The sequence below is a fragment of the Thermostichus sp. OS-CIW-29 genome (assembly GCF_054058195.1).
In genome coordinates this window covers 1-84,853 of record NZ_JBSSAB010000010.1, presented here as the reverse complement: position 1 = coordinate 84,853, position 84,853 = coordinate 1, and the positions used below count along the sequence as shown (strand labels likewise).

General features: G+C 58.7%; 73 protein-coding genes, 1 tRNA gene and 3 pseudogenes. 33 read left to right on the top strand and 44 right to left on the bottom strand.

Going from position 1 to position 84,853, the window contains the following annotated elements; all coding sequences use genetic code 11:
• From ACVWZJ_RS05680 to ACVWZJ_RS05670, 3 genes and pseudogenes are all read left to right on the top strand, one after another.
• Positions 1 to 186, top strand: a pseudogene (locus ACVWZJ_RS05680) (RNA-guided endonuclease TnpB family protein); the annotation flags it as partial.
• A gap of 90 nt (positions 187 to 276) precedes the next feature.
• Positions 277 to 1,557, top strand: coding sequence for an MDR family MFS transporter (locus ACVWZJ_RS05675; protein ID WP_011432585.1), 1,281 nt, complete (start codon positions 277 to 279; stop codon positions 1,555 to 1,557).
• A gap of 367 nt (positions 1,558 to 1,924) precedes the next feature.
• A pseudogene (locus ACVWZJ_RS05670) lies at positions 1,925 to 2,199 on the top strand (YccF domain-containing protein); the annotation flags it as partial.
• 147 nt (positions 2,200 to 2,346) lie between these two features.
• Here ACVWZJ_RS05670 and ACVWZJ_RS05665 read toward each other — a convergent pair.
• A complete protein-coding gene (locus ACVWZJ_RS05665) occupies positions 2,347 to 4,701 on the bottom strand; it encodes a transglycosylase domain-containing protein (protein ID WP_457395190.1) in 2,355 nt (784 codons plus the stop codon).
• A gap of 3 nt (positions 4,702 to 4,704) precedes the next feature.
• Positions 4,705 to 6,594 carry a serine/threonine-protein kinase gene (locus ACVWZJ_RS05660; protein WP_457395187.1) on the bottom strand — a complete coding sequence of 630 codons (1,890 nt, stop codon included), beginning with the start codon at positions 6,592 to 6,594 and terminating at the stop codon, positions 4,705 to 4,707.
• 131 nt (positions 6,595 to 6,725) lie between these two features.
• Between ACVWZJ_RS05660 and ACVWZJ_RS05655 the strand changes: the two genes are divergently transcribed.
• Positions 6,726 to 7,643 (top strand): histone deacetylase family protein, encoded by a 918-nt coding sequence (locus tag ACVWZJ_RS05655; RefSeq protein ID WP_011432582.1) that lies wholly within the window; start codon positions 6,726 to 6,728, stop codon positions 7,641 to 7,643.
• Between the two features lie 11 nt (positions 7,644 to 7,654).
• On the opposite strand, the gene ACVWZJ_RS05650 is transcribed toward ACVWZJ_RS05655, so the two are convergent.
• From ACVWZJ_RS05650 to ACVWZJ_RS05595, 12 genes are all read right to left on the bottom strand, one after another.
• On the bottom strand, positions 7,655 to 8,374 hold the full coding sequence (locus ACVWZJ_RS05650) for a PP2C family protein-serine/threonine phosphatase (RefSeq protein WP_011432581.1): 720 nt from the start codon (positions 8,372 to 8,374) through the stop codon (positions 7,655 to 7,657).
• The gene (locus ACVWZJ_RS05645) at positions 8,374 to 10,110 is read right to left on the bottom strand and encodes an ABC1 kinase family protein (protein WP_049749563.1); all 1,737 of its coding nucleotides are present in this window, start codon (positions 10,108 to 10,110) and stop codon (positions 8,374 to 8,376) included. The genes ACVWZJ_RS05650 and ACVWZJ_RS05645 overlap by 1 nt, the downstream gene beginning before the upstream one ends.
• Positions 10,107 to 10,418 (bottom strand): DUF6825 family protein, encoded by a 312-nt coding sequence (locus ACVWZJ_RS05640; RefSeq protein WP_011432579.1) that lies wholly within the window; start codon positions 10,416 to 10,418, stop codon positions 10,107 to 10,109. Before ACVWZJ_RS05640 ends, ACVWZJ_RS05645 begins: the two co-directional genes overlap by 4 nt.
• A gap of 141 nt (positions 10,419 to 10,559) precedes the next feature.
• Positions 10,560 to 11,285 carry a phycobilisome rod-core linker polypeptide gene (locus tag ACVWZJ_RS05635; protein ID WP_011432578.1) on the bottom strand — a complete coding sequence of 242 codons (726 nt, stop codon included), beginning with the start codon at positions 11,283 to 11,285 and terminating at the stop codon, positions 10,560 to 10,562.
• Between the two features lie 58 nt (positions 11,286 to 11,343).
• Positions 11,344 to 11,985 carry a HEAT repeat domain-containing protein gene (locus tag ACVWZJ_RS05630; protein WP_071818190.1) on the bottom strand — a complete coding sequence of 214 codons (642 nt, stop codon included), beginning with the start codon at positions 11,983 to 11,985 and terminating at the stop codon, positions 11,344 to 11,346.
• A 64-nt stretch (positions 11,986 to 12,049) separates the two neighbouring features.
• Entirely contained in the window at positions 12,050 to 12,820 is a 771-nt protein-coding gene (locus ACVWZJ_RS05625; RefSeq protein ID WP_041436319.1) for a HEAT repeat domain-containing protein, read from the bottom strand.
• Positions 12,821 to 12,893: 73 nt separating this feature from the next.
• On the bottom strand, positions 12,894 to 13,163 hold the full coding sequence (locus tag ACVWZJ_RS05620) for a phycobilisome linker polypeptide (RefSeq protein ID WP_011432575.1): 270 nt from the start codon (positions 13,161 to 13,163) through the stop codon (positions 12,894 to 12,896).
• Between the two features lie 315 nt (positions 13,164 to 13,478).
• On the bottom strand, positions 13,479 to 13,967 hold the full coding sequence (locus ACVWZJ_RS05615; RefSeq protein ID WP_011432574.1) for a globin family protein: 489 nt from the start codon (positions 13,965 to 13,967) through the stop codon (positions 13,479 to 13,481).
• Positions 13,968 to 14,112: 145 nt separating this feature from the next.
• Positions 14,113 to 14,631, bottom strand: a complete 519-nt coding sequence (locus tag ACVWZJ_RS05610) for a phycocyanin subunit beta (RefSeq protein WP_011432573.1) — start codon at positions 14,629 to 14,631, stop codon at positions 14,113 to 14,115.
• A gap of 459 nt (positions 14,632 to 15,090) precedes the next feature.
• Positions 15,091 to 15,906 (bottom strand): tryptophan synthase subunit alpha, encoded by an 816-nt coding sequence (trpA, locus tag ACVWZJ_RS05605; RefSeq protein ID WP_011432571.1) that lies wholly within the window; start codon positions 15,904 to 15,906, stop codon positions 15,091 to 15,093.
• Positions 15,907 to 15,967: 61 nt separating this feature from the next.
• The gene (locus tag ACVWZJ_RS05600; RefSeq protein WP_457395180.1) at positions 15,968 to 17,383 is read right to left on the bottom strand and encodes an ABC transporter substrate-binding protein; all 1,416 of its coding nucleotides are present in this window, start codon (positions 17,381 to 17,383) and stop codon (positions 15,968 to 15,970) included.
• A 112-nt stretch (positions 17,384 to 17,495) separates the two neighbouring features.
• Positions 17,496 to 17,711, bottom strand: coding sequence for a hypothetical protein (locus ACVWZJ_RS05595; RefSeq protein WP_414405379.1), 216 nt, complete (start codon positions 17,709 to 17,711; stop codon positions 17,496 to 17,498).
• A gap of 28 nt (positions 17,712 to 17,739) precedes the next feature.
• Here ACVWZJ_RS05595 and ACVWZJ_RS05590 point away from each other — a divergent pair, with 28 nt between their 5' ends.
• Positions 17,740 to 18,588, top strand: coding sequence for a class I SAM-dependent methyltransferase (locus tag ACVWZJ_RS05590; protein WP_457395177.1), 849 nt, complete (start codon positions 17,740 to 17,742; stop codon positions 18,586 to 18,588).
• An 8-nt stretch (positions 18,589 to 18,596) separates the two neighbouring features.
• Here ACVWZJ_RS05590 and ACVWZJ_RS05585 read toward each other — a convergent pair whose 3' ends face one another.
• A complete protein-coding gene (locus tag ACVWZJ_RS05585; RefSeq protein ID WP_011432567.1) occupies positions 18,597 to 19,385 on the bottom strand; it encodes an amino acid ABC transporter ATP-binding protein in 789 nt (262 codons plus the stop codon).
• A gap of 263 nt (positions 19,386 to 19,648) precedes the next feature.
• Between ACVWZJ_RS05585 and ACVWZJ_RS05580 the strand changes: the two genes are divergently transcribed.
• The 9 genes from ACVWZJ_RS05580 to ACVWZJ_RS05540 all read left to right on the top strand — a co-directional run bounded on the left by ACVWZJ_RS05580 (position 19,649) and on the right by ACVWZJ_RS05540 (position 29,937).
• Positions 19,649 to 20,686, top strand: a complete 1,038-nt coding sequence (locus ACVWZJ_RS05580) for an amino acid ABC transporter substrate-binding protein (protein ID WP_414419060.1) — start codon at positions 19,649 to 19,651, stop codon at positions 20,684 to 20,686.
• 98 nt (positions 20,687 to 20,784) lie between these two features.
• Complete coding sequence (locus ACVWZJ_RS05575) at positions 20,785 to 21,957, top strand: amino acid ABC transporter permease (RefSeq protein ID WP_457395172.1); 1,173 nt, start codon at positions 20,785 to 20,787, stop codon at positions 21,955 to 21,957.
• Between the two features lie 3 nt (positions 21,958 to 21,960).
• Positions 21,961 to 23,166: an amino acid ABC transporter permease gene (locus tag ACVWZJ_RS05570; RefSeq protein ID WP_457395169.1), complete on the top strand. Its 1,206-nt coding sequence runs from the start codon at positions 21,961 to 21,963 to the stop codon at positions 23,164 to 23,166.
• Positions 23,167 to 23,324: 158 nt separating this feature from the next.
• Positions 23,325 to 24,107 carry a twin-arginine translocase subunit TatC gene (tatC, locus tag ACVWZJ_RS05565; RefSeq protein ID WP_457392557.1) on the top strand — a complete coding sequence of 261 codons (783 nt, stop codon included), beginning with the start codon at positions 23,325 to 23,327 and terminating at the stop codon, positions 24,105 to 24,107.
• Positions 24,097 to 24,711 (top strand): nucleotidyltransferase family protein, encoded by a 615-nt coding sequence (locus ACVWZJ_RS05560; protein WP_011432563.1) that lies wholly within the window; start codon positions 24,097 to 24,099, stop codon positions 24,709 to 24,711. Before tatC ends, ACVWZJ_RS05560 begins: the two co-directional genes overlap by 11 nt.
• Positions 24,698 to 26,146, top strand: a complete 1,449-nt coding sequence (locus ACVWZJ_RS05555) for an NAD(P)/FAD-dependent oxidoreductase (RefSeq protein WP_457395165.1) — start codon at positions 24,698 to 24,700, stop codon at positions 26,144 to 26,146. Before ACVWZJ_RS05560 ends, ACVWZJ_RS05555 begins: the two co-directional genes overlap by 14 nt.
• An 85-nt stretch (positions 26,147 to 26,231) precedes the next feature.
• Complete coding sequence (locus ACVWZJ_RS05550; RefSeq protein WP_457395163.1) at positions 26,232 to 27,122, top strand: LmeA family phospholipid-binding protein; 891 nt, start codon at positions 26,232 to 26,234, stop codon at positions 27,120 to 27,122.
• Positions 27,123 to 27,346: 224 nt separating this feature from the next.
• The gene (locus tag ACVWZJ_RS05545) at positions 27,347 to 28,942 is read left to right on the top strand and encodes a hypothetical protein (protein WP_457395160.1); all 1,596 of its coding nucleotides are present in this window, start codon (positions 27,347 to 27,349) and stop codon (positions 28,940 to 28,942) included.
• 77 nt (positions 28,943 to 29,019) lie between these two features.
• Positions 29,020 to 29,937, top strand: coding sequence for a methylenetetrahydrofolate reductase (locus ACVWZJ_RS05540; protein ID WP_011432559.1), 918 nt, complete (start codon positions 29,020 to 29,022; stop codon positions 29,935 to 29,937).
• On the opposite strand, the gene dapB is transcribed toward ACVWZJ_RS05540, so the two are convergent.
• From dapB to rpsL, 6 genes are all read right to left on the bottom strand, one after another.
• The gene (gene dapB, locus ACVWZJ_RS05535; protein WP_457395194.1) at positions 29,934 to 30,794 is read right to left on the bottom strand and encodes a 4-hydroxy-tetrahydrodipicolinate reductase; all 861 of its coding nucleotides are present in this window, start codon (positions 30,792 to 30,794) and stop codon (positions 29,934 to 29,936) included. The two genes, ACVWZJ_RS05540 and dapB, sit on opposite strands and share 4 nt — an antisense overlap.
• Before the next feature lie 121 nt (positions 30,795 to 30,915).
• Positions 30,916 to 31,233, bottom strand: a complete 318-nt coding sequence (rpsJ, locus tag ACVWZJ_RS05530) for a 30S ribosomal protein S10 (protein ID WP_414328725.1) — start codon at positions 31,231 to 31,233, stop codon at positions 30,916 to 30,918.
• A gap of 124 nt (positions 31,234 to 31,357) precedes the next feature.
• Entirely contained in the window at positions 31,358 to 32,587 is a 1,230-nt protein-coding gene (gene tuf, locus ACVWZJ_RS05525; protein ID WP_011432556.1) for an elongation factor Tu, read from the bottom strand.
• Between the two features lie 31 nt (positions 32,588 to 32,618).
• The gene (gene fusA / locus ACVWZJ_RS05520) at positions 32,619 to 34,742 is read right to left on the bottom strand and encodes an elongation factor G (RefSeq protein WP_011432555.1); all 2,124 of its coding nucleotides are present in this window, start codon (positions 34,740 to 34,742) and stop codon (positions 32,619 to 32,621) included.
• A gap of 152 nt (positions 34,743 to 34,894) precedes the next feature.
• Entirely contained in the window at positions 34,895 to 35,365 is a 471-nt protein-coding gene (gene rpsG, locus ACVWZJ_RS05515) for a 30S ribosomal protein S7 (RefSeq protein ID WP_011432554.1), read from the bottom strand.
• Between the two features lie 83 nt (positions 35,366 to 35,448).
• Entirely contained in the window at positions 35,449 to 35,856 is a 408-nt protein-coding gene (gene rpsL / locus ACVWZJ_RS05510) for a 30S ribosomal protein S12 (RefSeq protein WP_011432553.1), read from the bottom strand.
• Positions 35,857 to 36,128: 272 nt separating this feature from the next.
• On the opposite strand from rpsL, the gene ACVWZJ_RS05505 reads away from it, so the two are divergent.
• Complete coding sequence (locus ACVWZJ_RS05505) at positions 36,129 to 36,758, top strand: ComF family protein (protein WP_457395155.1); 630 nt, start codon at positions 36,129 to 36,131, stop codon at positions 36,756 to 36,758.
• On the opposite strand, the gene ACVWZJ_RS05500 is transcribed toward ACVWZJ_RS05505, so the two are convergent.
• From ACVWZJ_RS05500 to ACVWZJ_RS05490, 3 genes are all read right to left on the bottom strand, one after another.
• Entirely contained in the window at positions 36,736 to 37,761 is a 1,026-nt protein-coding gene (locus ACVWZJ_RS05500; protein ID WP_011432551.1) for an HD-GYP domain-containing protein, read from the bottom strand. The two genes, ACVWZJ_RS05505 and ACVWZJ_RS05500, sit on opposite strands and share 23 nt — an antisense overlap.
• 193 nt (positions 37,762 to 37,954) lie before the next feature.
• Positions 37,955 to 38,893 (bottom strand): prohibitin family protein, encoded by a 939-nt coding sequence (locus ACVWZJ_RS05495; RefSeq protein ID WP_457395152.1) that lies wholly within the window; start codon positions 38,891 to 38,893, stop codon positions 37,955 to 37,957.
• Between the two features lie 85 nt (positions 38,894 to 38,978).
• Complete coding sequence (locus tag ACVWZJ_RS05490; protein WP_414343102.1) at positions 38,979 to 39,782, bottom strand: prohibitin family protein; 804 nt, start codon at positions 39,780 to 39,782, stop codon at positions 38,979 to 38,981.
• A 248-nt stretch (positions 39,783 to 40,030) separates the two neighbouring features.
• On the opposite strand from ACVWZJ_RS05490, the gene ACVWZJ_RS05485 reads away from it, so the two are divergent.
• On the top strand, positions 40,031 to 40,306 hold the full coding sequence (locus ACVWZJ_RS05485) for a hypothetical protein (protein WP_414330279.1): 276 nt from the start codon (positions 40,031 to 40,033) through the stop codon (positions 40,304 to 40,306).
• A gap of 182 nt (positions 40,307 to 40,488) precedes the next feature.
• Here the strand turns inward: ACVWZJ_RS05485 and ACVWZJ_RS05480 are convergent, their stop codons facing one another.
• The gene (locus tag ACVWZJ_RS05480; RefSeq protein ID WP_457395148.1) at positions 40,489 to 42,765 is read right to left on the bottom strand and encodes a ComEC/Rec2 family competence protein; all 2,277 of its coding nucleotides are present in this window, start codon (positions 42,763 to 42,765) and stop codon (positions 40,489 to 40,491) included.
• A gap of 257 nt (positions 42,766 to 43,022) precedes the next feature.
• On the opposite strand from ACVWZJ_RS05480, the gene cphA reads away from it, so the two are divergent.
• The 3 genes from cphA to ACVWZJ_RS05465 all read left to right on the top strand — a co-directional run bounded on the left by cphA (position 43,023) and on the right by ACVWZJ_RS05465 (position 47,219).
• The gene (cphA, locus tag ACVWZJ_RS05475) at positions 43,023 to 45,719 is read left to right on the top strand and encodes a cyanophycin synthetase (protein WP_457395145.1); all 2,697 of its coding nucleotides are present in this window, start codon (positions 43,023 to 43,025) and stop codon (positions 45,717 to 45,719) included.
• A 322-nt stretch (positions 45,720 to 46,041) separates the two neighbouring features.
• The gene (locus ACVWZJ_RS05470; RefSeq protein WP_011432545.1) at positions 46,042 to 46,242 is read left to right on the top strand and encodes a hypothetical protein; all 201 of its coding nucleotides are present in this window, start codon (positions 46,042 to 46,044) and stop codon (positions 46,240 to 46,242) included.
• A gap of 122 nt (positions 46,243 to 46,364) precedes the next feature.
• Entirely contained in the window at positions 46,365 to 47,219 is an 855-nt protein-coding gene (locus ACVWZJ_RS05465) for a prepilin peptidase (RefSeq protein WP_457395141.1), read from the top strand.
• Positions 47,220 to 47,247: 28 nt separating this feature from the next.
• Here ACVWZJ_RS05465 and ACVWZJ_RS05460 read toward each other — a convergent pair whose 3' ends face one another.
• The 4 genes and pseudogenes from ACVWZJ_RS05460 to ACVWZJ_RS05445 all read right to left on the bottom strand — a co-directional run.
• Positions 47,248 to 47,448, bottom strand: a complete 201-nt coding sequence (locus ACVWZJ_RS05460; protein ID WP_414419053.1) for a hypothetical protein — start codon at positions 47,446 to 47,448, stop codon at positions 47,248 to 47,250.
• Between the two features lie 40 nt (positions 47,449 to 47,488).
• Positions 47,489 to 47,863, bottom strand: coding sequence for a DUF6883 domain-containing protein (locus ACVWZJ_RS05455; protein WP_414330567.1), 375 nt, complete (start codon positions 47,861 to 47,863; stop codon positions 47,489 to 47,491).
• Between the two features lie 102 nt (positions 47,864 to 47,965).
• Positions 47,966 to 51,928 (bottom strand): magnesium chelatase subunit H, encoded by a 3,963-nt coding sequence (locus tag ACVWZJ_RS05450; RefSeq protein WP_457395137.1) that lies wholly within the window; start codon positions 51,926 to 51,928, stop codon positions 47,966 to 47,968.
• A 241-nt stretch (positions 51,929 to 52,169) separates the two neighbouring features.
• Positions 52,170 to 52,337, bottom strand: a pseudogene (locus ACVWZJ_RS05445) (tyrosine-type recombinase/integrase); the annotation flags it as partial.
• Between the two features lie 1,246 nt (positions 52,338 to 53,583).
• Between ACVWZJ_RS05445 and ACVWZJ_RS05440 the strand changes: the two are divergent.
• The 3 genes from ACVWZJ_RS05440 to ACVWZJ_RS05430 all read left to right on the top strand — a co-directional run bounded on the left by ACVWZJ_RS05440 (position 53,584) and on the right by ACVWZJ_RS05430 (position 55,383).
• Complete coding sequence (locus ACVWZJ_RS05440; protein WP_071818147.1) at positions 53,584 to 53,925, top strand: DUF4288 domain-containing protein; 342 nt, start codon at positions 53,584 to 53,586, stop codon at positions 53,923 to 53,925.
• Positions 53,926 to 54,653: 728 nt separating this feature from the next.
• Positions 54,654 to 54,848: a PIN domain-containing protein gene (locus ACVWZJ_RS05435; protein ID WP_202943711.1), complete on the top strand. Its 195-nt coding sequence runs from the start codon at positions 54,654 to 54,656 to the stop codon at positions 54,846 to 54,848.
• A 244-nt stretch (positions 54,849 to 55,092) separates the two neighbouring features.
• Positions 55,093 to 55,383 carry a nucleotidyltransferase family protein gene (locus tag ACVWZJ_RS05430; RefSeq protein ID WP_011432542.1) on the top strand — a complete coding sequence of 97 codons (291 nt, stop codon included), beginning with the start codon at positions 55,093 to 55,095 and terminating at the stop codon, positions 55,381 to 55,383.
• 290 nt (positions 55,384 to 55,673) lie between these two features.
• Here the strand turns inward: ACVWZJ_RS05430 and ACVWZJ_RS05425 are convergent, their stop codons facing one another.
• From ACVWZJ_RS05425 to ACVWZJ_RS05415, 3 genes are all read right to left on the bottom strand, one after another.
• Positions 55,674 to 56,174, bottom strand: a complete 501-nt coding sequence (locus ACVWZJ_RS05425; protein WP_011432541.1) for a low molecular weight protein-tyrosine-phosphatase — start codon at positions 56,172 to 56,174, stop codon at positions 55,674 to 55,676.
• A gap of 137 nt (positions 56,175 to 56,311) precedes the next feature.
• Positions 56,312 to 56,890 (bottom strand): leucyl/phenylalanyl-tRNA--protein transferase, encoded by a 579-nt coding sequence (gene aat, locus ACVWZJ_RS05420; protein WP_011432540.1) that lies wholly within the window; start codon positions 56,888 to 56,890, stop codon positions 56,312 to 56,314.
• Between the two features lie 17 nt (positions 56,891 to 56,907).
• A complete protein-coding gene (locus tag ACVWZJ_RS05415; protein WP_457395133.1) occupies positions 56,908 to 57,360 on the bottom strand; it encodes a hypothetical protein in 453 nt (150 codons plus the stop codon).
• A gap of 401 nt (positions 57,361 to 57,761) precedes the next feature.
• Between ACVWZJ_RS05415 and purN the strand changes: the two genes are divergently transcribed.
• Together purN and ACVWZJ_RS05405 are read left to right on the top strand one after the other, a co-directional pair.
• On the top strand, positions 57,762 to 58,424 hold the full coding sequence (gene purN, locus ACVWZJ_RS05410) for a phosphoribosylglycinamide formyltransferase (RefSeq protein WP_414352200.1): 663 nt from the start codon (positions 57,762 to 57,764) through the stop codon (positions 58,422 to 58,424).
• 26 nt (positions 58,425 to 58,450) lie between these two features.
• The gene (locus tag ACVWZJ_RS05405; RefSeq protein WP_457395129.1) at positions 58,451 to 59,254 is read left to right on the top strand and encodes a PIN domain-containing protein; all 804 of its coding nucleotides are present in this window, start codon (positions 58,451 to 58,453) and stop codon (positions 59,252 to 59,254) included.
• 9 nt (positions 59,255 to 59,263) lie between these two features.
• On the opposite strand, the gene ACVWZJ_RS05400 is transcribed toward ACVWZJ_RS05405, so the two are convergent.
• The 5 genes from ACVWZJ_RS05400 to mrdA form a co-directional block, all read right to left on the bottom strand.
• Positions 59,264 to 60,145: a hypothetical protein gene (locus tag ACVWZJ_RS05400; RefSeq protein ID WP_414406728.1), complete on the bottom strand. Its 882-nt coding sequence runs from the start codon at positions 60,143 to 60,145 to the stop codon at positions 59,264 to 59,266.
• Positions 60,146 to 60,427: 282 nt separating this feature from the next.
• Positions 60,428 to 61,087, bottom strand: a complete 660-nt coding sequence (locus ACVWZJ_RS05395) for a hypothetical protein (RefSeq protein WP_457392621.1) — start codon at positions 61,085 to 61,087, stop codon at positions 60,428 to 60,430.
• 25 nt (positions 61,088 to 61,112) lie between these two features.
• Positions 61,113 to 62,246, bottom strand: coding sequence for a threonine-phosphate decarboxylase CobD (cobD, locus tag ACVWZJ_RS05390; RefSeq protein WP_457395125.1), 1,134 nt, complete (start codon positions 62,244 to 62,246; stop codon positions 61,113 to 61,115).
• Between the two features lie 35 nt (positions 62,247 to 62,281).
• Positions 62,282 to 62,587, bottom strand: coding sequence for an HU family DNA-binding protein (locus ACVWZJ_RS05385; protein ID WP_414332065.1), 306 nt, complete (start codon positions 62,585 to 62,587; stop codon positions 62,282 to 62,284).
• 315 nt (positions 62,588 to 62,902) lie between these two features.
• Positions 62,903 to 64,882 carry a penicillin-binding protein 2 gene (gene mrdA, locus ACVWZJ_RS05380; RefSeq protein WP_457395122.1) on the bottom strand — a complete coding sequence of 660 codons (1,980 nt, stop codon included), beginning with the start codon at positions 64,880 to 64,882 and terminating at the stop codon, positions 62,903 to 62,905.
• 47 nt (positions 64,883 to 64,929) lie between these two features.
• Here mrdA and ACVWZJ_RS05375 point away from each other — a divergent pair, with 47 nt between their 5' ends.
• On the top strand, positions 64,930 to 66,198 hold the full coding sequence (locus ACVWZJ_RS05375; RefSeq protein ID WP_457395119.1) for a lipopolysaccharide biosynthesis protein: 1,269 nt from the start codon (positions 64,930 to 64,932) through the stop codon (positions 66,196 to 66,198).
• On the opposite strand, the gene ACVWZJ_RS05370 is transcribed toward ACVWZJ_RS05375, so the two are convergent.
• On the bottom strand, positions 66,185 to 66,550 hold the full coding sequence (locus ACVWZJ_RS05370) for an FHA domain-containing protein (RefSeq protein WP_011432528.1): 366 nt from the start codon (positions 66,548 to 66,550) through the stop codon (positions 66,185 to 66,187). The genes ACVWZJ_RS05375 and ACVWZJ_RS05370 overlap by 14 nt on opposite strands.
• A gap of 128 nt (positions 66,551 to 66,678) precedes the next feature.
• Positions 66,679 to 67,515 (bottom strand): SDR family oxidoreductase, encoded by an 837-nt coding sequence (locus ACVWZJ_RS05365; protein ID WP_457395116.1) that lies wholly within the window; start codon positions 67,513 to 67,515, stop codon positions 66,679 to 66,681.
• A 117-nt stretch (positions 67,516 to 67,632) separates the two neighbouring features.
• Between ACVWZJ_RS05365 and ACVWZJ_RS05360 the strand changes: the two genes are divergently transcribed.
• The gene (locus ACVWZJ_RS05360) at positions 67,633 to 68,124 is read left to right on the top strand and encodes a YajQ family cyclic di-GMP-binding protein (RefSeq protein ID WP_011432526.1); all 492 of its coding nucleotides are present in this window, start codon (positions 67,633 to 67,635) and stop codon (positions 68,122 to 68,124) included.
• 187 nt (positions 68,125 to 68,311) lie between these two features.
• Here the strand turns inward: ACVWZJ_RS05360 and hemW are convergent, their stop codons facing one another.
• Positions 68,312 to 69,529, bottom strand: a complete 1,218-nt coding sequence (hemW, locus tag ACVWZJ_RS05355; protein ID WP_457395113.1) for a radical SAM family heme chaperone HemW — start codon at positions 69,527 to 69,529, stop codon at positions 68,312 to 68,314.
• A 68-nt stretch (positions 69,530 to 69,597) separates the two neighbouring features.
• Here hemW and hisH point away from each other — a divergent pair, with 68 nt between their 5' ends.
• The 5 genes from hisH (at position 69,598) to ACVWZJ_RS05330 (ending at position 79,482) form a co-directional block, all read left to right on the top strand.
• The gene (hisH, locus tag ACVWZJ_RS05350; protein ID WP_457395110.1) at positions 69,598 to 70,254 is read left to right on the top strand and encodes an imidazole glycerol phosphate synthase subunit HisH; all 657 of its coding nucleotides are present in this window, start codon (positions 69,598 to 69,600) and stop codon (positions 70,252 to 70,254) included.
• A gap of 6 nt (positions 70,255 to 70,260) precedes the next feature.
• Positions 70,261 to 70,722: an EVE domain-containing protein gene (locus tag ACVWZJ_RS05345; protein ID WP_457395107.1), complete on the top strand. Its 462-nt coding sequence runs from the start codon at positions 70,261 to 70,263 to the stop codon at positions 70,720 to 70,722.
• A 184-nt stretch (positions 70,723 to 70,906) separates the two neighbouring features.
• Positions 70,907 to 72,487, top strand: a complete 1,581-nt coding sequence (locus ACVWZJ_RS05340) for a hypothetical protein (protein ID WP_011432522.1) — start codon at positions 70,907 to 70,909, stop codon at positions 72,485 to 72,487.
• Between the two features lie 12 nt (positions 72,488 to 72,499).
• Complete coding sequence (locus ACVWZJ_RS05335; protein ID WP_011432521.1) at positions 72,500 to 73,825, top strand: hypothetical protein; 1,326 nt, start codon at positions 72,500 to 72,502, stop codon at positions 73,823 to 73,825.
• Positions 73,826 to 73,857: 32 nt separating this feature from the next.
• On the top strand, positions 73,858 to 79,482 hold the full coding sequence (locus ACVWZJ_RS05330) for a DEAD/DEAH box helicase (protein ID WP_457395103.1): 5,625 nt from the start codon (positions 73,858 to 73,860) through the stop codon (positions 79,480 to 79,482).
• Between the two features lie 169 nt (positions 79,483 to 79,651).
• Here the strand turns inward: ACVWZJ_RS05330 and surE are convergent, their stop codons facing one another.
• The gene (gene surE / locus ACVWZJ_RS05325) at positions 79,652 to 80,449 is read right to left on the bottom strand and encodes a 5'/3'-nucleotidase SurE (RefSeq protein WP_011432519.1); all 798 of its coding nucleotides are present in this window, start codon (positions 80,447 to 80,449) and stop codon (positions 79,652 to 79,654) included.
• Positions 80,450 to 80,865: 416 nt separating this feature from the next.
• On the opposite strand from surE, the gene ACVWZJ_RS05320 reads away from it, so the two are divergent.
• Both ACVWZJ_RS05320 and ACVWZJ_RS05315 read left to right on the top strand, forming a co-directional pair.
• Positions 80,866 to 81,531: a Crp/Fnr family transcriptional regulator gene (locus ACVWZJ_RS05320; protein ID WP_011432518.1), complete on the top strand. Its 666-nt coding sequence runs from the start codon at positions 80,866 to 80,868 to the stop codon at positions 81,529 to 81,531.
• 30 nt (positions 81,532 to 81,561) lie between these two features.
• Positions 81,562 to 82,479, top strand: a complete 918-nt coding sequence (locus ACVWZJ_RS05315) for an alpha/beta fold hydrolase (protein WP_457395100.1) — start codon at positions 81,562 to 81,564, stop codon at positions 82,477 to 82,479.
• Here ACVWZJ_RS05315 and ACVWZJ_RS05310 read toward each other — a convergent pair.
• From ACVWZJ_RS05310 to ACVWZJ_RS05300, 3 genes are all read right to left on the bottom strand, one after another.
• On the bottom strand, positions 82,407 to 83,018 hold the full coding sequence (locus tag ACVWZJ_RS05310; RefSeq protein WP_457395097.1) for a Ycf51 family protein: 612 nt from the start codon (positions 83,016 to 83,018) through the stop codon (positions 82,407 to 82,409). The two genes, ACVWZJ_RS05315 and ACVWZJ_RS05310, sit on opposite strands and share 73 nt — an antisense overlap.
• A 497-nt stretch (positions 83,019 to 83,515) precedes the next feature.
• Positions 83,516 to 83,595: transfer RNA gene (locus tag ACVWZJ_RS05305), tRNA-Leu, on the bottom strand.
• A 58-nt stretch (positions 83,596 to 83,653) separates the two neighbouring features.
• The gene (locus ACVWZJ_RS05300; RefSeq protein WP_457395094.1) at positions 83,654 to 84,721 is read right to left on the bottom strand and encodes a hypothetical protein; all 1,068 of its coding nucleotides are present in this window, start codon (positions 84,719 to 84,721) and stop codon (positions 83,654 to 83,656) included.
• Positions 84,722 to 84,853: the final 132 nt, after the last annotated feature.

Sequence of the window (84,853 nt, the reverse complement as noted above, 5' to 3'; positions counted from 1 at the left end):
TATCGCAAGGGTAAGCAGTTCAAATGCGGGCACTGCGGTTGGGAAGGGGATGCGGATTTTAACGGTGCGAAGGTGATTGCGCTTTTGGGGGCTGCCGTAAACCAGCCTAGAGGTTCGTGGTTGGCTTGCCAACTGCAGGGCTGCCGAAAGCCCGCTTTGTATTGCGAAGCAGTCAGGGTCGGGTAGTTTACTTTACTTGTCAGAGCAGGCTCCTTGCCCTGGCCTCAAGGATCGGGATCCCGTAGGCTAGGTAGGCCCTCCCCTGCTGCACTCAACATGTGGATCCCTTCTTGGTGGCCGAAGCTCAGTTTTCAGGTTTGGCTGATCTTTATCGGTCGGCTGCTTTCCCAAACTGGAACCGGCTTTACCTTGTTTTATGCCAGTCTCTTTTTTGTGAATCAGGTGGGGCTGACCGCCACCCAAGTGGGCCTGGGGCTAGGCATTATGGCTTTTGCCGGGGTGTTTGGCCGCATCCTGGGCGGCTCGATGGCCGATGGAGCTTGGGGGCGCCGTTCCACTTTGATCCTCTCTCTGGCTATTTCCACCTTGGGGTCGTTTGGGTTTGCGCTCTCCTATGACTTCTGGAGTTTTGCCCTGGCCAATATGGCTGCAGGCTTGGGGCAGGGGTTGTACTGGCCGCCTGCGGAAGCGATTGTAGCAGATCTAACCACTCGTGAGCAGCGCAACGAAGCCTACGCTCTCAACCGTCTGGGGGATAACCTGGGCCTCAGCCTTGGGGTGGCTATGGCCAGCACGCTGGTGGCTCTGACGGGGGCCTATCGGCTCTTGTTTGTAATCGACGGTGTCACTTTTCTAATCTTTCTGGCAGTACTTTGGTTTTTTATCCGGGAAACTCGGGCGACTTGTCCGGCAGCAGAGCCTGTGTTGGCAGGTTGGAAAACCGCCCTTAGAGATCGCTCCCTTTTGGTGTTTGGCCTGTCGAATATCCTGTTCACCACCTATGTGGCCCAGCTCAGCAGCAGCATGCCCCTTTACTTCCGCAATGGGGTAGGGATCCCAGAGGTGCAAATCGGCATTTTGTTTGCCTTGCATGGGGCCTTGATCGCTCTGCTGCAGATGCCGGTGGCCCGTTGGTTGAATCGCCGGACGCGCATCCAAGGGTTGCAGGGATCCGCCCTGATGTGGGGGGTGGGATTTCTTTTGGTTTGGCTTAGCGGTCTGGCGGCGGAATTGGGGGCTCCGGCCCCGGCGGTGGCAGTCTTGGCGCTGGCGGTGCTCTCTTTGGCGTTGGTGAGCTACAACCCCTCTGCCTCTGCTTTGGTGGCGGATTTGGCGCCGGATCACTTGCGGGGGGTGTATCTGTCGGTCAACTCCCTCTGCTGGGCGGCGGGGTTTGCTCTTGGCCCAATGATTGGGGGGATGGCCTTGGACTTGCCGCAACCGTGGGCAAGCGGGTTGTGGATCTTTTGGGTGATCACCGTCAGTTGGGTTTGGGGGATCCTCCGCTTTCTGAACCGCATTCTGCCCTGCAAGGTGAATAGGGCCGCAGTGCCTCCGGTGATGGAGCCCGCTCCCCTCGGTGACGCAGAACGCTAGAGCCCAGGAAAGAAGCAGATTTTGGGATCCCAGTCTTGGCCAACAGCTGGTTAGAGTATGGATGTCGAACAGGAAGGCTAGTTCTGCTCTTGTACCCTGCAATTTCTAGCTGACAGGTTTGGGCTACATCTTAGAGGACTGAGCCTTTGCGTAAACTACCCGACACCAACCGCTAGGCGGTACGGAGCGGGCTTTTAGTAGCCCTGCAGTTAGCAAGCCAACCACGAGCCTCTGGGGTGGTTTACAGCACCCCCAATCGACCGTTACCAGTGCCCTAAACAGCCGTTTCTGGTGTCCGCAGTATTATTATAGCATTCCTCCCGACACCGACCCTACGGGTACAGTGCGGGGCTCCTGCAATTTCTAGCTGACAATCATCGGCATTCCCTTTGGCTGGCAGAGCATCAAACTGGGGTTCTTGCCCCCTTCGGAAAGAAAGTGGTGGAGTATCCCGATGCCAACAGCCCGCTGCTGCTGATCTTTAACGTCATCTGGCTATTGCTGTTTGGCTGGCCGTTGGTGCTTAACCATCTCTTCTGGGCTGTGATTCTGGCAATCACCATTGTTGGGATCCCCTTTGCCAAACAACACATGAAGTTAATTATTTTGTCGTTGTTGCCCTTTGGCCGAGATCTGCGCTGAGAAAGTGGGTGAACCTAGATTGTGGGTTTATTGAGGGGTACGGCCAAACTGGTTATTAGGCATTTCTCACTTGGGATGCAGGAGAGTTTTCTGTCGGGTTGTCAGGATTTGGGGTTGCCAATTGCCAAGGCTGCTCTCGGAGTTGCTCTATTGAACCATCGTCAAACTATTGGTAATGACTTGCCTCGTGTAATTTCCCCAAGTTTGAGCAGCTATGCTGCTGCTTCCTCGTGTTGGGCTGGAGTCATCATTGCCCAACCAAACGCCGGTCACCAGAGGAGGGTTGGGCGTGTAGCCGATAAAGAGCAGATCCTTGTTGGCGGTGGTGGTGCCGGTTTTACCGGCTTCTCCAATGCCGAGCCGGGCAGCAGTGCCGGTGCCGGAGCTGATCACCCCTTGCAGTACGGTTGTCATCTGTTGGGCGACGGTTTCTGGTAAGACAAGTCGCTGAGAACGGGGATCCTCCCGACCAGGGTAAATCTCACGGCAGGTGCGAAAGTCGTTGGGGCTGGCGCAATCGCTGCTATCCAAGATGCGGCGGATGGTGTGGGGCCTTGACCAAAGGCCACGATTGGCAAAAGGAGTGAAGGCTGCTGTCAACTCCAGCAAGTTCACCTCCATTGTGCCAATCACCATAGAAGGATAGGGTTGCAACGGCGATTGGATGCCCATTTGCCGCGCCGTCGCCACCACTTGCTCTAGACCGACTTGTTGGGCCAACCGCAGGGCAATCACGTTTTCGGAGAGGATCAGGCCGCGGGCCAAATCCATAGAGGCCGCTCCCGAGCGACAGCCGCGAAAGGTGAGGTTGCCCCAGGTGAGGGGCTCGCACGACAACACTTGGGAGAGAGGGATCCCCTGGGTGAGGGCAGCCGCATAGGTGAACACTTTGAAGGTGGAGCCCGGCTGCCTTTGAGCTTGGGTAGCCCGGTTGAAGGGGCTGGCGTTGTAGTCGATCCCGCCCACCAAAGCCAGCACTTCACCGTTGCGGCTGTCGAGACTGACCAAAGCGCCTTGGCTGAAGCCCAAGCGGGATCCGGACTCGCGCACCGTTTGGGCCAGGACTTGCTCTGCCAAACGCTGGTAGGGCAAATGCACCGTGGTTTCGATGATGAAGTTGCCCTCTGCCGAGAGGTCTTGGCCCAAGAGCTGCCGCAGCTCCTGGAAGACGGCACTGTAAAAGTAGGGAGCAACTGTCGAGGTTTGGGAGCGCAAATTGGGGTTGAGGGTGAGGCGACTGCGCCGGGCCCGCCGAATCTCCTGTTCGGGGAAGACTTTCAGCTCGCTCAGGCGATCCAAAACCCGATCCCGGCCTCGAACGGCGGCATCATAGTTGGCGACGGGGTTAAAGGCGTTGGGCGCGGGCAAAATGGCCGCCAGAGTCGCAGCTTCGGAAAGGCTGAGCTGGCGGCTTGGGATCCCGAAATAGAACTGGGCAGCAGTTTCAAAGCCGTAGATGCCGTTGCCCAGGTAAACATTGTTGAGGTAGAGAGCGAGGATTTCGTCTTTGCTGTAGCGCTGTTCCAGCTTCAGGGCGGCGACGGCCTCCCGCAGCTTGCGCCCGAAGGTGTTGCCGGAGCCGGTGTAGTCCCGCAGCACGGTGCGGGCCAGTTGTTGGCTGATGGAGCTGCCCCCCTGCTGCACTTCCCCCGAGCGCAGGTTCACCCAAAAGGCGCGGGCAATGCCCAGCAGATCCACCCCAAAGTGGGAGTAAAAGCGGTGATCTTCAGCGGCGACCACCACCTTGGGCAAAATCGGCCCAAAAGCTTCCAGGTCGGGCAGCTCCCGGTAGGTGTCCCCCTGATGGCGGCGCAGCTCCGTCTGCTGATCCCCGGCCAGGACGATCAGGGGGTTGCGATCTGCGGAGAGGGGTGGCTCCACTGAGAACTTGCTCCACTCATGGCCGATCCAAATCCTCGCCCCCAACCCCAAGACCACCATCAGGATGAGGCAGCCGCGCACCCCATACACCTGTGGTGGGGGTGGATCCAGCACTTGAATCCAGACGCTCTCCGGATCCCGAGGCGGGCCAAGGCTCAGTTGCTGGCCATGCCGCAAGATCACCCGGCGCACCCGCTCGACACCACCGAAGGGTTTGAGGCGGAAAACGCCGTTGGTCGAGTCTTGATCTTCTAGCTGGTAGCGACCGGCATTCCACCCCAGCCAGTAGAGAATAGGGGGCAAGGGGATCCGCCAACCCAGACCGGGCAGGCGCCAATCCGGGCGGGGACGGATGTGGGCGTGGAGATGGCTCACCGCGGGGGCAGGGATGCGAATGGTGGCCACCGTCTGGCTGCGACCGAGAATGTCGGATCCCTTCAGGGCAACCACCTGGGGGGGCTCTCCTGGGCAGGTAATCCGCAGGCGCACCGGGCGCTTGGGGGGAGGAGGTTCGGGGGGTTTGAGGAGAGCTGTAGGCCCGATAGGGAAGGGCCTGGCCAGGGTTTTGAAGAAGCGAGCGACGGTGCCCAACAGCGGCTTTTTGTCTTCAGAAGCAGACATGGCTCAGTCCCCCCGCAATTCGCGCGCACGGCGCAGCAGCTCCTGCATGGTCTGGCCGGGACGAGGGCCGCCTGCTGCTGAATGGGGGTTAGGAGCTTTACGAGGCTGGGCAACAGGGGCAGTCGGGGGCAGGGTGGGAGGGGAGACAGGAGAAGGGGGTGGAGCACCGCTGGGCAGCGTGGGATCCCAGAGGGCCATGTAAAGATGGCCTTGGGCGTTGCGTTCGATCCTGCCGGCCCAGGGGCCAACGCGGAATTGCACTCGCCCGGAACGTCCCTCGCGCACAGCCTGCAGTTCTCGCTGCAGTTGAGCAGGCAAGGGGGCTTGCAGCATATCCTCCAAGAGTCCTTCCACTTGCGGGGTGGGTACGCCAGCGGTGACGGTGGCTTCGGTTTGCCGCAGGGCCAGGCTGGATTCGTCGTAGAGCAGGCCCAGGTTCACCCCGCCAAAGCGGTACAGGTCGTACACGGTATTGGGCCAAGCGCCCTGCCCCTGCTGGTTGGGGGATCCCAGGCTGGCTCGTACCGTCTCGCGGGAAGTCTCCAGGGGAAAGGCGCGAAACACTGGCTCGCTCCGGGTGTAGGGTTCCAGCTCCGGTGCCGGGTCCCGCCGTTTGCTCTGCTCTGAAGCCAAAACAAGGGGCTCAGGGACAAGCTCCCCAGGCATAGGATGGACATTCTCTGGGGCAGTGGAATCTGCCACTGCCGGACGAGATCCTGACCCGGAAACACGGGGGGCCGAGGGGCGCTGCAGCAACTGTCCCCATTGCCAACTCACCAAAACCCAGCCCAGCAGCCCGCCCATCAGAAAGGGAATCAGGCGCACCCAAAGCAGGGATCCCCCGTTCTCGACCTCCGTGGCCGCCGTCAAGGGCCTGAGCCGCAGAGTACCTGATGCGGCCAAGGGCGGCGCAGCGGCAGGGAGACCTCCAGAAAGTGGGCCAGAGGCAGCCTCTTCCGACGAGGCGACTGGGACCTGAGGGGCAATAGATCCCTGTGCTCTGGCTTGAATGTGCTCCAGCTCCGCCAACACATTGGCCACCGACTGCGGGCGGGCGGCAGGATCTTTGGCCAGGCAACCGAGGATCAAGTCAGACAAACCGGCGGGCAGCGGAAACTTCAGTCCCCAGTCTTCTAGAGGGATGGGCCGGTGCTTGTGGTGGGCCTGGTACCAGCCCGGGAAAGATTCGGTGGTGGGCTTGAGGGGCATCTGGCCAGACACCATCTGGTACAGCATGATCCCGAAGCTGTAGATGTCGGAACGGACGTCCAGCGGCAACCCTTCCAGCTGTTCCGGGGAAGAATAGGCCAGCGTTCCCAGGTAGGCATGGGTAAAGCTCAAAGATTCATGGCTGTTGAGCAGCTTGGCAATGCCGAAATCCACCAGCTTCGCCAGTTCCCCAAAACTGTCATCGGCCACCACGATCACATTGGCCGGCTTCAAATCGCGGTGGATCACCTGTACCCTTTGCCCTTCCATGAGGATCCCCTCGTGGGCCGCCTTTAACCCCAGGCCAATTTGGCGGGCCAGCCGGAAAAAGCGCTCCAAAGGCAAAGCCCCCGCGGCCAGAATATCCTTGAGGGTCTTGCCGTTCAGGTATTCCATCACATAGAAAGGCACCTCATCGGGGGTAAGGCCATAGTCATTGACTTTGACAATGTGCAGGCTTTTTTGGCCCAAAGCCGCGCAGGCTTTCGCTTCCCGTTCAAAGCGCAGGCGGGTGCGCCGATCCATTGCCGGCTGGGAAAGCAGCTTGACAGCCACTTCCACCCCACCAAAGAGCAAATCTTGAGCCAAATAGACTCGCCCCATGCCCCCCTGTCCCAGCAGATGTACGAGTCGATAACGCTGAGCCAAGAGGCGACCCAAAAAGGGATCCGACGCAGTAAACATAGGGAATCGCGGCGGTACGGAGAACAGGTTTGCAAGAGTCTCGAAGGGATCCGGCAGGAGCGGGCTACCTCTACCATAAGCACTGGAGCCGTCATAGGCCATGCTCGCCGCCGTCAATCCAGTTGCCCTTGATGTCTTTGCCAATTGTTTACCACCCCGACTACAGTGCCCCCCTGCCGCCGGGCCATCGCTTTCCCATGCCGAAATTTCGCCTCTTGCAAGAGCTGCTGCTGCGGGAAGGGGTGATCCGCCCCCAGCAAGTGCACCACCCTGAGCTGCCCCCTCTCGCCTGGATTGAGTCGGTACATACCCCTGAGTACGTCAGAGCCTACTGTGAGGGATCCCTGGAGGCCAAGCTGCAGCGGCGCATCGGCCTGCCCTGGAGCCCGGAGCTGGTGCAGCGCACCTGTCGAGCGGTGGGGGGTACCGTCTTGACCGCCCAATTGGCCCTGCGCCACGGCCTGGCCTGCAACACCGCCGGCGGCACCCACCATGCCTTCCCCGCCTACGGCTCCGGCTTTTGTATCTTCAACGACCTGGCCATTGCCGCCCAAGTCCTGCTGCAGCAAGGGCTGGTGCAAAGGCTCTTGATCGTGGATCTGGATGTCCATCAAGGAGATGGCACTGCTTGGATCTTTCGCTCCGAGCCGCGGGTGTTCACCTTTTCCATGCACTGCGAGGCCAACTTCCCCGCCACCAAACAACAGAGCGACCTGGACGTGCCCCTGCCAGTAGGCATGGAAGATGAAGCCTATCTCCAGACTTTGGCCGACCACTTGCCCGATCTGTTGGCTCAGGTGCGCCCTGACCTGGTGCTCTACGATGCCGGTGTGGATCCCCACGAGGAAGATCTCCTGGGCAAGCTGGCCCTTAGCGACCAGGGCCTGTTTCGGCGAGACATGCAGGTGCTGAACACTTGTCTAAAGCAGGGCTATCCTGTCGCCTGCGTCATCGGCGGCGGCTACGGCAAAGACCTCAACCGCCTCGTGTATCGCCACTCCCTGCTGCACCGAGCGGCCAGCGAAGTGTACCGCCAATACCGTCTTTAGCCGGGCGCAAACTAGGCGTATTCGGCAATCACTACTGTGATGTTGTCTCGCCCGCCCCGCTCTTTGGCCGCCTCGATGAGCTTTAGGGGAAGTTGCTCCAAATCTTCCACCTGCAGGCAATACTCGATGATCACTTCGTCGTCCAGCTCCTCAGTTAGGCCGTCGCTACACAACAACAGGCGATCCCCTGGGTAAACTGTAATCGGCTGCACAGAAGGTGGACCCGCATCGGGTCGGCCCAGGCAGCGCTCGAGAATATGTCGCCAAGGGTGAATCCGGGCCTGCTCATAGGTCAGCTCCCCCAGTCGAATGGAGCGAGCCACTAAGGTGTGATCCTCGGTCATTTGCTGCATTTCGGATCCCCGTAGGCGATAGAGGCGAGAATCGCCAATGTGAGCACTCCAGCAGTTGCCCTTGGGATCCACCATGGCCACCACCACCGTAGTGCCCATGTCTGCCCGCTCTGGATTTTCCCGCTGATCCTTGAGGATGGCACTGTTGGCTGCTTCTACGGCTTCGCTGAGCAACCGGGGTGCCGGCACGTTTTTCCAGCCTCGATCCAGATATTCTCGGATGGTCTCGACAGCCAACAGGCTGGCTGTAGCCCCGGCAGCATGTCCTCCCATACCATCGGCAACAATAAAATAGCGCCCCTCTGGATCGCAGTAGTAGGCATCCTGATTGCTGCTGCGGATCTTGCCGGGATCCGTAGCGCAGGCATATCGTCGCATCACATCAATCGCTCTGACCGATTCAACCTTAAGAGTACTCTGATTAAAGCAAGAGCAGCGAGGGCAGCCAAAACCAAAGTGATAACCGTTAAGGTAGCATGTCCGGCCAAAAAGAGCTGAGTTGCGCTCAAAAAAAAGGCCGCAAACAACACTGCATAACTAACTCCCAGCCCGGTGTTGTTCAGCTTGCGCAGCAAGCGCTCCGTCTCGCTGGATCGCACCCGCAGGCGTAGCTCCCCTTGTTCTATCTTGCTCAAGGTCGACTCGATCCGGCGCGGCAAGCTGAGGCTGCTGCTGGTGAACTCAGCCGCTTGACGGCCAACCTGGGCCAAGAGGGTCTCAGTCTTGCTTCCGTTTAAACTCATCAGCTCTTCCGCAAAGGGTTTGGCCACCTCCATAAAGTCGAACTCCGGATCCAGCCCCTTCCCCAGCCCCTCCAGCGTGGTCAGGGCCCGCATCACAAAAGTAAAGGTAGCCGGAAAACGAAACGGCTGATCGTAGGCCAGCTCGTAAAGGTCTTCGCTAATGGCCGCCACCGAGATTTCTCCCGAGTTGCTGGAAAAGGGTTTGTCCATAAAGTGATCCAGCATGTACTGCACCGAGCGGCGCACCGGAGCCAGATCGGCGGTGGGCACCAGCACCCCCAGTTCCACCAGCGAGGCCACCACCTGATCGGCATTTTTGGAGACCACACCTGCCAGCGTGCCCATCAGCTTTTCTTTCACATCGGAGCGCAGGCGGCCCATCATGCCGAAGTCGTAGAAGATCAACGTGCCATCGGGCTTCACGGCAATGTTGCCGGGGTGGGGATCGGCGTGAAAAAAACCATCCTTGAGCAGTTGCCGCAGATAAGCCTCTGCCCCCAGACGAGCCAAAACCTTGCGATCCAACCCTGCCGCACTCAAGGCTTCGTAATCGCTGATTTTGATCCCCGGCAGGTATTCCAATGTCAACAGGCGAGGAGAGGTGTAACGCCAATACACTTTGGGAACAGCAATTTGCGGCATATCCCGAAAGTTGCGACGGAAGGTATCGGCATTGCGGCCCTCATTGAGGTAATCCACCTCTTCCCAGAGGGTGCGCCGACACTCTTCGTAGATGCCGATCCAGTCGCGGCCCGGCCCGCCCCAAGAGGTGCGATACTGAAAGAACTCGGCAATCCCACGGCAGATCTCCAAATCGATGGTGAACAGCCGGGTCAGCCCCGGACGCTGCACCTTCACCACCACCTCTTCCCCGGTTTTCAGCTTGGCGCGATGCACCTGCCCCAAGCTGGCAGCGGCCAAAGGGGTGGGATCAAAGTAGCTGTAGATTTGGGTTATCGGCCTGCCCAGCTCCTGCTGCACAATTGCCGCCACCTGTTCGTAGCTGAAAGCAGGCACCCGATCCTGCAGCTTGGAGAGCTCCTCGACATATTCCGAGGGGAAGAGATCGGCGCGGGTGGAGAAAAACTGCCCCACTTTAATAAAAGTAGGGCCTAAGTTAAGCAGCGTTTCGCGGATCCAAATGGCTCTGGCCCGGCGGCGCTGGGCCTTTCGCTCGGGCGTGGGTTGTCCCCCATAGCTCCAAGCCTGCTGATCCAGCCAAAGGTAAAACAGCCAGGTGAGCACAAATCGCCAAATGTCCAGCATGCGGCCCTGGCGAGTATAGTTCTCCCGGGCCCAGCGGTAGGCGGTATAGGGCTTGACGGGTTGTGATCCCAAAGAAGTCCGGGATCCCAAAAGGCTCGCGTTCAAGCGTTTCGACTCCGGTACTTCTGCAACTCGGAGCGCAGCTGCGCCACTTCCGCCCGCAAGTCGTCCAGAGTTGCCTGCAAATCTTCTGTCTGGAAAGGAGGCGGCACCCTTTCCTGGGCGGCCATGGATGCTTCTGCCTCAGCCCGGGTCATGACATCCTGGGCAAAGGTTTGCCAGCCCTCCTGCAGCTCAGCCCACACCTTGCCCACTTCCCCGGCAATATCGGTGAGGGCGCTTTCCAAACGCTCGCGCAGAACGTCTGCCACAGCCTTGCCGACAAAAAAAGCCTGCACAACCGGATTCTTCATGCGACCCAAGTGTTAAGAAGCATCACCCAGATTATAACGAATCCTGCTCAAACACAGCGGCGAGCCGACCCACCCGAACAGCCTCGGATCGATCGGCCCGGCAGAGCCCGCAAAGGGTTGTCCCCGGAAGCTTGCCCAGTCCTAGCGGCGGCTGGTGGTCATGTCCGGGATCTTCAGATCGAAGACGCTGATGTTTTGCCGTGCAGCCGGCTTGGGATTGAGCATGCGGGCCATGTTGAGGAAGTTTTCTGGATCCCCGGGTTTGGGAGGACGGGTGAGACGATAGGTGCGCACCACTTCCCGCGTCGAGCGCTTCACGCCGGAGACATCGCGCCAACGAGCTCCATAGCGGGGGGTTACCAGGTTGGCGGGCTTTTCCGACAGGCGACGGCGTTGGTAAGGCACCACATCGTCCCCAAAGGCGGCATTGTACTCTTCGCTATCCACCACAGCGTCGATGAAGCCATCTAGCCCCTTGGTGGCAACGATGATGGAGTACTTGATGCGCTCCTGTTGGCTGTAGGTGGGCCGACCCAAAAAGCGCTGGAAGGTGACCTCGATGAAGCGGTAGTTGTCGTTGGGAACCATGACCAGATCCCGGTACACCTCCGACTTGCCCAGGCCGCGCACAAACTCTTTGACCGAGATCGCCCCGTTGCGCAATTGGGACTCCAGAGCTTTTTGCCGATAACTCTCCAGCATCAGATGCTCGCTGAAGATCTGGCGATAGGCGGCGCGAATGATGTTGTCAATTCCTGTCGGGTCGTCAGGACGGTAGACCGGCGGGGTTTCGTCGCTGGGCACAAAGTAGCGAGGCACCCGTTCATTTTGGGTGGTGGGGCGATCGGCAAGCAACGGAAGGGACATAGATGGTGCTCCTAAAAAAACGAGAAAAACTTAAGAAAAACACAGTGGGGCAGGGAAGCTAAGGCTCAGCAGCCAATTCCTGCCAGCTCATCTGGGCGCGGAGAGGGATCAGAGGATCCGCATCTTCCAAGGCCATCTGGAGCGCAGCCTCGACTGAGGGTCGCAGAGATTGTTCACCCTGGCGAGCCAAGTCCGTCAGGGATCCAACGGCGGCGTAGCGGACTCCCCAATCGGCATCGGCAAGACATTGCCGCAACAGTTGCAAGGCTCGCTCTTGATCGGGCAAGGGCCGCTTGGCCGCCACCCGTCCCAGCCCGCGGGTCGCCGCCCGCCGTACACTGGGGGCAAAGTCCGCCACAATGGCTTCTGCCAAAAAGGGGTAGGCATCCCCATGGCCAATGCGAGCCAAAGCCCGCACCGAATAGGCCCGCGCCCCGTAATCGAAACCGTCAATATGGCTCAGCAAGGGCTGCACCGCGGCTTCCCCAAAGCGCAGCACTTCCTCCAGGGCGGCTTCCCCCACTGCAGGGCGATTGAACCCAAAGGCGCGAATTAAGATGGGGATCCCTTCCACTTGGCCCAAAGCGCCCAGCGCCCTCACCACCCGCAACAATTCCTCAGGCGACGTGGCCTGCTCCAATTCTGCTGCCAGTTGAGCCACAGCAATGGGAAACGCTTGAGCAGCCGAGGCGGAGGACATAGGCAACGAATAGTCAAAGGTACACTTGAAACCGCTGATCAAAGGCACTGAGCGCCCCAGGATCCTAGAAGAGCTTCTCCAGTTGCGGCAGGATCACCGCCGTCACCTGAGCCAGCGGCACCCACCCCAACTGAAGCGCCACATCGAACAGCCGCTTCAGAGCATTGATGCGCAGGTTGAGAGCCACGTCGGCTGTGGCCAGCAGCGGCGCCCCCGCTACCCATCCCGATTCGGCCAGGTCGAACAAAGCGGCCTGTCGTAGGCTGGAGTTGGAGTGGGCCAGTAGCGCCACCAGGATTTGGGTCAGCTCCTCGGCTTGCGTAAAGCGATAGAGCACCCAAGCCGCTGCCGAACGCACCCGCTCAGAGGGATGGTTCAAAAAGGGCCGGATCGCTGCCTCAGCCTCGGTGGCCTGAAGCTGACCCAAGGCCTCGATAAGGGCTTCCCAGGGCTGCTCCTGCTCGCGGGACTGCAACAGTGCCAGCAAGGGATCCACCGCTCGCTTGTCCCCCAATTGAGCCAAGGCATAGGCAGCCTCTTCCCGCACATGAAAGTCGGTACAAGTGAGCGCCTCGATCAAACCGGGCACGGCCCGCGCATCCCCGATTTGCCCCAGGGCCTTAGCGGCATTGCGGCGCAGAGGATAGCCCCCCAAGGCAGTGCGATCCCGCTCATCCTGCAACGCCAAAAGCAGCGGCTCTACCCCCCTTGGATCCCGAACTGTGCCCAGGTACCAGGCAGCATAGTACCGATCTTGCAAGTCATCCCCCTGCAGCCGGGCTATCGCCTGCTCCCAAGTGAGCTGCTGCGGCAGCACCGCCGTGTTGGATGCCATACGAACCGTTGCAGAGCTGTTCATGACACCTGGGCAACCTTGCCGGTAACTTCAGTCGGCCGTCGGGCCTCCCTCACTCAGCAGCGCCGTTGCCCTGAGCGGGAGAGGCATTGGCTCCCGACAAGGCAGTGACCTGCACGATTTTGCCACCCATCCGCAGAATGCGCTGCATCTCGGCAGACAACCGACTGTAGGGAACGGTGGTGCTCAGGGTGCTGCGGCGAACTTTGGCAGAGGTGGCCAGAGCATCGGGCGGGTTGAGCAGACCGGTGTACTCAACTCGGTAAACCCGGCTGCCGGCTTCTGTCAGGGCTTCAGGGCTGGTGGTGCTTTGACCAAACATCGCTTTCCCCAGGTATCTATGAGACTTCGTTTGGAAGACAGGCAAACTGACCAGCGAACAAGCCGTACCGGCTATTCTCGCGAACCAGCACGCTGCCGTTGGGCAATGCCTACAATCCAAAGGCTAACTACCCCAGACTGGAGAGCAGGCGACCAACCCAACCGGCTTAAGAGAAGCCAAGGCGCCAAACCAACCTGGAAACAGGTGGAATAGACCTCTTTGGAGCCGTCGCCTGCTCTGGAGAGACACACAATTGGAAGACAAAGAAAGAGATCGTCCACTCCCAACAAGCAGGGATCTCTGCCCTGGGATCCCCTAGCTGAGGGCGTTGATGGCGTAATCGAAGTAGATGGCAGCTTCGTTGGCCGCTTGACCGCTCAGCATGCCCAGAGCGCGGCTCTTCATGTACTGCAGAGCCACGATGTACCAGCTGGGAGAGAGGTTAAAGGAGCGGTTCACTTCCCGCAGTCCGGCCACCAGGTATTCATCGAGGGGGCCGGTGCCACCTGCAACCAGAGAATAGGTAATGAAGCGGAGGTAGTAGCCGATGTCGCGGGCACACTTGGCCTGAAACACATCGCCGTGGCCCATTTCACCCGGCTGAGTCAGGTAAGGGAACCTCTTGAACACTTCCTGCACCGCTTCCCGCACCAGAGTTTGCTGGTTGTTGGTTAGGACACGGGCCGCTTCCAGAGAAGCAGCAGCACGCTGGTAACGACCATTCACGGCCTGCAGTTCGCTGGCATTCAGAAAACGCCCTTGATTGTCAGCGGCAGCAATCGCTTCAGTGATGACAGTTTTCACCTTGCAACTCCTAAATTCATCGATTGTGTTGTTAATGGACGTTCTGTAGGAAAGGCGGACTGGATTTCCACCTGCCTATCAGAAATGAGGGATCTAACGGATCTCAATTCTGAAAGGAACGACCAAGCTGGCTTCGACCCAAAGCTCAAACGATGGCGGCAGCAGCCTTATCGAAGTAGCTGGCCACTTCGCTTTGCAGCGCAGAGCAGTCCCCAGGGGTGATGCCTTTCGGATCCATGATCTTGGCCAGGGCTTCTTTCTTCATGGCAGCAATGCCGTTGGCCACAGAAGTGGTGGGCACCCCCAGAGCAATGTAGGTTTCCCGCAGGCCGTTCAGGCAGCGATCTTCCAGCACAGAGCTATCCCCGGCCAAGGTGGCATAGGTGATGTAGCGCAGGATGATCTCCATGTCCCGTAGGCAGGCAGCCATGCGGCGGTTGGTGTAGGCATTGCCGCCGGGAGCGATCAGATCTGGCTCTTGAGCAAACAAAGAGCGAGCTGCATTGGTTACGATTTGGGCGGCATTGCTGGTCATGCGGTTGACAGCATCTAGGCGCTTGTTGCCCTCTGCCACCAAAGCCGCCAAACGGTCAAAGTCTTGGTCACTTAAAAAGGCACCGCGTGCATCTGCCTGAGCGATCACCCGGGTAAAAGCATCTTGCATGATGGATCTCCTTCTGGTCTTTCCAAAAAGTGGTGAGCGACTGGCTGAACCTCCCAAAAGCCGAATCCCAAGCTTTTTTGCGGGATCCTCTTTGACCCCCAAAAATCAAGGATTCCGTGGCAGCAGACCCCCCACCGAACCCCTAAATTTTTAGATAGGTCAAGAACCTCTGCGACTTTCAGACAGCCGAGCATCCAGCCTAATTTTATATCGCGGGATGGATGAGTGTTTTGTGAAGATTTGCAAACCTACCAACCCCAAAATGTCTGCCTAGGCTGGGATCCCTGGACTGTGGGGCGCAGCAGGGGGGAAATGGGTCTACAGGCTGGCTTACGGAATGTAAACATTTGTTTTGAGATGGAAGCAACCTGAGTTGGCGCCCTCCTGAACAGAACTGACGTTCTCCCCACGGCTAAAGCCGGGGGATTTTTCCGCCGCTCCACGCTCCTCGCGCTTCGGTCAGCGCTCTGGAGTGGTCACCTCTTGCAGAGCCGCTTTGAGGGCTCGACAAAAGTGGGCTATTTGCTGCAGTCCTTCTTCAGGCGTGGGGGCTTTGGCCAGCCGTTGCACAAATGCGCTGCCCACAATCGCTGCATCTGCTCCCCAGAGAGCGATCTGGCGGGCCTGGTCGGGAGTGGAGATGCCGAAGCCCACCCCAATCGGCAGGGGGGTTTGTTGGCGCAGTTGCTGCAGCAAAGCCGGGATCCGCTTTTCCAGGGTGGCCCGTTCGCCGGTAACGCCGGTGGTGCTGACCAAGTAGACAAAGCCACTGGACTGCTGGGCAATGCGGCGCATGCGCTCCGGGGGGCTGGTGGGGGCCACCAGCAGGATGAGGTCGATCTCTTCGGCCTGGGCTGCTTGTCGCAGGGATCCCGCCTCTTCCAGAGGCAGATCGGGGACGACCAAGCCGGCACAGCCGGCCTGCCGCAGTTGATGCAGAAAGTTGGGGATGCCGAGCTGGTGGATGGGGTTGTAGTAGGTGAACAGGATCAGGGGGGCCTGCAGCGAGAGACAGCGCAAGCCTTGTAGAATGGCGCCCAAAGTGACTCCCCGACTGAGGGCGCGGGTGGCTGCTGCTTGGATCACCGGCCCATCGGCCAAGGGATCCGAGTAGGGTACCCCCAGCTCGATAAGATCGGCGCCGCTCTGATCCAGAACCTGCAAAGCCTCAAAGGTGGTTTCCAAGTTGGGATCCCCGGCGGTGAGGTAGGGGATGAGGGCTGCTTCACCGCGGCTGCGCAGCGCCTGGAAACAGGCTGTGATCCGGCTGGGCATGGGATCCATTCGATTCTGAGGAGATTGAGAGCATCCCCCACTGTAGCGTCTGCCGGGATCCCTAGGGGAGAGGCACAAAATCGTAGCCGGTACCGGAGCGGTTGCCGGGCTCAACCCGCACCAGCACATGGGGAGCATTGCGGTCGCCGGAGGGCAAGAAGCGCACTTCTCCGGAAGCGCCGTCCTGGAGGAGGAAGTTGGGATCCTGCAAACGGGCCAGCACAGCGTTGCGGCTGGTGGCTCCTTGGCTGAAAGCTTGCAAGAAAACCCGGGTGGCATCATAAGCCAGAGCGGTGCGCCAGCTCACCTGCCCTCCCCAGAGCTGGGCTGCCTTCTGGGCAAACTCGCGGTTGCGCGGCACCTGGGGATGCCAGGGTACCGCCACCACCAAGCCTTCTACCGCTGCTCCCCCGTCTTGCAATGTGGTGAGGCTGAAGAGCACATCGCCGCCCAGAAGAGCAAGGGGCTTACCAGCTACAGCGTTCTCGCGGGCTACGGCCAGCGCTTTTTCGGCTACGGAAGCCGTGGGAGCTAAAAAAGCTACCTGGGCTCCTTGGCCGACGGCCCTTTGCAGGCTGGCCTGGGGGTTGAAGTCCGACGCCGATAAGTCGAACTCCGCCAGCACGATGCCCCCTTCGCTGGTCAGGGTGGAGGCAAAGGCGTCCCGCAGGCTGGTACTGTAAGCGCTGTTGGGGTTGTAGAAGATGGCCACCCTTTGCAGCCGCAACGTGCTGAGAGCATAACGGGCCAGTTGCGTGCCGGCCACTTGATCCGAGGGCACGGTGCGAAAAATGGCATCCCCCAGCATGCTGATGCGGGTGCTGGTGGAGGTGGAGGAGATCATGGCCAAGCCGGCAGGCTGATAAACCTCGGCTGCAGCCAGGGTGGCGTCGCTGGTGTTATGGCCAATCACCCCCAAGATCTCGGGCTGGCTCACCAGAGCCTTGGCCACCGCCGTTGCTCGCTCAGGGTTGTCGCCATCGTCGGCAATCACTACCCGCAGCAGCCGTCCTCCGATTCCCCCCTGTTGGAAAAGCTCCTCCTGAGCTTGCGCCACCCCGCGCAGGGTCTCTTTGGCGCGGTTGGGGTTGCTGGAGATGGGCACCACCACCGCCAGGCTCAAGGGACTGCCCTGCTGCTGGGCACGGGCATTGTTCAAGAAAATGCGAGCTTCCGGGTCGTTGCGGTTGCTTTGCAGCCCCATCTCCAACACCGGGATGGCTGCGCTGAGGTTACCTTGGCGCAACAGCTCTGCAGCGGCAACGGCAGCGGGACTGCTATCGGCAAACAAGGTGCGCTCGCCGCTGGTCAGGAGCAGATCTTGTGCTCCACCCCCCAACCCTGGCAGCGATACTGGCGGTAGAGAAATGCCTTCCGGCCAGCGAACATAGCCCGCCCGCCAAGCACGATGACCGCCCCAGAGGAGCAATAGACCCAGGACGATGTAGACAATGGGTGGCGGAGACTTGACAACCATGATTCAGGGAAGAAAACGCCGACCTTCGGCCAGCAAAGACACTGCTCGCGCCCTCAGGGATCCTCAAAAACCCGTCTTTTCAAGGATTTTCAGAGGCTTCTCGAAGAATAACTTAAGGGTGGGGACGGTAGGAAGGGCTGTTGCGGTATTGGCGCTCTAGCTGCTCCACAATGGAAATGGGAACGGATGAGGTCTCGGAGGGCTCTTCTGGCGAGGTGCCGATCTGCGTCTCGGTCTCCACATTGAACTGCCGAGATGTTGCCCAAACCACTGCTGCAATCAGCAAAAGGACGATAGCGGCACCGTAAAGAAAGGCGACGATGGCCATCGGGTCAATGGTTTAGCTTTCCCCTTCCATGATAAAGGCTGTCGAGAATTACCCACTTCAGGATCCCTTGGAGCAAGCGCTGTGGGACTGGCATCGGGGACAGGCCAAGGGATCCCTTCTCTTACATGCCTACAGCCTGGAGGGGATCCCGCTGGCGGAAGAGCCCCAGGTGGTCTCCCCAGAGGTGTTCTTCACCCAAGAGTTGCCGGAGGTGGAAGCCTTGGCCTTGGAACTCTGCCGCGGTCGGGTGCTGGACATCGGCGCCGGTACGGGCCGCCACAGCCTGCTGCTGCAGGAGGAAGGATTGGCCGTGGCCGCTTTGGATCGCTCCCCTGTGGCTTTGCAGATTATGGCAGAGCGGGGGGTGCGTTGCTGCATTGCCGCCGATCTTTTCCACTGGGCGGGGCCAGGAGAGCCCTTCGATACCCTACTCCTGCTGATGAACGGCGTCGGCTTGGCGGGATCCCTGTCGGGCTTGGAGCGTTTTTTGCGCCTGGCTCGCCACTGGGTTCAGCCCACTGGCCAGTTGCTCCTGGATTCCACCGATTTGAGCGATGCCAGCGACCTCGCAGATCTGCGGAATCTGCCGGCAGAAGAGGGAGGGCGTTTAGAAAACTTGGAAGATCCCTCTGGCAAGCTGGCCGCTCCTGCCCACCTCGAAGCAGGTGGCTCAGAAGATTGGCAGGAAGGGAGCGAGGCAAAAGCCAAGGTAGTGAACTTTGTAGCCGAGTACAACGGCCAGCGGGGGGATCCCTTTCCCTGGCTATTTGTAGATCCGGAAACCCTGCTGCAGTGTGCCCACGCCAACGGCTGGCAGGGGCAGATTGTCTATCAAGAGCCGGAGGGGGCTTTTCTGGCACGCCTCACCCCCTTCTGAAGGACTCGCTAGTGGGAAAGGATCTGGGATAAAAACAGGCGGGAGCGCTCTTCTTTCGGATTGCTGAAAAACTCTTGGGGGGTGTTTTCCTCCACGATCTTGCCGCGGTCGAAGAAGATAATCCGATCCGCCACCTCGCGGGCAAAGCCCATCTCGTGGGTTACACACACCATGGTCATCCCCGAGCGGGCCAACTCCCGCATCACGTCCAGCACCTCCTTGATCATCTCTGGATCCAAGGCCGAGGTGGGCTCATCGAAGAGCATCACCGCCGGATTCATGGCCAAGGCGCGGGCAATCGCCACCCGCTGCTGCTGCCCCCCCGAAAGTTGCCCCGGGTATTTTTCTGCTTGCTCGGCGATCCCCACGCGGCTTAGCAGTTCCATAGCCCGCTCTATCGCCTCACTTTTTTTCATCTTTTTCACGTGGATTGGGCCAAGGGTTACATTTTGCAAAACCGTGAGATGGGGAAACAGGTTGAACTGTTGAAAAACCATGCCCACCTCGCGGCGAATGGCATCGATGTTGCGCAGGTCGCTGGTTAGCTCAATGCCATCTACCACAATGCGCCCTCTCTGGTGTTCTTCTAAGCGGTTCAACGTGCGAATAAACGTTGACTTGCCCGAACCTGAAGGCCCACAGACCACCACCACCTCTCCGCGGCGGATGCGGGTGGTAATGCCCTTGAGGACGTGGAAATCGCCGTACCATTTGTGAACATCTTCGCATTGGATAATGTCAGCGCTGGCTGCACTTTGCGGAGAGAGTGAAGACCTTATGTGCGGGGATCCTTGCATGGGTGGGTGACTCCCTAAGTTTCACCAAAGCAGGCATGGGTACCATGGCAGAACTGGCCGAGCCACAACCGTAGCCTCTGCAACATTTCCATACGCCCTGACATGTAAGGCTTTGAGAAAATCGTAGGCGCCTATGGCAAACCATTCTATGGGGTGTGGGGTGTGGCAGGAGTGTAACCCAATGGCACGGTATCTCGGTTGAAGTGCCGTGTATGAACGACTGTTGACGACGAAGATCTTGAGGATTGACATGGGGTAATTTTATGAACTGGATAAAGCATTTGAACGGATTGGCTCCCTTGGCCGGGGCACTGGCGTTGTCTATGGGCCTGCAGTCCCTTCCTGCTTGGGCGCAGCTGGGGCCGCTCACCGACCGCATCAAGGCTCGGGGCGAGTTGATCTGTGGGGTAAACAACCAACTGCCCGGATTCGGCAACCTGGATGACCAAGGCAAGTATGTGGGTTTTGATATCGACATCTGCCGGGCAGTAGCTGCCGCTCTCTTTGGAGATCCGGACAAGGTTCGATACGTCTACCTGACGGCGGCCAATCGCCAGTCTGCGATTCAGTCGGGCGAGGTCGATATGATTAGCCGCAACACCACCTGGACCCTCACCCGGGATCGCGAGTGGGCGGTGACCTTCGGCCCCACCACCTACTACGACGGCCAAGGATTTATGGTGCGGAAGTCGCTGGGGGTGGAAAAGCTGGAAGACCTGAACGGGGCCACCATCTGTGTGATTGCCGGCACCACCACCGAGCTGAACTTGGCGGATACCTTCCGCGCCCGTGGCATTGCCTTTACGCCAGTAACCTTCGACGGCGATGATTCCTCTTTCAACGCCTACGAAGAGGGCCGTTGCGATGCCATCACCAGCGACCAAAGCGCCCTCATCTCCCGCCGGGCCAGCTTGGCTTCTCCTGATGACCACGTGATCTTGCCGGAGATCATTTCCAAAGAGCCCTTGGGGCCGCTGGTTCCCCACGGAGATGAGAGTTTCTCCGACATTATGAACTGGACGGTCTACGCCCTCTTCTATGCAGAAGAAAAGGGGATCACCAGCGCCAATGTGGACGAGTTCCTCAAGTCCGAGGATCCCGACATTCGCCGCTTCTTGGGCCAGGAAGGCAACCTGGGAGAGCTGCTGGGCCTGAAGCCGGATTGGGTGGTCAATGTCATCAAGGCGGTGGGCAACTACGGCGAGATCTTCAACCGCCACCTGACCCCCTTGGGCGTGCCGCGGGGCTTGAACCAGCCCTACACCAAAGGTGGGATCCAGTACGCGCCGCCTTTCCGCTGATCGGCTGATTCGGAATCCGGGCCTAGGGATCCCGGTTGGTCAGTACCGGCCAGGGATCCCCTATTCTCTGCTGTGCTCTGAATTTTTGCTTGCCCCGCATGACTTCTCTGTCCGACCAGTCCCACCTTCGCCCCCCCTGGTGGCGGGATGAGCGTATCCTGAAGCTCTTGCTGCAGGTGGCCTTTGTCGTGGCCGTGCTGCTGGTGTTCGGGATCCTCGCCCAAAATCTCCTCGCCAGCATGCGTCGCCTGGGCATCAGTTTGGGCTTTCGCTTTTTGGGCAACTCTGCCAACTTTGGGATCACCGAGGGGCTGATCCCCTACGACCCTTCCGAGAGCTACCTGAAGGCTCTGGCGGTGGGAGCGGTGAACACCCTCTGGCTGTCGGCAGTCAGCATTGTGTTGGCGACGGCGATGGGCTTTGTCCTGGGGATGGCTCGCCTCTCCAGCAACTGGCTGGCCCGCCAATTGGCTACCGTCATCACCGAGATCTTTCGCAATGTCCCGGTGCTGCTGATCGTGATCTTCTGGTACCAGGGGGTGATCCTCACTCTGCCGGGGGTGCGCAACAGTCTCTCCATCGGCGGGCTTGTCTTTATCAACCAGCGGGGAGTGAAGCTGCCCGGGTTGGATCCCAGCGGCTGGCTGGTTCCCGCGCTGGCCATTGTAATCGCGGCTGGGTGGGGGATCCGCAAGCTGCTCCTGGCCCGTCGCCCCGAGCTGGGATCCCGGCAGCGGAACCTGTGGGTGGCTGCGGGGGTGGCGCTGCTGGCGGTGGCCTGCTGGGTGCTCTTCCCAGAGCCGCCGGTGCGGCTGGATGTCCCGGTACTGGAGCGCTTTAACTTCCGGGGTGGGATCCAGCTTTCGGCGGAGTTTACCGCCATGATGCTGGGCTTGGTGACCTACACCGGCTGCTACATTGCCGAAGTGGTGCGGGGATCCTTTTTGGCGGTGCCGCGGGGGCAGTGGGAGGCGGCCCGGGCCGTCGGCCTGTCGGAGCTGGAAACCTTTCGCTTGGTGATTGTGCCCCAGGCCCTGCGGATCATGATCCCCTCGTTGAACACTCAGTATCTCACCCTGATCAAAAACTCCAGCTTGGCCATTGCCGTTGGCTTTTCCGATCTGTTCAACATCAGCAGCACCATCATCAATCAGTCGGGACGCTCGGTGGAGATGTTCGCCATCCTCATGGCCACCTACCTGACCTTTAACCTGGTGGTTTCCTACGGCATGAACTGGCTCAATGCCCGCGTCAAATTGGTGGAGCGCTAACCCATGCCCAGCAGTCTCTCCTCTCCCCTTGTAGAAGAAAAGGTACTCCCCCCCAGGGAGAAACAAAGTCCTCTGGCTTGGGTGCGCCGCAACCTGTTCGACTCCTGGCTGAGCACCTTGCTCACCTTGGTCTCTGCCTTGGTGTTGGCCTGGGCAATTTCCCTGTTCTGGAACTGGGCGTTCACCCAAGCCCGCTGGGAGGTGATCCCGGCCAACCTCAAAATCTTTGCCAGCGGCACCTACCCCAGCAGCCAACTGTGGCGGGTGTGGGCGGTGTTGGGAATTGTGCTGGCCACCTTGGGGGTAGCGGGGGGGACTTGGGGCGGTGTGCTGCTGCACTACCTCATTCTCTTGGGAGCTGCTATGGGCTTGGCCGCGTTCCTGCCTTTGGGAACCCAGTCGCAGGGGTGGCTGGCGGTTTGCTCTGGAGCGACTTTTGCCGCTATTGCCCTCAGTCGCGGACGGGAATCCTGGCGGCTGGCTTCCATCTGGGTTTGGGCCTTGATCTTGCCCCTCTGTCTGGAGCTGCTGCTGGGCAACCTGGGCCCCCCTTGGCCGGCAGTGCGGGCTGAGCAACTGTCTGGACTGCTGCTTACCTTGATCTTGGCGGCAGCCGCCATGATCATCGGCTTTCCCATCGGGGTGTTGCTGGCATTGGGCCGGGCCAATCGGGCGTTGCCGGTAATCCGGATCTTCTGCACGCTGGTGATCGAGCTGGTGCGGGGGGTGCCCCTGACCACCATTCTGTTTGCCGCCTGGCTGTTGGTGCCCTTCTTTCTGGGGGGGATCAGCGTCAACCTGATCATCAGGGCGGAGGTGGCCTTCATCTTGTTTACAGCCGTGTACGTGGCCGAGGACGTGCGGGGCGGCCTGCAGTCGATCCCGCTGGGCCAGCTAGAAGCGGCACGGGCACTCGGCTTGAACCCCTTTCAAGTGACGGCTCTGGTGATTTTGCCCCAGGCGTTGCGGGCAGCTGTTCCGGCGCTGGTGAACGAGTTCCTCACTCTCTTCAAAGACACGTCGCTGGTGTTCATTGTCGGCCTCATCGACCTGCTGCAGGCGGGGCGCGTGGTGTTCACCAACCCCAACTGGCTAGGCACCCAGCGGGAAGTGCTGTTTTTTATCGGCCTGATCTACTTTATCTGCTGCTTTGCCATGGCTTACGCCGCCCAGCAGGTGGAAAAGGCGCTGGGCTTGGGCAAGCGCTAGAAATTGCAGCCACTCCCCTTCCCAGTTTCATCTGCTCAGGCCCCGGGATCCCCTTAACAGGCCAGGGCTACATCCCCCTATAGCGGCTCGACAAGTGCTTTTCCCTGGAGAGGGGGCAGCGCTAAGATAGCGGGGAACGTCTCGTTACACCTTGGCCCATGACCCTTGCCTCTGAGACCGAATCCCCGGAGCAAGCCGCGGCGGCCCCTGAGTCTGGTCGGGTGCGGGATCCGGAGTTTCCCTACGAGGTCGAGATGACCTTGATGGAGCACTTGGAAGAGCTGCGCAGCCGCCTGTTGGCCAGCGTGATCGCGGTGGCGATCTGCATCATCGCCTGCTTTGCCGTGGTGAATCGCATTGTCGCCCTGCTGGAGGTGCCCGCGCAGGGGGTTACCTTTTTGCAACTGGCGCCGGGGGAGTATTTTTTCGTTTCTGTGAAGGTGGCGGCCTACTCGGGGTTATTGCTGGCCACGCCCTTTTTGCTCTACCAAATTGCCCGCTTCGTCTTGCCGGGGCTGAGCGTGAAGGAGCGCAAGCTGCTGGGGCCGGTGGTGCTGGGATCCAGCCTTCTCTTTGTGGCCGGCTTGGTCTTTGCCTACTATCTCCTCATTCCGGCGGCGCTCAACTTTTTCATTCGCTACGGCGAAGGGGTGGTGGATCAGGCTTGGTCCATCGACCGCTACTTTGAGTTTGTGCTGCTGCTGCTGTTCAGCACCGGCCTGGCCTTTCAGGTGCCGATTTTGCAGGCGCTGCTGGGGGCGCTGGGTCTGGTGACTGCCGAGCAGATGTTCAAGGGCTGGCGCTACGTGGTTCTGGGCGCGGTGGTGGCGGGGGCCATTCTCACCCCCTCGACGGATCCCCTTACCCAGAGCCTTTTGGCCGGGGCTGTGACGTTTCTATATTTGTTTGGCATTCTGCTGGTGAAGCTCCTTGGCAAATGAGCCGAAGCTGCATGCGCTGATCTTGGCGGCTGGGTTTTCCACGCGGATGGGAGAGCCGAAAGCCTTTCTGCCCTGGAAAGACGGGCAAACCCTGCTCTCTTACCAGATTTTTCAGTGGCGACAGGCGGGGTTTCAACCCTGGGTGGTGCTGGGATCCCAGCATCTGGCGGCAGCCCAACCCCACTTGGCAGGGGCAGAGGTGCTGGTCAATTCGGCTCCTGAGCTGGGCAAGACCCATTCCATTCGGGTGGGGGTGGAAGGGATCCCTGCCGATTTTCAGGTGCTGGCCATTTCGGCGGTGGATCAGCCCCGTCCGGCGTGGATCTACCACAGCTTGCTGGAGTACCATCTGCGCCATCGCGCTTGGGTTACTGTGCCGGTGCATCGAGGACGACGGGGGCACCCTACCCTGATCGACAGGCGCTTGCGGGAAAAGCTGTTGGATCTCCGAGAAGAAACCCTGGGCCTGCGCCGGTTGTTGCAGGATCTGGGCAGGCGGGTACAGGAGGTGGAGCTCTACACTCCTGAGATCTTCCTGGACTGCAATACCCCTGCCGATATGGAGGCCGCTGCTGCCGGTTGCGACAGCGTTGCCCAGGAGTGAGGGGATCCCCTTCAGCACTTGTCCTGCGACCGGTCGCCTCAGCGGTACCGAGCACTTCGGCGTTGCCCAGCAAGATGTTCTTCCCATTGCTCGTATGAGAAAGGGCCTTTATCCTGCCAGCACCTACGATCCTGCCTGCCCGGTCGGCAGCTACTGGGAGAGCACGATAGCAGATCCCGGTTGGCGGCATCCGGCACCTTTGCAGGAGCAGGTGAGCGCTGAGGTGGTCATTGTGGGGGGAGGATTGACGGGGCTATCGACGGCCTTGCACCTGGCCCGCGACCACGGCATCCATGCTTGTCTGCTGGAGGCGGGATCCCTGGGTTGGGGGGCCTCGGGACGCAACGGTGGCTTTTGCGGGGTGGGGTCGAGCCACCTTACCCACACCCAGATGGTGCGGCGGGTGGGCCTGGCAGAGACAGAGCGCTACTACCGGGATCAATGGCAGGCAGTGGAAACCGTTCAGGAGCTGGCGGCCAGCGAGGGCTTCTCCCTAGAGGCTCAGGGACAGGGCTGCTATGCAGTGGCCCATCGTCCACAGGCATGGTCGGAGTTAGAGGCCGAGTACCAGATCTGTACTCAGGTGGCGGGCTACCCGGCCCAGCTCCTCAACCCCAAAGAGCTGCGGGAACGCGGCTTCAACAGCCAAGAGAACCACGGCGCTTTGCACATCGGGGTGGGGTTTGGCCTCAACCCCCTCAAGCTCACCCAAGGACTGGCCCAAGCGGCCCACCGGTGGGGGGCGAAGCTGTACAGCGGCAGTCCGGTCACGGCCTGGGAAAAGGTGGGATCCCAACACATCTGTCACACGCCGGGAGGAACGGTGCGCGCTCGGCACTTGGTCATTGCCACCAATGGCTACACCCCAGAGGCCCTGTATCCCCAACTGGCGGGATCCCTGTTGCCGGCACTGTCCAACATCCTGGTCACCCGACCTCTGACGCCTCAGGAGCAGAAAGCGCAAGGGTGGTGGAATCCGACGCCACTCTACGACATGCGGCGGCTGCTGTTTTATTACCGCCTACTGCCGGATGGGCGTTTGCTGTTTGGGGGGCGGGGCGGCACCCGCGATACCCCGACGGAGCGACGGCAGTTGCGCGCTTGGATGACCCGACAGCTCTATCGTCTTTTCCCTGCTTGGGAAGGGGTGGAGATCGAGTATGCCTGGAATGGACTGGTCTGCCTTTCTCGACAGTTTCACCCCCATATTGGCCCTTCGCCGGCGGATCCCAGCCTGTGGTACGGCTTGGCCTATCACGGCAGCGGTGTAGCCACGGCGGTGTGGGCGGGCAAAATGCTGGCCCAGGAGATCGCCGGGATCCCTTCTCAGATGAGCGCTCTGTTTCGCCAGCCGCCCCGCTCTTTCCCTTTGCCCTGGCTACGGCTTCACTACCTGCGGCTGGGGTATCTTTGGTGGCAGTTGACGGATGGATAGCCTCTCCAAGTGTGCGGGGGATCCCTCTGTTCGGCAGAGAAGTCCTGCCCTAGTCTGGTCGTAGTTGGGTGGAAACCATCGCTTGTTGTTGCTCCCGAGGTATCCAGTGCTGCTCACGTCTTGCCATCGGCCCAGTCCAGATCCGTCTCCTCTCCAAACCCAATCGGCAGCCTGTCGCCGCCAACGGCTTTCGCAAGCAGGGCAGCGGCTGGGGTTTGCTCTGCTGCTCAGCCTACCCACCATGTTTTGGCCTTGGCCCCCCGGATTTGCCCAAATTGCCGGATCCCTTCTCAGCCCCTTGGTGGCGGCTTGGATCCGTTCTGAGGTGCAGAGGGTCGATAACCTGCAAGTGCAAATTGTCGGCTCTGACGCCCAGATTTTGAATGGGCAGATCCCTCAAGCCCAGGTGTCGGGAGACAACCTCAGCTATCAAGGCTTTCAGATCAGTCATCTGCGGCTGCAGGGCCAGGATATTCGCCTCAATGTGGGCGAAGCCATCCAAGGACGGAGCCCACTGCGGCTATTGGCCCCTGTGCCGGTGCAGGTGAGCTTGCGCCTTACCGAGGAAGACCTGAACCGCACCCTCCAGGCTCCCCTCATCCAAGCCCAACTGGCTCAGGCCCAGGTGCAGTTGCCTGTTGGGGGCCAAGTGGTGCCTTTTCTTATCCGCCAGCCTCAGGTCACGCTGGAACAGGGTCGGCTGCGCATCCAGGCCAACTTAACCACTCCCGAAGGGGTGGAAGCGCCGGTGACGGTGCTGACCGGCCTAGAAGCCCAAGGTCCCAACCGGTTGCGGCTGGTCAATCCCCTCTGGGTGAGCGAAGGCCAAGAGATCCCCATCCCCGGCCTGGCCGATTTCCCCATTCAGTTGGATCCCGGCGTGCGCATCGACCGCTTGGAGGTGCAGCCCGGCCAAATCCTCTACGAAGGGATCCTGACCATTTACCCAGAAGTCGCAACTGTGCCGCAGGGATAGTTCGCCTGGGCAGGACGGAGACCTTTCCCGTTCAGCAACGGGTGTGATCGGGATCAATCTCAAAGGGTGTGCCTCTGGGCGAGGATCCCTCTAGCAACCGGAGGGAAAGGGATCTTGCTGGCCGTTTGCGTTGGTGCCCCGTCGGGAACCGCACCGTCCACAAGACGAGAGCGGCATCGACTCCCTTCGGTAGCCGGGCAGGAGTGGTGTATTGAGGTGAGATCATGATCCAGCCATCCAACTGCAAACTCGACCCCTGGGTCGCGGTAGCGGTGCGGAGCACTTGCGGCTGGGCGCTGCTGCTGATTTTGTCGGTTGGTTTTTTGGGGGGATGTGCTGGCGACCCGGTTTCTACAGTCCCTCTGGATGGCGCTGCTGTCGGCACCCGCACGGCCACTCCCGAAGGCCGATCCTTTTCCGATATTCAGCCTGGTCGGGATCCCCGTCTGAAGCATCTTTGGGCCAGCTTTGTCATCAGCCCCCAGCAATTGCAATCTGCCCGCGAGGCTTCTGTCTCTCTCCATCCGCAGGCCATTTTTCCCTGCACCGACTGCGAAAGCCTGCCGGGATCCCCGCCCCCCACTGCTTCCCCCGCTCCAGGCACCTACCGATCTGACCAGCTCACCTTCTCCTTCCGGGTTGAGCCCAATGAGACGTCCACCCGCCTCAGGGGTAGCTTTCACCTGGATACCACCACGCCTCTGATCCACCCCGGAGCAGGGGTGCGCTTGGTAATCCAACGGGCTTTCTGGGGGGAAGACCCGCTGGAACCGCTGCCACCTCCCCAGGACTTTCACCCTCAGCAGATCATCCGAGGCCAGTTCCAGGAGCGCAGTTGGATCCTCCCTTTCTCCCTGCCGCATCCCCCTGCCGGTGAGGTCTTGCCGCCGCTGCGGCTGGAGGTTGTCCTTACCTCGCCGATCCCACCTGACTCTGCCCCCTTTCAACGGGGTAGGCCGCTGCCGCCGCCTCCGGGCCGGCTATATCACGGGGCTGCTTGGCCGGGCATTCCCACTTGGGATCAGCTCTTGTCCTACCGCCAGGCCATTGGTCAACCCCCCGCCTGGGCAGCCGTGGATCACCTCTGGGATCCCCGCCAGGACTTTCCACAGCAGTTGGCCAGTCGCCTGCGGGAAAGCGGCTCAGTCCCCTACCTGCGCCTGCGGCTAGATCCAGCCCAACTTTCTGCCTTGGCCAATGGGGATCACGATGAGACCTTGCGCTCTTGGGCCCGCGGGATCCAGCGCTTTGCCACCCCCATCATCCTGGCCGTCGTTGTTGGCGACGGGGATCCCGAACGCGCTCGCGGTAGCGGTGGGGAGCCCTTTGGTGGGACGGAGTCCTCGCTGCAACAACGGGCTTACCAACACCTGATGCAAACCCTGCGCTCTGTTCGCGTTAGCGGGACGGAGTCCCCGGCCAATTTGCTCTGGGTGGTGGAGCTGGACAGAGAAGATGCCAAGGCCGTGTCCACCTGGGCTCGGTTCCCTGAGATGGACTGGCTGAGCCTACAGGTAACGGGGGATCCCGCCGCTTTTGAACCGCTGTACCGCCGCCTTGAGGCCCTCAACCCGGAAGTGCCTGTGGTGATCCGCGGGCCGGCTCCGGGCTCAGCAACCTCTCAACCGCTGCTGGAAGGTCTGGAGGCGCAGCGCTGGCCTCAGGTGATCGGCTGGAGCTGGACTTTAAGCCCGGACGGGATCCCTCCTGCAGCCGCACAAGATTGGCGGCAGCATCTGCAACAGGGGGATCCCCAGATATGGCTGGGGGAAATGCGGGTGCAGCCCCCGCCCAGCCCCCTTCCCTCGCCCAAGCTCTGAGAAAGGACGACCTGTCTGGAAAAACCTCCCGGAAAAGTCGATAATAAGCCAGCCGTTTTACCTTTCCTTCAGGAATTGTGGCCCTGATCCCCTCATCACCTCCCCTGTCCCGCTTCGCCCAGGCCATCCAGCGGGGGGAATTTCTGCTCACCGCCGAGATCACCCCCCCCAAGGGATCCGACACCAGCACCCTGCTGTCTTTGGCCCAGCAGCTCAAGGGGCGGGTGCATGCCATCAACATCACGGACTCCAACCGAGCCATGGCCCGCATGAGCCCGTTGGCGGCCTCGGTGCTGTTGCATCAGGCGGGTGTTGAACCGATCCTGCAGTTGGCCTGTCGGGATCGCAACCGCCTGGCCCTGCAAGGGGATCTGTTGGGGGCCTCAGCTCTCGGCCTGCGCAATGTGTTGGCCCTCACCGGGGATCCCATCCACATCGGCGATTGCCCCGATGCCCGCCCCGTATTCGATCTGGAGTCGGTGCGCTTGCTGCAGCTTATCCAACGGCTGAACAATGGCCTCGATTGCAACGGCAAACCTCTCCCGGATGGGGGCACGCATCTGTTGGCAGGGGCAGCGGTAGAACCCCAATCGGGCAGCTTTTCCGGCCTGGAGCGGCGCTTCCACCGCAAGCTGGAAAACGGGGCCCAATTTTTCCAAAGCCAGATGGTCACCGACTTCGAGCAGCTGGAGCGCTTCATGGATAAGTTGGGCCGTCCCGCCGGCAAGCCCATCCTGGCTGGCATCTTTTTGCTCAAGTCGGCCAAAAATGCCGAGTTTATCAACCGCAACCTGCCAGGAGTGAAGATCCCAGACGAGATTATCCAGCGGCTGGCCAACGCCGCCCACCCCCTCGAAGAAGGGATCCGCATTGCCGCCGAACAGGTGCGGCAGGCCCGCCAGATCTGCCATGGGGTGCATCTGATGGCCGTCAAAGCCGAGCACCTCATCCCCCGCATTCTGGATGAGGCCGGGATCCCTCCCCTGACCGGCTAGCTCAACACTTGCTCCAGCCCGTAGACCAAACCTTTGAGCTGCAGCACCTTGCGGATCCCCAGGATCACTCCCGGCATAAAAGCTATCCGATCCGTGGTGTCGTGTCTCAAGGTGAGGGTTTGCCCCATCCCACCAAAAATGACCTCCTGATGGGCGATCAACCCCGGCAGACGAACGCTGTGAATGGGAATGTTGGGGCCAGAGAGCCCTCCCCGCGCACCGGGGATCAGCTCTTTTTCTTCCACTGAGGACTCCGTCCCGCTGTCGCGAACGGGCGGGTTAAAGGTTTTGCCCAATTGTCCCAGCCGTTGGGCCGTCTGTAGAGCCGTGCCGCTGGGGGCATCCGCTTTGCGGTTGTGGTGCAGCTCGATGATCTCGACATGGTCAAAATACTGGGCCGCCTGCAGCGCCATCTGCTGCAGCAAAATCATGCCGATGGCAAAATTGGGCGCGATTAAACAGCCCACACCCGACTTGTCCGCCAGATCCCGCAGCCGCTCCACCTGCTCCGGCGTCAGGCCCGTCGTCCCCACCACCGGACGCACGCCAAAGGCAATGGCCGAGCGAACATGTTCAAATGCCGACCAAGGATGGGTAAAATCCACCATCACGCCGCGGTTGCTCCGCTGCGACAACCTCAGCAACTGCCCCGACAAGTCATCGGTAATCTCCACCCCCAGGGATCCCAGGCCCAGCACCTCGCCAATATCCGAGCCCAGTTGAGAGCGGGCCACCGCCCCCACCAACCTCATGTCGGGCGTCTGGGCAACGGCTCGCACCACCTCTCGCCCCATTTTGCCCAAGGCCCCCACCACCAAAACCGGAATGGGGGATGTAGCCGCTTCTGGAGCTGTCAACTCCTGAAAGTGCTCCCCACCGCTATCGTGGTCAACTGGATCAACCGATGTCGTCACCCGCTGCTGCCCTCATCCAAGCTCTACGAAATGACTGCGAAAGCGGGGGATCCCTGCAGATCCATCACAGCTTCACCTCAATATCTACTCCTGCCGGCAGATCCAGCTTCATGAGAGCATCGATGGTTTTGGAAGAGGGGGAATAGATGTCGATAATGCGCCGGTGGGTGCGGGTTTCAAAATGTTCCCGCGAGTCCTTGTCGGTGTGGGGGGAACGCAGCACACAGTAGATGCGGCGCCGAGTAGGCAAAGGGATCGGGCCGACAGGTACGGCGTCGGTACGACGAGCCGTATCCACAATTTTGTCGCAGGAAGTATCCAGCAGCCGATGATCGTAAGCCTTCAGGCGGATACGAATTTTCTGTTGAGTCAAGGTAGGCATGGCCGGAGAGCAATCCAGAAAAAGGGGGACTCAAAAAAGCTGGCAGGGAAAGTGCTCCGCGCCACTATCGCAACTGAGTTGGTCTGGGGCCGTCGGCACTCAATCCCTGCCAGGAAAAAGCAGCTTACTTCAGGATCTTGGAGACAACACCCGCTCCGACAGTACGGCCACCCTCGCGGATAGCAAAGCGCATCCCCTGCTCAATGGCGATGGGCTGGATCAGCTCCACCGTCATCTTAACGCGGTCACCAGGCATCACCATCTCTGGCTGGGATCCGTCATCAGCCGTGAAGGAAGAGATGGTGCCGGTTACATCGGTGGTGCGCACATAGAACTGAGGACGATAGCCGGCAAAGAAGGGCGTGTGGCGACCTCCCTCCTCTTTCTTGAGGACATACACCTCAGACTCGAAGTTGGTGTGGGGAGTAATGGTCTTGGGCTTGGCCAGCACCATGCCGCGCTCCACTTCGTTCTTCTGAATGCCGCGCAACAGCACACCAACGTTGTCGCCGGCGATCCCCTCATCGAGGGTTTTTTGGAACATTTCCAGGCCAGTAACAGTGGTGGAGCGAGTTTCCCGCAGGCCCACCAATTCCACCGTTTCGCCCACTTTGATGCGGCCCCGCTCGATCCGGCCCGTGGCCACCGTGCCCCGACCAGTAATCGAGAAGACATCCTCCACAGCCATCAGGAAGGGCTTGTCCACATCCCGCTCAGGCGTGGGAATGTAGGAGTCCACCGCATCCATCAGCTCATAAATTTTGTCCACCCAAGGATCTTCGCCCCGCTGGGTTTTGGGGTTGGCGGTCATTCTTTCTAGGGCTTTCAGCGCCGATCCTCTGATGATGGGAACGTCGTCGCCGGGGAAGTCGTATTTGGAGAGAAGCTCCCGCACTTCCAGCTCCACCAACTCCAGCAGCTCTGGATCGTCCACCATGTCTGCCTTGTTCAGAAAGACCACCAAGCTGGGCACCCCTACCTGACGGGCCAACAGGATGTGCTCCCGTGTTTGGGGCATGGGACCATCAGCTGCAGACACCACCAAGATGGCCCCATCCATCTGAGCCGCGCCTGTGATCATGTTCTTCACGTAGTCGGCGTGGCCGGGACAATCCACGTGGGCGTAGTGACGGTTGGCAGTCTGATACTCGACGTGGGCGGTGTTGATGGTAATGCCGCGAGCTTTTTCCTCTGGCGCTGCGTCGATCTCATCGTACCTTTTGGCTGTGGCCTGACCCAAAGCAGCCAAGGTGGTGGTGATGGCAGCCGTCAGGGTGGTCTTGCCGTGGTCAACATGGCCGATGGTGCCAACGTTGACATGGGGTTTGGTGCGTTCAAACTTAGCGCGTGCCATGAATCATCACTTCCTTTTTGGTTTCAGTCAGCTACTCATTTCCTTTGTTTTTGGCAATGATGGCTTCGGCGATACTGCGAGGAACTTCCTCGTAGTGGCTGAACTCCATCGTGAAGGTGCCTCGACCCTGGGTCTTGGAGCGAATGTCGGTGGCATAGCCAAACATCTCCGCCAAGGGAACTTTGGCATTGACTTTGGTAATGCCGCCTTCTGTATTCATCCCCTCCATCTGGCCGCGGCGGGCGTTGATGTCCCCGATGACATCCCCCACAAAGGCTTCAGGGACTTCCACCTCGACCTTCATCATCGGCTCCAGCAGGGTAGGGCTTGCCCTGCGAGCGGCCTCCTTCAGAGCCATCGAACCGGCGATCTTGAAGGCCATTTCGCTGGAGTCCACCTCGTGGTAGGAGCCATCCACCAGGGTGGCGCGGATGTCGATCAAGGGATAGCCCGCCAGCACACCGGATTCGCAGGCTTCTCGGATCCCTTGCTCGGCTGGCCCAATGTATTCTTTGGGCACAACGCCACCCACAATCTTGGAAACAAACTCAAACCCTGTACCCGGCTCCGCCGGCTCTAGGTCGATCACCACATGGCCGTACTGGCCACGGCCACCGCTCTGGCGAACAAACTTGCCTTCCACGCGGCTGACCGGCTTGCGAATGGTTTCGCGGTAGGCCACCTGTGGGTTGCCAACATTGGCTTCTACGTTGAACTCCCGCAGCATCCGATCCACCAAGATCTCCAGGTGCAGCTCGCCCATCCCAGAGATAATGGTTTGATTGGTCTCGGGATCCACAGACACGCGGAAGGTGGGATCCTCCTTGGCCAGGGCCTGCAGGGCCTTGGAGAGCTTATCGATATCGGCTTTGGTTTTGGGTTCTACAGCCACCGAGATCACCGGCTCTGGGATGAACAGTGACTCTAGGATCACCGGCGCATTTTCGTCGCAGAGGGTGTCCCCAGTAGTGGTGTCCTTGAGGCCCACCACAGCTCCCAGATCTCCTGCCCGCAGCTCATCCACGTCCAAGCGTTCATCGGCCTTCAGCACCACCAGCCGCGAGATTCGCTCTTTCTTGTTTTTGGTGGAGTTGAGCACATAAGTACCTTTGGTCAACACCCCCGAGTAGACGCGAATGAAGGTGAGATCCCCGTACTTATCGCTCATCAACTTGAAGGCCAGTGCGGAGAAGGGCTCATCGTCGCTGGCGCGGCGGGACACTTCTGATCCATCTGGCAGCACCCCCTTGATGGCCGGAATATCCACAGGCGAGGGCAGGTAATCCACCACCGCATCCAGCAGCATCTGGACTCCCTTGTTCTTGAAGGCAGAGCCACACAGCATGGGCACAATTTGGCCGCTGATCGTGCCTTTGCGCAGACCCGCCATCAAGTCGGCTTCGCTCAGATCTTCTTCGGCGAAGTACTTTTCCATCAGAGCTTCGTCCGTCTCGGCCACTGCTTCCACCAGCTTGGCCCGATACTCTGCCACGAGATCTTTCATCTCCTCAGGGATGGGGGCTGGACGAATGTCTTTGCCGATCTCATCCATATAAATGCGGGCTTGCATCCGCACCAAGTCAACAATGCCGCAAAACCCGTCTTCGGCACCGATGGGCAGTTGGATGGGCACAGCATTGGCCTTGAGGCGCTCCCGGATCTGGTTGTAAACCTTGAGGAAATTGGCCCCCATGCGATCCATTTTGTTGACGAAGGCAATGCGGGGCACATTGTAACGATTGGCTTGCCGCCAGACGGTCTCAGACTGAGGCTGCACGCCGCCCACCGAGTCAAAGACGGCGATCACCCCATCCAGCACCCGCATGGAGCGCTCAACTTCAATGGTGAAATCGACGTGCCCAGGAGTATCGATGATGTTGATGGTGTACTCCGGTGCGCCGGAGAGGGGCTGGGAAGGATTTGCGGGATCCCGCTTAGTCCAACGGGTGGTGATGGCCGCAGCGGTGATGGTGATGCCCCGCTCCCGCTCCTGGGCCATCCAATCGGTGACCGCAGTTCCGTCGTGAACTTCGCCAATTTTGTGCACCAGACCGGAGTAGAAGAGAATCCGCTCTGTGGTCGTGGTCTTGCCAGCATCGATGTGAGCCGCGATGCCGATGTTTCGGACTCGTTCTAGGGGAACTGTGCGTGCCACGTCAACCTCCCAATCCTCGTCGCCCTGCGACTTGGGCAAACTAAAAAATCCTTTACAATTCTAATCTTTTTTGCCGATTTTTCTCCACCTCGCTGGAACTCGGGCTGGGCAGAACAGGGATCCCAAAAGTCTCCACTGCTCCGCAGGCTAATTCAGTAGCGGTAGTGGGCAAAGGCTTTGTTGGCCTCGGCCATGCGATGCACCTCTTCCCGCCGTCGAATGGCGCTGCCGGTTTCGTTGGCTGCATCGATCAGCTCATTGGCCAACTTGGCGGCCATGGTGCGACCTGGACGAGTGCGCGAAAAGGTCACCAACCAGCGCAGCGCTAGGGAAGTGCCCCGCTCTCCTCTCACCTCCACAGGCACCTGATAAGTGGCTCCGCCCACCCGGCGGGCTTTCACCTCCACCAGTGGGGTGGCGTTGCGAACAGCATTTTCCAGCAAGGGCAGTGGGTCTTGGCCGGTGCGCTCCCGCACAATGTCCAGAGCTTCATAGAGGATCCTGGCAGCCAGGGATGCCTTACCCCTCATCATCAACTTGCGGATCAGCATGGTAACCAGACGGCTCCCATACTTGGGATCCGGGGGCACATCACGACGAGGGGCACGGTTGCGGCGAGACATAGGAGCTGGGTTGCTTGTTCAGATGGGGATGGCAGAAAGAAAGATGACGAGTGGGATATGGAGGGTTGAGGGTGAGGGCAAAGCTATTTTTTCTTGCCAGCGGCGGCTGGAGCTTGGCCCGGCTTGGGCCGTTTCGCCCCGTATTTGGAGCGGCCTTGTTTGCGGTCTTTGACCCCTGCAGCGTCGAGGGTACCCCGGATAATGTGGTAACGCACGCCGGGCAAATCCTTAACCCGCCCACCGCGAATCATGACCACAGAGTGCTCCTGCAGGTTGTGGCCGATGCCGGGAATGTAAGCGGTGACCTCAAAGCCGGAAGTGAGGCGAACGCGAGCCACTTTTCTCAGGGCCGAGTTGGGCTTTTTGGGCGTTGTCGTGTACACTCGGGTGCAAACCCCCCGCCGCTGTGGACAAGCCTTCAGGGCAGGAGACTTGGTCTTGCGAGCGGCAACGCTGCGCTCCTCACGGATCAGTTGCTGAATGGTGGGCATGGGCTGGCAGAGAAGGTCACGACTTAAATTTTAAATTATCCGGTTGAATTATCCGGCGATATTGAATCCTAGCAAGGCGGGATCCCAGCGTCAACTTGGGGATGGACTGCTGGGCTGTTAGCCTGGCCGAGTCTGAATTTCGGCCTCGTTCCCCCCTTGCCTCAGCTTTTTAGGAGACTCTGCACACCAGAAAGGATCCCTAGCAGACGATGGGCTGGTTAGATTGGTGGATTGTGCCTCCATGTCCGCTTTGCCGGCGCCCTGCCAAGGCCGTGTTCTGTCAAGACTGTCAAAGGCGGTTGCAGGCGGAGCGCCTTGCCACTTGGCCAGTCACCACCTCGCCTTGGCCACTTTACGCCTGGGGGATCCACCGGGGGGCGCTGCGCAGGGCCATCTATTGCCTGAAGTACGAAGGACAACGGCGCATTGGCTCGGTTTTGGGAGAATGGCTGGGATCCCGTTGGGTCGAAAGCCAGTCCACCTCTTTAGGCTCCCCTGGGGCCTACACGGTGGTGCCCATCCCTCTGCATGCAGAGCGGCTGCGGCAGCGGGGCTACAACCAAGCCGCCTTGATCAGCCAAGCCTTTTGCCAGCGGACAGGTCTGAGACATTGGCCTGAGGCTCTGGTGCGGGTGCGGGCCACAGCGGCTCAATATGAGCTCAACCCGCTGCAACGACAGCACAACTTGGCCGGGGCCTTTGCCCTGAAACAAGTTCCGGCCACACCGGTGTTGCTGGTGGATGACATCTACACCACCGGCTCTACTGTGCAAGCCGCCCAGCAGGTATTGGCCGCTGCCGGGATCCGTGTAGCCGGGGTAATCGTTGCCGCTCAAACCCCAAAAGCCGCCTCTCCAGACTGGCCCGGCCCTCCAGACCCTATCCCGCCTCCAGCAAATTAAAGGCCGTAACAAACATAAAGTCACAAAACTCGCGCACCAAGTTCGGATCCCGCCAGCCCTTGCGGGTTTCCTCCCGCAGCACTTCCAGGGCCTGTTCGGCGGTCAAGGCCGGTTTGTAGGGGCGAGGAGAGGTCAGAGCGTCGAAAATGTCGATCACCTGAAAGACGCGGGCCAACAGGGGAATCTCTTCGCCTGCCAGCCCATCCGGGTAGCCGCTGCCATCCCAACGCTCGTGGTGGTGGCGGATGATCGGCAGCACATCCTGCATGGTGCGCAAGCCCCGACAAATGTCTTCGCCAATCAAGACGTGGGATTTCATGATCTCCCATTCTTCCGGGGTATGCTTGCCCTGCTTGCACAAAATCGCATCCGGGATCCCGACTTTGCCGATGTCGTGCAGGTAGCCGCCCCAGCGCAGGGCCTTGATCTGTTGACGAGACAGCCCCAAGTAACGGCCAAACTGTTCCCCCATGGCCACCAAGCGTTCGCAATGGTCACCCGTGATGGGATCCCGGCTCTCCACAGCGCGGGCAATGGCAAACAACACCCCGGCAGCGTGATCCAGGTCTTCGTTCAAGCGCTTTTGGTGGATGGATGAGCGTACCCGCGCCAGCAGCTCCACGTGATCGAAGGGCTTGGTCAAAATGTCGTCGGCCCCCACCTGCATCCCCATCAGGCGATTGGAGCGGTCGGTCAGGGCAGTGATCAGCACAACGGGGATCAGGCGGGTCAGCTCATTGGCCTTCAGTTGCCGGCAGACATCGAACCCGCTCATGTTCGGCATCAGCACATCCAACAGCACCAAGTCTGGCCGAAGCCGCTCCACAGCCTCCAAAGCCTCTTCGCCGTTGGTGGCCTCGCTCACGCGGAAGTGGGCCGACCGCAACAGCTCACCGATGTAGAGGCGGCTGCTGGCCTGATCGTCCACCACCAAAACATGATCCGCCTCCGCCAGCTTCGGGTTTAGGCGGGGAAAGGGGGTGTGGATCAGGTGGGAGTTCATGGTGGTAAAACCTAGCCTTGCATCGAGTGCGAGCTTTCCCCCTCAGCCGGATTCGGCGCAACTCTACGAGGGATCCCAGCCCAGACCCCTGGCGGTAGGATGTCAACGAACTCGAATGACATCCCTTCGCCTTCAGATCTGGACACACTTTATACTCAGACTTTTAAGTCTGTACTCCGCAACTTCGCTGAACCTACTGCCCTCTTTGCAGGGCTGCCTGATGGGGATCCACATTGAGAAACACGGTGGCATCTCCCTCGACGCGGATGATGCGCAAACGGGGCAGCGAGCCCGTCGGGTTTTGGATGCGCTCTTGCAGCTTCTCGTAGAACAGCAGATCCGCCAGTTGCGCGTTCTGCGCTGCCGCTTGTCCTTTCAGCTCAATGGCCCGCTGGTTGGCCGCCGCCAAGATCAGCAGCCGCTCGGTCTCTTTTTCCTGAATTTGCGCCCGCACTGCCGCCGTTTGTGCTGTAATCGAGGCCACCTGTTTGCGTTCAATCGAGTCTCTTAAGGCTTGTGGGAAATTGGGGTTGCCCAGAAACAGGCCCTCCACCTGCACCAGAGGCAGGGTTTGGCCATCGCGGTTGACAGTAGGCATCTCTTGGCGAATCAAGTCCAGCGCTCGTTGTTCGATGGCAGCCCGCTGGCTTTTCCGGTAGAAGTCTTCCGAATCGAAAGAGGCGGAGATATCCCGAATTTTGGAGCGCACCACCGGCACCACCACCGTGGAAAGATAGTTCTCGCCGATGTTGGCGTGCAGCTCGTCCAAAGTGGCGAGGTTGGGCTTGAGGGCAATGGCTACATCGATGGCAAAGGCTTGCCCATCGGCGGTGTTCACGGTGATGGCGTTGCTGATGGCATTGGCCGAAGCGGGGTTGTTGGTAAACTCCCAAACGCGGGTGAGCACGGTGTAGGTGATCGGCGTTTCGATCCCTGGGATCCGGAAGATGACCCCCGGCAATTCTACCCGCCCCTTCTGCAACCCGGAAAAGGTATTGAAAACTACAGTGGCATGTCCGGGCAAAGTGACGTACAGGCAAGCGCGGAGCACTCCCAGGGCCGCCAAGACGGCGATCCCTCCCGCGGTCAGCCAACCGGCTCTACTTTGGGGTGTTTCTCCTGTTGGATACATGGTGGCTGCTCCCGTTCGAGGGTCGGTGAGAAGAGCTGAAGAAGCTGGGGCTGAGCCAAAAGGATTGATTTCCTAATTGAGTTATCTATTTGGTGATCAAAGTTTCCAGGCGGGATCCCAGTACCGCAGCTTTCACCACCTCTAAGTACTGCGGATTTTGGGTGAGGGCCTGTGCTTTGGCTCTCAATTGACCGGCTTCTGCCTCCGCTTGAGAAATGATGGCGCGGGCATCTTGGCGGGCCTGCTCGATCTCAAATTGCTTTTGCGCCAGTTGATTTTCGGCAATGGTCTTTGCCTCAATGGCCGCTACAAAATCAGGATCGAAATCCACATCCCGCAGCAGAAAATCCAAAACCTCGATGCCGTATTCCTTCAGCAGAAGAGCCACCCGTTCGCGGATTTGGCCCTGGAGCAGCGGGCGCTCCGTGGAATACAGAGCCTGGGCAGAAAAGCCGCTGGTCTCATTCAGAATGACCGACCGAACAATGGGAGCGATGCGATCCAGGTAATTTTCCCCCAGTTGCGTATAGACCTTGGGGGCGTCCACAATGCGAAACTGCAGCGTCGCCTCAGCCGCAATCTGCTGCCCATCCTGAGAAAGGGCCACCAGCCGCGGTGCGTAGGCGGTCGGGTCGTTGTCTTTCCAGGTCAGAGCTTGGGTTTTTACATCAAAAATCACCGTGCGAGAGACAAAAGGCGGCACCCAATGCAGACCTGGCTGCAAAGCCATCGGGCTCACCCCCCCTCCCCAGGTGAACACCACCATATTTTCTCCGTTGCCCACCAGTCGCAGCGGCCTGCCCATCGCCACTAGGATCAACACGGCTCCGGCAAGGGTGGCCTTGGGCAACCAGCGACCAACTCGCCTTTCCCAACCTTCTGCTCGCATCTCCCCATCTCCTGCGCATGTAGCCATTCTCGCGGCTGTGGGGAAATGAGGCTGAGAAATCGCCGCTATCTTTTAAGTTTTCTCCAGGGATCCCGCGAGAGATCCCGCGCTTGCTCGCCCACTGTTCTCAACGATGTCGAGAACTCTACAAAGTTTACAAAAGATTACTTCATACTTTGCAAAGACCCGTGACAGACAAGCGAAAAGGGAAGAAGATTAAAACATAATAAAGATTTGGGTTGCCGTTCATGCTACCTACTGTCGACTACGAGCGGCGAGACATCCAGGTGCCACCCTCGTGCATTCCCGCTGCCGCCCAGGCCTTGATCCGGCAGGGGGTATCCATCTGCTGGCGGGAAGAGAGCCTGTCTGCCCTAATTCGTCTCGGATCCAAAGGCGCCGCCGACCGGGCCGCCATTTTGCTGGTGGAAATGAGCCTCATGGGCCAACCGGAAGAGCTAAAAAACTGGCTGGAGATGTGCTGGCAACTGCCCGCTTGTCTCAGGGAACCGCTGCAGGTGTAGGGGTACCCTCTGTGGACGAATGCGGGATCGGCTTCTGTAGCTATTCCTCTGTAGCTACTCTGAACATGTCTAAGACATCCCCCGCCGCCTTACCCTGCTAGCCTCTCTCCCACTTTGTTTGGGAAGCTGCAAGCTTTTTTGCTCGAATTCTACCGAGTTTGTACCCCAGACTACAGCGCTGCTCAATCCAATTGTGACCTCAAGGTTTGCACTCCCCGCCGCGACCAGCTTACCGCTCCAGACCGATCGGCTACGTAGAGGGGTCGTTGTTTCTGCCGGAACCAGGTGACCACCGTCTCGCCGACAGAGCCAGAGCTAATGCCCGCCTGCACCTGAAAGCGCTCCAGGAGATCCAAAATCAGGGATCCCCCGTCCCACCACAGCCAGTCGATCTGGGCCGGCATCAGCGGGGATCCGGTTAGCTCGGCTTGCACATGGGTGCCGGCAGAGCCCAGCAGCAGCCAATGGGATCCCTCTGTTTCTAAAGTCAACACCAGGGGGTTGGTGTAGACAGCTTGCAGCCGCAGCCGCTCCGAGAAAGGCATCCGATCGCCTGGCTGCAGCACCTGATAGGGGATCTGGGCAGCTTGCACGGCACTAAGGGAACGCAGGTAACTTTCGGAAGCCGCATTGGCCCCTCCCCCATCCCAGAATTGCCCAATCGCGTTGGCGGGACGTACTCCTTTGGAGAAAGCCGACAGCAGGATCTCCCAGCCGCCATTGGCAGAGCCGGCGGAGGTCATGGCCACCGCCCCGTCCAGACGGTGCAAGCCCTGCTGCCGCAAAAAGGGCAACACCGTGCGTTCTGCCAAACGGGGATCCCCGCTGTTGAGCAAGAGGTGGCGCCCTTCCGCTTGAATGGCCAGGATGGGAATTCGTCCACTGGCCAAGGCGGTAATTTGGACCGGCGGCCCCGGCCACATCCTTGGACCCAGGAGGATGGCGGCCATGATCAGGGCTGTGCCCTGCCAGCGGAAGGCCTGTCGCCACCGCGGCCAAAAGGTTAGGGCCACCAGCGCCCCGTAGAGGAGCAGGCACTGGAGCAGGGAGACCCGGCCGGTGTAGTAGGAACTCAGAGGCCAGCTGGCCATCCAGTTCACCCAGTTGATTAAAGGCGTGATCAAAAACGTCAAGGGCCGGGCCAGCAGGGATCCCAGCCCCGGCCAGAGCAAAGCCCCAAACGCCACCCCGAACCCCGCCACCAGCAGCGGCACTAGCAGAATCAGCAGCAGCGGGTTGGCCAGCAGCGAGTAGGTGGGGATGCGGCCAAAGATGGCCACTTGCAGCGGCAAGGTCCAGATCTGGGCTGCCAGCGGAACGGCCAAGGCGGTGGCCACAGCCGGAGGCAAAAAGTCCAGCCGGGAAACAATTGGGGCTGTTCCGACCAGCAGGCCCAGGGTGGCGGCAAAGCTGAGCTGAAACCCCAGGTCTGTAATCCACAGCGGCTCGTAGATTAAGAGCAAAACTGCCGCCACCAGTAGCGTCCCCAGGGGATTGAGCTTCACCTTTCCTTCCAGGCGCGGCTCCGTCAGCACCAGCATGGCCGCCGCCCCCATCAGTGCCGCTCGCAACACCGAAGGGCTGAACCCCGTCAGGGCGGTATAAAGCCCCAGCACCGCCAGGATGCTCCCCTGCTGCAGGCGCACCGCCAACCGCCGTGTTAGGACAAACACCACCCCCACCAACAGCGACACATGAAACCCAGAGGCGGCCAGCGCATGGGCCATGCCGATTTCCCGGAAGGCATCCTGCAAGTCGAAATCCAATTGGGCGGCCCGGGATCCCAGCACCAAGGAAGCCAACAGATTCCCCTGCCGCTCCCCCAATCCAGCAACGAACGCCTCTCGCACCCGCCGCCGCAACACCCAGCCCCCCCAACCTCTTCCCCCCGGCTGCAGGATCACCTCACGGGCGCTGAAGCCGGCAAAAGCCCCCTGGCGCTGCAGGTAGGCTTGAAAATCAAAGCTGCCCGGGTTCAAGGCCGGACTGGGAAGGTACAGGGATCCCGTCAGGCGCACCCGTTGGTTGGGGTGGAGATCCTTGTCCTGGAGGGCCTCAGGGCCGGTGGTGACGTAGAGCTTGCCGCTGACCTGGCGGGCCGTGGAGTCGGCGTTGAGCACCTGCTCTGCTCTCAGCCAAAATTGCCGCCGTTCGCTGCGGGTGGGACGAGGTTCCGAGAGGACGGTGCCCACCAAGTTCATCTGCTGCTGGGGGGCCAACAGACTGATATCCGTCGGGCCGGGAAAAGGCTGCCGCCAACCCAGGTAACCCCAAGCTAGACACCCCACCAGCCCCATCGCCAGCCAAGTGCGGGCCAAACGCAGTCGCCGCCGACACAGCAGGGATCCCGCCAGCCCCAATCCCAGCAGGATCCCCCAGCCCCACCCGGCAGCCTGGGGCCAAGCCCGCACCAGCAGGCCCAAGATCCAGCCCAACCCCAGCAGATAGGTTCTTTCCATGTGCCGCAGACCCGTCTGCCCCCCACTGTACCGATGTGGTCAAGCGGGATCCATTGCGTTGTCTTAACCTTGCTCGCCCGCCGAAAGAATTGTATTAAAGGATACTCTTTCTCGACCTTGGCAAAGGGAGTGTAGATTAGGGCTGGTCGCGCCAGCGGGATGTAGTCCTTGGCAGTTTCCTGCGCCGGCATCCTGAAAACGACCCTAAAACGACCCTAAGTTATCTGTCCCCTTCCCCGCTGTTTCCCCTAGACCCTATGCGCATCCGATCCATCCGCGTTCTCAGTGGCCCCAACTACTGGAGCATCCGTCGTCATAAGCTGATTCAAATGCGGCTTGATCTGGAAGACTTGCAGGAGCGACCCACCAACACCATCCCGGGTTTCAAAGAAAGGTTGGAGGCCCTGTTGCCGGGACTGTGGGAACACCAGTGCTCCCGCGGCTGCTATGGGGGATTCTTGCAACGGGTGGAAGAGGGCACCCTCATGGGCCATGTGGTGGAGCATGTGGCCTTGGAACTGCAGACTCTGGCCGGCATGAAAGTGGATTTTGGCCGCACCCGCGAAACCTCCACCCCCGGCACCTACAACGTCGTGTTCGAGTATCAGGAGGCAGAGGCCGGGCGCTTTGCAGCCAAAGCTGCAGTCTACCTCTGTCAGGCTTTGGTGGATGGAGAAGACTACCGCCGCGACCTAGAACTGGACATTCAAGAGTTGCGAGAGATCCGAGAGAACGTCCGCTTCGGCCCCAGCACCCAAGCTTTGCTGGACGAGGCCGCCCTGCGCGGGATCCCCTATCTGCGCCTCAACAAGGGATCCCTGGTGCAACTGGGGTACGGCGTCTACCAAAAGCGCATCGAAGCCACCACCACTGAAAAAACCAGCATCATTGCCGCCGACCTGGCCGCCGACAAGCAGGCCACCAAAGAACTGCTGCAGGACATGGGGATCCCGGTGCCCAAGGGCTATACGGTGCGTCGCCGCAGCGAGTTGGCAGCCACCATCGAGGATGTCGGGGGCTTTCCGGTGGTGATCAAGCCCCTTAACGCCAACCACGGCAAGGGCATCACCGTCAACATCACCAGCCTGGAAGCCGCCGAGATCGCCTACGATGCCGCCAGCCAATACTCCGATGTGGTGTTGGTGGAAAAGCACCTGGTGGGGGATGACTACCGACTGCTGGTGATCAACAACAAGCTGGTGGCTGTGGCCAAGCGGATCCCAGCCTATGTGGTGGGAGATGGCCGCTCCACCATTCAAGAGCTGATCGACGAAGTCAACAGGGATCCGCGGCGGGGGTTTGGCCACGAAAACGTGCTGACCCAAATTAGCGTTGATGACATGACCCTGCGTATCCTCGAAAGCAAAGGCTACACCCTGGATACGGTGCTGCCCAAAGGAGAACATTGCACCCTCAAATCCACCGCCAACCTGAGCACCGGAGGCATCGCCGTCGATTGCACCGATATCATCCATCCCTACAACGCCTTCATTGCCGAACGGGCAGCTCAGATCATCGGCCTGGATGTGGCGGGCATCGACCTCATCTGCCCGGACATTGCCCAGCCCGTCAACGAAACCGGTGGCGGCATTGTCGAGGTGAACGCTTCTCCGGGTTTGCGCATGCACCTGGCCCCCAGCGAAGGGATCCCGCGCAATGTGGCTGAGCCCATCATCGACATGCTCTTTCCCCCCGGCAGCCACACCCGCATCCCCATCCTGGCCGTCACCGGCACCAACGGCAAAACCACCACCACCCGCCTGATCGCCCACATCCTCAAAGGCATCGGCAAGCGGGTCGGCTTCACCACCACCGACGGCGTTTACATCCAAAACCATCAAATTGCCAAGGGAGACATGACCGGCCCCCACAGCGCCCGCCTGGTGCTCAGGGATCCCACCGTAGAAGTGGCGGTGCTGGAAACGGCGCGAGGCGGCATTTTGCGAGAGGGGCTGGGGTTTCCGGAATGCGATATTGGCGTGGTGCTCAACGTAACCTCAGATCACCTGGGGTTGGGGGATATCGAAACCCTAGAAGACATGGCCCGCGTCAAATCCGTCTTGGTGGAAGCGGTACACGAGCGGGGCTACGCTGTCTTGAATGCCGATGATGGTCTGGTGGCCGCCATGGCCGCCAATGTCAAGGCGACAGTGGCCTATTTCAGCATGAACCCGGAAAATCCCCTCATTCAAAAGCACATTGCTTCCGGGGGCATAGCAGCTGTCTATGAAGAGGGCCACATCTCCATTTTGAAACGGGGCTGGAAACTGCGCATAGAAGATGTAACCAAAATTCCCCTCACCCTCTCTGGCAAGGCCAGCTTCATGATCCAAAATGTGCTGGCCGCTACTTTGGCAGCCTTCCTGCACGGGGTTTCCATCGACGACATCCGCATGGCGCTGGGCACCTTCACCAGTTCTGTAGCCCAGACCCCCGGTCGCCTCAACTTGTTTGATGTAGGGGGCTACCAGGTGTTGGTGGACTATGCCCACAACCCAGCAGGTTACGAAGCCATTCAAAGTACCCTGGAGCGCTGGGATTGCCAACGAAAAATTGGGGTTATCGGCGGGCCTGGGGATCGGCGCAACAGCGACCTACGAGAGCTGGGAGTCTTGGCAGCGCGCATGTTCGACCGAGCCATTGTCAAAGAAGATGATGACCGGCGGGGACGGGAACCAGGCGAGGTGGCCGCCCTAATCCGGCAGGGTTGGGAACAGGAAAAGGCAGGGGATCGCCTGCAGGAGATCTTGGATGAGGCTACTGCCATCGAAACCGCTTTGGAAAAGGCCGAACCTGGAGACCTGGTGGTGATCTTTCCGGCAGATGTGCAGCGCACCATCCAGATCATCACCCGCTTTCAAGACAAGCTCAATCCCAAACCCAGTTACCGTGGCTCCTCCTACAGCATTGGCCCAGATTTGATCTCCCCCAGCCCTGACGGCAAACTGTCTTAGGCTGGCTGCCGACAACTCCAGAGTGCTCTATGGCCTCCATTCCTGGACAGACATCGAGAATTGAGTGGGCGGAGGTGACCCATAAGTCCTCGGCGGCGATATCCTAAGTTTAGGCTGGCGGGGGCGGGTGACTTGTCTTTTGGGAAGCAGCAGGTGTTCGGCTCAGGGGATCCTCGGCTTTTCAGAAGCCTTAACCGTTCTAAAAAAGTCTGAGGGATGGCAGACAGAACTTTGGGGATCCCAAAAGGTCTAAAGACTCCGTCCCGCCGACGCGATGGGAATGTCGTTAGGGTAGTTGTGAATTTGGCAAGGAAAACAGCTCATGGACAGCGCTCTGCTTCAAGCGGCTCGCCAGATTTATCAATTTCATCTGCAGTATCGACCGGAAGTGCTGGAGCAACCTCCGCGGGGGGTAGTTATTCACCGCCGTACCCTGCGAGGGGATCTGATCTTTTCCGAGTTCCCCATCCTGCTGCCCCAGGAAACTTTTATTCCGCTGCAGCAATTGGAGCCGCTGCGGTGAGGCACAAGGAGCTACGCTGACAGAGCAGATCCTTCCTTTTTCTGCCTTTAGGGACTCCGTCCTGCCGACGCGATGGGAATCGCTGCCATGCTCGAGGTTCTCCCCTACTGCGCAACGCTCGCATGATGTGGCTGAGCAACGCTGATGCGAACGGCACCTGGGAGCTGCGCCTACTGGGCTGGGTGCTGGTGCTGGTGTTGGGGGCCTGTGTGGGCAGCTTCTTAAATGTGGTGGTCTATCGTCTGCCGCAGGGCCTTTCTCTGCTCTATCCCGGATCCCATTGTCCAAGCTGCAAGACGCCGCTGGGCCCCACGGAGAACATTCCCATCCTAGGCTGGTTGTTGCTGCGCGGTCGCTGCCGCCATTGTGGAGCGCAGATTAGCTGGCGCTACCCTGCCGTTGAGGCGTTGACAATGGGGCTGTTTGCCCTCAGCATCGGCGCTTTGGGGTTTTCTGCCCAAGGGATCCTCACCTGCGTCTTGTTGAGCTGGCTGTTGGCCCTGGCGCTCATCGATCTGGATACCTTTTTGCTGCCGGAGGAGCTGACCCGTTCAGGCCTGGTGGTGGGGCTTTTGGCCCGCCTGGCTCTGCCGTGGCTCCAGGGATCCGGATCCCTGGCCGCTACAGGCCTGTCACTGGTGGCAGGGATCGCAGGAGCTGTGCTGGGCCTCTGGCTGCTGGAGGGCATTGGCCTCTTGGCCCGTTGGGTCTTGGGGCGGGAGGCTATGGGCAGGGGAGATGGCAAGCTGTTGGCCCTGATCGGCATGTGGTTGGGGTGGCAGGGGGTGGTGGTGGCCCTTCTTTTGGGTTCCGGGTTTGGCCTGCTGGCTAGCTTGCTGGCCATGACCAAGGGGCGGGCCCGCCTGGGAAAGCCCATCCCCTTCGGCCCCTACTTGGCTATGGGTGGAGGGGTGGCGGCTCTGGCCGGATCCCAACTGGTGGAGGGCTACCTACGCTGGGCCGGATTGGTGGGGTAGAGGGAACGTCCATTCAACATTGGATACTTCATGTTTCGGGATCTATGACTTCAAACTGATCGGGAAAAAGAATGAGATTAAAATATCGAAAACCTCCTACCAAGCTCAAATCCGGAACCGCTAAATCAACCGCATAGCCTTCAGTGGGATCTGAGTAACATTCCACAATGGATCCCTGAGTTCCAGCAGGAATGGTGGTCTCGCTGAAATACTCCTTGACATCTGCCACAGTTTTGACTCTACTGTATGGCTTGATTCTAGAAGTGGTTTTACTCATCATTGTGTACCTCTAGCCAATTGGTGACCAAACGAGGGATTAAACTTTCCTTATCAACCTGCCACACGGTCACTAAAGTGCCTTTTTTCTGATTGAGGCCCAAAATTTCAATCTTGACTCGATAGCGGCTTCCATAGGGTGTTGGAAACGGATCCCCGGCTAAGGCGCAAGGCAGAGCAGCAGTAACCTGTTGCAGAATGTGAGCAAATCCCACCCTTCTTCCCTCTGGTGTACTGACATCATAGCCAAGCTCTGCAAAGGCAATCCACTTGCCTTGATTTCCAGGATTAGCTGGATTCATAGAGTAATCAACGAACTTGGCAGGATCCACTGCTGCTTCAGAAGCCCTGGGCAAGGATCCGGCCATGGTTGCAGCTTTTGCCGACTTCACGTAAGGTCTAAGGACTCCGTCCCGCTGGCGCGAACAGTAGCCCAGACGTCTCACGCCAACCTGAAACAACCATATTAATTACTCCACCCCTTCGATTCTGTCCTCGATCTCCTGATACAGCTCCTGCAGGCGCTCGATATTGGCCTGGGAAGTCTGCCAATAGCCACGCCCATGCACCTCTAGCAGGGATCCGACAATGCGCCGGAAGGAGTGGGGGTTGAGGTTCATCAAGCGCTGCCGCATGGCCTCATCCTTGATGAAGGTCTCGTTGGTTTCCTCGTAGATCCAGTTGTCCACCGCGCCTGCCGTAGCTGACCAGCCGGAGGTGTTGACCAGCCGCTTGGCGATCTCCCGTACCCCTTCGTAGCCGTGTTTGAGCATCCCCTCATACCACTTGGGGTTGAGGAGCTTGGTGCGGGCGTCCAGACGGATGGTTTCGCTCAGGGTGCGGATCTGGGCGTTGGGCGTGGTGGTATCTGCCATGTAGGCCGAGGGGGCTTTGCCATCCGGGCGCAGGCTCTGCACCAGCTTGGTGGGATCCGAGTCGAAGTAGTGGCTGACATCCGTCAGGCTGATCTCCGAGGAGTCCAGGTTCTGGAAGGTCACATCCACCGTTTTCAGGCTGGCTTCAAAAAGCTGCCGCATCTGCTGGTTGGGCAGGTTGGAGCCGAAGGCAAAGGACTTGCGGGATAGGTACATCTCCCGCAGCTCGCTTTCATCTTCCCAAGAGCTGTTTTCCACCGCCAGGTTGATGTTGGCCGAGTAGGAGCCAGACGCGTTGGAAAAGACCCGCGTTGCCGCCTGCTCCAACGTCAGCCCCAGTTCTTCTGCCTGCTGCAAGGCGTGCTTGCGCACAAAGTTCAGCTCCGGTGGCTCCACCGCTGCGGCCGCCAGCTTCACCGCCCGGTCGATCAGGTCCATCTGGTTAACAAACAGATCCCGGAACACCCCCGAGCAGTTCACCACCACATCAATGCGGGGCCGGCCCAGTTCCTCTAAGGGGATTAACTCCACCTTGTTCACCCGCCCCAGGGCATCGGGTTTGGGTCGCACCCCCAGCAAACACAGCACCTGCGCCAGCGACTCCCCGTAGGTCTTGATGTTGTCGGTGCCCCAGAGCACCACCGAGATGGTCTCCGGGTACTTGCCGCCGTTACTGCTCATCTCGCGAGCCAGCAGCCGTTCCACCACGATCTCCGCAGACTTAATCGCGGCTGCCGTGGGGATGGACTGGGGATCCAAAGCGTGGATGTTGCGCCCTGTCGGCAACACATTGGGGTTGCGGATGGGATCCCCTCCTGGCCCCGGCAAAATGTACTCCCCTTCCAAGGCCCGCAGCAGGGATCCCAGCTCATAATCTGCCGTAATTTGCTTGAGGCACTCCTCCAGAAATTCAAACAAGGGCTTCAAAAGATCCGGATCCACCTGGGGGTAGCCCGCTTCTTTTAGGACTGCCAACCAGGGGGCTTGCCGGCCCATGTTGAAAAAGTTGAGCTTGGCCACCCTAGAGACCCGCCCCTGGGCGTCGGTCTGCTCCTGCACCAGCGCCGCCACCGCCTTCTGGCAGGCCTTGTTGATGCGATCCAGCAGCTCCGTATCCGCCAGGTGTCCCCGATCCCGGTTGCGGTAGATCTCGTCGATATCCCGGCCCAGGCTTTGGGCAAGAATGCGGGGCAGGCCGAGGATCCCTTCTTCGGGGCGGTCAATGCTGGCAATGCTCACCAGGGTGGCAATCGCCTCCTCTGCCGTGGGGGGCGCTCCAATGACGTGCAGACCACAGGGCAACAGCCGCGACTCGATCTCCATGAGCTTGGCGTAGATCTTGCCCACCACCGTGTCCCGCTCTTCCAAGCTCAACTGGGCAGCATCCCCCGCAGGAAGATCCACATCCTTGTCCAGGTTCACCAGCCGCGCCTTGTCGCAGATGGCGTTGACGATGGCGATGCCCCGCGCCCCCTCCCGCAGGGTTTGGTAGGAGCCGATCATCTCCCGCAGCTCTTGCAGCCCCTTGTAGAGGCCGGCGTTTTCTGCCGGCGGCGTCAGGTAGCTGATGGTACAGGCGTAGCCCCGCCGCTTGGCAATAGTGGCCTCACTGGGGTTGTTGGCGGCGTAGTAGTACAGGTTGGGCAGGGATCCAATTAGATTATCCGGATAGCACTCGCCCGACATGCCGATCTGCTTGCCCGGCATAAACTCCAGGGATCCATGGGTGCCAAAGTGCAACACCGCATCCGCCCCCCACACTTTCTCCAGGTAGGTGTAGTAGGCGGCAAAGCCGTGGTGAGGGCTGGCTGACCTGGAAAAAAGCAGCCGCATGGGATCCCCTTCATAGCCGAAGGTGGGCTGCACCCCGATGAACACATTGCCAAAGTGCTTGCCGTAGATCAACAGATTTTGCCCATCGGTATTCAGGTGCCCCGGCGCTGGCCCCCAGTATTGCTCGATGGCTTTCACGTAGGGTGTCAGCGCCTCGTACTCCCGCACCGACAGTTTGGCGGCCACATTCAGCTCCGGGCTGGCGTACTGGGCCTGGGGATCGTGGAGGATGGACTCCATCAGCTCCTGCGGGGTTTTGGGCAGCTCTGGCCCCAGGTCGTAGCCGTTGTGGGCCAGGGCCTGCATCACCCGGTGAATAGAGGCAAATACATCCAGGTAGGCTGCTGTCCCCACATTGCCTTTGTCCGGTGGGAAGCTGAAGACGGTGATGGCGATCTTCTTCTCCAGCTTGGGCTTGCGCCGCAAATTGGCCCATTTAATGGCCCGCGCCGCGATCAGCTCGATCCGATCCTGCATTGCGTGAGCTTTGCCGGTGGCCGCATCCCGCCCTGAGAGGATGATGGGATCGATGGCCCCGTCCAGCTCGGGAATGGCAATCTGCAGAGCCACCTGCACCGGGTGCAGCCCCAGGTCGCTGGCAGCCCATTCCTCCGTCGATTGAAACACCAAGGGCAGCGCCACCATGTAGGGGCGATTCAGCCGTTGCAGCGCTTCCACCGCCTTGGGGTGATCCTGCCGCGCCGGCCCTCCCACCAGGGCAAACCCGGTTAGCGACACGACCACATCCACAATGGGCGCTGTCTTCTGCGCGTTCCAGAAAAACTCGTTCACTGGCTTGGAGAAATCTAGACCCCCGGCAAACACCGGCACCACCCGCGCCCCGCGCGACTCCAGCTCTTGCACCATGGCCACGTAGTGGGCATCATCCCCCGTCACCAGGTGGGTGCGCTGCAACACCAACCCCACGCAGGGAGCCAAGGGATCCTTCACCTCCTCTGGCAGATCCTCGCGGGCGTTGTACCAATCCCAATACTCCGCCAGGCTGGCAAACATCTGCGGCGCCAGCGGGTGCCAAATGCCCATTTCCAGATAGGTGACCGGCTCGGCAAACTTGACCTGATCCCGCATCCCCGGCAGGTAGCGATCCGCCAGCATCAGCAAAAAGTTCTCCAGGTTCTCGCGGGATCCGCCCAGCCAGTACTGGAAGCTAAGCATGAAGTTGCGGGCATCCTGGGCCTTGTCAAAGGGCAGGTACTTCAGCACCTTGGGCAGCGTCTGCAACAGCTTCAGCATCCCCTCCTGGAAGTTGGATCCCTGCTGGCGCTTGCGCATGAACTGGGCAATGGCGCTCTTGGACTGTCCCAGCTGCGCCATAGAAAAGGATCCCATCTTGTTCAGGCGCATCACCTCCGGCATGGAAGGGAAGACCACCACCGCATCCAGCCGCTCCCGCAGGGGCTGCACCGCCTGCACCACCTTCTGGGCAATGTCCTCAATAAAGATCAGGGAGCCAATAAAAACATTGGCCGTCTCCAGATCCCGCCGGAAAGCCTCATACCCCGAGGGATCCCGCAGCTCCTCCACCAAGTAGCCAGACAGCTCCACCGCCAGCTTGGGGTTGCGGGCGTTGATGCGCTGCACCGCTGCTGTCAGAGCACTCTGATACTGCGGCTCCAACACCACGTACACCACCTTCATCAGTCGGCGCCCCCCTAGCTCGTCAGGGGCCACGTGGCGGGTGATGGGCTTAACCAGAGTAAACATGCGGTCGCTCTCCGTTGTGCAATGCAGAAATTGGGTAAACCGGGGAAAGGATTCTGTCCTGCTAACGCGAAAGGACTCCGTCCCGCTGACGCGATAGGCAGGATCCCCTATTGTCTGTTTCCCGTTCTACCAGAGAAACGGATCCCTGCCGGGGGTATGACGGCAAGGTCGTAATAATTCGCAATGATCGCTGAGATACTGTAAAGGGGAAGAGGATCCCTTCCCCAGAGAGCGTCCCCTTCTAAGGATCCAATGGACTTCTCACCCCGCGCCCGCCTTTATTCAGCACATGGGTGTAAATCATGGTGGTTTTGACATCTTTGTGGCCCAACAATTCTTGGACGGTGCGGATGTCGTAGCCGTTTTGCAGGAGATGAGTGGCAAAACTATGGCGGAAGGTGTGGCAAGTAAACTACCCGGCTCCGTACCGCTTTAGCGATACAGAGTAGGCTTTTAGTAGCCCTGGGCCTGCTCTGCTCTACCAGAGAACAAAACAGGCCCGAACCTCTAGGCTGGTTTACGGCAGCCCCAATCGACCGTTACCAGTGCCTTAAATAACCGTTTCTGGTGTCCGCACTATTATCATAACATAGAGCAAATAAAGTTGCACATTCCTCCCGACACTGACTTTATGAGTACAGTGTGCGGATCCTGCGATTTCTAGCTGACTTGCTCCAGGAGCTTTCTGAGTCTAGGTATGGGTGTGTTAATGCTCATTCAGCCAGATAAAAACCCTTTGGAGGTAATTATCGCTCAAAATGTTGACTATACAGACAAATTAGGGCAGCATTACACTAGGCGATGGAAAAGTCTGCTTCTTAGGTGATTATCAGTCATCTAGCTGCAGAAACACATGTTATGTTGCCAGCGCCAGAGTTGTGCCTAGTCAGGTTTGTTGATGAAGGGGCGCTGGGGTCGGTGGGTAGCCGAGGCGATCGGTACACAAATCCACACAACATAACAAGTCGCTGCACCTGACCCAGTGCTATACTCTGAACCTTGTCCTCTCAATTAGCACGAGTGAAGCAAACTGATGGATCTCATTGTATGAAAGCTCAACCATTTAAGCTCGCACAGTTTTTTCTAATACTGTTATCGCTGCTCCTATTTGTGGGTTGTGGCAGTGGATCTCGGACTGCTTCGACTATTAACTCGGATCCATCACTGTCCATCATTAGGGTAGAACGGTCACAGCCAGGTGATCCCGTCGATTGCAGTACCTGTTGTCGTCGATGTGTGACGGGTAAAGCCTGTGGCAATAGCTGCATCAACGTCAGCTTGAAGTGCCATCAACCGCCGGGATGTGCCTGCAATAAGGTAGAAGATAGCTGTTATCTGCCTAAAGGTAGAAGATAGCTGTTATCTGCCTGCCCCGGATCCCTGTGCCCCATCCGTAGAGCGATCCCTATCCTCAGCGGATCCAGCTTTCTACACCGCCAGTTGTCCGTCTGCCGACTGTGTTGCTAATAACAATTTGGGTGACATTGCTGATAGCTTCATTAGCAGATGCCGAAAAGCATCAATCAGACAAGAATTTCCAGGAGAGCTTTTGAACGAAACACTTGGCAACATAAAGGCGGGAAATGCCGCAAACTACAAGAAAGCGTGGAAGCTGTTAAATGATCGCGGATTTTTGAAATAGTTGGAGAATCAGAATGGATCGTCAAGACATAAACGTTTATATCGCTGTGTTAGTTTATGAATCTTCATCATCATCGCCAGACTATAAAACTCTTTTCGAAGGGAGTTTTATGCTAATAAAGGCTAGTTCTCTAGAAGAAGCAAATCAGAAAGCCCAGGAATATGCAAACGCTCATACATATACATTTAATAATGAAGTAGGTGACTCAATAACGTGGAAGTTAAAGCATATTGTTGATGTGAATCAAGTTTTGTATGATGTCGATCTTGATGGAGCAGAAATTTACGCTCGACATTTTCGTAATTATCAAGCATATAAAGAGTTTGAACCACTTTTGTCAGGTGAAGAACTATAGTTTGGCTTTCCTATGCTCAATTCTAATGGTCTCAATTCAATTCAATGTACTCAATACAATAAGCAAAAAAAATGGATCCCTCAACCAAGCTCAGAAATCTCGATATAGCCCGAGCCTCATCCCAGATCATTGTCATTATGTTGCCAGCCTTGGTAGAAAGTCAGTGATTGGGTAGGGATCCCTGGGGGCTGGTCACTGAGGATCCTGATACCTTTAGGGAGGGAGAGTCACTCAACATAACAAGTCACTGCACCCGACCTTGGGATAGGTTATTGGCTGGGATCCCGGATTTGGGGTGGCGGGTGAGTTAAGGCGTTAGATGGCTGATCGATGCGGTTCATAATGAGAAGTCTGCCGATGAAGAGATGTATAGCTCTCAGGGTTATGGCCTCGGCGCTGCTCGTCTTGCCACTGACATCTGTACCGACTCACGCTCAGGGAGGGCGCGCTGATATTGAGATCGATTTCGGCGCGTGTACTCCTGAGCGGCGGTTGGTCTTCTTCGCCTTCGGCTCTACGACCATCGAAGTGGCGGGTAAGGCGGGGGGGAGATGCGTAATGAGGTACGGGACCGAAATCGAGAATCCGATTTGGGATGGGTTCCTTGATAAGACATGCAGGGTGCCACTGCAAGCAGGGAGGCTAAGGTTCACGGTGAGGGATGACGGGGTTGATTTCTCCCCCCTCAAGTCACACTGTGTTCCCACCCCACGTGTAAAGAAGAAGAATTGAGCGATGTCCTGCGGCGCAAAGGATTTGAAAGGTATATAACCGAGGAAGAACGGATGGAGTTCTTGAGCACTTTTGTTAGAGATGGCGTCTTGGTGGAGATTGTAGAGCGCGTGGCGACGTGTCGTGATCCCAAAGACGACAAGTTTCTTGAACTGGCTGTTAATGGCAAGGCAAGATGTGCGTGCCGTTAGATGTACCCAGAGACAAGATGATGAGCAAGCTCAAATGCCCTCATTGCGGGAACCCAGGGATCCCTGTCCTCTGCAAGGTGTGCCTCGGCTCAACTGTGCCTGCGACCTGCAAAGCGTTATGAATCTTTGTTTGAGTCGTAATTGAGAGGAAATAGGTGAGCTATAATTCCTAATGGACTTTTCTTAGAGGAAATAGGTGAGCTATAATTCCTAATGGACTTTTCTTTTCATTGCAGGTTGGGTAATGCAAAAACAGGAAGTCCTTACATTACTGGCAAATCACCAGAACACTCTGAAGGACTTTGGCGTAAAGTCTCTAATGCTCTTTGGTTCAGTAGCAAGGGATGAAGCGCAAACAGACAGTGATATCGATCTGCTAGTAGAGTTTGACCGTCCAGTTGGATTGTTCACTTTTGCACGCTTGAAACGATATCTAGAGGAAATTTTAGAGAGTCCGGTTGATCTAGGTACGCCTGACTCCCTCAAGCCCTATCTGCAAGAATCCGTTCTCCGGGAGGTGGTTCGTGCCTTCTAGAGATTGGCAGAACAGAGTAAGATCGGAAATAGAGGCAATTAAGTTAGATGAGGATCCCTCTGGGCCAGGATATATGGTTGTTTCAGACTGCAGGAAAGCAACTTGGGGATCCCAGGTTCCCCTAGTCTGCTTTGGGAGACAGATAAGGGGTATGTTTGTGTTGGCCGGTTAGAGATCGAAGGCAGGGCAAATGTCCCAGACTTATTCGGAATGACTATCGCAAACGGAGCTATTGTACTGGCTACCGTCTCATCGCCATTTGAATTAACTTTAAATAAACACACAAGCTCTCAAGCACGGGGGGGCAACGGTGGGCATTGGATCCCGGGAACCAGGGATTCCAGCAAGCCGCTACAGGCATCCCAGAGCAGCTCGATCACGTAATGGAATCCAGCCTCACCCCCGTAGTAGGGATCCGGAACTTCTTCGTCAGAATGAGAGCGGCAATAGCTGCACATCAGGCGCACTTTCTCGGCATATTTTCCCTGGGGATCCAAGCTGAGAATGTCGCGGTAATTTTGTCGATCCATAGCCAGGATCAGGTCAAACTCGCGCAGGTCGGCAGGTCGAATCTGGCGGGCCTTGCCTTGTAGCTCTAGGCCATAGCATCGGGCTGCTTGTTGCATGCGCCTATCTGGGGGGCTGCCGATGTGATAGGCTGCCGTACCTGCTGAGTCGCAGATAATTGCTTCCTTATGGCCGCTGCTGCGCAAAAGGTGATTGGTGATGCCCTCAGCAGTGGGAGAGCGACAGATGTTACCCAGACAGACAAACAGAAGCTTTTGGCTCATGGCAACCTCCCCATCGGATCCCATGTGTGGGCCCACCACAGGATGTATCCGCCTGCAACAGCGGGACGGATTCCCTTTCTATTTTCCACCAAGAGCCGCTGCAATGTTTTGCCGGCGGCTATCGTAACATTGCAGATTTAATTGAACCGACAAGGGATCCCCAGGCACTGCTGCAATAGCTTCAGGTACTCTTGTCCATCCATGAGAAAAGCACCAAAACGGGCCAGGTGCGGGTTCATCAACTGAGCGTCGAATAGGCGAAAGCCCCGCTCCCGTAAGTGCTCCACCAACTTCACCAAGGCCACCTTCGAGCCGTTGGGGATGCGGTAGAACATCGACTCGCCGATAAACGCCGCTCCAAGGGCAATACCCAGGATCCCGCCTGCCAAGGTCTCTCCCTGCCAGGTTTCAAAGCTGTGGGCAAAGCCAGACCGGTGCAGAGCTGCGTAAATCTGCTTCAGCTCGGGGCTAATCCAGGTTTGGGGACGAGCGGCACAGCCCTCTACCACCTGCTCAAAAGCGCAGTTCAGCCGCACCTGAAAGCGACCGCTGCGCACCAAGGGCCGCAACGAACGGGGGCAGTGAAATCGCTCATCGAGGGGGATCACCGCGTGCCGGCCGGTGCCGTACCAGGCCAGGGATCCCGTCTCTTCGTCGGCCATCAGAAAGTAGCCTTGGGCATAGCCTGACAAAATGGTGGCCAGATCCACCTGCATTGCCTCAGTTGCGCTCCTCAAGATTGCCATTCTGCAGAGAGGCTGGCAAAATCCCCCCCATTGGCCCTGGGGTGACAATCCACACAGCCGCTCACCCGCACAGGAGTGGGAAACTCCACTTGCAGATGCAGGGCACGGAAATAGCGAGAATCTGCCAAGCGATAGGGCACCTGTTCCCCCTGTCGCAGGGGCCGGGAGTTGGGCCGCAAATAGCCCCAGGCCAGTTGTAAAGCCACGCCGCTCAGGGGCTGGATCTGCTGGCCATAGTGGTTGGGATCCTGCAGCAGCCGTCGCCAGGTTTCAGTGGGCAACACTTGGGCGGGCAACGCCACATGGCAACTGCCACAACTGCGCACATATTGAGCTTGCTCCAGTTGGGCTTGAGTCAGGCCCTGCTGCGCTTGTGCTCCCAGGTTCTGCGCTGATCCCGCCAGCAGGGATCCCATAAACCCGGACAGGATGACTACCATGCTCCAGATCCAAAACCGCCGGCGTCGTCGTTGCAAAGGAGCCATGCTCTCACACCCACTGCCCATGCTTTCCCACTCTAGATCAGGTGGCCGCTCGCCACAGTGGGACGGAGTCCATAAGATCCGGCCTCAACTGCTGGGATCGACTTGATCGACTTGGCCTATTTTTGGAGGAGCTTGAGAGATCGCGGATCTCCTGCTGCATTTTCCGCATTTCTTGAGGCATCTCCCGCAGCTCCTCTTGGGCTTGATCCGTGCAGCGCTCGATGGCGCGGGTGCGCCTGTCAAAGCCGGCGACGGTCAAGTTTTTGGATCCCTCTCTGGATCAACCTGGCCAGAACCAGAAGGGAATCTGTTTGGGTTTAAAATAGCGGGGCTGCAGACTTTCCCACCAAGCGCTCATGAACCTACCCAGCTTACTCTGGCCGGATCCCGACGGGATCCCAGTGCCCTCTCAACCGGGGATCCTTGGCATTCTGGCTTCCGGCAATGGCAGCAATTTCGAAGCTATTGCCCAAGCCATTGAGGCTGGGGAACTGCAGGCCCAGATTGCTGTGGTCATCACCAACAATCCCAAAGCTTATGTGCGGCAGCGGGCCCAAAAGCGAGGGATCCCTTGCGTTTTGCTCGACCACCGAGACTACCCCTGTCGCGAAGACCTGGATGCAGCTATCCTCCAAGTGCTCTGGCAGCATCACGTGGAATGGGTGATCATGGCCGGGTGGATGCGCCTGGTTACCCAGGTGTTGTTGTCCGCCTACCCGGATCGCGTCCTGAACCTGCATCCCAGCCTGCTGCCCAGCTTCAAGGGCCTGCGGGCTGTTGAACAAGCCCTGAAGTGCGGCGTGAAAATTGCCGGCTGCACTGTCCATCGGGTCACCTTGGAAATGGACAGTGGCCCCATCGTGGCCCAAGCAGCCGTGCCGGTTCTGCCCGAAGATACCGTGGAATCCCTTTACCGGCGCATCCAGACCCAGGAGCACCGCCTCTACCCACTGGCCATCCGCCTCTGCCTGGCAGAGGGATCCCTGCTACCCAAGTCTTCGGGGAAGCTGCACAATTGAGGTTAAGTCCAACGCTGGCGCATCCCATGGCCGAGATCCCGCCTCTCCTCGTCTTCGATAGCCCGGTGATCCTGGCCGGTCGTCTGGCTCTATGGCAAGAGTGGGCTCGATTTGGGGTGTGTGTGCTGCCGCAGGCAGTGATGGCCGAGTTGGAACGCCTGACCCGGCAGGCCATTGATCCCCAAGAAGAATCGACAGCCCGCGAGTTTTTGCGCCACTGGCCCAGTCTAGGGTTTGCCGTCTCAGAAGCCCGTGCCCTGGTGGGTGGTGCTGGTGCCGGCGATCAGTCCATGAGGGTACGTTTGGAAGAAGCGATTGCCGAATGCGCCTATGCCCTGGCCCAGCAGCAGCCGGGAACGCTGGTGGTTTTGGTCAGCAACGACCGGCCTTTGGTGGGGCGAATTCAGGGTCTGGGTCTCAACAACCTCTGTGCCGTCTCTCTGGCAGAGCTGAACCGGTGGATGCGTCAGCAGCAGCGCCCTCAGGCTGTGGTTATGGCTTTGAATCGGTTACCAGGGCCACCCATTCCTGCCGCCCAGTTGACGTCCTCTACCCTCGCTCCACCTGCCCGTCCCTTGAGTTCCTCTCCAGCTTCCGGGAACCCCCCCGCCCAGGCGCGGCAGCGGTCTGGAGCTGCTCAGGTGGGGCCGATCACAGCCCGCCTCTGGCCCTTTTTGAAAAGCCTACAGAATGCCCTTGCGTTGTTGCTGGCCCTGGTTTTCCTCTCGGCAACCGGGTTGCTGGCCTGGCGCCTGCTCGATCCAGAAGGAAGTGAAGGGATCTGGCAGCGGCTACCTCTCTCTCGGATCCCTTGGATTCGGGATCTGTAGTCCTCAAAGCTACTGCTCAGCAATCGTGACGTTAAAGCCCTTATTTTTCAGGGTTTCCGCATGATAGCGGGCATACTCCAGTTGCTCAAATGCTGCCAACTGCACAAACTTCTGGCCATTCACATCTTTGACAAAGGCCCCATCAGAAACTTCTCGAGCACGTGCCAAGCTCTCATCTCCCGAGTAGGTAGTGAGCACCAAGAAGGTTCCCTCGCCGCGGTTCGGCCCCAGAGAGTCTACGCTGTTGTCGCTTAGGGGCACCACGTTCTGGGATCCCGCAGAAGTAGGCGATGAAGGTTGGGACGGGCGCTCCAGGCTGGCTGCCAACTGCTCCACCGTTTGCAAGCTGGGGGGAGAGGGTTCCTTGGAAGCCAAGGCCAAGTCGGTCTGCAGGCTGTCCAGCAGGTTAGGAACGCCTTGAAGAGGATCCACCTGTACGTCCTTCAAGTCCGGGGTGGCCGTCAAGCCCAGCGCCAGCCGATCCGGATCCAAGCCACCGGAATAGAACTCCTCTCCCACCTGCCCTTCCACCGGTTCCAGTGGGATCAGGGGCAACTGGGCCAGATCCACCTGGGCAGGGATCCCTTCTTCCGCCCTGCTGGCAGCACTTTGGGGCAGGGACAGTTCTTCCGGCCAGATCAGCCAGCGCACCCCAAAGCCAATCCCCGCGCAGGAAAGCACCCACAGCAGCAAGACCCAGAGGGGCGAAAAGGCCCCGGAGGGCCGCGGCATCTCTTCCTCTTCCAAGTCTTCCACCACCTCTTGAATGAGCACAGGTGAAGGGCGCTGTACAGAGCTGGTATTCCCAAGCTGACCTGCTCGTGGGGGCGGGACAGAGTCCATGCGCTGCAAACGCTGCCAGAGGCGGAATCGCTCCAGTTCTTTCAGCACATCCAAATGCAGATGGCTCAGCGCCTCCTGAAGAGCAAGTTGAGGAACTGGATGTGAATGGGACTGCTGTGCCGGAGACAGGGGTTGGGTAGGGTCTGGGGGAAGCGGAGAAGGACTCATAGACAGCCCACACTCAACTTGATGTAAAGTCGGAGAGCAAACAATGCCGATCCACTGTTACAGCCGGAAACAGCCTAACAGGAGAACCCACCTTGGGAACAAGGATTGCCAGCGCCCCATACCTTGCCATAAACCACCATGCCACAGGGCTATGGCAGTCTTCTAGGGCTTTGCCTCCAGATAGAGGGCACGCACATCTGTCGGTAGGTTCTGAAGCAAGATCTGACGGGCAGAGGCAACGATGGCATCCACATCTTCTGGAGCAAGGTAGTATCCGTCAGCCTTGAGTTGGTCGGCAATGCGAACCGGTGACCAGCCAAAGCGATCCCGCAGCAGCAGAATGAAGCGCAGATCTCCCGGCAGGGTATCCAAACCAGCAGTCAAATAACAGGCCAGTGCCGGTGAAAGAGAGGACTTCGCCCCGCCTCTGGTGGAGTCGAGACTGCAAGAAGCTTGAGGGTGGGTGGGGATCCCATCCAAGGATTGGATCAGCTCACGGGTTTGCTCCGCCAGCCAGGGTCGCAGCACAGGATCCCCTTCGCCAGCCGCTTCTTCCACAAGGCTGTGGACATCTAGGCGCTGTAGGCGCGGGTAAAGCCGCAACCAAACCTGCTCTCGATAGGCAGCCCACTGCTCGGGCGGCAGATGTTCGGCAAGGATCCCGTCCACCCACTTGCAGTAGCGGCAAAACAGGCCGATGAAGTAGCGGGCCACCTCCGGCTGCCGTTGAAAGGCCCGCAGCAACTCCAGATCGCTGTAATGGGCCACCCCCCGCACGATAGGGGCGTTGCATTCCGGCCAAAAGGCGGTAGCTTCGGGCATGAGAATTTCTCCCGCAGAAAAATCCCTAGCTATTCTCCAGGATCTCCCGGCAGGCGGATAACAACTGCTCCTGCTCCGGCAGGGTGCGCAGGCCAATGCGCAGGTAGCGATCTCCCAGCTCGGGAAAACTCAGGCAATCCCGCACCAGAATCCGGTGCCGCTGCAGCAGCGCCCGCTGAATTTGCGTGGCAGAGCCAGGGCAGCGCACCAACACAAAATTGGCTTGACCAGGCCAGGGATCCCAGCCGGGCAGTGCTTGCAAACCCCTGAACAAATGCTCTCGGGCCACGGGTAGCCAGGCCAAGGTGCGCCGGCGGAAGTCCTCATCGGCCAAAGCTGCCGCCACTGCCACTCCCGCCAATCCGTTGACGCTCCAGGGATCCCGCCACTGTCGCCAGCGCTGCCAGTGATCCGGGTGCCCCACCGCAAAGCCAATGCGCAAGCCGGGCAGTGTGAAGAACTTGGTGAGGGAACGGATGACGATGGTGTTGGGGTGAGCCGCCAGGTGGGGGATCAAGGTTTGGCTGCGGGGCATTGCCGACGGGCTGGAGTTTAAGCTCAGGGTGGGCTCCCCCGGCAAAAAGTCCATAAAAGCCTCGTCCACCACCACCTGGTTGAACTGGGGCAGGAGAGGCAGGATGTCTTGCTGCGGGATGAGCTGGCCCGTCGGGTTGTGGGGGTTGTTCAGCCAGAGCACTCGGCTCCCTTTGCCTGCCGCCGGAAGGGGTTCCTGCAGAAGGGTAAAACCGGCGGATCCCTGGCCGGGGAAAAAAGGCAGCGGCTTGATGGTTACCCCTGCTGCCCGCAGAGCCCGCGCATAATCCCCAAAAGCAGGCTGGGGCAGCCATACCTCCCGCCCTTGCGCATCCCGGGCTGCCCAGGTGAGCAACTCCGCTGCCCCATTGCCCACAAAGATCCACTCAGGATCGACGGCCCAATGGTTGGCCAAACAGATGCGCAAGTCCCGATAGTCGGGATCCGGGTAGCGGCTGATTACAACCGGGTCTGCTGCAGACAGCGCCTGAGTCAGAGCTTGCAAGACCGATTCCGGTGGGCCCAGCGGATTCAAGCTGGCCGAAAAATCCAGAATCTCCTGGGGAGAGCAGCCAGCGATTGCTGCTCCCCAAGCCCAATTGCCACCATGTCGAGGCTGCTCCACGCCCTACCCAGCAGCCGAGTCCCAACCCGGCGAAATTAAGATTTCCCCCCTGCTACTGCTTCGCGGAATGACTTGCCCGCCGTAAAAGTGGGGACGATGCTCTCTGGGATCACCATTTTTTGGTTGGTTTTCGGGTTGCGACCTTCCCGCTCTTTGCGCTTGCGAGCCTCAAAGGAGCCGAAGCCCACCAGGGTCACCTTCCCCTTGGGTTCACCGTTTTCATCGCGGGATGCGACCTCTTCGACAATGATCTCCAGTGCGGCGGAAATGACAGCCTCCGCTTCTTTTTTGGTTACATTGGCGCGATGAGCGACGGCATCAACAAGTTCTGCCTTGTTCATCCTGATCTCCTTTTGAGTTAGGCAATAAAGTTAGAGCGTTCCCTGGATCGCGGATTCGCTCAGGCGTTGCAGAGCGGCCACGGCCCAGAGTGTTCTCAGTGTGTGGGAGCGGGGCTTGCCCTGCAATGCGCCAAGGCGCCACTGGCGCGAATGGCAGGATTGTGGCAGTTGAGCTCCAAATCACTGACATATTCTACAGCTAAGTTAGGGCAGAAGCCTGCTGGGCAAGGGGTTTTAGGGGATCTTAACGCAATTTTCTGGGAGACAAGAGACTGCATATACCCAGTTGGCTCGGATCCGACAGAAAGCTAGGGCTCACGACTCGGGTCGGAAGTAGGCCCGCATCACCTCTCGAAAGATGGGAGCGGCCCGTGATCCACCCCCACCGCCGCTGTTTTCCAGAAAGACCACGACCACCAATTCGGGCCGGTCGTAGGGAGCATAGCCAACATACCAAGCGTGGGATCGCCGCGGCGGATCCTCTGCGGTGCCGGTTTTACCAGCCGTTGGGGGAAATCCTGGCCCCAGGTTGGCGTTGCCGCCGGTGCCGTAAACCACGACATCTCGCAGCCCCTGCTGCAGGATCTCCAGGGTGGCAGGGGAAAGACCTACCTTTTGGCGCAGCGGCACAGGGCTTTCCGGGATCACCTGGTGCGAGAGCAAGGGGCGCACCCGCCAGCCCCCATTGGCCACTGCCGCCGTTACCACCGCCATTTGCAGCGGCGTAGCGGTAATAAATCCCTGGCCGATGGACATGTTGACCGTGTCGCCCACATACCAGGGCTCGCGCCAGTGGCGCTGCTTCCACTCAGCATCCGGCACCAGACCCGCGGCTTCCCCTTTGAGGCCAATCCCGGTCAGTTGTCCCAACCCAAAGCGGCGCGACCATTCTTGCAAAGGGGCAGCCTTGGTGCCGAGGGCGATTTGGTAGAAAAAGGTGTCGCTGCTGTAGGCCATCGCCTGCCGGTAGTTCAGCCGCCCGAAGCCGGCCCGGTTCCAGTCCCAAAAGCGCCACCCTCCCACCTGGATGTAGGGGCCGGTCTGCAGCACCGTATTCGGGGGAAAGGCTCCCGACTCAATCCCGGCAGCGGTGGTGATGATTTTGTAGGTGCTGGCGGGGGGATAGGGCCGCAGGCCGCGGTTGAGGAAGGGAAAATCCTGCTGCTGCAGGCTCTCCCACTGGGCTTGGGTGATGCGGCTGGAAAAGAGGTTGGGATCAAAGGTGGGATAGCTGGCCATGGCCAGGATCGAGCCATCGCTGGGATCCATGGCGATCACCGCTCCTTTTTGCTGGCCGAGGGCCCGCTCTGCCGCCTGCTGCAGCCGCACATCCAAAGTGAGCTGCAGGGTGTTGCCCGGTTGGGGCGCTTGTTCCCCCAGCACCCGCAGCACCTCTCCCATGGCGTCCACCTCCACCTGTCGCCCGCCCCATTGGCCGCGCAGATGGTTCTCGAACAATTCCTCCACTCCCATCAGGCCAACGATATCCCCCAGGCGATAGCTAGGGTCGGCCCGCAGTTGCTCTAGGGGGATCTCGCCGGTGTAGCCCAGCAGGTGAGCGGCCAAGTCGCCGTGGGGATAAAACCGCGCCGTCTCCGCCTCCACCATCACCCCCGGCAGCTCGCGGCTCATCTCCTCCAGTTGAATGACCACCTGGGGGCTGGCGTTGCGCAGGATGCGCACGGGAAACGGGGAACGATATCCGGCCTGTTCCAGTTTCTGGGCGATCTCCTCGGGGGCCATGTTCAAGTATTCTGCCAACTTGGGGATCATCTCCTGCCAGCGCTGCCGCGACTGCACCAGAGGCCAGAGGAAGACCGAGTGGGACAATCGGCTGCTCGCCAGCAATACGCCGTTGCGATCCACAATGCGTCCGCGTTCTGGCGGCTGGGGCAACAGGCGAATGCGGTTGGTATCGGCCAGCTGGCGGTAATACTGGGTGCGCGCCAACTGCAGGTAGGCCAGACGGGATCCCAGCCCTCCAAACAGCAGCAGACTGGTCAGCAAGAGCAAGACAACGGCCCGATAGCCCTGCCCCACCGTTTTGGCCGATGCGGATCCCAGCCAGCGAGGGCTACCGCCGTCCGGCGGGGGTGGGGGAAGTACCCGGCGGGGGGCAGGCGGTCTGGAATGGGGGGAGAACAGGGCTTGCGGATCCCGTCCTGCCAAGGTGTGGGGGCTTCGCGCGGCGTTGCTGACGGGGTAGAGTTTGGCCATGAAATTGCCAGAAGAATTGCAACCGATACACCCAAAATCGAGAGGAGATGCCCGCTCTCGGGCAGGCAGTCTCAGCATCCATCCAGTATCCCTGGCTGCGGCAAGCCTCGTCCAGGAGTGGCAGCGTGGATAGAGCAGAACAACAACGGCTGCGCCAGGCTGCCTGGCTGATGGTGGGCAATGGCCTGCGCCTGGGGTTGTCCGGGGCCTATTTCATCCTGTTGGCCCGTCTGTTGGGGCCGGAAGCCTTCGGGGTTTTCTCTGCCATCTTGGCCTGCAGCAACCTGGCCGCCCCGTTTGGCTATTTGGGCCAATCGGAACTGCTGATCCAGCGCCTCAGCCGGCAGGGATCCCCGACTTGCACCCAGGGGGTTGGCCCCAGCTTATGGCTGGCGGGATTGGGCTGTGGGGGGATGGCGCTGGTGTTGTGGCCCCTCTTGAGCGTTTGGCTGGCCGGGACGCCGGCAGCGGTGGTGGGGGTATTGCTCTTGAGCGATCTGCTGTTCATCGCGGTGCCAGAGGTGTACAGGGGGATCCTGATCGGGAGAGAGCAGGTTGCCGGCGTAGCCCTCATCGACACGGGCATGGCGCTGGGGCGATTGGGGGCAGTATTGCTGGCGGTGGCCTTAGGCTGGGGATCCCTGGTGCAATGGGCTGTTCTGTACGGCCTGATGGTGTTGGTCGTGCTGCTGCTGATCGCGAGGGGGATGGGGCGGTGGAGCGAGCCTTCTCCCCCCTTGGCCCTGAGCTGGCGAGATCTGCGGGAACGGCTGATAGCGGGCTGGGACTTTGCGGTGGGGCTGGCCGCGGTGAAAACCTTCACCGATTTGGATAAGCTGCTCTTGCCCCGTTTGGCCTCAGCAGCGGCGGGGGGTCTTTACAGCGCTGCCTATCGGGTGATCAACTTCTCGCAAACGCCGATGATCGCCCTGCTCACCAGCCATTTTGCCGAGCTGTGCCGCCAAGGGCAGAAGGGCCTTCCGCAAGGCTGGCGCTACGCCTGGCAGCTTTTCCCTTGGGTGGTGGGCTACGGCAGTTTGGCTGCTCTGGGGCTGGCCCTGGGATCCTACGGAATCCCTTGGGTGCTGGGATCGGCTTACCGGGAAACGGCCCTCATCCTGCGCTGGCTCAGCCCGGTCATTTTGCTGGAAGGGATCCACCTTTTGCTGTCTCACCTGCTCACCGGGGCAGGGTTGCAAAGGCCCCGCAGCCGTCTGCAACTGATGGCTCTGGGGCTGAATGGGCTTTTGAATGCGGTTTGGATCCCAAGGTGGGGTTGGCAGGGGGCGGCCCTAGCGACCTTGCTGTCGGAGGTGGCCTTGGTGCTGGCTTTGCTGCTGTTGATTGGGGGGCGATTGCACGCTCTGCAGAGATCTGGGCCTAGGGAGCCTTAACAATTTTGTAGGTGGCTTTGGCATCGGGGCCAAAGGTGATCACATCCCCCGACTTGAGCTGGTGGGTGGTCAATTTCTGGCCGTTGATCAACAAGCCATTGGTGCTGGGGCGACCTTCCAGATCCCCATCCAAAATGCGGTAGCAATATTCTCCCTCTCGCTCGGCGGGAATCCGCAGCAGCATGGCGTGGTAGCGGGAGGCATACTGAGAGTTGAGACAGATGTCGTTCGCCAAGTCCCGACCGATGAAGTATTTGGCGGATCCCAGCACCTGGGTACGGCGGCCATCTCGGTCTTCCACGATCAAGATGTGCTGGTGGGTACCGGAAGGAGAAGGCACAGATTCAACCATACTTCCGCTGTCAATACCAGTGTTTAACCGTACCTCAAACTATACCGAAGTTTAGCCTTCTTCCTGCTATCGCTGGGTCTGCAGAATCGCTCATCCAGCGCCCCAGAACTCTCGACCGATCCAGTGGGCTAGCGAGGAACATTCTGGAGCAATGAGCCGACCCATCCGGGGAAGAGGGTGTAAGCTCCTACCGCCCATTGGGCCATGCCCACCACCACCTCTGACTTGGACTGGCGAGCGGCATCCCAAATGGCTTCGGCAACTTCTTCCGGCTGGCTGACCCAAAAACTCTCCAGCGCCTGTTGCATTTGCTCACGGGCTTTGCCACCTGAGGTTTGGGCTTGGCTGTCGGGAGAGGACGCTGGCCCCACCTCATCCAGAAAAATGGCTCGCTTGAGGAAATTGCTGCTGACGATGCCCGGATGGACGCCGATCACCTGGATCCCTTGGGGTTGCAGTTCCAGACGCAGCGCTTCTGTCAGCCCACTGACCGCGTACTTGCTGGCACAATAGGCGCTCATCTGGGGCAGGGGCATTTTGCCGCCAATGGATCCCACGTTGATGATCTGACCTTTTTTGCGCTTCAACATGTCGGGGAGCACGGCTCGAATGGTGTGGAGGTAGCCCCAAAAATTGACCGCCATCAGAGCCTGCCAGTGCTCCGGGGTGGTTTGCAAAAAAGGGCCACTCATGCAGATGCCGGCGTTGTTGATCAGGCAGTCGATGCGGCCATAGCGTTCCAGAGTTTTCTCCACCAGGTTTTGCACCTGTTCTGGCTGCGTGACATCGGTGGGAACGGCCAAGACCTCGGCATTTAGGCTTTGCTCTAGGTCGATGGCCGTTTGCTTCAGGGTTTCGGCAGTGCGGGCAGCCAGCGCCAATCGGTAACCCCCACGGGCAAAGGTAAAGGCAGTAGCTCTGCCGATGCCTTCAGAAGCGCCTGTAATTAAAACAACATCGGCCATCCTGCTTCTCCGTAAATCTGGACTGGGATCCTTCTACCTGTTGTAGCTTCTCCGAGAGTTAGGGATCCCTGCTTGGCTGAGGGCTTAAGATACTGAACGATAGCGAAGATAAGGTTTATGGCCTCTACCTACTCATTTGACATCGTCAGCGATTTCGATCGGCAGGAACTGGTGAACGCTGTGGATCAAGCCCGACGGGAGATCAAACAGCGCTACGACCTCAAGGATACTCAGACGGAAATTGAGCTGGAGGAGGGATCCCTGACCATCACCACCGCCAACGACATGGCCCTCAACTCCATTCGGGATCTGCTTCTTACCAAAGCGGCCAAGCGGGGTCTATCCCTGAAGATCTTCGACTTCCAACCCCCAGAGAGCGCCGGCGGCAACCGAGTGCGCCAGGTGGTTCACCTGAAAAAGGGCATTGATGCCACACTGGCCAAACAAATCGCCAAGCAAATCCGCGACAACTTTAAGAAAGTGCAGCCTGCCATTCAAGGGGATCTGGTGCGCGTTTCCGGCAAGGATAAAGACGAGCTACAGGCGGTCATTCAAATGCTTAGGCAGCAGGACTACCCGGTGGCGCTGCAATTTGTCAACTATCGATAGGGATCCTCTGGGCTTCCGTATCTTTCCCCTCAACCCCTCTTGCAAGATTAGAGATCTCAGGATCTGTGAAATGTTGGGTTTAATGGCTGCTGGAAATGGTGATGGCCTACGCTCCTCAAAGCTTGAGTTTTCGGCCAATTGGGATAGGGGGCTCTGGTGAGAAATCTTGTGAAAGTAACCGTCGGAATCAAGCCAGCAAGTCTCTGAGAATCTCATTGGAAAATAGCCAGCCATCGGGCGGAATCAGCCGTAGCCGGCCTGCCTCACAACTGGCCCATCCCTTCTCAAAATAGGGATCCAGCCTCTCCAAAGCTTGCTCGACCTTTGGGTGGCTAAAACGCTCCTGTAAATGGCACAAATCCAGACCTTCCTTTAGACGCAACCCCAACATCAAAGTATCCATCCAAACTTCCTCTGGGGATGCTTCAGGAGGGAGAGGGTGGACTCCGACTTTCACCTGCTCGAAGTAGTGGTAAAGGGTTTTGGGCTGCTGAATGCGCCGTCCCCCCTCGTAGCCGACGGATCCCATGCCAAAGCCAAAGTAAGGGCGATTTTCCCAGTACACTCGGTTGTGGCGACAGGCGTAGCCGGGGCGGGCAAAATTGGAGATTTCGTAGTGGATGTAGCCCGCTTCGGTGAGCAGTTCCCGCGCCATTAGGTACATGGCAACTGTGGTTTCCTCGCTGGGCAAAGGTGCTGCTCCCGGTCGGTACATCCGACCAAAGCGGGTTCCCGGTTCAATCGTCAGATCATAGACGGAGACATGGGTGGGGTTAATCTCAAGAACAGCTCGTAGAGACTGCTGCCAGTGTTCCAAAGTCTGGTAGGGCAGCCCAAAGATCAAATCCAGGTTGAAATTCTCAAAGCCCGCCGCCTGCAAGTCGGCCACGGCTTCGTAAACTTCCTCCACTCCATGCAGGCGACCACAAGCGGCCAGCAGCTCTGGCTGAAATGCCTGTACCCCTAAGCTGATGCGGTTGACCCCCAGCTCCCGGTAGCCCGCCAACTGCTCCCGCGTCAGGGTGCCGGGGTTGGCCTCCAGAGAAATCTCGCAGTCGGGATGAAACGGGATCCTCTCCCTCAATTGAGTCAAGATCCGCCCCAGTTGCTCCACCGTCAGCAGAGAAGGGGTGCCACCCCCGAAAAAAATGCTGGTCAACGGTCTGGGATCCCCGGCCAGATGGCGGTAGCGGTAGGCGCCGCCGATCTCCCGGCAGAGCATCTGCACGTAGGTTTCCATCAACTTGCGGGTGCCCAGGCCGGTGGCAAAATCACAGTAGTGGCAGCGTTGCCGACAAAAAGGGATGTGCAGGTAAGCCGCCTCAGGCCAATCAACCTGGTCGCGACAGGGTTGCGGAGCAGTACCGGTCGGAGTGGGATCGTGCGAAGCAATTGCCACAGCCATGAGTCAGCTCAAACGGGTTAGAACCACTATACTGATAGACTCCGAAACTCCTCACGAGGAGGGATCCCATGGGAGCTGTGCGCCTGGCGGTAATCGACTATGAGGCGGGAAATCTGCATTCGGCTTGCAAAGGGCTGGAGCGGGCCGGAGCTGAGGTGCAGCTAGTAACAGAGCCAACTGGACTAGCGGCTTTTGACGGCATTGTCCTGCCCGGCGATGGGGCCTTTGACCCAGCCATGCAGCAGCTGCGGGCGCGGGGCTTTGGGAAAGCGATCCGGGAAGCTGTGGAGCGGCAACAGCCTTTTTTAGGCATTTGCCTTGGGCTGCAAGTTTTGTTCGAAAGCAGCGAAGAGGGAACAGAGCCAGGGCTGAGCATTGTGCCTGGACGGGTGCAGCGCTTTCGGCCAGAGGCGGGCCTGCGCATCCCTCACATGGGCTGGAACCAGTTGCACCTTACCCAACCCCAATCGCCTCTTTGGGCAGGGATCCCGAATCAAAGCTGGGTTTACTTTGTCCACTCCTACCACGCAGTGCCCAATGACCCAAGCTGGGTGGCTGCTACCACCCAACACGGCAGCCAAACCTGTGTAGCCGCTATTGCCCGCGGCACCTTGTTTGCTACCCAATTTCACCCCGAAAAGTCGGGCCCTGTTGGCTTGCAGATGTTGCAAAACTTTGTCGAGTTTGCTGCCCGTTGCTCCCTTTTATCTGCTCCCAGAGCTTAGTGCCCCATGAACTACTGGCTGATGAAATCTGAGCCCAGCGTTTACAGCATCTGGGATCTGCAGCGGGAAGGCCAAACCCTCTGGGATGGCGTGCGCAACTACCAAGCCCGCAACTATCTAAAAGCCATGCAGGTGGGGGATCGCGCCTTTTTCTACCACTCCAACGCCAACCCCCCTGGTATTGCTGGCCTGATGGCAATCCTAGAAACCCAGGTGGTGGATCCCAGCCAGTTTGATCCGACCAGCCCCTACTACGATCCCAAGTCCACTCCAGCAGATCCCCGGTGGTACACGGTGCGGGTGCAATTTTTGGCTGCTTTTGAAAGAGTGATCCCTTTGGCCAAATTGCGGGCCACCTTCACCCCAGAGGAGCTGGAGGTGGTGCGGCGGGGCACACGCCTGTCGGTGATACCTGTGGCTGCAGAGGTTGCGGAGCGCTTGCTCTCACTGGCAAACCTCTCCTCTTGATCTGGGGTAAGCTTCCCGACGGTCTCGCCCGACCATTTCCTCTCCGAGGCAGCTAGCCTCTACAGCGCCGACTCTGTTTTGCTGCCAATTTGACCTAAAACAAACATAAAGGGATTCAAAAAATAGGAAACTGGGCATTCAACGCCTGCCTAGGCTTGAGGAAGGAACCCAGGGCGAGGTTACTGTGGCGCTGCACAACAACTATGCCCGCTGGAACCAAGCAATTGTTCAATGGGCAACGCTGGGAGTTCCTCACGGTACGCCAGTTTACCTCAGCGTAGATGAAGAAGTTTTAGCAAGTCTAGGCTTAGGCCCAGTTGAGGACTTTTGCCAAGCCGTGCGCGCCCAGGTGGTAGATGGCCAGCGAGTCCAGCTATCAACTCTGCAAAACCAAAGCTTGCCCGAACCAGCAGGAGTTGCCTTCTTGGCGCTGATGGTGCTCGCCGCCAACGACATGGTGAGGGATGAGGAGCTGGATGAGAGGGACTTCTTTACCCATTTTTGTCAACGATTGGGGGTAGGCGGCGACACTCGTCCCACTGGGATGAAAGCTGGAGATGAAGAAGGCCTATGGCAGGAGTGGAACCAATGGCTAGAGGTAAAGGGATGGATTGCCACCGCCGAGCCAGGGGAAGGCCCGCGCCGGTATTTGAATTACCCCATTTCCCAAACCCTGCTGCGGAAAGCGGACATCCAAAAGCTCTGTTGCCTGTTTTACGAGAAAAACTGGACTACCGCCCGCAGCGAAACTAAGTTACTGGTGGACTTGGCGAGCGAAAAAAACCTGAACCGCCATCTGGAAGAGCTGCTGGACGATCGCCAGCGACACGAGGTACTGGGCGCCGAAATCCTAGCCGTCCATCAGGAGTGGTTAGACGCACAATGCCCGAAACCTGAACAATTTAGCCGACGTCCCCCCACGTGCCTGATTGCAGGGCTGTATCGCACCGAAGATCGGTGGGGGAATCCAGAGTACTACCCTTACCCCAAAGTTCCGCGTCGTTGGCCAGTTGCCGAGGTGACCGTAGAAAACCTAGGTAGCTTGCGTTGTGAGCGCTCTGGTTGGTTTTTCCCTGTTGGCGCACCGCTTTCTGCTGCCGATCTAACAACGGGGAAGTCATGGCCGATTCGAGATCATGCCCACTTGCGGGAACTCCAGCTGCCAGCTCGAGACTTTTGGGTCTTGGTGCCCGATCCTGAGAACCCCGAGTCTAGTGCGCTGGCTAGTTGGGGAGCACCTAAATTGGGCAGTCATTTCACAGTGCTGTTTCGGGAAGCACTCTGGTTGGACTTGCAGCAGCTACGAGAAGAAAAGCTGCTGCAGTGGGAGGGCGATCGCCAGCTTGCCTTTGAAGTAACCTCTGGCTGGTGGGAAATCCAAGAATGTCAGGTGCTGGCGCCGGTATGGGACGGTTTGTTTTTACAACATCCTGAGCTGAAAGAGGCCTTACAACCACGCGATCGTCTGCACATTGCCTTGGGTGGAGGGCTACGGGTACCGCAAGGACAAGGTTGGCTCGAGGGTCACTTGCCAAAGGTGACTGTGTACGGGTTTCAGCCTACGGTAGCCGTGACTCTAACTGAAGTGCGTACCGGGAGCATATATCTTCCAGAAGACCATCGCTCTACCAACCAGCCTTGGGATTTGCCCGCAGACTTACCTCCCGGTACTTACCAAATCCAAGTACGGGGCGGAACTGCCCACCAGGAACGCTTTTTGAAGATCCTGAGTTGGGGTGATTTGTCATTAGCTTCCCTAGAGTAGAGGCATAACTCTATGTCGAAAAAATCTTCTCGGTCAGAGCAAACTTACTGGGGCTTTCGCACCCATACCTCCAGATACAAACCCCAAAAGTTGCTGAATTACTTACAAAAGCGGGTTACTCAAGAAAACTTGGCCGATGTTGTGTCTCATGTTCGTATTGAGAAGGGCATTAAGGAAAGAAGTAGGGGAGAGTATTACTTCTACTTGGGTATTAAGACAAATGCGCGCTCTGATTGGTCATCCACACAAAACACCCTTGAGCAACTGATTAAAACAGTGAGAGGTATCAGTATAGTTAGGATTCGAAGAGAAGGATTTTGCTGGGAAGATATTCGACACATGGTGGGTATCGCCTATGAGTTGGAACGGGATACCCAACCCATTGAGTATTTCCAAGTCAAGCGGCCACCTAAAGTCAACCCACTTGGTTTGGAAACACCTATAGCAGAGGCGGCAGGAAGCGATCGCTCCCAGCCGTGCGAACAGCTGCTTTGGTGGTTATCGGCAGCCGGTTCTGGTTCTTGGGAAACCTTTCAAGCCGTATGCAGTCACCTAGATCTAGTCCAACCGCGTCGGTTGTGGCGTCGGCTGCAGTTGTTAGGGCATCTTCTGGCAGCTCAGGATGGTCAACACTGGCAAATGCAGCCACCTTCCCTGCAGCCAGTGAGCAAAAATTGCTACGTGCTGTACGGTCAGCGAAACGCCAGCCTGCAAGAGTCTTTGCAGCAGTTTGGTCGCCTTGTGAAGATCCCTCAACCTCGAAGGGATGCTCCACCCTGTTGGCAGCTTGAGCTGCAAGCTGATGCTGCCAATGCAATTGCCGAGTTACGGACCAAATACCCTGCCCTAGCCATTCGTCCGGTCGAGGCCCCTCCTCCTTGGGCTGATTGGGTAGCTACGCTAAAGGTCGTCGATTGGGTGCCACTTCACCGCTATCGACTAAAGCGCTACGATGGGAGCAGCTTCGTAGATGTGCCAGACGCCGAGGAAACGGGTTTCTACGAGCTGTACGAGGAGGGATCCCAACAGCAGCATGCCCTATTCTACGACCGCCAGCACAACGCTTGGTACAGCGCCGAATGGTACAGTTTACGTTTTTTGGCTTTGACTCATCTTGCTCCCAAAAACCTATCAGTTAGTTACGACCCCAATGCCCAAGAACTATCGATCCCTATCAGCCAGCGCTGGCCGCTAGCCTACGAACGCTACTTGGTCATGCAATCGGGTTGTCTGCCTCGCTACAATCGCACAACAGAAGAACTGATTTATCAGAACATTGCACCAACTGTGTGGCAAGTCATTGGTGAACAGCTGCCGTTTTTTGATCTGGAGAAATAGTTACAGTTTTTGCCAAAGGCAAAGGAAAAACCATGTACGACCTCGTCGGTATCTATCAGCGGTTAGATCGAATCTACCAGCTTTACATTAGAAGTGCTTTTCCCTTACGTTACCCTGCTCTTAGCGCCGAGCGGGATCGCCACTTGCAGTACAGACCCGAGAATGCTCTGCTTAGTACTCCTCCCCTATTGGAGCCTACACCACTCTACCCTTCTTCTGGCAAAACCCTTGAGGAAGCAGCGAAAGCTTTACCCGCTGGTTATGAAGATTTGGTACATCTAGGCCAGTCTTTATTTCCAAACTTTCCGCTGTATGAGCACCAATGGCAAAGTTTGAAGGCAGCCATCGTTAACCAGAAGGATATTGTAGTAACAACGGGAACTGGTTCTGGCAAAACCGAGTGTTTCTTGTTGCCAATCCTAGCCCACCTTGCCCGGGAATCCCGTACCTGGGATCCGATGTCTTCTCAGAGCGGAGATACGTTCTGGTGGAAGCACGCAGATGACAAGTGGGTGCCGCAGCGCCAAGGTCAACAACGACCGGCAGCAATCCGGGCGCTGATTCTCTATCCGCTGAACGCGCTGGTGGAGGATCAATTGCGGCGCTTGCGCAAAGTGTTGGATAGTCCAGAGACCCATGAATGGTTGGATCGCCATCGCGGTGGCAATCGCATCACCTTCGGTCGTTACACGGGACAAACCCCCCTCCCTGGCTATCGCACTCCCAATAAGAAGGTAGAAGAACTAGCCCAGCAACTGCGAGAGTTGCAAGCAGAGCAGGAAAAGGCTGCCCAAAGTGAAGACCCAGATTTGAGGTTTTATTTTCCCCGCTTGGATGGGGGAGAAATGCGATCGCGCTGGGACATGCAAGAGCATCCGCCGGATATTTTGATTACCAACTATTCCATGCTCAACATTATGCTGATGCGGCAGATTGAGGAGGGGATGTTCGAGAAAACCAAAAGGTGGCTGCAGGGGGATCCCGAGCGTAAATTCTTGCTCGTCATCGATGAGTTGCACACTTACCGAGGCACGCCAGGCTCAGAAGTGGCCTACTTGCTGCGCTTACTTCTGTACCGCTTGGGGCTAACAGTTGACTCAGAACAATTGCAGGTTTTGGCAACCAGTGCCAGCTTGGAAGACAACGAAGCAGGACACAAGTTTCTCCGGGACTTTTTTGGTCGCGATCGCTTTGTGGTGATTGCCGGAGAACAAGTTCCTCCGGATCCCGAAGCGCCATTGCGAGTGCGCCAGTATCAAGCTGCTTTCGCTCAGTTTGCCCGGGACGTGCAGCCGGATCCCCTCCAGCCGCTGCGGCCCCTCCCCATTGCCAAGGAAGCTCTGACCAGACTGGTGCAAGCTTTGGGCGGCGATCTCAGCTCGGAATCGCCGGAGCGAGCCTTGGGGGAGTGCCTCGAGGAACTCAAAGTTGCCGATGCCCTGCGAGAGGCTTGTCGGCAAGTTAGCGGCAGCGTGCGCGCTACCCCCATCCAAAAAGTTGACAAGCAACTGTTCCCAGGTGCAACCATGCCCGAAGGGGGTCTGGTCTCTGAGTCCTTGCGGGGATTATTGATGGCGACAGCGGTAGCTCAACGAAAAGATGGGCGATCGCCTCAACCTGTGCGCGGCCACCTCTTCTTTCACAACTTGCAAGGGTTGTGGGCGTGCAGCAACCCGCGCTGCAGCGTCGCGCACCGTCCGTCGGGAGACAACCAACCCCCTCCACCTATTGGCGCCTTGCATAGCCAGCACCGCCTCAGTTGCGACTGTGGAGCGCGTGTTCTGGACTTGATCGTCTGCGAAGTTTGCGGGGAGGTATTCCTGGGGGGATATGCTTACCCATTTGCCAAGTCGGTCATCCTCACCCCCGATCAACCCGAGTTGGAGGGCATCCCTGATGATTTAGTGAACCTCACGCAAAAATCTGGGAACTATCGCGTTTTTTGGCCCCTGCCCCACGACCCGGAACCTTGGGCGACCCAGCCGCAATATTTGGAGTGGACTGCTGGCAAGACGAAGCGGGGGTGGGTTGAAGCCAAGCTCAACCCCGCTACTGGTGAACTCCGACAAGATAAAAGCCCCCCTAGAGAAGGCGAGGTTCCCGGCTGGGTGTACCAAGTGAAAGAGGGGGATGGGAATCAGCCCGCCTTGCCGAGCCGCTGCCCTCGCTGCGATACCGATCGCGCTCTCCGTGAGGCCTATCCCACTCCTTTGCGCGTGCACCGCACTGGATTCCAAAAAGCCTGTCAGGTGATTGCCGGAGCTTTGTTGCGGGAAATGCCAACACCGCAATCCCGCAAGCTGGTGGTTTTTTCCGATAGCCGCCAGGACGCAGCCAAGTTAGCCGCCGGTATGGAAATGGATCACTATCGCGATATGGTGCGCTTGCTGCTAGTGCGATCAGCAGAGGAGTATAGGCAAGACCTGCGGGCCTTTCTGCGCTGTGAGTTGCCCAGTCCAGAGGAACGACAGCAACGGTTGCGAGAATATCCCCGGTTGCTACAAGACGTTGAGGGGATGGCGGAGGATTGGGCAGCACGGGATCGCTTTCTTAATCGGCAAGGTGACATTGCTACAGAAGCTCTGCTTTGGACTCAAAACCGGCGACCTGCCAACGAGCAAGTTCGTGAACTGTGGCTCGAGATGCTCAAGTCTTACGGCGAGAAAGTTCCTCTCCTTGCCTTGCGGCGCACCCTGGCAGACCTGCTCTTACATTTGGGACTGTGCCCTGGCGGGATGTCCTTTAGCGCCCTTTACTATTCCGTCAATAAGGATCGGCATCCCTGGACTGAGCTCTACAACTGGCAAAGTCAACCAGTAACACGAATTGCTGCCCGAACACCAGAGCAAAACAGACACCTCGATGAACTCGATGCCTATTTAGCTGATGAAATGATGTTTACGCTGTTTGCCCATGCGGTCAGAAACATCGAGTCTTTTGGACAGGGCTATGTTACAGCTCAAGTTCCTCCGGAACTGCAAGACGTTGCCAGCGCGGTTATCCGCCAATTGGGAATTCGCAAGCGGCATCGATACTCCAAATTCTGCAGACCGGGTACTAGGCGGGAATTACCCCAGTACGTGGAGCGATACTTGAGAAAATTAGAGGAACAGGGCAAGCCAGACTTAAAATCCCAGATCGAGCGGGAGTTGAACAAAATCGGTACCCGTAGCGAGAACGGATTGGTTTTGGATCCAGATCGCCTCTACCTTGTGCCCGTCTCTCGCGAAGGTCTTCAAGGCTACCGCTGTCCTCAATGCGGGGCCTTTTACTTGCACACTGCGGGGGGATGGTGCCCAGAGTGCAGTGGCGGTCGCAACACCAGCAAACGCTCTGACCCGCAGGCCATCCGACTGCAGCCGAGCAGCTTGCCGCGCGACTTGGACTACTACGCCTACCTCTCCGACCCTGAAAACGAACCGTTTCGGATGAATGCTGCCGAATTGACAGGGCAAACCGACAAGGAGGATCGCCTCAAACGGCAGCGCTGGTTCCAGGAAGTGTTCCTAGAGGGAGAAATACCGCTGGCTCAGGGCATTGATTTGTTAAGCGTGACTACCACTATGGAGGCTGGCGTAGACATCGGCGGCCTGCTGGCAGTGATGATGGCAAACATGCCGCCCCGACGGTTCAACTACCAGCAGCGGGTGGGACGGGCTGGTCGGCGCGGTGCCGGGGTCTCCTTGGCAGTTACGTTTTGCCGGGGTCGCAGCCATGACGATTTTTACTTTCAGCGCCCTGAGGCCATTACCGGCGATCCGCCACCCCCGCCCTACATTGACCTGCGCAGCCTCACCATTGCTCGGCGCGTCGTCGCCAAAGAAGTTTTGCGACAAGCTTTTCAGGAAGTCTCGCAACACGATCAATCCGCTGCAGTCCATCTTGAAGACGTGACCAGCGTCCACGGCGAATTTGGTCTAGCCGAAAAGTGGCAGGAGGTGGAGCCGTTGGTTCGCCAATGGATTGCTAGCCACGACCAAGAAATCCAAACCGTGATCACCCAACTCTGCCAGCAAACTCATCTCTCGGCTGACGATCGACAAGCCTTGCATCACTACATCTGCAACGATTTGGTCAATAAGATTAGCGAGATTGCCACTTCCAATGCCTACAGCCAATCCCAACTCAGCGAACGCCTGGCCAATGCTGGCATCTTGCCCATGTTTGGCTTTCCCACGCGGGTGCGCCTGCTCTATACCCGCTGGTCGGCTAGCCAAGGCACCATCGATCGCGACTTGGATACAGCAATCGCACAATTTGCCCCCGGCTCAGAAATCGTTAAAGATCGGGCGGTGCACACCGCCTGTGGACTGGTGGAGTTGGTGCCTCACAAAGGGGACGTGCGATCGCGGCCTGGCCTGGTGCCGGCTCTTGACCAACCTAACCGCTGGCTAGGTCTGTGCTGCAACTGTCAAGCCATGATAGAGGACTACCAGCCACAGCAGCCGCTTTGCTCTCCTCCCCCAGCTACCCACAAGCCGGCAAAGCAAGCCTGTCCGGTATGCCAGCAAACCACCCTCCGCTGCATTGATGCGCGGGAACCCAGGGGCTTTTTCACCAACTTGCAGCCGCGGGATTTTGATGGTCAATTTGAGTGGCAACCCCGCGTCAGTCGGCCAACCTTGGGCGCGGACGGACTTAAGGCGGAAGCGACGACCGCAACGACCGGCAACGCTCACCTGCGGGGAGGCAGCGATGACGTTTTAATCGTCAATGATCGCGGCGGCGAGGGGGGGTTCCTGTTACAAGCGGATAAGAAGTGGCCAGGAGCTTATGTTTGTCCTGAAGTTCAGGGGAAACGTTTCGAAGGAATAGGCCCTACCTATCGGATTGCCCTACTGTCTAAGCGACGCACTGACGTGCTGCTGGTCAGCCTTCAAACTTGGCCGCCTGGCGTGTTTGCTGACTCAACAACTGTGGAAGGGCGAGCAGCTTTGTATTCCTTCGCCTTCTGGTTGCGAGCGGCTGCCTGCACCTTTTTGGATGTCGATCCTGACGAGTTGCAAGCCAGCTTTCAGACAAAGGAAGAGGCTGGCCGAGTGGTGGGTCAGGCTTTTCTGTTCGACAAGCTGGAGAATGGCGCGGGGTATTGCCTCTACCTCGCTCAGCCGGAGGTCTTCTCGAAGCTGCTGGAACAAGAGGACTTGTCTCAACCCAACAGTTTGGCCTTCCGTTGGCTGCAGCACCAGCAGACCTGCGACACGTCCTGCAACAACTGCTTGCGCGATTACTCCAACCTAGCCTACCACGGGCTCTTGGATTGGCGACTAGCCTTGGATATGGCGCGCCTTCTGCGAGATGCTAGGGCACCGGTCGATTTGCAGAGCCCTTGGGGGGAAGAGCAGGAAAATCCCTGGCGGCGCTTGGTGGAGCAGGTACTGCCGCCACTGCTGGAAAACCTAGGCTTCCAGCAAGTGTCTCAGGATTTTCTCCTGCCGGTGTGGACGGGAAACCGGGGGCGGGAAGTGCGGATTGTGCGCCATCCTATTTGGACTGATGAGCATCCCATCTGGCAACAAACTGTTGAGCAAGTCCGTCAGGCCTATCCCCAGGCCCACATTCAGGCAATCAATCCTTTTTTGACGTTGCGACGACCAGGGGATGTCTTGGCAAAGTCAACAAAAACTACCCGCTCTAAGCGTCCTGGTGCTGCCTGACTTTATTTCGCTCAGTTTCTTTAGCCTGCGGTGGAAGAGGGCAGCGCGACTCAGTAGTCCAACACTGCCGACGCTCTCTCTACGGGCTAAACACGTTGGCAGAGGCGATTTCTTTCTATTCCAGGGCCTAATAGCCTTTCTATTCTCTGACTCTGAACTGCGCCAATCCCTACAGAGCTCCCTCCAATCCAGAGCCAAAAGCCGAGAGCCCCCACTGCTGCAAGCTATCGAAGGCAGCATAAGCCGTTAGATCTGGCTGCAGGGGCGTAATCGACACATAGCCCTCAGCAACCGCCCGCACGTCCGAACAGGGATCCACCTCCTCTTCCACCACCTCTCCAGCTAGCCAGTAGTAGGCCTTGCCGCGCGGATCCACCCGTTTCTCATAGAGATCTGTGTACTTGCGCCAGGCCAGGCGGGCCAAGACCATGCCGCGTATTTCAGCCAGCGCTAGGGGGGGCACGTTGATGTTCAACAGCATCGGCTCCCCCAGGGGTTTCAGGCTCAGTTTCTCCAGTAGCTTCAGCACCACCTGGGCCGCTGGTTGAAAATCCTGATGGGTAAAACTGGCCAAGCTTACTGCCAGGCTAGGGATCCCTTCCAATAGCCCTTCCATTGCCGCCGAGACGGTGCCGGAGTAGAGCACATCCGTGCCCAGATTGGCTCCCTGATTGATGCCGGAAATCACCCAATCGGGAGGACGATCCAATAGCCCGTCCAGACCTAACTTGACACAGTCGGAAGGGGTGCCCGAACAGGCCCAGGCCTGCACTTCTGGAGGAAATCCCTCCCGCACCGGATCCACCCGCAGCGGCTTGTGCAACGTCAGGGCGTGGCCGGTGGCCGAGCGCTCCCGATCCGGACAGACCACCGTTACCTGGTGCCCCCCCAGCTGGGCCAGCGCTGCCGCCAAACACCGCACCCCTGCCGCCTGGATGCCATCGTCGTTGCTGATGAGAATATTCATCCCAGCCACCCCACACCCGCCCTTAGACATACACCAGTCTGACCCAATGATCTGCGCTGATCCCCCAGGTAGCCGAGTTCAGCGGCAGAATCTGAAAATTTACGGCTTCTTGGGGTTATTATTGGACGTAGCCTTTTGAACAATATCAGTAGGAACACAATGTCACCCTATGAGGTCAAGTGCCATTATGAAGCTAAGGTAAAGTAAACCCTGCGGTTTCCTTCCTCTTTGTATTTGCCTTCTTGTGTGTATCTTGCTGTTTCTCCATCCCCATCTTCCTAAGACTCCGTCCCGTTGACGTGTAGGTGCTCCGCACCGCCGGCGCGAACGCGGAAGCGTTGCATAGCCTACAGCCGGGTAAAGCTGGAAAGTCTGTAAAACCCATCAGGTCGCTCGAGCGACAGGAAGTTGATCTCATGTCACTTGTTTCCATCACATCGGCAACAGAGGCTCAGGAATGGCGTGAGCTTTGCCAGTGGGCCGAGGAGCACTACCGCTGTCGCACCTTTCCCAAAGACGTGCGCATTCCCACTCGTCCGGGATTGGTGTACATCACCCAAGAGGGAGTGGTGCGCCTGGTCAGCCAAACTCCAGAGCGGCGGGAGGTCTTTGTTGGGTTCATCACGGCTGGATTTCCTTTTGAGCTGAGCAACCCAGAGCGCTTTGAGTTGAAAGCCTGCACCCACGCCGATCGCACCACGGTGATGTGGTTTTACTGGCAGGATCTGGAGCAGTGGCCCTATCTGCACCAGAAGATTCAGGAAAACTTCCGCCAGCAACTGCAACGGAAGCTGCTGTGGTTGGGAAATCTGGGCCAACGGCGCGCCATCGATCGCCTCAAGGGCTTCTTGAGCCTGTTGATCGAAGAGTATGGACAGCCCTGTGAACAAGGGATGTATCTCCCCTGGCCCCTTACCCATGCGCAGATTGGGGATGCCATTGGGGCCACTCGTGTGACGGTGACTCGTCTTCTGGGATCCCTGCGTTCGAAAGGGTTTGTGCAGGTGCTGGATCAAAACTTAATTTGCATTCCCAACGGGGTAAAGCTCCAGCCCACTCCGAAGAAGGCGGCCAGCGCCTAACCCTGCTGTCTAGATGCTATCCAGAGTGTTATGCCTACAGCAGTCGGGAACTGCACTGCTGACGCGATGGGCCTGCAGCTCCACTACCGTACTTGGGGAAAAGGGATCCCCTCCCTCCCAATCTTGATGCTCCACGGCCATCCGGGCAATGCCGACTGCATGGCGGTATTTGCAGAGGCAGTGGCGGGAATGCACCCCTGTGTGGCGCCAGATCTGCGCGGCTATGGACGTTCGCAGGTGGTGGATCCCTTCGAGATGGAGGAGCACCTGGAGGATTTGGAATTACTGCTCAATCGCCTGGGCTGGCAGGAGTGTCTGGTTCTGGGCTGGTCTTTGGGCGGGATCCTGGCCCTGGAGTTGGCTTTGCGGCTGCCGCAGCGGGTAAAGGGTTTGGTCTTGGTGGCCAGTGCCGCCTGCCCCCGCAGCAACCATCCCCCCACCGATTTTTGGGATCAGGTCAACACCGGCGTTGCCTCGCTGCTCAACTGGCTTTGGCCCGGCTGGGAATGGAACATCGAGACCTTTGGCCGTCGCTCCCTTTACCGCTACCTGATGCAGCAACAGACCCCAACGGCCTATCGGTATTTGGCGCACATGGCCTTGCCCGCCTATCTGCACACCTCCCCCCAGGCTCGCCAAGCTCTGCGCGCCGCTTTGCAACGGGGCTACAACCGCGAGGGAGATCTGCACCGAATTCGCATCCCGGTACTGCTTATGGCCGGCGAGCGGGATCGCCACATCACCGCCAACAGCAGCCTGGCCACAGCCCGCGCCCTGCCCCACTGCACCTGCATTGTCTATCCCAACGTGGCTCATCTCTTTCCCTGGGAGATCCCCGACCGGGTGGGACAGGATCTGTGCCGCTGGCTCAGCGCTCAAGACTGGGCAAGTGGGATCCCGGTGGTTGGTTCTTCCGCTCCCTCTGCAGACAAGGCGGCAGAAGCCTGACCCTGGGCCAACTTCCGCAGCCGGGCAAAGGCCTCTTCCTCCAGATGGATCTGCTGCTGCTGTTGTTCTTCTGGGGTGCGCAGGCGCTTTCCCAACGGCTGTTGCAGCGTGCCCAAGAGCAACGGCTCGGAAACTCCCGGCTCGGGATGGATGACGGTGCGGGCCCGCAAGGTGAACACCGGCGAACCGGTGGAGAAGCGGCCCGGGGATCCCAAATCGCTGGCCGCCTGCTTCAGGGTGAGGATCAGTTGCTCTGGGGTGATATCCGGGCTGACAGCAATAACCGCTCGATCCGCCCCTTGGTCATAGACGGTGGTGTAGGGGGCAGCACCGGGAATGCGGGAGCGAAAGATCGGCCCCAAGCTGAGGGCAAAACATCCCGCTGTTAAAACCAGCGCAAACGCTGTGTAGCCCACCAGGGAAAACTTCAATGGCCAATTGCGGATCCAGGCCAGCAGGGTGAGCATAGCCAGCAAGCCTGCCAGACCTAGCCCAATTTGGGTGGCAGAGGCAAAGAAAGACTCTAAAGTTCCATCCATAATTCCCCAGTTTAGCTAGACTGCCGGGAAGCCCTGCCCTCTATGCATCAGCATGAGTGCGGGAGTATGTCACCCCCTAGAGCTTCATCTCTAAGTGCAGGGTAAGCGCGATTCTAACTGCCCTATCTAGGGATCCCGTCCTGCTGCCGCGAACGGTGTTGGGCAGAGTAGCCCTCAGAACATCGCCGGGCCAACATAGCTTGGTCTATCTCGTGGTACCACTTGTTTCAGATCTTCACGCCCTCCTTATCTAGCCGGTAGGCTCGTAGTGACAGGTTACCCAAAAGACCTCCATCCCGCTGCCGCGAAAGGCTGCCTTTGTCTCAAGTCAAGACGAAGCTTATTCAGGATCTGGACGCAAGATGCCCTACAACCTACTCCAGAAGGGCTTGGCCGTTTCTATCACTGGGTCTTTGGTGAGAAGAGGCGAGAGGGATCAACCTACCAAACCCAGAAAGCAGCGAGCCTTACAGCTCGTCACAGCAGACTAAAAATCATGGGCAAGGTCGGATTCGAACCGACACGGTTTCCCGCCGCATTTTGAGTGCGGTGCGTCTACCAGTTTCGCCACTCGCCCGACTTAGAACCATTATCCTACTGAACTGGCGAAACCTCGTCAACCAATCCCCCGAACTCTATCGGCGGCGGTCTTTCTCCAGTTGCTGGGCCTTTTGCCGAAGCTGGCGGGTTTGCTCCATCACCTCCTCCAGATCCTCGTGGGATAGCCGCTCGACGTAGTTAATTTTGATCTCTTCCAGCAAGTCTTGCAGGAGAGAGCGAATTTCCTCCAAAGCGTGCTCCTGGGTGAGTTCTCGTGCCAAGACTTCACCAAACCGCTGCATCAGTTGCGCTGCCAGCTTGGAGCCAACGGGATCCTCGAAACTGCCCGTCAGGGTTTTGTAGGTGGTGGTGGTCAGCTCGTTGGCCAGGCGCTCCGTCAGTTGGCCAGGCAGGGATCCCAGGCCGGGAAGCTGTTCTAGAGTTTGCATGGCAGGCAACTGCTTGAGCAGGCCATCCAGGTTGTAGCGGAGCAGTTGTTGCAGCTCCGGTTGCACCTGGGGCAAAACGCGGTAGAGGACAATGCGAAAAACCAGGTTGGCAATCGCCTCCAGCTCGTTGGTGTTGTTGATATCAATGTAGTCGCGCTGGGTACGTGCTGCCGGCAGTAGGGGCAGGGATCCCCGCTGAATGGATACCTGGATTTGGTTGATCACCCGCACGACAATGACTTCCGTCAGATCCTCGGCGAAGTTGGTAACAAAGCCCTGGCTCACCTGGGCGCGTACCCGCTCCAGATCCAGCAACTGTGCTTGTCCCAGCCGGATGGTGACGGGGATCACCCGCAGCCAGCGCCAAAAGGGCAGCAGCAACAGCACATCGTACCAACGCCAGAGCATGGCATCCAGCCAATTGACGCCGGTGTAGCGGCGGCTGATGGCCACCGTGCGCAGCAAAAATTCCAGCCCAAACAGAAGCACGAAGGGAAAATCCAGCACCGGGAAAAAGTCAACGGGGTTACCGCTCTCACCAATGGGGCGGAAATAGTTGGTCTCAAAGAGGGGGCGCAGCCGGGTCTGGAAAAATTCAATTCCATCTGCGGGATCGGCGCCGGCCAAGTACTCAGCAGTCCAAAAGCGGGCAAAGGCGGCTCTGGCAGAGTCGGCTTCTGGGATGTGCTCCCGCATCAAATTGAGGATACGCACAAACTGGCCAGTTTTGTTGGCGCCGTAAACTACCCGGCTCCGACCGCTAAGCGGTACGGAGCGGGCTTTCAGTAGCCCTGAGCCTGTTCTGCTCTACCAGAGAACAAAACAAGCCCGGACCTCTAGGCTGGT

Coding starts and splice junctions, on each gene's coding strand:
- hisH (WP_457395110.1), top strand. CDS start 69,598: ATGGGAGCTGTGCGCCTGGCGGTAATCGACTATGAGGCGGGAAATCTG.
- ACVWZJ_RS05490 (WP_414343102.1), bottom strand. CDS start 39,782: ATGCGAGCAGAAGGTTGGGAAAGGCGAGTTGGTCGCTGGTTGCCCAAG.
- mrdA (WP_457395122.1), bottom strand. CDS start 64,882: ATGCTGAGACTGCCTGCCCGAGAGCGGGCATCTCCTCTCGATTTTGGG.
- ACVWZJ_RS05625 (WP_041436319.1), bottom strand. CDS start 12,820: ATGGCATCCAACACGGCGGTGCTGCCGCAGCAGCTCACTTGGGAGCAG.
- ACVWZJ_RS05675 (WP_011432585.1), top strand. CDS start 277: ATGTGGATCCCTTCTTGGTGGCCGAAGCTCAGTTTTCAGGTTTGGCTG.
- cphA (WP_457395145.1), top strand. CDS start 43,023: ATGCGCATCCGATCCATCCGCGTTCTCAGTGGCCCCAACTACTGGAGC.
- ACVWZJ_RS05590 (WP_457395177.1), top strand. CDS start 17,740: ATGATAAAGGCTGTCGAGAATTACCCACTTCAGGATCCCTTGGAGCAA.
- ACVWZJ_RS05335 (WP_011432521.1), top strand. CDS start 72,500: ATGTCGAAAAAATCTTCTCGGTCAGAGCAAACTTACTGGGGCTTTCGC.
- ACVWZJ_RS05405 (WP_457395129.1), top strand. CDS start 58,451: ATGGCCGAGATCCCGCCTCTCCTCGTCTTCGATAGCCCGGTGATCCTG.
- ACVWZJ_RS05640 (WP_011432579.1), bottom strand. CDS start 10,418: ATGAAGAATCCGGTTGTGCAGGCTTTTTTTGTCGGCAAGGCTGTGGCA.
- ACVWZJ_RS05655 (WP_011432582.1), top strand. CDS start 6,726: ATGTCTTTGCCAATTGTTTACCACCCCGACTACAGTGCCCCCCTGCCG.
- ACVWZJ_RS05370 (WP_011432528.1), bottom strand. CDS start 66,550: ATGGTTGAATCTGTGCCTTCTCCTTCCGGTACCCACCAGCACATCTTG.
- ACVWZJ_RS05455 (WP_414330567.1), bottom strand. CDS start 47,863: ATGGCCGGATCCTTGCCCAGGGCTTCTGAAGCAGCAGTGGATCCTGCC.
- ACVWZJ_RS05650 (WP_011432581.1), bottom strand. CDS start 8,374: ATGCGACGATATGCCTGCGCTACGGATCCCGGCAAGATCCGCAGCAGC.
- hemW (WP_457395113.1), bottom strand. CDS start 69,529: ATGGCTGTGGCAATTGCTTCGCACGATCCCACTCCGACCGGTACTGCT.
- surE (WP_011432519.1), bottom strand. CDS start 80,449: ATGAATATTCTCATCAGCAACGACGATGGCATCCAGGCGGCAGGGGTG.
- ACVWZJ_RS05585 (WP_011432567.1), bottom strand. CDS start 19,385: ATGCAAGGATCCCCGCACATAAGGTCTTCACTCTCTCCGCAAAGTGCA.
- ACVWZJ_RS05315 (WP_457395100.1), top strand. CDS start 81,562: ATGCCTACAGCAGTCGGGAACTGCACTGCTGACGCGATGGGCCTGCAG.
- ACVWZJ_RS05630 (WP_071818190.1), bottom strand. CDS start 11,985: ATGTCCTCCGCCTCGGCTGCTCAAGCGTTTCCCATTGCTGTGGCTCAA.
- ACVWZJ_RS05610 (WP_011432573.1), bottom strand. CDS start 14,631: ATGCAAGATGCTTTTACCCGGGTGATCGCTCAGGCAGATGCACGCGGT.
- trpA (WP_011432571.1), bottom strand. CDS start 15,906: ATGCCCAGCCGGATCACAGCCTGTTTCCAGGCGCTGCGCAGCCGCGGT.
- rpsL (WP_011432553.1), bottom strand. CDS start 35,856: ATGCCCACCATTCAGCAACTGATCCGTGAGGAGCGCAGCGTTGCCGCT.
- ACVWZJ_RS05395 (WP_457392621.1), bottom strand. CDS start 61,087: ATGCCCGAAGCTACCGCCTTTTGGCCGGAATGCAACGCCCCTATCGTG.
- ACVWZJ_RS05635 (WP_011432578.1), bottom strand. CDS start 11,285: ATGTCCCTTCCGTTGCTTGCCGATCGCCCCACCACCCAAAATGAACGG.
- ACVWZJ_RS05415 (WP_457395133.1), bottom strand. CDS start 57,360: ATGGTAGTCATCCTGTCCGGGTTTATGGGATCCCTGCTGGCGGGATCA.
- tatC (WP_457392557.1), top strand. CDS start 23,325: ATGACCCTTGCCTCTGAGACCGAATCCCCGGAGCAAGCCGCGGCGGCC.
- ACVWZJ_RS05330 (WP_457395103.1), top strand. CDS start 73,858: ATGTACGACCTCGTCGGTATCTATCAGCGGTTAGATCGAATCTACCAG.
- ACVWZJ_RS05500 (WP_011432551.1), bottom strand. CDS start 37,761: ATGAACTCCCACCTGATCCACACCCCCTTTCCCCGCCTAAACCCGAAG.
- ACVWZJ_RS05620 (WP_011432575.1), bottom strand. CDS start 13,163: ATGTTTGGTCAAAGCACCACCAGCCCTGAAGCCCTGACAGAAGCCGGC.
- ACVWZJ_RS05440 (WP_071818147.1), top strand. CDS start 53,584: ATGGATCGTCAAGACATAAACGTTTATATCGCTGTGTTAGTTTATGAA.
- rpsJ (WP_414328725.1), bottom strand. CDS start 31,233: ATGCCTACCTTGACTCAACAGAAAATTCGTATCCGCCTGAAGGCTTAC.
- ACVWZJ_RS05425 (WP_011432541.1), bottom strand. CDS start 56,174: ATGAGCCAAAAGCTTCTGTTTGTCTGTCTGGGTAACATCTGTCGCTCT.
- ACVWZJ_RS05485 (WP_414330279.1), top strand. CDS start 40,031: ATGCTACCTACTGTCGACTACGAGCGGCGAGACATCCAGGTGCCACCC.
- rpsG (WP_011432554.1), bottom strand. CDS start 35,365: ATGTCTCGCCGCAACCGTGCCCCTCGTCGTGATGTGCCCCCGGATCCC.
- ACVWZJ_RS05570 (WP_457395169.1), top strand. CDS start 21,961: ATGCCCAGCAGTCTCTCCTCTCCCCTTGTAGAAGAAAAGGTACTCCCC.
- ACVWZJ_RS05665 (WP_457395190.1), bottom strand. CDS start 4,701: ATGTCTGCTTCTGAAGACAAAAAGCCGCTGTTGGGCACCGTCGCTCGC.
- ACVWZJ_RS05470 (WP_011432545.1), top strand. CDS start 46,042: ATGGACAGCGCTCTGCTTCAAGCGGCTCGCCAGATTTATCAATTTCAT.
- ACVWZJ_RS05575 (WP_457395172.1), top strand. CDS start 20,785: ATGACTTCTCTGTCCGACCAGTCCCACCTTCGCCCCCCCTGGTGGCGG.
- ACVWZJ_RS05545 (WP_457395160.1), top strand. CDS start 27,347: ATGATCCAGCCATCCAACTGCAAACTCGACCCCTGGGTCGCGGTAGCG.
- ACVWZJ_RS05360 (WP_011432526.1), top strand. CDS start 67,633: ATGGCCTCTACCTACTCATTTGACATCGTCAGCGATTTCGATCGGCAG.
- ACVWZJ_RS05345 (WP_457395107.1), top strand. CDS start 70,261: ATGAACTACTGGCTGATGAAATCTGAGCCCAGCGTTTACAGCATCTGG.
- tuf (WP_011432556.1), bottom strand. CDS start 32,587: ATGGCACGCGCTAAGTTTGAACGCACCAAACCCCATGTCAACGTTGGC.
- ACVWZJ_RS05320 (WP_011432518.1), top strand. CDS start 80,866: ATGTCACTTGTTTCCATCACATCGGCAACAGAGGCTCAGGAATGGCGT.
- ACVWZJ_RS05465 (WP_457395141.1), top strand. CDS start 46,365: ATGATGTGGCTGAGCAACGCTGATGCGAACGGCACCTGGGAGCTGCGC.
- ACVWZJ_RS05385 (WP_414332065.1), bottom strand. CDS start 62,587: ATGAACAAGGCAGAACTTGTTGATGCCGTCGCTCATCGCGCCAATGTA.
- ACVWZJ_RS05450 (WP_457395137.1), bottom strand. CDS start 51,928: ATGTTTACTCTGGTTAAGCCCATCACCCGCCACGTGGCCCCTGACGAG.
- ACVWZJ_RS05480 (WP_457395148.1), bottom strand. CDS start 42,765: ATGGAAAGAACCTATCTGCTGGGGTTGGGCTGGATCTTGGGCCTGCTG.
- ACVWZJ_RS05595 (WP_414405379.1), bottom strand. CDS start 17,711: ATGGCCATCGTCGCCTTTCTTTACGGTGCCGCTATCGTCCTTTTGCTG.
- ACVWZJ_RS05600 (WP_457395180.1), bottom strand. CDS start 17,383: ATGGTTGTCAAGTCTCCGCCACCCATTGTCTACATCGTCCTGGGTCTA.
- ACVWZJ_RS05310 (WP_457395097.1), bottom strand. CDS start 83,018: ATGGATGGAACTTTAGAGTCTTTCTTTGCCTCTGCCACCCAAATTGGG.
- purN (WP_414352200.1), top strand. CDS start 57,762: ATGAACCTACCCAGCTTACTCTGGCCGGATCCCGACGGGATCCCAGTG.
- ACVWZJ_RS05365 (WP_457395116.1), bottom strand. CDS start 67,515: ATGGCCGATGTTGTTTTAATTACAGGCGCTTCTGAAGGCATCGGCAGA.
- ACVWZJ_RS05660 (WP_457395187.1), bottom strand. CDS start 6,594: ATGTTTACTGCGTCGGATCCCTTTTTGGGTCGCCTCTTGGCTCAGCGT.
- aat (WP_011432540.1), bottom strand. CDS start 56,890: ATGCAGGTGGATCTGGCCACCATTTTGTCAGGCTATGCCCAAGGCTAC.
- ACVWZJ_RS05430 (WP_011432542.1), top strand. CDS start 55,093: ATGCAAAAACAGGAAGTCCTTACATTACTGGCAAATCACCAGAACACT.
- ACVWZJ_RS05495 (WP_457395152.1), bottom strand. CDS start 38,893: ATGTATCCAACAGGAGAAACACCCCAAAGTAGAGCCGGTTGGCTGACC.
- ACVWZJ_RS05580 (WP_414419060.1), top strand. CDS start 19,649: ATGAACTGGATAAAGCATTTGAACGGATTGGCTCCCTTGGCCGGGGCA.